At 74.0% G+C, this 114,192-nt stretch carries 104 protein-coding genes and 1 pseudogene (1 of these 105 cut by a window edge); 63 read left to right on the top strand and 42 right to left on the bottom strand.

All coding sequences use genetic code 11. From position 1 onward, the window contains the following. On the bottom strand, positions 1-968 hold the 5' portion of the coding sequence (locus G339_RS0120440; RefSeq protein ID WP_019632930.1) for a S8 family peptidase. The gene continues 250 nt to the left of window position 1, outside the view; the window shows 968 of its 1,218 coding nt (coding positions 1-968); its start codon is at positions 966-968; its stop codon lies off the left edge, out of view. Positions 969-1,287: 319 nt separating this feature from the next. Between G339_RS0120440 and G339_RS0120435 the strand changes: the two genes are divergently transcribed. The 5 genes from G339_RS0120435 to G339_RS36985 all read left to right on the top strand — a co-directional run bounded on the left by G339_RS0120435 (position 1,288) and on the right by G339_RS36985 (position 6,595). Continuing rightward, on the top strand, positions 1,288-1,584 hold the full coding sequence (locus G339_RS0120435) for a hypothetical protein (RefSeq protein WP_019632929.1): 297 nt from the start codon (positions 1,288-1,290) through the stop codon (positions 1,582-1,584). A 25-nt stretch (positions 1,585-1,609) separates the two neighbouring features. Further along, a complete protein-coding gene (locus G339_RS0120430; RefSeq protein WP_026341622.1) occupies positions 1,610-2,908 on the top strand; it encodes a WXG100 family type VII secretion target in 1,299 nt (432 codons plus the stop codon). A 254-nt stretch (positions 2,909-3,162) separates the two neighbouring features. Then, positions 3,163-4,371, top strand: coding sequence for a DMT family transporter (locus G339_RS34675; protein WP_051107901.1), 1,209 nt, complete (start codon positions 3,163-3,165; stop codon positions 4,369-4,371). Between the two features lie 139 nt (positions 4,372-4,510). Then, on the top strand, positions 4,511-4,807 hold the full coding sequence (locus G339_RS0120420) for a hypothetical protein (RefSeq protein ID WP_019632927.1): 297 nt from the start codon (positions 4,511-4,513) through the stop codon (positions 4,805-4,807). Positions 4,808-4,822: 15 nt separating this feature from the next. Beyond that, complete coding sequence (locus G339_RS36985) at positions 4,823-6,595, top strand: hypothetical protein (protein WP_019632926.1); 1,773 nt, start codon at positions 4,823-4,825, stop codon at positions 6,593-6,595. 169 nt (positions 6,596-6,764) lie between these two features. On the opposite strand, the gene G339_RS0120410 is transcribed toward G339_RS36985, so the two are convergent. After that, a complete protein-coding gene (locus G339_RS0120410) occupies positions 6,765-7,244 on the bottom strand; it encodes a YbaB/EbfC family nucleoid-associated protein (RefSeq protein WP_019632925.1) in 480 nt (159 codons plus the stop codon). A 30-nt stretch (positions 7,245-7,274) separates the two neighbouring features. Further along, on the bottom strand, positions 7,275-11,228 hold the full coding sequence (locus tag G339_RS0120405; RefSeq protein ID WP_019632924.1) for a type VII secretion protein EccC: 3,954 nt from the start codon (positions 11,226-11,228) through the stop codon (positions 7,275-7,277). 399 nt (positions 11,229-11,627) lie between these two features. On the opposite strand from G339_RS0120405, the gene G339_RS0120400 reads away from it, so the two are divergent. The 16 genes from G339_RS0120400 to G339_RS0120320 all read left to right on the top strand — a co-directional run bounded on the left by G339_RS0120400 (position 11,628) and on the right by G339_RS0120320 (position 27,346). Then, positions 11,628-12,005 carry a YbaB/EbfC family nucleoid-associated protein gene (locus G339_RS0120400; RefSeq protein ID WP_240489861.1) on the top strand — a complete coding sequence of 126 codons (378 nt, stop codon included), beginning with the start codon at positions 11,628-11,630 and terminating at the stop codon, positions 12,003-12,005. Between the two features lie 119 nt (positions 12,006-12,124). After that, the gene (locus G339_RS0120395; RefSeq protein WP_019632922.1) at positions 12,125-12,745 is read left to right on the top strand and encodes a nucleic acid/nucleotide deaminase domain-containing protein; all 621 of its coding nucleotides are present in this window, start codon (positions 12,125-12,127) and stop codon (positions 12,743-12,745) included. A 39-nt stretch (positions 12,746-12,784) separates the two neighbouring features. Then, positions 12,785-13,531: an SUKH-4 family immunity protein gene (locus tag G339_RS0120390; RefSeq protein ID WP_019632921.1), complete on the top strand. Its 747-nt coding sequence runs from the start codon at positions 12,785-12,787 to the stop codon at positions 13,529-13,531. A 123-nt stretch (positions 13,532-13,654) separates the two neighbouring features. Next, entirely contained in the window at positions 13,655-14,311 is a 657-nt protein-coding gene (locus G339_RS0120385; RefSeq protein WP_019632920.1) for an SUKH-4 family immunity protein, read from the top strand. Between the two features lie 356 nt (positions 14,312-14,667). Then, entirely contained in the window at positions 14,668-15,444 is a 777-nt protein-coding gene (locus tag G339_RS0120375; RefSeq protein ID WP_019632918.1) for an SUKH-4 family immunity protein, read from the top strand. A gap of 19 nt (positions 15,445-15,463) precedes the next feature. Continuing rightward, positions 15,464-18,286 carry a hypothetical protein gene (locus G339_RS0120370; RefSeq protein WP_026341621.1) on the top strand — a complete coding sequence of 941 codons (2,823 nt, stop codon included), beginning with the start codon at positions 15,464-15,466 and terminating at the stop codon, positions 18,284-18,286. A gap of 64 nt (positions 18,287-18,350) precedes the next feature. Then, positions 18,351-19,211: an SUKH-4 family immunity protein gene (locus G339_RS34665; RefSeq protein WP_019632917.1), complete on the top strand. Its 861-nt coding sequence runs from the start codon at positions 18,351-18,353 to the stop codon at positions 19,209-19,211. A gap of 303 nt (positions 19,212-19,514) precedes the next feature. After that, the gene (gene eccD / locus G339_RS0120360) at positions 19,515-20,933 is read left to right on the top strand and encodes a type VII secretion integral membrane protein EccD (RefSeq protein ID WP_019632916.1); all 1,419 of its coding nucleotides are present in this window, start codon (positions 19,515-19,517) and stop codon (positions 20,931-20,933) included. An 18-nt stretch (positions 20,934-20,951) separates the two neighbouring features. Beyond that, on the top strand, positions 20,952-22,388 hold the full coding sequence (eccB, locus tag G339_RS0120355) for a type VII secretion protein EccB (protein WP_019632915.1): 1,437 nt from the start codon (positions 20,952-20,954) through the stop codon (positions 22,386-22,388). Positions 22,389-22,472: 84 nt separating this feature from the next. Further along, complete coding sequence (locus G339_RS0120350; protein WP_019632914.1) at positions 22,473-22,763, top strand: WXG100 family type VII secretion target; 291 nt, start codon at positions 22,473-22,475, stop codon at positions 22,761-22,763. 220 nt (positions 22,764-22,983) lie between these two features. After that, on the top strand, positions 22,984-23,298 hold the full coding sequence (locus tag G339_RS0120345; protein ID WP_084693337.1) for a WXG100 family type VII secretion target: 315 nt from the start codon (positions 22,984-22,986) through the stop codon (positions 23,296-23,298). Between the two features lie 38 nt (positions 23,299-23,336). After that, positions 23,337-23,627 carry a WXG100 family type VII secretion target gene (locus G339_RS0120340; protein WP_019632912.1) on the top strand — a complete coding sequence of 97 codons (291 nt, stop codon included), beginning with the start codon at positions 23,337-23,339 and terminating at the stop codon, positions 23,625-23,627. A 167-nt stretch (positions 23,628-23,794) separates the two neighbouring features. Next, entirely contained in the window at positions 23,795-24,181 is a 387-nt protein-coding gene (locus tag G339_RS0120335) for a hypothetical protein (protein WP_019632911.1), read from the top strand. 95 nt (positions 24,182-24,276) lie between these two features. Continuing rightward, positions 24,277-25,497: a WXG100 family type VII secretion target gene (locus G339_RS36980; protein WP_019632910.1), complete on the top strand. Its 1,221-nt coding sequence runs from the start codon at positions 24,277-24,279 to the stop codon at positions 25,495-25,497. Between the two features lie 102 nt (positions 25,498-25,599). Next, complete coding sequence (locus tag G339_RS0120325; RefSeq protein WP_019632909.1) at positions 25,600-26,919, top strand: S8 family serine peptidase; 1,320 nt, start codon at positions 25,600-25,602, stop codon at positions 26,917-26,919. Positions 26,920-26,956: 37 nt separating this feature from the next. Continuing rightward, entirely contained in the window at positions 26,957-27,346 is a 390-nt protein-coding gene (locus G339_RS0120320) for a hypothetical protein (RefSeq protein ID WP_157407913.1), read from the top strand. 67 nt (positions 27,347-27,413) lie between these two features. Here the strand turns inward: G339_RS0120320 and G339_RS0120315 are convergent, their stop codons facing one another. Next, positions 27,414-28,310 (bottom strand): LysR family transcriptional regulator, encoded by an 897-nt coding sequence (locus G339_RS0120315; RefSeq protein WP_019632907.1) that lies wholly within the window; start codon positions 28,308-28,310, stop codon positions 27,414-27,416. A gap of 214 nt (positions 28,311-28,524) precedes the next feature. Between G339_RS0120315 and G339_RS0120310 the strand changes: the two genes are divergently transcribed. Continuing rightward, on the top strand, positions 28,525-29,043 hold the full coding sequence (locus tag G339_RS0120310; RefSeq protein ID WP_026341620.1) for a DUF6817 domain-containing protein: 519 nt from the start codon (positions 28,525-28,527) through the stop codon (positions 29,041-29,043). 193 nt (positions 29,044-29,236) lie between these two features. On the opposite strand, the gene G339_RS0120305 is transcribed toward G339_RS0120310, so the two are convergent. Genes G339_RS0120305 through G339_RS0120295 form a run of 3 tightly spaced genes read right to left on the bottom strand, consistent with a single transcriptional unit; the run spans position 29,237 to position 30,908 of the window. After that, positions 29,237-29,728 (bottom strand): WXG100-like domain-containing protein, encoded by a 492-nt coding sequence (locus tag G339_RS0120305; RefSeq protein ID WP_019632905.1) that lies wholly within the window; start codon positions 29,726-29,728, stop codon positions 29,237-29,239. Between the two features lie 4 nt (positions 29,729-29,732). After that, on the bottom strand, positions 29,733-30,068 hold the full coding sequence (locus tag G339_RS0120300; protein ID WP_019632904.1) for a WXG100 family type VII secretion target: 336 nt from the start codon (positions 30,066-30,068) through the stop codon (positions 29,733-29,735). A gap of 60 nt (positions 30,069-30,128) precedes the next feature. Beyond that, positions 30,129-30,908: a hypothetical protein gene (locus G339_RS0120295; protein WP_084693336.1), complete on the bottom strand. Its 780-nt coding sequence runs from the start codon at positions 30,906-30,908 to the stop codon at positions 30,129-30,131. Between the two features lie 204 nt (positions 30,909-31,112). Between G339_RS0120295 and G339_RS0120290 the strand changes: the two genes are divergently transcribed. The 4 genes from G339_RS0120290 to G339_RS0120275 all read left to right on the top strand — a co-directional run bounded on the left by G339_RS0120290 (position 31,113) and on the right by G339_RS0120275 (position 34,602). Then, a complete protein-coding gene (locus tag G339_RS0120290) occupies positions 31,113-32,741 on the top strand; it encodes a MinD/ParA family ATP-binding protein (protein ID WP_019632902.1) in 1,629 nt (542 codons plus the stop codon). Then, complete coding sequence (locus tag G339_RS0120285) at positions 32,738-33,187, top strand: hypothetical protein (protein WP_019632901.1); 450 nt, start codon at positions 32,738-32,740, stop codon at positions 33,185-33,187. Before G339_RS0120290 ends, G339_RS0120285 begins: the two co-directional genes overlap by 4 nt. Positions 33,188-33,424: 237 nt before the next feature. Further along, a complete protein-coding gene (locus G339_RS36975) occupies positions 33,425-34,246 on the top strand; it encodes a hypothetical protein (protein ID WP_019632900.1) in 822 nt (273 codons plus the stop codon). 2 nt (positions 34,247-34,248) lie between these two features. Continuing rightward, complete coding sequence (locus G339_RS0120275) at positions 34,249-34,602, top strand: hypothetical protein (RefSeq protein ID WP_019632899.1); 354 nt, start codon at positions 34,249-34,251, stop codon at positions 34,600-34,602. Here G339_RS0120275 and G339_RS0120270 read toward each other — a convergent pair. The 4 genes from G339_RS0120270 to G339_RS0120255 all read right to left on the bottom strand — a co-directional run bounded on the left by G339_RS0120270 (position 34,599) and on the right by G339_RS0120255 (position 40,154). Then, the gene (locus G339_RS0120270) at positions 34,599-35,555 is read right to left on the bottom strand and encodes a DUF6177 family protein (protein ID WP_026341619.1); all 957 of its coding nucleotides are present in this window, start codon (positions 35,553-35,555) and stop codon (positions 34,599-34,601) included. The genes G339_RS0120275 and G339_RS0120270 overlap by 4 nt on opposite strands. Before the next feature lie 187 nt (positions 35,556-35,742). Further along, on the bottom strand, positions 35,743-38,724 hold the full coding sequence (locus G339_RS0120265; protein WP_026341618.1) for a hypothetical protein: 2,982 nt from the start codon (positions 38,722-38,724) through the stop codon (positions 35,743-35,745). Positions 38,725-38,994: 270 nt separating this feature from the next. Beyond that, complete coding sequence (locus G339_RS0120260; RefSeq protein WP_019632897.1) at positions 38,995-39,360, bottom strand: MerR family transcriptional regulator; 366 nt, start codon at positions 39,358-39,360, stop codon at positions 38,995-38,997. 35 nt (positions 39,361-39,395) lie between these two features. After that, entirely contained in the window at positions 39,396-40,154 is a 759-nt protein-coding gene (locus G339_RS0120255) for an SDR family NAD(P)-dependent oxidoreductase (protein WP_019632896.1), read from the bottom strand. Positions 40,155-40,253: 99 nt separating this feature from the next. Between G339_RS0120255 and G339_RS36970 the strand changes: the two genes are divergently transcribed. Both G339_RS36970 and G339_RS0120245 read left to right on the top strand, forming a co-directional pair. Continuing rightward, entirely contained in the window at positions 40,254-41,069 is an 816-nt protein-coding gene (locus G339_RS36970; RefSeq protein WP_157407912.1) for a hypothetical protein, read from the top strand. Positions 41,070-42,099: 1,030 nt separating this feature from the next. Continuing rightward, positions 42,100-42,414 carry a hypothetical protein gene (locus G339_RS0120245; RefSeq protein ID WP_019632894.1) on the top strand — a complete coding sequence of 105 codons (315 nt, stop codon included), beginning with the start codon at positions 42,100-42,102 and terminating at the stop codon, positions 42,412-42,414. 235 nt (positions 42,415-42,649) lie between these two features. Here the strand turns inward: G339_RS0120245 and G339_RS0120240 are convergent, their stop codons facing one another. Next, positions 42,650-43,462, bottom strand: a complete 813-nt coding sequence (locus G339_RS0120240) for an SDR family oxidoreductase (RefSeq protein ID WP_019632893.1) — start codon at positions 43,460-43,462, stop codon at positions 42,650-42,652. Between the two features lie 105 nt (positions 43,463-43,567). Here G339_RS0120240 and G339_RS0120235 point away from each other — a divergent pair, with 105 nt between their 5' ends. Beyond that, entirely contained in the window at positions 43,568-43,930 is a 363-nt protein-coding gene (locus G339_RS0120235) for a winged helix-turn-helix transcriptional regulator (RefSeq protein WP_019632892.1), read from the top strand. 59 nt (positions 43,931-43,989) lie between these two features. Here G339_RS0120235 and G339_RS0120230 read toward each other — a convergent pair whose 3' ends face one another. Then, the gene (locus G339_RS0120230) at positions 43,990-44,859 is read right to left on the bottom strand and encodes a helix-turn-helix transcriptional regulator (protein ID WP_019632891.1); all 870 of its coding nucleotides are present in this window, start codon (positions 44,857-44,859) and stop codon (positions 43,990-43,992) included. A gap of 103 nt (positions 44,860-44,962) precedes the next feature. Here G339_RS0120230 and G339_RS0120225 point away from each other — a divergent pair, with 103 nt between their 5' ends. Then, positions 44,963-45,691: an SDR family NAD(P)-dependent oxidoreductase gene (locus G339_RS0120225; RefSeq protein WP_019632890.1), complete on the top strand. Its 729-nt coding sequence runs from the start codon at positions 44,963-44,965 to the stop codon at positions 45,689-45,691. Between the two features lie 59 nt (positions 45,692-45,750). On the opposite strand, the gene G339_RS0120220 is transcribed toward G339_RS0120225, so the two are convergent. Next, positions 45,751-47,454: a glycosyltransferase family 4 protein gene (locus G339_RS0120220; protein WP_026341616.1), complete on the bottom strand. Its 1,704-nt coding sequence runs from the start codon at positions 47,452-47,454 to the stop codon at positions 45,751-45,753. A 316-nt stretch (positions 47,455-47,770) separates the two neighbouring features. Between G339_RS0120220 and G339_RS34645 the strand changes: the two genes are divergently transcribed. The 3 genes from G339_RS34645 to G339_RS0120205 all read left to right on the top strand — a co-directional run bounded on the left by G339_RS34645 (position 47,771) and on the right by G339_RS0120205 (position 52,896). After that, on the top strand, positions 47,771-48,499 hold the full coding sequence (locus tag G339_RS34645) for a hypothetical protein (RefSeq protein WP_157407911.1): 729 nt from the start codon (positions 47,771-47,773) through the stop codon (positions 48,497-48,499). Continuing rightward, entirely contained in the window at positions 48,496-50,640 is a 2,145-nt protein-coding gene (locus G339_RS0120210) for a glycosyltransferase family protein (protein ID WP_019632887.1), read from the top strand. Before G339_RS34645 ends, G339_RS0120210 begins: the two co-directional genes overlap by 4 nt. 213 nt (positions 50,641-50,853) lie before the next feature. Further along, the gene (locus G339_RS0120205; protein WP_019632886.1) at positions 50,854-52,896 is read left to right on the top strand and encodes a hypothetical protein; all 2,043 of its coding nucleotides are present in this window, start codon (positions 50,854-50,856) and stop codon (positions 52,894-52,896) included. Between the two features lie 9 nt (positions 52,897-52,905). Here G339_RS0120205 and G339_RS34640 read toward each other — a convergent pair whose 3' ends face one another. After that, a complete protein-coding gene (locus G339_RS34640; RefSeq protein WP_019632885.1) occupies positions 52,906-54,132 on the bottom strand; it encodes an alpha/beta hydrolase family protein in 1,227 nt (408 codons plus the stop codon). Between the two features lie 102 nt (positions 54,133-54,234). Here G339_RS34640 and pip point away from each other — a divergent pair, with 102 nt between their 5' ends. Further along, positions 54,235-55,185: a prolyl aminopeptidase gene (gene pip / locus G339_RS0120195; RefSeq protein WP_019632884.1), complete on the top strand. Its 951-nt coding sequence runs from the start codon at positions 54,235-54,237 to the stop codon at positions 55,183-55,185. Between the two features lie 93 nt (positions 55,186-55,278). Then, a complete protein-coding gene (locus tag G339_RS36965; protein ID WP_026341615.1) occupies positions 55,279-57,105 on the top strand; it encodes a DUF7927 domain-containing protein in 1,827 nt (608 codons plus the stop codon). A 55-nt stretch (positions 57,106-57,160) separates the two neighbouring features. On the opposite strand, the gene G339_RS0120185 is transcribed toward G339_RS36965, so the two are convergent. Beyond that, on the bottom strand, positions 57,161-57,820 hold the full coding sequence (locus G339_RS0120185; protein WP_019632883.1) for a hypothetical protein: 660 nt from the start codon (positions 57,818-57,820) through the stop codon (positions 57,161-57,163). 220 nt (positions 57,821-58,040) lie between these two features. Here G339_RS0120185 and G339_RS0120180 point away from each other — a divergent pair, with 220 nt between their 5' ends. Then, positions 58,041-60,932 carry an ATP-binding protein gene (locus G339_RS0120180; protein WP_019632882.1) on the top strand — a complete coding sequence of 964 codons (2,892 nt, stop codon included), beginning with the start codon at positions 58,041-58,043 and terminating at the stop codon, positions 60,930-60,932. 3 nt (positions 60,933-60,935) lie between these two features. Here G339_RS0120180 and G339_RS0120175 read toward each other — a convergent pair whose 3' ends face one another. Then, positions 60,936-62,087 (bottom strand): hypothetical protein, encoded by a 1,152-nt coding sequence (locus G339_RS0120175; RefSeq protein ID WP_019632881.1) that lies wholly within the window; start codon positions 62,085-62,087, stop codon positions 60,936-60,938. Between the two features lie 108 nt (positions 62,088-62,195). Next, a complete protein-coding gene (locus G339_RS0120170; protein WP_019632880.1) occupies positions 62,196-63,893 on the bottom strand; it encodes a hypothetical protein in 1,698 nt (565 codons plus the stop codon). A gap of 470 nt (positions 63,894-64,363) precedes the next feature. On the opposite strand from G339_RS0120170, the gene G339_RS0120165 reads away from it, so the two are divergent. The 4 genes from G339_RS0120165 to G339_RS0120150 all read left to right on the top strand — a co-directional run bounded on the left by G339_RS0120165 (position 64,364) and on the right by G339_RS0120150 (position 67,722). Then, the gene (locus G339_RS0120165; protein WP_019632879.1) at positions 64,364-65,614 is read left to right on the top strand and encodes a MurT ligase domain-containing protein; all 1,251 of its coding nucleotides are present in this window, start codon (positions 64,364-64,366) and stop codon (positions 65,612-65,614) included. Further along, entirely contained in the window at positions 65,604-66,326 is a 723-nt protein-coding gene (locus tag G339_RS0120160) for a type 1 glutamine amidotransferase (protein ID WP_019632878.1), read from the top strand. The genes G339_RS0120165 and G339_RS0120160 overlap by 11 nt, the downstream gene beginning before the upstream one ends. Before the next feature lie 65 nt (positions 66,327-66,391). Continuing rightward, positions 66,392-66,898 (top strand): hypothetical protein, encoded by a 507-nt coding sequence (locus G339_RS0120155; protein WP_019632877.1) that lies wholly within the window; start codon positions 66,392-66,394, stop codon positions 66,896-66,898. A gap of 41 nt (positions 66,899-66,939) precedes the next feature. After that, positions 66,940-67,722 carry a hypothetical protein gene (locus G339_RS0120150; RefSeq protein WP_026341614.1) on the top strand — a complete coding sequence of 261 codons (783 nt, stop codon included), beginning with the start codon at positions 66,940-66,942 and terminating at the stop codon, positions 67,720-67,722. A 140-nt stretch (positions 67,723-67,862) separates the two neighbouring features. On the opposite strand, the gene G339_RS0120145 is transcribed toward G339_RS0120150, so the two are convergent. Further along, positions 67,863-68,225: a DsrE family protein gene (locus tag G339_RS0120145; RefSeq protein WP_026341613.1), complete on the bottom strand. Its 363-nt coding sequence runs from the start codon at positions 68,223-68,225 to the stop codon at positions 67,863-67,865. Between the two features lie 204 nt (positions 68,226-68,429). Here G339_RS0120145 and G339_RS0120135 point away from each other — a divergent pair, with 204 nt between their 5' ends. From G339_RS0120135 to G339_RS34620, 6 genes are all read left to right on the top strand, one after another. Further along, entirely contained in the window at positions 68,430-68,975 is a 546-nt protein-coding gene (locus tag G339_RS0120135) for a heme-binding beta-barrel domain-containing protein (protein WP_019632873.1), read from the top strand. A gap of 309 nt (positions 68,976-69,284) precedes the next feature. Beyond that, positions 69,285-69,698, top strand: coding sequence for a Fur family transcriptional regulator (locus G339_RS0120130; protein WP_019632872.1), 414 nt, complete (start codon positions 69,285-69,287; stop codon positions 69,696-69,698). A gap of 25 nt (positions 69,699-69,723) precedes the next feature. Next, on the top strand, positions 69,724-70,719 hold the full coding sequence (ygfZ, locus tag G339_RS0120125; protein WP_019632871.1) for a CAF17-like 4Fe-4S cluster assembly/insertion protein YgfZ: 996 nt from the start codon (positions 69,724-69,726) through the stop codon (positions 70,717-70,719). 774 nt (positions 70,720-71,493) lie between these two features. Continuing rightward, on the top strand, positions 71,494-71,961 hold the full coding sequence (locus G339_RS34625; RefSeq protein WP_051107899.1) for a hypothetical protein: 468 nt from the start codon (positions 71,494-71,496) through the stop codon (positions 71,959-71,961). Between the two features lie 527 nt (positions 71,962-72,488). Then, positions 72,489-72,857, top strand: a complete 369-nt coding sequence (locus G339_RS0120115) for a hypothetical protein (protein ID WP_019632869.1) — start codon at positions 72,489-72,491, stop codon at positions 72,855-72,857. Between the two features lie 3 nt (positions 72,858-72,860). Continuing rightward, on the top strand, positions 72,861-74,141 hold the full coding sequence (locus G339_RS34620) for a phosphodiester glycosidase family protein (RefSeq protein ID WP_019632868.1): 1,281 nt from the start codon (positions 72,861-72,863) through the stop codon (positions 74,139-74,141). On the opposite strand, the gene dtd is transcribed toward G339_RS34620, so the two are convergent. Then, positions 74,138-74,563, bottom strand: coding sequence for a D-aminoacyl-tRNA deacylase (dtd, locus tag G339_RS0120105; protein ID WP_026341612.1), 426 nt, complete (start codon positions 74,561-74,563; stop codon positions 74,138-74,140). The genes G339_RS34620 and dtd overlap by 4 nt on opposite strands. 83 nt (positions 74,564-74,646) lie before the next feature. Here dtd and G339_RS0120100 point away from each other — a divergent pair, with 83 nt between their 5' ends. Continuing rightward, positions 74,647-75,612, top strand: a complete 966-nt coding sequence (locus G339_RS0120100; RefSeq protein WP_019632866.1) for an asparaginase — start codon at positions 74,647-74,649, stop codon at positions 75,610-75,612. Here G339_RS0120100 and G339_RS0120095 read toward each other — a convergent pair. The 5 genes from G339_RS0120095 to G339_RS0120075 form a co-directional block, all read right to left on the bottom strand. Continuing rightward, positions 75,535-75,873 carry a hypothetical protein gene (locus G339_RS0120095; RefSeq protein ID WP_019632865.1) on the bottom strand — a complete coding sequence of 113 codons (339 nt, stop codon included), beginning with the start codon at positions 75,871-75,873 and terminating at the stop codon, positions 75,535-75,537. The genes G339_RS0120100 and G339_RS0120095 overlap by 78 nt on opposite strands. Positions 75,874-75,995: 122 nt before the next feature. Further along, the gene (locus tag G339_RS0120090) at positions 75,996-77,228 is read right to left on the bottom strand and encodes a CynX/NimT family MFS transporter (RefSeq protein ID WP_019632864.1); all 1,233 of its coding nucleotides are present in this window, start codon (positions 77,226-77,228) and stop codon (positions 75,996-75,998) included. After that, positions 77,225-78,349, bottom strand: coding sequence for an FCD domain-containing protein (locus G339_RS39940; protein ID WP_019632863.1), 1,125 nt, complete (start codon positions 78,347-78,349; stop codon positions 77,225-77,227). Before G339_RS39940 ends, G339_RS0120090 begins: the two co-directional genes overlap by 4 nt. A gap of 90 nt (positions 78,350-78,439) precedes the next feature. After that, positions 78,440-78,781, bottom strand: a complete 342-nt coding sequence (locus tag G339_RS0120080) for a hypothetical protein (RefSeq protein WP_157407909.1) — start codon at positions 78,779-78,781, stop codon at positions 78,440-78,442. A gap of 1,370 nt (positions 78,782-80,151) precedes the next feature. Next, entirely contained in the window at positions 80,152-81,945 is a 1,794-nt protein-coding gene (locus G339_RS0120075) for a DUF2207 domain-containing protein (RefSeq protein ID WP_019632861.1), read from the bottom strand. Between the two features lie 42 nt (positions 81,946-81,987). Here G339_RS0120075 and G339_RS0120070 point away from each other — a divergent pair, with 42 nt between their 5' ends. From G339_RS0120070 to G339_RS0120055, 4 genes are all read left to right on the top strand, one after another. After that, positions 81,988-82,941 (top strand): neutral zinc metallopeptidase, encoded by a 954-nt coding sequence (locus tag G339_RS0120070; protein WP_084693334.1) that lies wholly within the window; start codon positions 81,988-81,990, stop codon positions 82,939-82,941. Between the two features lie 132 nt (positions 82,942-83,073). After that, positions 83,074-83,469, top strand: a complete 396-nt coding sequence (locus G339_RS0120065) for a helix-turn-helix domain-containing protein (RefSeq protein ID WP_019632859.1) — start codon at positions 83,074-83,076, stop codon at positions 83,467-83,469. After that, positions 83,466-84,008 carry a hypothetical protein gene (locus G339_RS0120060; protein ID WP_019632858.1) on the top strand — a complete coding sequence of 181 codons (543 nt, stop codon included), beginning with the start codon at positions 83,466-83,468 and terminating at the stop codon, positions 84,006-84,008. Before G339_RS0120065 ends, G339_RS0120060 begins: the two co-directional genes overlap by 4 nt. A 170-nt stretch (positions 84,009-84,178) precedes the next feature. Next, a complete protein-coding gene (locus G339_RS0120055) occupies positions 84,179-84,526 on the top strand; it encodes a DUF2516 family protein (RefSeq protein WP_240489860.1) in 348 nt (115 codons plus the stop codon). 267 nt (positions 84,527-84,793) lie between these two features. On the opposite strand, the gene G339_RS0120045 is transcribed toward G339_RS0120055, so the two are convergent. From G339_RS0120045 to G339_RS34610, 4 genes are all read right to left on the bottom strand, one after another. Next, a complete protein-coding gene (locus G339_RS0120045; protein WP_019632856.1) occupies positions 84,794-85,420 on the bottom strand; it encodes a TetR/AcrR family transcriptional regulator in 627 nt (208 codons plus the stop codon). Positions 85,421-85,466: 46 nt separating this feature from the next. Next, positions 85,467-86,612 (bottom strand): alanine racemase, encoded by a 1,146-nt coding sequence (locus G339_RS0120040; RefSeq protein WP_019632855.1) that lies wholly within the window; start codon positions 86,610-86,612, stop codon positions 85,467-85,469. Between the two features lie 607 nt (positions 86,613-87,219). Then, positions 87,220-88,155, bottom strand: a complete 936-nt coding sequence (locus tag G339_RS0120035; protein ID WP_019632854.1) for a cytochrome d ubiquinol oxidase subunit II — start codon at positions 88,153-88,155, stop codon at positions 87,220-87,222. Beyond that, on the bottom strand, positions 88,152-89,582 hold the full coding sequence (locus G339_RS34610; protein WP_033323695.1) for a cytochrome ubiquinol oxidase subunit I: 1,431 nt from the start codon (positions 89,580-89,582) through the stop codon (positions 88,152-88,154). The genes G339_RS0120035 and G339_RS34610 overlap by 4 nt, the downstream gene beginning before the upstream one ends. Before the next feature lie 92 nt (positions 89,583-89,674). Between G339_RS34610 and G339_RS0120025 the strand changes: the two genes are divergently transcribed. Then, positions 89,675-90,061, top strand: a complete 387-nt coding sequence (locus G339_RS0120025; protein ID WP_084693333.1) for a BlaI/MecI/CopY family transcriptional regulator — start codon at positions 89,675-89,677, stop codon at positions 90,059-90,061. After that, complete coding sequence (locus tag G339_RS0120020; RefSeq protein WP_019632851.1) at positions 90,058-90,966, top strand: M56 family metallopeptidase; 909 nt, start codon at positions 90,058-90,060, stop codon at positions 90,964-90,966. Before G339_RS0120025 ends, G339_RS0120020 begins: the two co-directional genes overlap by 4 nt. A gap of 158 nt (positions 90,967-91,124) precedes the next feature. Here G339_RS0120020 and G339_RS0120015 read toward each other — a convergent pair whose 3' ends face one another. The 3 genes from G339_RS0120015 to G339_RS0120005 form a co-directional block, all read right to left on the bottom strand. Then, positions 91,125-91,595, bottom strand: coding sequence for a TIGR03618 family F420-dependent PPOX class oxidoreductase (locus G339_RS0120015; RefSeq protein WP_019632850.1), 471 nt, complete (start codon positions 91,593-91,595; stop codon positions 91,125-91,127). Continuing rightward, a complete protein-coding gene (locus G339_RS34605; protein WP_019632849.1) occupies positions 91,592-93,049 on the bottom strand; it encodes a DHA2 family efflux MFS transporter permease subunit in 1,458 nt (485 codons plus the stop codon). Before G339_RS34605 ends, G339_RS0120015 begins: the two co-directional genes overlap by 4 nt. A gap of 73 nt (positions 93,050-93,122) precedes the next feature. Next, positions 93,123-93,602: a MarR family winged helix-turn-helix transcriptional regulator gene (locus G339_RS0120005; RefSeq protein WP_019632848.1), complete on the bottom strand. Its 480-nt coding sequence runs from the start codon at positions 93,600-93,602 to the stop codon at positions 93,123-93,125. 187 nt (positions 93,603-93,789) lie between these two features. Here G339_RS0120005 and trpS point away from each other — a divergent pair, with 187 nt between their 5' ends. Genes trpS through G339_RS0119990 form a run of 3 tightly spaced genes read left to right on the top strand, consistent with a single transcriptional unit; the run spans position 93,790 to position 96,515 of the window. After that, a complete protein-coding gene (gene trpS, locus G339_RS0120000; protein ID WP_019632847.1) occupies positions 93,790-94,803 on the top strand; it encodes a tryptophan--tRNA ligase in 1,014 nt (337 codons plus the stop codon). Positions 94,804-94,828: 25 nt separating this feature from the next. Continuing rightward, complete coding sequence (locus G339_RS0119995; RefSeq protein ID WP_205625595.1) at positions 94,829-95,449, top strand: TetR/AcrR family transcriptional regulator; 621 nt, start codon at positions 94,829-94,831, stop codon at positions 95,447-95,449. After that, complete coding sequence (locus G339_RS0119990; RefSeq protein ID WP_019632845.1) at positions 95,439-96,515, top strand: winged helix DNA-binding domain-containing protein; 1,077 nt, start codon at positions 95,439-95,441, stop codon at positions 96,513-96,515. The genes G339_RS0119995 and G339_RS0119990 overlap by 11 nt, the downstream gene beginning before the upstream one ends. Here G339_RS0119990 and G339_RS0119985 read toward each other — a convergent pair whose 3' ends face one another. The 4 genes and pseudogenes from G339_RS0119985 to G339_RS41015 form a co-directional block, all read right to left on the bottom strand. Then, entirely contained in the window at positions 96,516-97,352 is an 837-nt protein-coding gene (locus G339_RS0119985) for an NAD-dependent epimerase/dehydratase family protein (protein WP_019632844.1), read from the bottom strand. A 140-nt stretch (positions 97,353-97,492) separates the two neighbouring features. Continuing rightward, positions 97,493-98,872 (bottom strand): sensor histidine kinase, encoded by a 1,380-nt coding sequence (locus G339_RS0119980; RefSeq protein WP_019632843.1) that lies wholly within the window; start codon positions 98,870-98,872, stop codon positions 97,493-97,495. Next, a complete protein-coding gene (locus G339_RS41020) occupies positions 98,869-99,042 on the bottom strand; it encodes a winged helix-turn-helix domain-containing protein (protein WP_019632842.1) in 174 nt (57 codons plus the stop codon). The genes G339_RS0119980 and G339_RS41020 overlap by 4 nt, the downstream gene beginning before the upstream one ends. Positions 99,043-99,269: 227 nt before the next feature. Next, positions 99,270-99,530 (bottom strand): annotated as a pseudogene (locus tag G339_RS41015) (response regulator); the annotation flags it as partial. Between G339_RS41015 and G339_RS40520 the strand changes: the two are divergent. The 3 genes from G339_RS40520 to G339_RS0119960 all read left to right on the top strand — a co-directional run bounded on the left by G339_RS40520 (position 99,411) and on the right by G339_RS0119960 (position 101,034). Continuing rightward, the gene (locus G339_RS40520) at positions 99,411-99,662 is read left to right on the top strand and encodes a hypothetical protein (RefSeq protein ID WP_019632841.1); all 252 of its coding nucleotides are present in this window, start codon (positions 99,411-99,413) and stop codon (positions 99,660-99,662) included. The pseudogene G339_RS41015 and the gene G339_RS40520 overlap by 120 nt on opposite strands. Continuing rightward, a complete protein-coding gene (locus G339_RS36960; RefSeq protein WP_019632840.1) occupies positions 99,659-100,441 on the top strand; it encodes a PepSY domain-containing protein in 783 nt (260 codons plus the stop codon). Before G339_RS40520 ends, G339_RS36960 begins: the two co-directional genes overlap by 4 nt. Positions 100,442-100,512: 71 nt before the next feature. After that, positions 100,513-101,034 (top strand): O-acetyl-ADP-ribose deacetylase, encoded by a 522-nt coding sequence (locus G339_RS0119960; RefSeq protein ID WP_019632839.1) that lies wholly within the window; start codon positions 100,513-100,515, stop codon positions 101,032-101,034. A gap of 87 nt (positions 101,035-101,121) precedes the next feature. Here G339_RS0119960 and G339_RS0119955 read toward each other — a convergent pair whose 3' ends face one another. From G339_RS0119955 to G339_RS0119945, 3 genes are all read right to left on the bottom strand, one after another. Beyond that, positions 101,122-101,586 carry a universal stress protein gene (locus G339_RS0119955; RefSeq protein WP_019632838.1) on the bottom strand — a complete coding sequence of 155 codons (465 nt, stop codon included), beginning with the start codon at positions 101,584-101,586 and terminating at the stop codon, positions 101,122-101,124. A 54-nt stretch (positions 101,587-101,640) separates the two neighbouring features. After that, complete coding sequence (locus tag G339_RS0119950) at positions 101,641-102,432, bottom strand: TIGR03084 family metal-binding protein (protein WP_019632837.1); 792 nt, start codon at positions 102,430-102,432, stop codon at positions 101,641-101,643. A 62-nt stretch (positions 102,433-102,494) separates the two neighbouring features. Then, a complete protein-coding gene (locus G339_RS0119945) occupies positions 102,495-104,102 on the bottom strand; it encodes an AMP-binding protein (protein WP_019632836.1) in 1,608 nt (535 codons plus the stop codon). Positions 104,103-104,199: 97 nt separating this feature from the next. Between G339_RS0119945 and G339_RS0119940 the strand changes: the two genes are divergently transcribed. After that, a complete protein-coding gene (locus G339_RS0119940; protein WP_084693332.1) occupies positions 104,200-105,024 on the top strand; it encodes an SAM-dependent methyltransferase in 825 nt (274 codons plus the stop codon). Positions 105,025-105,207: 183 nt separating this feature from the next. Here G339_RS0119940 and G339_RS0119935 read toward each other — a convergent pair whose 3' ends face one another. Together G339_RS0119935 and G339_RS0119930 are read right to left on the bottom strand one after the other, a co-directional pair. Continuing rightward, positions 105,208-107,709: a PEP/pyruvate-binding domain-containing protein gene (locus G339_RS0119935; protein ID WP_019632833.1), complete on the bottom strand. Its 2,502-nt coding sequence runs from the start codon at positions 107,707-107,709 to the stop codon at positions 105,208-105,210. A 78-nt stretch (positions 107,710-107,787) separates the two neighbouring features. After that, positions 107,788-108,546: an SDR family NAD(P)-dependent oxidoreductase gene (locus tag G339_RS0119930; RefSeq protein ID WP_019632832.1), complete on the bottom strand. Its 759-nt coding sequence runs from the start codon at positions 108,544-108,546 to the stop codon at positions 107,788-107,790. Positions 108,547-108,652: 106 nt separating this feature from the next. Here G339_RS0119930 and mshA point away from each other — a divergent pair, with 106 nt between their 5' ends. From mshA to G339_RS34590, 3 genes are read left to right on the top strand one after another with little or no spacing between them, the layout of a single operon-like run. Next, positions 108,653-109,948 carry a D-inositol-3-phosphate glycosyltransferase gene (gene mshA, locus G339_RS0119925; protein WP_019632831.1) on the top strand — a complete coding sequence of 432 codons (1,296 nt, stop codon included), beginning with the start codon at positions 108,653-108,655 and terminating at the stop codon, positions 109,946-109,948. After that, positions 109,945-110,448: a type III secretion system chaperone family protein gene (locus tag G339_RS0119920; protein ID WP_019632830.1), complete on the top strand. Its 504-nt coding sequence runs from the start codon at positions 109,945-109,947 to the stop codon at positions 110,446-110,448. The genes mshA and G339_RS0119920 overlap by 4 nt, the downstream gene beginning before the upstream one ends. A gap of 45 nt (positions 110,449-110,493) precedes the next feature. Continuing rightward, complete coding sequence (locus G339_RS34590; protein ID WP_033323691.1) at positions 110,494-111,303, top strand: phosphoglyceromutase; 810 nt, start codon at positions 110,494-110,496, stop codon at positions 111,301-111,303. A 273-nt stretch (positions 111,304-111,576) separates the two neighbouring features. Here the strand turns inward: G339_RS34590 and G339_RS36955 are convergent, their stop codons facing one another. Next, positions 111,577-113,280 (bottom strand): protein kinase domain-containing protein, encoded by a 1,704-nt coding sequence (locus tag G339_RS36955; RefSeq protein ID WP_051107898.1) that lies wholly within the window; start codon positions 113,278-113,280, stop codon positions 111,577-111,579. Between the last annotated feature and the right edge of the window lie 912 nt (positions 113,281-114,192).

Here is a 114,192-nt window from a genome sequence, read left to right as displayed (position 1 = left end):
GACGGCAGGACCGCGGTGACCGCCTCGTACGGGTTCACCATGCCGCTGCCGCTGCCCGCGCCCTTGCCGCCGTCGGCGGTGCGCTCCAGCCGCGCCCTGATCTGGCCGGGCGTGAGGTCGGGGTACGCCTGCTTGATGAGCGCGACGACGCCCGCGACGATCGGCGCGGCGAAGCTCGTGCCGTCCTTGGCGATGTAGTGGCCGTCCGCCGACGTCGTGATGATGTCCTTGCCGGGCGCGATGACCGTGACGGGCGTCTTCGGGTTGGAGAACTGCGTGATGGAGCCCGTCCGGTCCACCGCGCCGACCGTGATCACGCCCGGGTAGCCGCCCGGGTACATCAGCTCGGGCACGTCGCCGCGCTTGCGGTCCAGGTTGCCCGCCGCCGCGACGACCGGGATGCCCCGGTCCAGCGCGAGCTTCACGGCCGCGCGCAGCCGGGGGTCGTCGCCGATCGACTGCGTGGAGATGTTGATGACGTCCGCGTGCTTGGCCACCGCCTGGTCGATCGCCTTGGCGACCAGGCCGCTGTCGACGCCCGTGGACTGCGCCGCGAACTTGATCGGCAGGATCTTCGCGTCCGGCGCGACGCCGTAGAACGGGGTGACGCCGCGCTTGGCCGCGATCAGCCCCGCGACCTCGGTGCCGTGCCCGACGCAGTCGGCCGCGCCGGTCCGCGTGACGTCCACGGCGGGCAGCACCTGCCCGGCGAGCTGCGGGTTCGCGGCGTTGACGCCGCTGTCGACGACGGCGACGGTGACGCCCCGGCCGGTGGCCTTCTCGTGCGCGGCCTTGACGTTCAGCGTCTCCAGCCACCACGGTTCGGGCTCCTGGGCGAGCTGCGCCTTGCTGTACGCGCCCTGCTCGGGAGAGCAGTTGGCGGGCGCGCGCGGCGCGGCCTGCGCCGCCGGCGCCGCGACGAGCGGGGCCGCGCAGCCGATCAGCGCGGCGATCGCCGTCCACCTCATGTCCACAGCCTCCTGCCGGGGGAGTCACAGGCCGGATAGCACTTTAGGGGATATGTCGGTCAGACGGTTCGCGGTCTCCCACGGGCGGGTGACTGCGCGCGGTCCTTCCGCCTATTGTGTCGGACATCCCCCTGTTCTCCACCGAGTTGGACGACGATATGCGTTCCGCTCCCTCGTTCGGTCGGTCTCCGGTCGCGCCGCGGCGCGCCGTCCCACCGCGTCCGGAACGTCCGGGGGTGTCGCCGCGCCCAAGGCCCGAACCGCGGTCCCGCACGGCGCGATCAAACGACGGTGAGAGCCGGCCACCGGAAGGCAGCGCATGACGATCAAGATCGACCCCGAACGCATCGCGAAACACGGCCAGGACGTCCAGCAGATCCTGGCGGGCCCGTTCACCGAGGCCCGCAACGAGCTGAACGCCAACGGCACCGTCGAGGGCGGTGACTTCTCCGTCACCGGGACGGCGTGCGGCGTCGCGTACCCGATGGGCCTCCAGTTCGCTTTCGAGGACCTCAACACCCACCGCGACATGCTGGAGAACTTCAAGAAGGGCATCGACAACACCGCGAAGACCTATCGGGCGTCCGAGCAGTCGAGCACGATCCAGACCGTCTGACGCGACACCGCGGAAAGGAGCCCCGGTGGGGACTTTCAACGCCTACGACACGTTCATGGGGATCGCGACGACGGGCGCGGGAATCGCGTCGATCGACCTGCCGCCCGCGATTCCGATCAACATCGAGTTCAAGCTGTCCAAGGGCAATCCGAACAACCTCGAGACCGCCTCGCAGTCGTGGGACAAGACGGCGAAGAAGCTCCAGCAGACGGCGCAGGAGCTCAAGCAGTCGCTCGACGCGATCCCGGCCGACGCGTGGACCGCGCAGGACCGCGAGGCGTACGCGCGCAAGGTCCAGGAGTTCTGCCAGCAGCTCGACACGGTGTCGACGTACTGCGAGGCCGTCTCCAAGACGCTCTACGCGTACGCGGCGGCGCTGTTCATCTACGCGGGCTTCGCGATGGGCATGGGCACCAGCCTCGCGGCGCTCGCCGTCGCGTTCGCCGCGGCGGCGGCGGGGATCATCACCGCCGTCGCCTGCCCGGAGATCGAGGCCGCCGCCGCCGTCTGCCTGACGATCACGTCCGTCGCGACCGGCATCCTCGCCGCGGGCGCGACGATCGCCGCGATGGTCTTCCAGGGCGGCTCGCTGCTCGCGGCCGTCAAGGAGAGCACCCAGGGCAACAAGCAGGCGCTCACCGACTTCACGCAGGCGCAGGCGACCGGGTCGGCGGCGGCGCTGGCGAACCTCGGCCAGAACGCGGCCAACGCGGGCCTCGCCGTGCTGAACTCGCGCGGCGGCGCGGGCTCGCCGATCCAGAACGTCGACCTGGACGCCGACCGCAACGCCAACCACACCTGGAACGTCGGCGGCGGCGTGACGGCCGACGTCGGCGGCAACACGGTGACCGGCGGCGGGCACGTCAAGATCGGCGACCACGGCCTCGCGGGCGGCGACCTGTCGGGCAACTTCACCTCCAAGACCGGCCTGTCCGGGGGTGGGAACGTGGAGTACACCGACGAGGACGGCATCGGGCAGGGCCAGGGCGGCAGCGTCAAGTACGGCGTGAACGGCGGGTACGAGACGCCCGGCAAAGTCGGGTTCAACAACCCCGACCGGCCGCCGTCCGCGACCGGCGGCTACAACGACGGCGTCCCGATCCCGACCGGCGGTGTGAAGGTCGGCATCACCGGCCAGCACGACTTCGGGACGGGGCAGGGCAACGTGTCGGGATCGGTGAGCGGCCAGGTCGCCGGGGGCGACGTCGGCAAGCAGACCGAGACGTACAACTACGGCAACCCGAAGACGCCCACCTGGACCCACCAGACGGACACGCCCACCGGCACCACCAAGAAGCAGGACGAGACGCCGCCCTGGGATTGATTTTCTGTCGCCGTCGCCCGGGCGACCGGGTCCGTCTGGGCGATTGGGTTCGTTCGGGCGATTGGGTTCGTTGAGACGGCCGCGTCTGCTCGGGTGAATGCCTCCGCTCAGACGACCGGGTTCATCTGGACGACTGGGCTTGTTCAGGCGACCGCGTTCGCTCGGGTGACCGGATTCGTTCCGGCGACCGGGTTCGGTCGGGCGGCGGCGATGGTTCGGCAAGGGCCGAAACGTTCCGGACGTAGCGTTCGGGCATGAAGAGGACAGATGGTGGAGGGCGGCTCGCGCTCGCGGCGGCGGGGGTGACCGTCCTGCTGTGGGCGTCGGCGTTCGTCGCGATCCGCAGCGCCGGGACGTCGTACTCGCCGGGCGCGCTGGCGCTCGGCAGGCTCCTCGCGGGGTCGCTGGTGCTCGGCGCGGTCTCGCTCGTGCGCCGCGAGGGGCTTCCGCCGCGCGCGGCGTGGCCGGGCATCGCGGTGTCGGGGGTGCTGTGGTTCGGCGTCTACATGGCCGTCCTGAACTGGGGCGAGCGCGAGGTGGACGCGGGGACGGCCGCGATGGTCGTCAACGTCGGGCCGATCCTGATCGCGCTGCTCGGCGCGCGGCTGCTCGGCGAGGGGCTGCCGCGCGGGCTCTTCGCCGGGCTCGGCGTGGCGTTCGCGGGCGCGGTCGTCGTCGGGGTCTCGCTTTCCGGTGACGGGCACGCGTCGGTGCTCGGCGTGCTGCTGTGCCTGCTCGCCGCCGTGTCGTACGCGTGCGGCGTCGTCGGGCAGAAGCCCGCGCTGCGGCACGCGAGCGCGCTGCAGGTGACGACGTTCGGCTGCCTCATCGGCGCGGCGACGTGCCTGCCGTTCGCGGGCGTACTCGTCTCCGAGGCGTCGCACGCGCCGCCGGCGGCGACGCTGAACATGGTCTACCTCGGCGTCTTTCCGACCGCCGCCGCGTTCACGACCTGGGCGTTCGCGCTGGCCCGCACGTCCGCCGGGCGGCTCGGCGCGACGACGTACGCGGTGCCGGTGCTGGTCGTCGCGCTGTCGTGGCTGTTCCTGGACGAGATCCCGCGCCCGCTGACACTCGCCGGCGGCGCGCTCTGCCTGGCGGGCGTCGCACTGTCCCGCCGCCCGCGCACACCGACCCGGCTTCCAGCCGCCCCCGAGCACGCGGCCGAGCCTGAGCGCCTGGACGCGCCCGAGCCCGAGCCGGCGTCGGCGTTGGCGGCTGCGTCCGTGCCCGGACCTGCGCCCGACTCCGCGCTCACGCATGTGCCCCTGTCCGCGGATGAGCCCGCGCCCGCGCCTGCACGCACGCCTGCATCCGCTCCCGCGCCTGTGTCTGGGGTTGAGTGCGGGCGCGCCTCGGAGGCTGCGTTCGAGGGCGCGTTGGAGGTTGCGTCCGCGCTCGAAGTTGCGTCTTCGCCCGAGCGTGCGGCTGAGGTCGCCTCTGCGCCTGAGGTCGTCGACTGACGGGTTGTTGTCACTGGAACGCAGTAAATCCGGGTTTCGGATGTCTCTTACGTTAATCTCGATCAAGTCCGCTGTGGCCTGATCCGGCCAGCAGGACGTGCCCGCCGTGACCGGCGACCCCCTGACAGGAGGCCGATACGTGGCGCCCAAGAACGCCGATCCCCAGCGCATCGCCCAGCATGCCGAGGACATCACGCACGACGTCGTCCCCAAGCTCAAGAGCGCGGGCGACACCGTGAACACCGACGGGACCTACAACCTCGAAGGCGGGGACTTCAGCATCACCTGCTCGGGCGCGTCGGCGGCCTACCCCATCGCCGTCCAGTTCGCCTTCGAGGACATCAAGCTCCTGATGGAGACGGCCAAGGGCTACGCCGCCAAGGTCGACGCCGGAGCCAAGACCTACCGCCAGGCCGAACAGGCCAACACGGCCTGATCGAAGGACACCGAGATGACGACCCCGACCACGGGCGGCTCCACGACGAGTTCTAACACCGGCTCCAACACGGCCTCCAACACGGGCACCGGCTCGAACACCGGCGGCAACACAGGCGGCGCGAACACCGGCGGAGCCCCGGCGGGTGGCGCGAACGCGGGTGGTTCCGACACCGGCGCGAACGGCGGCGCGAACACAGGCTCCGGCGGCGGCTCGGGCACCGGCTTCGGCGGCGGTGTGGACACTGGGTCCGGCGGCGGCTCGGGCACAGGGTCCGGCGGCGGTGCGGACACAGGCTCCGACGGCGGCGCGGATACCGGTCCCAGCGGCGGCTCCAACACCGGTTCCGGCGGTGGTGCGAGCACGGGTACGGGAAGCGGTTCCGGCGGTGGCACCGCCACGGGTTCCGGCGGCGGATCCGGTAGCGGCTCGGGCGGTTCCAACACCGGAAGTGGTTCCGGTGGCGGTACCGGTACGGGCTCCGGCGGTTCCGGCAGCGGTTCCACGACCGGTTCCGGTACCGACTCGCGTATCCACGACGCGCGGCAGAAGGGCCTGCGCGGCGGCGGCGCGGCGGCGGGCGGCGGCATCGTCGCCGGGCTGACCGGCGGTTCCGTGGTCGGCACCGCCGACAGCCTGATGGCCGCCGCGACCGACATGGTGAGCGCGGCCGTCGTCCTGCCGCCCGCGTTGATGATCTCGTTCATGTTCCGGCTCTCGACCGGCAAGCCCGGCAACCTGGAGAAGGCCGCCAAGGACTGGAGCAAGGCGGCGGGCGAGATCCAGGAGGCCGCCGAGCACCTGCGCACGCTCGTGGAGCAGATCCCCGAGTACGCGTGGAACATGGAGGACCGCACCGCCTACGAGAACAGCGTCAACGACTTCTCGCTCCAGGTGGACGCGCTGCACAACTACCTGATGGCCGTCGCCGTCGCGATGATGACGCTGGCGTACGCGCTGTTCGCCTACGCGGTGTTCGCGATGGGCATGGCCGTCTACATCGACGCGCTGGCCGTCCTCGCGGCGGCGGCGCTCGCCAGCGTCGTCGGCTCGGTCGCCTACCCCGAGTTGCTGGCGCTCGCCACGACGGGCGCGACGATCACCAACGTCTCGACGGGCATCCTGGCCGCCGCGGGCGGCATCGCGGGCGCGGCGATGTTCGGCGGCGCGTCGTTCACCGCCGACTACCAGGGCGACCACGGCAACGCGGGCGCGGACGGGGCGTTCGACCGCGCGTTCAAGACGGGCGCGGCGGGCTCGGCCGCGAACCTGCTGCAGAACGCGGGAAACGCGGGCCTGTCGTGGCTGAATCGGTCCGGCGGCGCGACGCGCGGCGGCCTGCCGGGCGGCGGGACGTCCGGGCGGAAGGGCTTCCCGATCACCGAGATCGACCTGGACGCCGACCGCGACATCAACCGCACCTGGACGGTCGGCGGCGGCGTCAAGGCCGAGACGCCGTTCGGCGAGTCGGAGGTCGCGGGCAACGTCAAGAACGACGACAAGGGTTGGGCGGGCGGCGAGGTCGGCGCGACGCACCAGGGCGCGCTGCCCGGCGACGTCATGGACGTCAAGGGCGGCGGCAAGCTCACCTGGGACGAGGACGAGAACGTCGGCGGCGGCTTCAACGTCGGCGCGGGCCACGGCAAGTCCGGCTCCGAGGCGGGCTACGAGGGCAACTGGGACCCCAAGGGCGACTACTCGGACAAGTACGAGGCCAAGACCCCGGTCTTCAACCGCGAGGGCTCCTTCGCCGAGGCGAAGGACGAGACCCCGCCCTGGGACAAGTGATCCCCTGACACAGCGACGGCCCCCGGGAAACTCCCCCGGGGGCCGTCGCACATCCACGCGGAACCCGCCCGCACGGGCGCCGGACCCGGCCGCCGACACCCGTCCAAGCGGCCGCCGCTCGCGGCCCGCCCGCGCGGGCCGTCAGCCGGAACCCGTCAGCCGGAACCGGTCAGCGCGGTCCCGGCCGGTTCGGGCCGGTGTAGTTGTCCATCGCCTCCTTGGCGCGCTGCTGCTGCACGCCCAGCTCCCGCGCCAGGTCGCGCATCTGCCCCGCGAACCCGTTGGCGATCTTGTCGAGGGACGCGAGCGCCGCCGAGGCGTCCATGCCCTTCTCCGGGTCGTCGGAGAACTTGAACATCTTCGTGCTGGCCGCCTGCACCTGCGTCTGCAGGTCCTTGGACGCCGCGTTCACGGCCTCCCGGATCGCCTCGCTCAGCTCGGCGGAGGGGAGCCGCATCGCGCGCGGGTCCATCTCCAGCTTCGTCAGGCCGCCCTCGGTGCGGTACTCGGCGACGACGCGCCCGTCCGCGGCCTCACCGCGCCCGACGGCGGCCTTGATGTCCTCCTGCATCTTGGTGAAGTCGCCCATCTGGCGCTCCATGTCGCGCTGGAACGCTTCGAACCCTGGGCCCAGGCTGAACTCGGCCATGCGTGCCTTCCTCTTCCGGTCGGGAGCCGATCACTCGTACTGGGCGGTCTGGATGAGCCGGGTGCCGGTGCGGCGGTCGACGAGGTACCCGCGGCCGGGCGGCAGCGGGTGCCCCTTCAGGTTGCCGAACAGCGCGCCCTCGTCCTTGTTGCCGGACATCATCAGCGCGGGGGAGCCCATCTCCTTGATCCGCTGCAGCACCGGGTCGTACATCGCGCGGCCGGCGCCGCCGAACGCGCGCGCGACGATGACGTGCAGGCCGATGTCGCGGGCCTGCGGGAGCAGTTCGACGAGCTGCCCGACCGGGTTGCCGGATGTGGCGACCAGGTCGTAGTCGTCGATGATCAGGTACAGGTCGGGGCCGTTCCACCAGGACCGGTCGCGGAGCTGGTCCGGCGTCAGGTCGGCCGGGGGGAGCCGGGCCTGCAGCGCGCCGACGATGTCCTTCACCAGGCCGCCCGCCGCCGCCGACGACGCCGCGTACCCGATGCGGTGGTCGGTGTTGGCCGCGTCGAGCAGCGCCCGCCGGTAGTCGATGAAGATCATCCGGGCCTGCTCGGGCGTGTACCGCTCGATCAGGCCGCGGGTGATGCCGCGCAGCAGGTTCGACTTGCCGCACTCGGTGTCGCCGATGAGCAGGAAGTGGGACTCGGTCGCGAAGTCCAGGTGGACGGGCGCGAGGTTGTCCTCGTCGATGCCGATCGGGATGCGCGAGCCGGTCTCCGCCGGGGCGGGCAGGTCCGCCGCCGCCAGCACCGACGGCAGCATCCGCACCTTCGGCGCGGTCGGGCCCTGCCAGTTCCCGGCGACGGCCGCGACGAGCTGCTTGACGCCCTCCGCGAGCGTCGTCGCGTCCTGGTCGGCGTCCAGCCGCGGCAGCGCGGTCAGGAAGTGGTGCCCCTCGCGGGTGATGCCGCGGCCGGGCTTGCCCTCGGGGATGTTGCCCGCGAGCTTGCGGTCGATCTCCGACTCGTACGGGTCGCCGAGCCGCAGTTCCAGCTTCGTGCCCCACAGGTCCCGGATGTTCATCCGGAACTCCGACCACTTGTTCACGGTCGCGACCAGGTGGATGCCGTAGCCGAGGCCGCGCGCGGTGAGGTCGGTGAGGGTCGCCTCCAGGCTCTCGAAGTCCTGGCGGAGCGTCATCCAGCCGTCCACGACGAGGAACACGTCGCCGTAGCCGTCGCCGGTGATCTCGCCGGACGCGCGGAGCCGCCGGTACGTCGCCATCGAGTCGATGCCGCGCTCGGCGAACTCGCGCTCGCGGCGCTCCAGCAGCGAGGTGACCTCGGCGACGGTGCGCCGCACGCGGTCGGCGTCCAGGCGGTTGGCGACGCCGCCGACGTGCGGCAGGCCCTCCAGGGCGCCGAGCGTGCCGCCGCCGAAGTCCAGGCAGTAGAACTGCACCTGCTGCGGCGTGTGCGTCATCGCCAGCGACGTCATCAGCGTCCGGACCATCGTGGACTTGCCGCCCTGCGGCGCGCCCGCGATGCCGACGTTGCCGGCCGCGCCGGTCAGGTCGACGTACATCGGGTCGCGGCGCTGGTCGAACGGCTTGTCCACGATCCCGACGACGGCGTGCAGCCGGTTGCGCCAGCCCTCGTGCTGCGTCGTCAGCCCGAGCTCGGGGAAGACGGCGAGCGTCGGGAGCAGCTCGTCGAGCGTGGGCGGCAGGTCCAGCGGCGGCAGCCAGATCTCGTGCGCGGGCGGCCCGTGGCCTTCGAGCTGCTTGACGACGACGTCGAACAGCGACGCCTGCGAGTCGCCGTGCTCGCTCTGCTGCTCCTGCTGCTGGTCCTCGATGACCTGCGGCCGGATGTAGTCGGGGATGAACGGCACGACCTGCCGGACGACGCGCGCGCCCGCCTTCTCCTTGGGCTGCAGGTCCTCGTTGGCGGGGCCGGACACGTACGCGGCGCGGAACCGCGTCATCGACTCGGTGCCGAACTTCATGTAGCCGTGGCCGGGCGCGGACGGCAGTTCGTACGCGTCGGGGACGCCGAGGACGACGCGCGACTCCTGCGCGGAGAACGTCCGGAGGCCGATGCGGTACGACAGGTGCGTGTCGAGGCCGCGCAGCTTCCCTTCCTCCAGGCGCTGGGAGGCGAGGAGGATGTGGACGCCGAGGGAGCGGCCGAGGCGTCCGATCATGACGAACAGGTCGGCGAATTCGGGCTTGGCGGACAGCAGTTCGGAGAACTCGTCCAGGACCAGGAACAGCGTCGGCATCGGTTTGAGGTCGGCGCCCTGCTCGCGGGCCTTCTCGTAGTCGCGCAGCGAGGCGTAGTTCCCCGACGCGCGCAGGTACTCCTGACGCCGGACCATCTCGCCGTGCAACGCGTCGTACATGCGGTCGACCAGCGGAAGCTCGTCCTCCAGGTTCGTGATGACCGCGGAGACGTGCGAGAGCTGGTCCATCCCGAGGAACGTCGCGCCGCCCTTGAAGTCGACGAGCACGAAGTTCAGCACTTCCGACGAGTGCGTGACCGCGAGGCCGAGCACGAGCGTGCGCAGCGCCTCGGACTTACCGGAACCCGTCGCGCCGATGCACAGGCCGTGCGGGCCCATGCCGCCCTGCGCCGACTCCTTGATGTCCAGGTGGACGGGCCGTCCGTCGGTGTCCACGCCGATCGGGACGCGCAGCCGGTTGCGCGGCGCGCGCGGCCGCCACATCACGTTCGGGTCGACGTTGAACGGGTTGTCGATGCCGAGCAGCGACGTCACCGTCGTCGCAGACGACAGCGCGTCCTCCTCCGGGCCCGCCGCGACGCTCGTGCGCAGCGGCGCGAGCTGCCGGGCCAGCGACTCGGCCTGCTGGAGGGTGACCGAGTCGGGCTTGCAGATGCGCGTGCCGACGTCCTTGCCGGTGCGGTCCTTCGACAGCCGGTCGACGCGCTCGGGCGTGACGTTCAGCCGCAGCATCAGCGACTCGTGGACCGGCGCGACCGTGCCCGTCAGGTCGATGATGCAGACGCCCTCGATACCGTCCGCCGCGAGCTGGGAGTCATAGGACGCCTGCCCGCCGTCCATGATGATCACGTGGTACGGGAGGTCGTCCTGCGACAGGCCCGGCTGGAAGCGCGGCCGGTCCTTCACCTCCGAGCCGAACATCGCCTCCAGCGTCCCCATGCTCTCGCTCATCAGGCGGACGGGGCCGGCGGCGTCGGTCTCCGTCGGGTGCTGGTTGTGCGGCAGCCACTTGATCCACTGCCACCACGGCATCCGCTGCCGCGACGCGCACACCGCGATGCGCACGTCGTCGGGCGAGTGGAACGCGGCGAGCTGCAGCAGCATCGCGCGGACCATCCCGTACACCGCCTCCGGGTCGCCCTGCGGGACGATCCGCGAGAACGACTTCAGCGACGCGGCGATCGGCAGGTTCGGGACGTTGGAGTGCGTGCGGATGAACCGCCGCAGCGCGCCCGCCGCGAGCGGTTCGAGGTCCTCGATCGGCTTGGTCTCGGGCGCGATGAGCTGGACGGCGAGCCGCTGCGCGCCCGTCCCGATGCGGATCTGCCCGAAGTCGTCGTCGGACGGGCGCCGCTCCCACAGCCGCGCGCTCATCACCATCGACCACAGCGCGGACGGGTCGGGGCTGCTCCACTCCAGCGTCTCGCGCTGCGCCTGCGCGGCCTTGCGGACCTTCGCCCGCATCTGCCCGAGGTAGCGCAGGTAGTCGCGGCGCTCGTTGTTCAGCTTGACCTTGCGCTCGCCGCTGTTCTTGCCGACCTGGCCGAGCATCATGCCGAACATGGAGACGGCGAACATGCCGCCCGCCGCGTACTGCAGCGTCCCGCCGCCCCGCCCGACCATCATGAACACCATCGCGCCCGAACCCGCGAGCATCGGCAGGTAGGTCAGGACCGCCTGGAATCCCTGGGGAATGGTCTCGGGGAGCTCCGGCGGGGACTCCAGCAGCAATTCGCCGCGCGGCATGGGCGGCGGCTTCCGCCGCTCGCCGCGCCGGACGATGACCGTGCTCACGCTCGCTTCCTCCTACGGGCGGGGGGACAGGCAGAGGCCGCCTCGTGGGGCGTCCCAGGATCGCCCACGTGCGTCGACATCACCAAACCGTCACAGATGGTACGGGCATCCCACCCATGTGGACAGGAGACCTTACCGGGACGGTTCCGTCGCGTTATGCGCGTCCGGCCGGGCTCTTCGGTCGGCGGCGTCGCTAGGAGAAGACGCGCGCGGCGGCGCTCCGGTTCGGGCCGCCGGGTCGCGGCGCGGTGGTTTCGCTCCGATTCCACTAGTGGTGCTCGGCTCGTGCGTGTTTCCACCGTTATGCTCCGTTGCGGACCGTCGGTGGGCGAAAGGTGCGGTGCTGTGTCGGAGATGTCCGGTAACGAGCTGGATCGAATGCTCACGGAGACCCGCGGGGTGCTCGAGTCCATGCGGGCCGGTCGGCCGGGCCCGGCTGCCGGGACGCCCGACGCCCCCGACGTCGAGGGCACCGGCGAGGCCGCCGACGGCCGCGTGAAGGTCACCGCCGTTGCCGGGGGACGGCTGAAGTCCGTCGAACTCGACCCGCGCGCGATGCGGATGGCGTCCCAGGAGCTCGGCGAAGCGCTCGTCACCGCCGCCAACGCCGCCCTGGACGACCTGCGCTCCCGCGCCGCCGGCGCCGCCGCCGACGAAATCGTCGACACGGCCGCCCTCGGCGCCCGCGTCGAGGAGATCCAGAACGAGAGCCTGCGCCAGATGCGCGAGATCACCGCGGCCCTCTCCGACGCCGTCAACAAATTCGGCCGCGCTTGACCGCGTTCCCCTGGGCGAGGCCGAGTCGGCTGCCGCCGGCGCGCCACGACCCGCCGCCGATAGCCGGTGTTCCGTGATGGCGTTCGCGGCCGGGGCGGCCGCTGGGTGAAAGGAGCAGGGTGGGCCACACCAAGGGGCGCTCCCATGTCGCCGGGCAGGCGTCGCGCGGCGTCTTCCCCAAGATGGCCGGCGAGCTGTTCCGCATCGGTAAGGGCAAGAAGGTCACCGGCCTCGATCCCTCGAAGCTGAAGAAGGAGATCAGGGACGAGTGGAGCGGCAGGCGCAAGGGAAAGATCAAGGGCCGGAACTCGGTCAACTCGAAGAAGATAGACCCCCATGATCCGAACCTGAACGCGCGCGACCGCGAGTTGGTGGACGCGATCCGCGACGCCAGGAAGCAATTGGGGAACGACAAGCCGGGATCGAACTTCGCGGCCATCCGCTATATCGACGGCAACGGGGAAGAGCGCATCCTCGTCACTCATAACCGGGGGATGCACTCGGAGCGGTACGGGGCGAACTACCTGCTCGACGATGGTGTACCGAATGGAAATATCAAGGACGTGCTCTCCGAGCGGTCGCCCTGTATCCTCAGTCCGTGCTGCGACGGCTGGCTCGGTGAGCACACCTCCGGGGCGAACGTCAAGCATATCGTGGACTACCAGATAGGCGACAATGCCGGGAAGAACCATCGGGCCAACACGCAGATGCGGCACTGGACGAGATCCATATTCGGCTAGTCGGCTGCGGCCCGTCGGGCATGGGCGAACGGGGGGAACATGGTTGCCGACCTGAGACGTGAGACGCTTATCGGTGTTTTCGGCGCGGACGGCGTCGAACGATGGCCCGCCGCTCCTGGGGGAATCGTTGACGAGGAGGCCCGCCGCTTCCTGCTGGAGGTCGGGCTGCCGTCCGAACTCGAGCCGCCGACCGTGTCCGCGCTGCCTCCCGGCGGCGGGGGCGGCGTCGGGCTGCGCGAATTCCGGAACGAGCACGAGACGGACTGGCCCTGGTTCACAGAAGACGGGTTCGGCGGCTGGTTCCTCATCGGGTACTGCAGTTGGGCCGGGAACATCTTCGTCGACGGCGCGACAGGCGTCGTTCACTTCGTTCCGGACGCAGAAGAACCGCCGAGCCTCATGAACTCGTCCGTGCGGGACTTCGCGTATTTCATGTACGCGTTCCAGCGCGACCGCGACGCGTACACGCATGAACGGACCCTCGAACTCGCGCAGCGGGGGACACCGGGCGGGGACGACGACCGCGACCGCTTCGTGCGACGGATGCTGAACTTCCCGTCCATGGCTGACGAATTGGCGGAGGACCCCGAGTTCGTGCAGCAGCAGATGGCGTACCGTGCGACGGCGCGAGATCTCGCCATCGAGCTGCAGGCCGCGGACCCGGCTCCGTTCGCCGGGGACGCGGCGGCCGTTTTCGAACGCGATCCCGAACTCAATCTCACCGAGGGGTTCGCCGGGCCGTGGACCTACATGTTCCAGGCGATCTGCGACGGCGAGTTGGGATGACTAACGCGGTGGGCGGCTGCGGAAAGGCTCCGGGATTCGCTGGAAACGTCGGATCGTCTGTGACGGCGGCGTACAGAGCCTGTGTTGCGTCCGTCGGCCGTGCGCCGTGAACGGCGGACGATCGTGGTCCCGGAACTGACTTTCAAGACGCTCGCCGAAGAGTTCGGCGCGGACGGCGTACTGCGCGTCGCGGACGCCGACGTGCCCGCGGGGGTGACGCACGGGCCGACGCGCGCGTTCCTCACCCGGGTCGGCCTCCCGCGCGACCTGCGGGCGATGGGCGCGGCCGACCTCGACGACGGCGAGCCGTGGACGACGCTGCCCGAGCTCTACGACGACTTCGGAGCGGGCGACTGGACGTGGGAGCAGCCGGACGGGGCCGAGCACTGGTACGAGATCGCGGAGTTCTACGAGGGCGGCTCGATCCTCCTCGACGGCGCGACCGGGGAACTGTGGTGGGTGGCCGACGACGACCGGCCGCCCGCGCGGGTGCATAGCGGCGTCGACGCGCTGGCGTATTTCATGTATGCGATCCGGCGGAGCACGGCACGCTTCACGCACGCCTACACCAAGGCGCTCGCGGCCGACCAAGGCGCCGATGACACGCTCGCCTTTCAACTCGACCGGTACGAGGAAGAGGCCCGGCGGCTCGTCGCCGACCTTTACACGGCGGACCCGACGCCCTTCCCGGACGGGATCGGGGAGCCGTGGGACGAGGACGGCTTCGCGGGGCCGTGGACGGCGATCCTCATCGACGTCCGCGACGGCGCGTGGTCGTGAATGGTGTCCGTTGGCAGTCGGTGCCGGACGGCATCGCGCACCAGGCGACGAGGGACTTCCTGGCCGGGACCGGGCTTCCCGCGGAATTGGCCCCGTCCTTGATTCCCATCGAGTCGCCAGCGGACGGGAAGATTTCCGACCTGCACGTCCGCGAGAAATTTGCGTACCGCGGCGCAGGACTTGGCGATCGAGTTCCAGCGCGTTGACCCCGCTCCGTTCACCGAGGATACGGCGGAGGTCTTCTCCCCCTGAACCTCCCCGAGGACTTTGCGGGTCGTACCTCCTCCAGTTGGCGTGCGACGGGGACTTGAACTGATGTCCTACGATCGGCGGAAGCTTGTGCGGAGGTGTCGCGGTTGAAGCACGCTGATTTGGTCGAGGTGTTCGGCGTGGATGGCGTCGAGCGTTGGCCGTTGGTGCCGGAAGACGTGACCCATCCGACGTCGCGGCGGTTTATCACGGAGGTCGGCGTGCCGTCACTGGAGGCACCGGGCGCATCCGTCACAACGTCAACCGAAAACGGTGGGGCGAGGCTGCCCGCATACCGCGATCGGTGGGACTTCGATTGGCCGTGGTCGCGCACCGGAGCGTTCGATGACTGGCTCCTCGTCGCCTATTGCAGTTGGGACGGCCGCGCCTTCCTCGACGGCGTGACCGGGACCGTCCACTTCGTCCCCGACTACGACGAGCCGCCGAGGCTCATGAACTCGACCATCGAGGACTTCACGTATTTCCTCTACGCGTTCCAGCGGGATCGCGGCCGGTACGAGGACGACTACGTTCGCGTGCTCGCCCAACTGGTGTCGGCCGAAGATGATGAGGCGGCAGGTCTCGCCCGGCGGCTCCTTGAGCACCCGTCGCCCGCGAAATCCCCGGACGTCGAGTTCGTTCGGCGGGCGCTCGCGTACCCGTCGATGGCGTCCGACGACGACCGCGAGGCCGTGCTGGAACTGCTCGCCCGCACGGTCGCGGCGAAAGACCTGGCCATCGAACTGCACGACGTCGATCCAGCGCCGTTCGTCGGGGACGTCGGGGACGTCTTCTCTCGCGACCCAGAACTGGACCTTCCGTCGGATTTCGCTGGGCCGTGGACGCATATCTTCCAGTCCGTCCGCGAAGGAACGATGGCATGACCTCGGCGGGGAGGGACGCGTGGTGACGGAGGCAGCCGTGCCGGAGGACGTCGACGCCGGACGCGAGGCGGCGGCGCGCGCCGTCCTCGGCTGGCTCCACGACCGGCTGCGGCCGAAGCTGTGCCTGGTGACCGGCGCGCCCGCGACCGGCAAGAGCAGGCTGCTCGCGGTGCTCGCGGCGGCGGGCGCGTTCGACGAGCGCGCGAACGCGATCGTCCCGCTGACCGGCCTCACCCCGACGACCGCCGCGTGGGCGTTCGCCGAGCAGCTCCGGCTGCCCGGCCGGACGCCCGCGACGCTGCTGGCCGCGCTCGACGCCGACCGCCGCGACGTCACCGTCGTCGTCGCGGCGCTCGACGAGTCCGGCGTCGCGCAGGACGGTGCGGCGGCTCGCGAACTCGTGGACGTCCTGCTGCAGCCGATGCTCACACTGCCGCATGTCCGGATGCTCGTGGAGTCCAGGCCCGAAGCGCTCGACGGGCTGTCCGCGCCCGCCGAGGTGATCGGCCTGGACGCGCCCGAGTGGACGGACCGCGCCGGGTTCACCGACTGGATCGTCCGGGAGGCCGCCGCGCTCGGCGTCACCGACCCGCGCGCGGTGAACACGGCGGGCGCGTTCTATCCCAACGTCGGGCTGACCCGGCTCGCGCTGGCCGCCGGTCCCGGCGACGGCGTCGTCGGGCGGTGGCTCGCGCGGGTTCCCGCGCACGCGCGGCCCGCCGTCGAAGCGCTCGCCGAGGCCCGCGAACCGGTCGATCCCGGGACCTGGCGCGCGTGGACGGCCGCGCTCACGGGCGACCCGGCCCGCGCGGACGCGGCCGTCGCCGCGCTCGCTCCGGTCGTCCGCACCGCCGGCGACGGCCGCGTCGACCTGCCCTGCCGCCCGGTCCGCGCCGCCGTGCTCGACGCACGCGCTCCGGAGCTGGTCGCTCAGATCGGGCAGGCCATCGGTTACGCGGTCTCAGCGACCGTCCCCGGCGGCGACTGGTCGCGGGCCGCGCCCTACGCCGTCCGGCAGTTCGCGCGGCACTGCGCCGCGGCGGGCGTCGCCGACCGCGCGCTGGCCGATGCCGGCCACCTCGTCCACGGCGACCCGCGGGCGCTGACCGCCGCCGTCGAGGCCGCGGGCGACCGCGCCCCCGGCCGGCTCGCCGCCGCGTGGCGCCTCGCCGGGCCGGGGCTGTCGGTCGCGCCGCCGCCCGCGGACCGCGCCGCGCTGCTCGCGACCGCCGCGCTCGACGTGGGAGACGACGGCCTCGCGGCGCGGCTCGCCGCATTCGGCGCGGACGCCGCGTGGTGGCCCGAATGGGTCGCCGCCGGATCGCCGGGCCGTGCGCGGCCGGGACCGGTGTCGGCGCTCGCACTCCACGACGGCGAACTGCTCGCCGCCGCCGCGGACGGCCCGCTGCACCGGCTCGCGCCGACCGACGGCGCGCCGCGCGGCCGCTGGCGCGCCCGCGCCCGAACCGTCACCGGTCTCGCCGCCTCCGGGACCGACCTTCTGGCACTGGACACGAACGGCGTCGCGCACCCCGTCGAACGCCGCCCAGGCACCACCGCCCGCCCCGCCGCCATCAACCTCGACGACCCGGTCGCATCCGCCGCCGAACACGGCCCGCCGCGCCCCGCCGCATTCCAGACCGCACACCGCACACCGGAAACCCGCGAGCCCGCCCCACCCTGGACGAACCCCACCGAAGCCAGCGCCGATGCTCACCCCGTCACCACCGGCCAAGGCGTTCCAGCGAACGGCCCGCCAACACACGGCGCCGAACAGGGCACAGCGCGCCCGGCCGCCTACGAGAGCATGCGCGGCGCGCCTGGAGTCACCGAGTCCATATCGCCTTGGACGAGCCCCGCCGAAGCCAGCGCTGATGCTCGCTCCGCCACCACCGGCTCGGACGGCGCTGCACACGACGCCGAGCGCGGCACGCCGGGAACCGCCGAGCGCGCCCCGTCCCAGGTAGGCCCCACCGAAGCCAGCGCGGCCGCTCGCCCCGCCGTCACGGGCCGGGACGATGCAACGGACGTGGCGGCGGCGCACGATGCCGGGCGCGGTGCGGCACGTCCGGTCGCGTTCGAAGCCGGACGTCGTGCGGCCGGAGCCGCTGAGTCGACCTCGCCTTGGACGGACCTCACCGAAGCCGGCGCTGCCGTTCGCCCCGCCGCTGTCGGCCCGGGCAACCTGTCGGACGGCGCTGCGCACGGCGCCGAGCGCGGCGCGCCCGGAGCCGCTGAGCCCGTCTCGTCCAGCACTGGCTTCCCTCCGGCTCGTCCCATCGAGTTCGGCGTTCCTTCGCCACGCATCGGGGACGGTTCGGTCCTGGCCGTCCCACCCGGGACCACCGCGCTCGGATCTGACCGCGCCGGGACGCTCGTCGTCATGGGTGACCGCGACGGCGTGCTGCACGCGCGCCGCCCGCGCTCCGACGCGCCGGCCGAGCGGTGCGCCGCGCATCAGGGGCGCGTCACGGCCGTCGCGTGCGTGTCGGCGGGCGGCGACGCGCGCGTGGTGCTGAGCGGCGGCGCGGACGGCACCGTCCGGCTGTGGCACGTCGGCGGCGGACTGCTCGACGAGCCCCCGGCCCGGCGCGGCACCGCCGTCGCGGCCGTCGCGGCGGTGGTCCTGCCGGACGGCCCGCTGTTCGCCGCGGCGTGGGTGGACGGCGTGGTGTGGGCGTGGCACGCGGCGGGCGAGGAGATGTCGCTGTTCCCGCTCGGCCTGCCCGTCCGCGCGCTGGCGCTGGACGCCGACGAGCGCGGGGCCGTCCTGTACGTCGGCACCGGCCGGGGCGTCACGGCGCTGCGGGCGCGCGGCGTCCTCGCTACACGGCGCGGGTGACGGCCGGGGCGGTCGGTATGTTGCAGGAGACCGGACGGCGGGCGATACGAGCGGGGTTCGAGGGATGACGGCTGATCTGCGGGAACGGCTGGCGGCGCACTTCGGAGACGAAGGGCTCCGCCGCTTCGCGCCCGCCGAACTGGACGGCCTCGCGCTGCCCAGGGACTCCGCCGCGTTCCTGCGCGACGTCGGGCTGCCCGCCCACGTCTGGCCGTACTTCGTCGCGAACGACGGAGACCCGCTCGGCCTCGCCGCTTACACGGACCTGATCGGTTTCCCCGACCCGGACGCGGCGGCGGCGTCCTGGTGCCGCGTCGGCACGGACCAGGGCGCGGAGATGTGCGTGGACGGCGACGGCACGGTCCGCGCGGTGTTCGTCGTCGCCGACGCCGACCCGATGACCGTGAACCGCGATGTCGCCGCGTTCGCCGCGTCGCTGCTCGCGCTGGACGAGGCGCTGCCCGCGCTGCGCGCGCCGGGCGACCGCGCGCCCGTGGACGTGTTCCGCGATCTGCGCGGGCGGCTTCTCGCGATCGACGCGACCGCGCTGGACGACGCGGAGGCGTGGTGGCCGCGCGTCCTGGAGACGATCCGGCACGCGCTGAGCTTCCCGGCGGGCGTCTCGTTCGAGGTCGAGGAGCCCGGCGGGCGGCGGCGCGTCGAGGCGGAGACGGTCGCCGTCGGCGTCCAGCACCCCGAGCACACGCTGTGGGACCGGTTGGAGGCGCAGGGCGTCCGGCCGGAACAGGTCACACGCGTCCACACCGAACTGGAACCGTGCTTCATGCCCGGCAACTACTGCGCGATGTGGCTGACGAACTTCAGCGAGGCCGAGTTCACCTACAGCTTCGACTACGGCCTCACCGCAGCCGAACGCGAGGAAGGCGTCTTGGAGCTGATGCGCTCCGCCGCCCGCGACACCTAGAAGTTCCGAACTCGTCGAGGACGAGAGGCGTCTGACTTCTCGCGATCGGGTCACGATCGTGTGAGAACGTGCTGGATGTCCGCGGTGACTGCTACGGTCCGTGCGCCGAATGTCAGGACGGGGGTGTGGAGCCGTGCGGCGACGGACGGGGGCGATCCGCTTGCGCGATGACAGGTCGATTTGCCTACTGTTGGGATCGCTAGTCTGCTTCGCGCCACCTGTCCGACGACGGGCGGTGCGGCCGACGTGGCACCATTCCCCGTTGTCACCCCGCTCCCGTACCAGACAACTTGCGAGGAAGTCGTGAGCGCGCCCCCTGGAGCCGACCTCTGCCGGATCACGCTCGTCGGACCCAAACGCCGGGTCGACATCGCGCTGCCCGCCGACGCGACGTTCGCCGAGCTGTACCCCACGATGCTGCACTACGCGGGGCAGAACCTCGCCGACGCCGGGCTCGCGCACGGCGGCTGGGTGATCCAGAAGCTCGACGAGGCTCCGTTCGACCCGTCGAGCACGCCGCAGCAGGCGGGCGTCCGCGACGGTGACCTCCTTTATCTGCGGCCCCGCATGGCGCAGCTTCCCGACCTGGCGTTCGACGACGTCCCGGACGTCGTCGCGACCGCCGTCAACGACCGGCCCGACCGGTGGCGGCAGGACGCCGCCCGCCGGTTCGCGCTCGGCTGGGGCGTCGGCGGGCTCATCGCGGGCGTCGTGATCCTCGCGCTGACCGGCCCGTCGGTGTCGACGGCCGCGGCCGCCGGGCTCGCCGCCGTACTGCTGCTCGCGGGGGCCGTCGCGCTGTCGCGCGCGCTCGCCGACGTCGGCGCGGGCGTCTGGGTCGGCTACGCCGCGGTCCCGTACGCGTTCCTCGCCGGCCTGTACGCGCCGTCCACCGATGAGCGCGGCGCGATGCTGCTGAACTTCTTCCACGGACTCGGCGCGGTCAACTGCGTCGCCGGGTTCGGCGCCGTCGTGCTCGTCGCGACGATCGCCGGGTTCGCCATCGCCGACGCGCTGCCCGTCTTCTACGGCGTCGCCGTCGCCGCGCTCCTCGGCACCCTCGACAGCGCCATCCCGCTCGGCCTCGACACCGACGCGGCGGGCGTCGGCGCGATCACCCTGGTGATCGCGCTCGCGCTGACGCCGCTGCTGTCGGGCGCGTCGATGCGGATGGCCCGCGTCGCGCTGCCGCCCGTCCCGAGCAGCGCCGACGACCTGCGCCGCGACACGCTCATGGTCGACGGCCGCCAGGTGCTGAAGAACACCGTCCGCGCCGACCGGTTCGTCACCGGCGGCGTCGCCGCGACGGGCCTCGTCGCGATCGGCGCGTTCATCCCGCTGGCGTTCCACTCCGGCTGGCTCACCCTGGTGACGACCGCGGTCTTCGCCGTCGTGCTGCTGCTGCGCGGCGCGCGGTTCTTCACCGGCCGCGCGCAGAAGCTGTGGCTGCTCGTCCCCGGCGCGATCGGCCTCGGGCTGCTGGCCGTCGGCGGCTGCGTCCACGCCGACTCGGCGAACAAGGCCGTGCTGCTCGTCCTGGTCCCGACGCTCATCGTCTCCGGGATCGTCGTCGGCGTCGGGATGTGGCTGCCGAACCACCGGCCCACCCCGTTCTGGGGCCGCGCCGGGCAGATCCTCGAAATCATGCTCGTCGTGGCGACGATCCCGCTCGCCCTCGGCGTCGCGGCCGTGTTCGACTACGTCCGCTCCATCGCCGGCTGATCCGGGAGAACACGTCTCATGCAGACGAAACGGGACCTGCTCCAGGCGCACCGGCTGATGACGCACCGGGCGTCCCAGGCGCTCATCTTCGGTCAGCCGGACAACCCCGAGCAGCCGCTGCGGCGGCTCAACGTCGGCACGTTCGCCGGGATCATGGTCGGCGTGCTCGTCGCGGCCGCGTTCGGCATCGTCGGGCTGATCTTCGGCGGCGGCACCAAGGGCATCACCGACGGCGGCGTCCTCCTCATCGAGAAGGAGACCGGCAACCGCTACGTCTGGTGCAAGTCGGACGCGACGAAGGACGGCAAGGCGCTCTGCCCCGTCGCGAACTACGCGTCGGGACGGCTCGCCGTCGCGGGCGGCTCCGGCGAGTTCAAGAAGAAGTCGGTGTCGTCGAAGTCGCTGTCGAAGTTCCCGCGCGGGCAGCTCATCGGCATCCCCGGCGCGCCCGACACCGTGCCGGACAAGAAGCGGCTCGTCGGCGGGCCGTGGTCGGTGTGCGTCCGGCAGATCGACCGGGGCGGCGTGAACAAGCCCGTCGTGTCGCTCGTCGGCGGCCAGGACGTCGGCGGCCGGACGCTCGACGCGACCACCGGTGTCGTCGTCAGCGCCGGGTCCACCGGCAACTTCCTGATCTGGAACAACCAGCGGATGAAGATGTCCGACGCCGGTATGACCGTGCTGCAGGTGTCGCAGCCGACACCGGTGTCCAGCGCGTTCGTCAACGCGCTGCCCGCCGGACCGGACTTCGCCGCGCCCGCCATCCAGGGCTACGGGCGCCCGGCGAACCTGCGGGGCGGCCTGCGCGGCACGATCGGGCAGGTCTACGCGGTCAAGAGCGCGACCGGCGGCGGCGACCAGCCGTACGTCCTGCTCGCGGACGGCGTCGCGCGGATCTCCAAGGTGCAGGCGGCGCTGCTCCAGTCGTCGGCGGGCTACCGCCTGCGGCACGACGTGCCGCTGGAGGCGTCGGCGGTGACGAGCAACCGCTCGTCGAAGAACCTCCTCGACACGAACCTGCCGCAGGAGAGCATCAAGGCCGGGACGTTCAGCGCGTCGGACTCGCTGTGCGTCGTCTATCCGGACGCCGCCAAGAGCAACGACCGGGCGAAGCTGAAGATCGGCGGCGGCAAGGACCTGCCCGCGCCCACCGGCGCCTCGACCGGCACGGGTGTGGACAACGTCGTGCTCCCGCCGGGCAGCGCGGTCCTGGCGGGCGTGCTCCCGGCCGGCGGATCGGTGTCGGCGATCAACAGCTACTCGTTCGTCTCCGACGACGGACGGCGGTACCCGCTGAAGTCGCCCGACACCGCGAAGGCCCTCGGCTACTCGATCTCGGCGGACGAGAACGACTCGGTGCCCGTCCCCGCGAATCTGCTGAACCTCGTTCCGCAGGGTCCGGTCCTCGACCCGGCGAAGGCGGTCCTGCCCGTGAGCGGAACGACGACAGGATGACCAATAAATGGTCAAATGTTACGGACCGGTCGATCCGGTCTTGCTACAGTCTCGACCGCAATAGGCCGTGACGAAGGAGTTCTCGTGAGTCAGGCGTTCAGTACGGACTATCAGGCGATGCAGCAGGCCGAGCAGATGTTCGAGACCAAGCATCGCGAGATGGTCCAGCTCCTGGACACGCTGGAAGCCGATCTCCAGAGCGGTCTCGCCCGGTGGGAGGACGACGCCAGGGACGCCTACTTCGAAGCGCGTGCGAAGTGGGACAAGGCCGCACGTGACCAGGCGAAATGCGTCCAGGAGTTCTCCGAGTCGATCGGCACCGCACGGGACAACTACCAGAGCGCGGAGCGCTCGAACACCGAACAGTGGGGCTGAGTGCCCGTGGTCTCCTTCGATGATCGGAAAAACCCGGCGAACGGCCGAACCTTTCGGCGGGTGGCCCCGTCTCATCCGATGTGTGACCATTGGTGCTGGTTTCGCGGTTCGTCGTGCCGTCGTACCGGACCGGGCTCCCCAGGTTGACACCGGTCGATGGTGCACAGCGGCACCCGCCGCGCCACACACGAGCTCACAGGCTACTCGGGAAGGATGACTGATGGGTCAGAAGTCTTCGGTCGACAGAGCGGAAATGGCCCAGGCGGGCCAGCGGGTCGAGTCCGCGGCGCAGGACCTCCGCAAGATCCAGGGCGACCTCAGCCAGGAGCACGCCCAGCTCTCCGGCCGCTGGATCGGTGAGGCCGGCAGCGCCTTCACCAAGGTCTACAACGAGTTCGACGGCGAGCTCGGCAAGGTGCTCGAGGTCCTCAACCAGCTCCACGAGAAGCTCGTCCAGACCAAGATCAACTACGAGGCCAGCGAGCAGCAGCAGACCGAGGCCGTGAACCGCATCGCCGGTCTGCTCAACGGCTGACCCACCCCCCACACCCCCCGGGACGAGACGGAGGAACAATGAGCTACAGCTCGATGGACTTCGGCGCCATGCAGCAGGCGTACGCGGCCTTCCAGCAGAAGTACAGCCAGATGCAGTCGGAGCTCGACGACCTCGAGAAGTCGGTCGAGAACAAGCTGGCGCAGTGGGAGGACGACGCGAAGAACGCCTACTTCGACGCCAAGCGCCAGTGGGAGGCGTCCGCCGCCGACATCGGCCGCATCCTGCAGCAGCTCGGCGCGGTCATCAACTCCTCGGCCGAGACCGGCCAGCACACGGTGAAGTCGAACGTCAACCTGATCAGCGGCTGACCTCGCGCGGCTGAACCCGCCATGACCGGCCGACCGCGCCCCCGGCGCGGTCGACCGGTCTCCCGGCGGAAACACCTGGGGCGTTGTGCATCGTCCGGCCCCAGCCTCTGATCACCAGTCAGGACCACAGCACGAACGGGTCCCCGCGACCCCCACGGGAGGTTCACATGGGCGCTGGACCAGGCAACAAGAGCGAGATCGACCGGGACGCCGCCAAGAAGATCCTGAAGATCCTCCAGGACAACCTGAACGAACTGCAGAACGGCGACGGCTCGGCCGGGGACGTGCAGCAGTTCGGGAACGTCACGGCGCAGCAGCTCGGCGCCGGCTTCGCGACCGCGCAGCACCTCGGCACGAACACACAGAGCGCGTACACCGTCATCAACGGTCAGTACAACGCGTTGATCCAGAGCTACCAGGCGGTCATCAACTCGTTGAACCAGGCTGTCGGCAATCACGTGAAGTCCGAGGACGAGAACACCGCGACCGTCAACAGCGTCAACACCAGCGTGGCGCCTCCGACCCCGAACTATGGGAACACGTCGGCGTACTGACAGCGCGCTTCGTGGAACGGGAATAGACGATGACGACACCGCAAACGCATAACATCCGCAAGGGCGGCATCAGCTCCACTCCCTTCTCTGGGGGCATGGACGAGATGAACCGCATTCTGGACAGCACCGACCCGCAGAGCGTGATCACCGCGGGGAAGACCTACCAGTCCGCGGCCAAGAAGCTCAACGAGGCGGCGGCGGTGCTCCGCACCCAGGCCAAGAACCTTGAGAGCGTCTGGAAGGGCGACGACGCCGACGAGGCCGTGAAGCAGATGGGGCGCCTGCAGACGTCCGCCGCCAGCATGGCCCAGGTCGCCAACGAGACGGGCAACGCGCTCAGCGCGTTCGGCCCGCAACTCGAGTGGTACGTCGAGCACCGCCCGAAGAAGGGCTTCTTCGGCCACATCAGCATGCCGAAGGCGGACAAGGGCGACGCCGCGGTCTTCGCGGCGGGGACGATGGTCGCCGGTCCGATGGGCGGCACGATCGCGCTCGGCGGTAAGACGATCGGTGAGGCGCTGGGCCTGTTCGGCGACGCGGAGAAGGAAGCGGCGCAGGAGCACATGAACCGGCTCGGCGGCCGTGCCGTCGAGGCGAACAACGCCCTGCCCACCAGCGTGACGACGGATCTTCCGCACAGCCAGCGCGATGGCGGCATCCCGAATCCGCCGCCCAACGGGGGCGTCCCCGGCGGCGGAATCCCCGGCGGTGGTGCAGGCGGCGGCCTCGGCGGCGTCGGCGGTGGCGCGGGCGGCAAGATGCCCGACTACTCCGGCGTCCCGGGCGGCGGCGGTTCGGGCCTCGGCGGCTACCCCGGCGGTGGTGCGGGCGGCGGCCTGGGCGACGGCGGCGCGGGCGGCGGCCTCGGCGGTATCGGGGGCGGCGGTGGCGGCATCGGCGGCTACCCCGGTGGTGGCGGCTCCGGTTCGGACCTGGCCGGTGTCGGCGGCGGCGGCGCGGGCGGCGGCCTCGGCGGCGACCCGTTCGGCCTCGGCGGCGGTGGCGGCGGCCTCCCCGGCGGCGGTGGCGGCGGCCTCGGTGGCGGCCTCGGCGGCGGCGGTCTCGGTGGAGGCGGCCTCGCGGGCGGGCTCCCCGGCGGCATGGCCGGCTCCGGGCTGCGCGGCGCGGGCGCCGGGTCCGGCCTCGGCGCAGGCACCAAGGGCGGCGCCGGCGGTGCGGGCGGCGCGCCGATGGGCGGTCGCGGCGGTGGCGGCGGCAAGGGCGAGGAGGAGCACGAACGCTCCACCTGGCTCGTCGAGGACGAGGACGTGTGGGGCGGCGGCGACGGTGACACCGCGCCCCCCGTGATCGGTTGATCGGACCGCGTCTCCAGCGGTCCGTGACGAGTCGGCGTGGGTGGTCCGGAATACTCGGACTGCCCACGCCGTATCGCTGAGTGAGGTTGTGCTGTGCGACGGATGACACGATGGCTCGCCGCCACCGGCGCGAGCGCGGTTCTGGCGCTGACGACCGGGATACCCGCGCACGCCGCGCCGCCCGCCAACGAAGAGTGGTGGTTCGCCGCCTGGGAGGTCCAGCAGAAGGTCTGGCCGGTGTCCAAGGGAGCCGGTGTGACCGTCGCCGTCATCGACTCCCCGGTCAACACGAAACTCCCCGACCTCCAGGGCGCGCTCGTGCCCAGCCCGGACGACGGGAAGCCTCAGGCGACGGATGAGGACGGGGAGAATCACGGCACGCAGATGGTCTCCCTCATCGCGAGCCGGGGCGTCACCGACAGATTCTTCGGCCTTGCTCCCGAGTCCAAAGTGCTGCCGCTCGCGGATGACAACTACGGTCGGCTGCTTCCGGAGTCCATTCGATATGCCGCTGACCACGGTGCGAAGGTCATCAGCATGTCGATCGGCGCGCCTGGCGCGTGTCCGCCGGACCTTCAGCAGGCCGTCCACTATGCGCTTCAGAAGGACGTCGTCCTGGTCGCGGCGGCGGGTAACAGCGGGGACAAGGGCAACATCCCGGAGAACCCGTCGAACTGCGCGGGTGTCGTCGCCGTCGGCGCGGTCGACTCGAAGAAGCAGGCGGTCGCCGAGGCGCAGCACAACGAATACGTCGCCGTAGCGGCGCCGGGCGTCTATGTCGGCGGGATCAGCTACAGCGGGAAGATTCTCTATTCAAGGTGGGGGACGAGCCCCGCCACGGCCCTGACCTCCGCGACCGTCGCGCTCGTCCGTGCGAAGTTCCCGCAGATGTCGGGCCGGGAAGTCGTCCAGCGGATCATCAACACCGCGAAGGACGCGGGCCCGCCCGGTCATGACGAGCGCACCGGTGCGGGCGTCATCATCCCCGCCGCCGCGCTGACCGCGAACGTTCCCAAGAGCGCGCCGAACCCCGTCTACGACCGCTACGACAAGTGGCTCGCGTCGCAGCCCAAGTCGGTGCAGACCAGCAAGCCGGTCACCAAGTCCGAGGCCACCAAGGACGCGGACAAGGCCGACCAGCGCACCAAGATCCTTCTCGCGGTCGGTGGTGGAGTCGTCGGACTCGTCATCATCGTCGTGATCCTGGTGGCCGTTCTGCGCGGGTCGAAGAAGACCCCGCCGAACGGCCCGTCCGGTCCGCAGGGCGCCCCACCGGCGTTCGGCGGGCCGCCGCAGGGGCAGCAGCCCCCGCCGCAGGGGCCGCCGGTCCAGCCGCACCCGGGCCAGGGCGGGCAGTTCCCGCAGCAGTACGGACCGGGGCAGCCCCCGCAGGGGCCGCCGGCCGGTCCGGGAAGAGCGTGATCCCTCCGACCACGACACGAAGAAGGGCATCTTCGACGTGAAGAAGCTTCTATTGGTTCCGGCCCTGGCGCTGGTCCTCGGTGCCGCCGCGTGCGGCGGGGACAAGGACAAGGCCGCCGACCCGCCGTCCGCGAGCACCGCGCCGTCCAACAGCGCGGCCGCGGGCGGAACCCCGTCGGAGCAGGCTCCCGCCGGAGGCGCGCCGACGGTCACGCCGTCGTCGTCCGCGGGCGGCGGCGAGGGCGGGGCTTACCAGCAGGACATGAACAAGATGGCGGCCTGCCTGCGCGAGAAGGGCTGGAACGCCAAGGTGCCGGACGGCGGCGGGTACCCCGTGATCACGGGTGTGAAGGACTCCGAGCAGGCGAAATTCCAGAAGGACAACAAGGAGTGCTACAACAAGTACATGACTCCGCCCGGCGGCTGATCCCGTCGGTTCCGGCATGAACCGGGGGCGTCCCGAACATCGGGACGCCCCCGGTTTCCATTTGCCGTCATGGCGTGGGGGCGGCGCGCAGGTCCGTGACGAGTGCGGCGAACTCGGCGGCGGACGGGCTCAGCGCCGTCCACTGCCGCGCCGCCCACCCGACGCTGATCGGCGTCAGCGCCGGGATGGGGACAGACGCGACGGGCGCGCCGCCAGCCGTGGGCAGGCGCGGCAGAGACGGCAGGACCGCATGGCCGACCCCCAGCTCGGCGAGGAGCACCGCGGTGTCCCAGTCCGCGACGCCGACGGGTTCGGGCGGCCCGCAGCCGAGCCGGACGAACTCTTCCTCCAGCCGGCGGCGCGACGCCGAGTTCTCCGGATGCGCGATGTAGCGGATGCGCGCGAGGTCGGCGGGCCGGATCTCGTCCTCGGCCGCGAGGGGATCGTCGGCCGCGACGACGAGGACCCACGGCAGGTCGACCACAGGCCGCTGCTCGACGCCTGGCAGCGGTTCGCCGAGGGTGATCCAGGCGAGGTCGACGTGTCCAGCGCGCAACAGCTCGACGCAGCGGCGCGTGGACTGCGCGGACCTGAACTCCAAAGCGGTGTCGGGGCGACGTCCGCGGAACTCCGTGATGGCGTCCGCCATGAAGTGCCGGACGGTGACGCCCCCGGTGGTGATCCGCACCGTTCCGCCGCCTCCGTCGCGGAGTTCGCCGAGGCGGCGCAGCCCCGCGTCGAGTGAGGCGAGGCCGCCGAGAGCCGCCTGGTACAGGACGTGTCCCGCGGTGGTCGGGACGACGCCGCGCGGACGCCGTTCGAGGAGCGGCAGGCCCGTCTCGCGTTCGAGCCGCCGGACGTGCTGGCTCACCGCCGACTGGGTGCGCCCGACGTCGCGGGCGACGGTGCTGAGGTTCCCGGCCTCGTAGACGGCGATGAAGACGCGGAGGTCGTCGAGGGTCATGGGACGAAAGGTAGAACTAAGGCATCTCCAAGGAAACCCATGAATTGACTGGGGTCGCCGCGCCTCGGAGGATGGAGGGCAGGGAAGCCGTTCGCGCGGTTTCCGAGTTCGGCGGCAACCCGTCCGCGTTCCGCGCGGGCGTCGGCCGGTGTCCCGGGGCATACGGCGGGCGCGCGACAGACGTCGCGGGCGGGTGCCGACCCGAGGAGGCCGGTTGTCCGAGGAAGCCGCACGCGCGCTCTTGGCGGAACGCGGAGCGCGCGACGTTCCGCATCCAGGCGGAACGCTGGCCGTCCACCTCGATCGCGTCAACGCGCTGCTCGCCGACTGGGGCGCGGGCCCGGCGCTGCGCCTGGCCGGTTTGTGCCACGCCTTCTACGGCACGGACGGTTTCCCGCGCACGCTGGGCGGCCTCGACCAGCGCGACGTCCTCGCCGCCGCCATCGGCCACGACGCGGAGGCGATCGTCCGCTTCTACGCGGGCGTCGACCGGGCATTCTCCTACCCGCGCCTGCTGGACGGCACCGTCCGCGACCGGTTCACCGGCGAAGTCCTGCACCCGCCCCACGCGCTGCGCTGCGACTTCGCCGAGCTGACGGCCGCGAACGAGATCGACGTCCTGCGCCACGACGCCGACCTGCGCACCCGTCACGGCGCTGCGCTCCGAGAGCTGTTCACCGCCTGGTTCCCACTGCTATCGCCGCAAGCGCAGGCGGCGGTCCGAGAGATGTAGCGCGCCGCTGGTCGCCACCGCTGTCTTCGCGGGCGGGCGCGGAGATGTAGGGCGCGTTGGCAACCGCCTGGTCGCCATTGCTGTCCTCGCAGGCGCGGGCGGTGGTCCGAGAGATGCAGCACGCGCCGGCAACCGCTGGTCGACCCCGCTGTCCCCGCAGGCGCGGGCGGCGGTCCGGGAGATGTAGCGCGCGTCAGCCGAGGAGCATGTTGATCGCCTGGTTGATCAGCTCGTCGATGATCATCCCGGTGATCTCCTTGAAGATGGGAATCTCCGCGAGCGACGCGCCGAACGTCGCGACGGCCGTCGCGGCCGCCTGCGCGATCTCGATCGCGAGCATGACGAGCTGCACGATCACCTGGATCTTCAGGGCGAGGACGACGCCCGCGCAGATGAGGAACGCCGCGCCGACGGCCGTCGCGCCCATCGCCGCGTCGCCGAGGATCGACGCGGGGGCGTCGTCCTCCGACCACGCCTTCTGGAACGCCTCGATGTCGTCGCCCTGGTTGGACGACGGCACGCGCTGCGCGGCGCCGTCGATGTCGGACGCGATGGACCGCACGGTCCCGGAGAAGTCCATCCACGTCGAGCCGAGCTGGAAGAGCTTCGTCTCGTCCGCCTCCGGCCACGTGTAGCCGAGCATTCCGAGCAGGCTGATGAGCTCACCGGGGAGTTGGAGGCCCATCCGGTCAGCCGCCGTTCAGCGCGGCGGACACGGACGTGATGTCCCCGACCATCGCCTGTTCGGCGTTCTCGTGGTTGTCGGCCATCGCGGCGAGCTTCTCGCCGAAGGCCGACAAGTCCTCAGCGGCACCGCCGAAGGACTCGTCGGCCTGCTCCTCGATGGCCGCGTAGGACTCGCCGATGATCGAGCCGATGTCGTCACCGCCCCACGGCTGGCCCATTCCCTCCACGGTCGACTTGAGCGCCGACCATTCCTGGGCCAGCCGATCGCCCGCGGCGGACAGCTCACGGCCCGCCGCGCGGAGCGTCTCCGGCTGGACGGTGTATCCGTTCGTCGTCACGCCGCCTCCCAGCGCCTCACGATCGGCGAACAGGTTCCGGGCGGAGCATAACAACGCCTGTCAGTTCGTCCAGACGAGGACATTCTTGATTTCGGTACCGAGTTCACCCGCGGTGATGTAGACCTCGCCGTCGCGGTCGCCGGTGGGCTTGCCGCTCGCGTAGTAGGACTGCGCGTAGACGATGCGGGAGTCCTGTGTCCAGCTCCGCGTCCACGACTCGGGCTCGCGGTCGAGGCGCGGCAGGCCGCTCTCGGGCGACGGCGTGAGCAGGATCGGCGCGGCGCCCTTGTTGGTGGCGTCGCTGACCGACCGCGCGGACGACGAGTCGGCGAACGTCGCGATCGAGATGACGACGAGGATCGTCCTGCTCGGGTTCGCGTACACCGCCGAGCGCATCAGCCCGACGCACGGGTAGTCGTCGATGACGGGGCTGAGCTCCTTGTCGGCGCGCGACGAGCACGCGGCGTCCTTCGTTCCCGCGCGCGTGAAGGTCGTGCCCTTCGCGGTCTCGACGGTCGCCTTGAGGACGTCGTCGATGCTGCCGCTCGGCGTCGTGGACGGCGTCGGCGTCGGGTAGGTCGGCGTCGCGGTGTAGGTGGGCAGGGTGATGTGGCGCCGGTTGGGCTTGTTGTTCACGACGACGATGACGACGACCGCGACCGCGACCACCGCGACGAGGACGACGCCGACGATGACCGCGATCAGAACGCCCGCGCCGCCACCGCCCCGGGGCGGAGGCGGCGGCGGGAAGCCGGGCGGCGGCGGGAACTGTCCGGGGGGCGGGGGCGGCTGCTGTCCGGGAGGGAATCCCGGCTGACCAGGCCACTGAGGAGACGACATGCTGACTCCGGCCGAGGGGCTGGGGCGAAATAGGATATTCGCCGGCGGAAGATCGGATAAGACTAGCGAGGCCGGTCCGCGTCCGGACGCATCGGCTGGTGGGTATGACGGAGTTCGCGTCGATTCGGTTCACGATGGGGTGGTGATCACCGCTACGCGGCACGCCCGGCGTCTCGTAGGCTTGCGGTGAGGAAAGGGAGGCAGGTGTCCGATTCGAGCTGGCAGCAGGCCGTCCTCGGGGAACTCGGCGTCGCGCGCCGGGGGCTCCAGGCCCTGAACACCGCGTCGTCCGCCGCGCCGGGCTCGGACTGGGGCGCCGACTCGGCGCCGCGGCCCGTGGCGGAACCGGCGCCGATCGCGGTGCCGGCCGAGGCGGCGCCCGACCCGCTGCCCGCGCCCGCGCCGCCCGCTCCCGTCGTCGAGCCCGTTCCGGACCCGGTGCCGCCGCCTCCGCCGCCGTCGTTCGCGCAGCCGTCCGCCGACACCGGCGCGCCCGTCGCCGGTCGGCCCGTCGCGGACGAGCCCGTCGCGAACCCGTTCGCCGCGCCGCCCGCGCCCGCGCCGTCGCAGCCGGCCGCCGAGCAGGGCGAGGTCTCGCAGCCGCTCATCATCAACCCGTACGAGGGCGGGGGGATGCTCCAGCGCGACCCCTTCGGCGACCCGCCGCCCACGCCGGACGCGCCCGCGCCCGAACCGGAACCGCAGCCGTCCGCGCCGCCCGCGGCACCGCCGCTGTTCAACCCCGACTTCGACCCCGAGATGGCCGTCACGCCGCTCGTCGGCGGCGCGCCGGGCGCACCGCCGCCCGCCGCGGAACCCGAGGACGAGGCGCCGGAGCTACCGGAGTCGTCCGGGCAGTTCCCGACCGCCGCGCAGCAGCCGCAGCAGTTCCAACCGCAGCAGCCCGCCGCGCAGGGCGGCGGCGTGCCGATGGCCGACGACCTCATCCGCAAGAGCCAGCACGGCGATCCGCTGATCCGCCGCGTGGGCCGCGCCGCGCGCAAGGCCGTCGGCGGGTCCGGCCCGCAGGACCTCGCGACGCAGCAGCAGGTCGCGGCGCTGCTCCAGCGGGCGGTGCCGAGCTACCGGCAGATCGCGGTGGCGAGCGTGCGCGGCGGCGCGGGCAAGACGAGCATGGCGGCGCTGCTCGCGACGCAGCTCGCCCGCCACCGGGGCGACCGCGTCCTGGCGATGGACGCCGACGCCGAACTCGGGTCGCTGCCGCTGCGGCTCGGCGTCCGGTCCGAGCAGTCCCTGTTCGACCTGGCCAAGCGGCAGCCGCGCTCGTTCGAGGAGGCCGCGCAGTACCTCGCGCGCACGGAGACGGGCCTGTGGGTGCTGTCGTCGACGCGCGGTGGCCGCATCGCGGGCGAGTTCACGATCGAGACGTTCCAGGCGGCGCTCGCGGCGATCAGCCGGTACTTCGCCGCGGCCGTCGTGGACTGCGGCGCGGGCATCCTGACCGAGCTGCACCGGGGCATCCTCGGGCAGACGCACGGGCTGGTGCTGGTGACGCCCGCGACGGCCGACGGCGCGCTGAGCGCGCGCGGCGCGCTGGAGTGGTTCGCCGGGAACGGGCAGCAGGCCCTGCTGTCCCGGACGGTCATCGCGATGGTGACGCACGCGCCGCAGGTCGGGGCCGACCTGGAGCGTGCGCGAGAGATGCTGTCGGCGTGGGGGCTGCCGCTCGTGCTCGTCCCCTACGACCGGCACCTGGCGGCGGGCGGCTCCCTCGACCTCGCCAAGCTCGGCGAGGCCACGCTGGCCGCCGCCGGGCTGATCGCCGCCGAGGCGTTCGCCCGCGCGCTCGGCGGTCCGGGGGTGGTCCGGTGACCTGCGATCTCGTCGCGCTGACGCGGCGGCAGCCGGACGTCTTCGCCGTCGCGGACGGGATGATCGCGATGGGCGAGCCGCTGGAGCTGCGCGGCGGCGACGCCGAGCCGACGCAGCTCTTCGACGCCGACCGCACGCTGCTGGTGTCCATCGAGACGCCGGTGCTGGTGTCGGTGCCGGGCGAGGTCGGGCGGCTGCTCGGCCCGGAGTTCGCCGCGCGGGTCACGGCCCCGGTGTGGTGGGTGGAGATCCGGGCGGCGGGCGACGTCCCGGAGGCGTCGCGGGTCGCGCGCCGGTTCGCCGAGGACCTGGTCCGCTGGGCGGGCGGGACGGTCTATCCGGACGGGATCTCCGAGTCCCCGGCGCTGAGCTGGCGGGCGGCGGACGCGCAGCGTTCCGCGCCGATGGCGGATCATCCGCAGGGCACCGGCAACATCATCCGCTGACGCCCGCTTTCGGGTGTGTTGTGCGTCTCAACGCGCATGGTGCGTTGATTGCCGGGTAGATGGCGCGCGGGGTTGGATGTGGAGCCAGGGCCTGCCGCCGTTACGGTGGCAGGCCCTGTGGCGTCTGGGCGATGAATCCGGTTTGCGCGCATCATTACCGCTTTAACAGAGATATTCGACTCGGTATGGTTCGCTAGTCCCGCTTGTCGTTCGTGGACCATCCGAGGAGACGCCGAGGTGAGCGCACCGCCGCCCGGGCCGCCGTTCCCGCCGCCCGGCGGACACGGTGGCCCGCCCCCCGGGCCGCCCGGCCCGGGACCGTTCCCGCCGGGGCCGCCCTTCCCGCCCGGGCCCGCGTACCCGCCGCCGCCCCGCAGCGGAGGCGGCGGGGTCGTCATCGCGATCGTCGGCGGCGTCGTGGCGTTCCTGCTCGTGTGCGCGGTCATCGTCGTGGTGGTCGTCGGCGGGGGACGCCGCCACCACCGCGCCGTCGAGGCGCTCCGGTCCATCAGCCCGCCGCCGGTGCCGACGTTCAGCGCGCCGACGTACGAGCCGCCGACGACGGCGCCGAGCCCGACCAAGACGCCCGTCAAGGTCACCGCGTCGTTCATCGCCTCGACCGTCGAGACGGACCGCGGCACGTACCAGCTGGCGGGCCGCTGGACGAAGTCGTGCGTCGCGGCGGCCAAGCCCGCGCTCGTCTCGCTCCTGCGCTCGACGCCGTGCCACGGGAGTCTGCACGGCGGCGAGTACCAGGCGCCGAACCACAAGGTCTACGTGCAGATCAGCGTGCTGGAATTCGGCAGCGAGAGCACCGCGCGCAAGGTGTCCAAGCGCGTGAACGCGAACGTCGCCCCGAAGATCAAGGTGGCGTACGGGACCGAACCCGGCCACTGGTGGTCGAGTTCGAGCGTCGGCCGGTTCGTTCTGATCCGGCAGTCGTTCGTCAGCGGGTCCAATGTCCCTGGGCCGCGCAGCGGGCCGGCGCAGATTTACGGCGACGACCTCATCCGCAGATTCGGGGCGGAGTTGAGCAACCTCTATACCTGGGGGAACTGACGATGCAGAGTTCGCGCGGCGTCTACGCCGTGATGTTGCTGTTCGGGCTGGTGTCACTGTTCGGTTCGCTGGGGCTGGAGCTGATCAGCGTCATCACCGTCGACAAGGACAGCCGAACGACAGAGGGCACCGCCGAACTGCACATCCTGGTGATCGCGGCGGCCATCGCCGGCGTGGGTTTCATGGTCGCCGCGCTGTCGGCGAAGATCGGTTCCCCCGAGCCGCCGCGGGCCGCCCCGGTTCCGCCGTTCGTCCCGCCGCAGCAGGCCGTCCAGTCCAACGCGCCGCAGCCCGGGTTCACGCCGCAGGCTCCGGCGCCGCAGCAGGGGCAGCCGCCGTTCCCGCCGCAGAGCTAGGCGTGGCCGTAGCCGGCGGCCTGGAGGTGGCGGACGAGCGCCTGGTGCCGCTGCCAGCCGTCTGCTGAACGGCCGTCGCCCACGGTGAACAGCGTCATCGGCGCGCGCGCCGGGCCGACCTGCTGCGCGGGGATTCCGGCCGGTCCGGCGACGTTGCCCGCGACGGCCATCGCGACCGGTGCCGCCGCACCCATCCAGCGGGGCTCGCTGGTGAGGTCGGCGCGGCCCGGGGTGAGCTGCACGGACATCGACGTGAGGGGCTGGTCGGCGGCCATCGCGGCGATCAGCGACCCGAGGTGCTGGAGCGGCGGCGGGTCCTGCGGGGCGTAGCCGACCGTCACGGTCGTGGACTCCTCGACGGCCCCGCCGCCCGCCGTGGAGAAGTCGCAGACGGCCTGCGCGGGACGCGGCCCGTCGCCGCCGACGATGATGCGGGCGGTGGAGCGGCCGCGCGCGTACTCGGTGACGCGGTCGGGCTGCCACGGGTTCTCCAGCGGTTCGGCCGGACCCCAGCCCGCGGGCCACTTGCCGGTGAGGAGCTGGAGCAGCCGGTCCACGGCCGCGCCGAGCAGTCCCTCGGCGTCGTGCCGGACGCGGTAGGTCAGCCCGAGCTGCGCGCCGACCGGCGCGGCGGGCGCCGTGGTGAAGCCGGGCGCGTAGTCGCGCGCCTGCGGGACGGGCACGAACGTCGATCCGTTCCACTGCAGCGGACGCCCGGACAGCCCCTCGTAGAAACCGTCGTTGTGTCGCACGACCCACTGCGCAGCCGCCCCGGCGGTCACCGACCGCAGCGGCAGCGACAAACGCGTCTCCAGCGGCGTGACGAGCTGCAGCGTGCGCCCCGACTCCTCGCAGTCGCGCAGGGCGCCGCTGATCCAGGCGCTCAGCGCCACGAGGGGACGGTCCTGCAGGACGACCATCGCCTGGCCGGTCAGTGCGTCAACGGTGCTCATCTTCGCCCGAGTCTAGTGCTGGTCTGAAAGAACCACGGCCACGGCCGGGGTGCTCCGGCCAGCCGGTCGGAGCCGCCGTCGAAGGCGTGTCCGACCGGCGCGAGCAGTCCGAGCCCGGTCAGGCGCGAGCCGCCGGACGGACGGTGTCGTCTCGCCCGCGCGGCCGTCCGGAACCGGCCGGGTGCGGTCAGGGCGTCGGCGGGAGCCACAGCACGGTGCTCTCCCCGGCGGAGCCGGCGGAGACGCCCGTCGCGACGAGGTGGCCGCCCTGCTCGATGAGGCCGGTGACGCGCTGTGCGCCCGGGCCGGACAGGCCCGGGCCGGTGGGCGAGGCGGTCGTCCACGTCGCGCCGTCCCGCGACGTCCACAGCCGGACGTCGTGCGCGGCGGCGCGGCCCGCCGTGCCGGTGACCGCGAAGCCCTTCGACGTCGTGGTGACGTCGAGCGCGGTCGGGTCGGCGTCGTCCTGGCCGTCCTGGCCGGGCAGGTCGACCGGGCTCCAGGTCCGGCCGCCGTCGGTGGACCGCACGGCGAACGCGACGGACGCGCCCTGACGGGCCGCCGTGCCGACCGCGACGACCGTCGAGTCCTTCACGGCCACGCGGGTCAGGACCGCCGACAGCGAGCCCGCGGGCAGCGGGAGCTTCTGCAGCGCCCACTGGCCGCCGTCCGCCGACGTCCACACCGCGGGCCGCTCCTGCTGTCCCGCCTGCCCGGCGGGGTCGGCGACGGTTCCGACCGCGACGTACCCGTTCGGGGACGCCGTGACGTCCGCGATGCGCCGCCACGCGTTGCCCGACTCGTGGAGGTCGCCGTCGCTGGACTGCCGCCACGTCCGGCCGTCCGGCGAGGTCCACACCACGGCGGAGTCCTTGCCGCGCCAGGTGGACGTCCCGGCCGCGACCCAGCCGTGGGCGCCCGACGTCACCGCCGCCGCCTTCAGGCCGAGGTTCGGGTTCGTCTGGAAGGCCGGGTCCGTGACGCGCCGCCACGTCATGCCGTCCGTCGACGTGGCGAGCAGCGGGCGGCCCGCGTCGTCGCCGACCGCGAACCAGCCGCCCGGCCCCGCCGCCGAGTCCAGCAGTGTCTGCCGCCCCTCGCCGTCCAGGCCGTCGCCGCCCGCGCGCCGCCAGGTGACGCCGCCGTCCGCCGAGTACCAGGCGGCGGCGTCGCCGGACGTGCCGCCGACCGCGACGAGCCGACCGTTCCCGGCCGACAGCCCGCCGACGAAGCGGTACGGGTTGACCGCGCCCTCCACCCGGCCGATGTCGGCCTCCTGCGGGCCGCGCGCGTCGTCCACCGTCGCCAGGTAGAAGTTGCGGTCGGCGCCCTTGACCGAGCCCACGATGACCTCGCCCGTCGTGCCCGCCGGGGCGACGGCGTTCAGCGAGCGACCGCGCGCGTCGCCGAGATTGGTCGTCGTCCACGCCGTCCCGTTGCCGCTGTGGAAGACGAGAAGCGCAGAGCCCTGACCGGCCGCCGCGACGAGGCCCTGGGCGTTCGCGGTGAACCGGTTGAACCAGGCGCCGCCCGGCGCGGTGATCCTGCCGGTGGCGCTGAACGTCGTGCCGTCCTGCGACGCCAGCAGGATGCCGTCGCCGCCGCCCGAGCCCTGCCGCAGCACCTGGAAGCGGCCCCCGGAGAACGCCATGCCGCGTGCGAAGCCCGTCGAGCCGGACGCCTGCGGGACGTTGACCTGCGTCCACGTCCGGCCGCCGTCCTGTGAACGCCAGAAGCCGTCGCCGGTGACCGTGCGCTTCTCGGTCTTCTTCTTCTTGCCTTTCTTGGCCTTCTTCGTGATCGTCTGGACGGTCGTCACCGACCCGCGCGCGACGACCACGCCGCCGCCGGACGCGACGCCCCACAGCTCCGTCGCCTTCCCGCCGGACCCGGCGGGCAGCGCCGTCACGCGCTCCCACGCGGCGCCGTCCGGCGACCGCCACACCACGGGCGTCCGGGGGCCGTTCGGAGCGGCGTAGCCGACGGCCACCCAGCCGTCCGACGTCCGGGCGGCCTCCTGCACGACGTCGCCCTTGACGAACGCGGGGCCGGCGACCGGGTGCTCGGTCCAGTCGTGGCCGTTCGAGCTCGTCCACGTCACCATGTGCTCGGTCGCGCCGGACAGCGCCAGCCACGCGCCGGACCCGCCCGCGACGCGCACCGGAGCCGCGCCCGAGGGCTCGCCGCCGCCCTGCGCGGTCACCTGCCCGGTCCGCCATGACCGGCCGCCGTCGTCGGAGGTGAGGAACCGGGCGCGCGGCAGGACGCCGCCCCACTCGGTGCCCACGGCGACGGCCGTCCCCCCGTCCGAGCGGACGTCGTCGAAGGACTGCTGGACGCTGTCGAACGACGCCTGCGGGCCGGTGCCGAACACGTCGTCGGCGAGGCGGGAGGCGGGGGCGTCGCCGCCGTCGTCGTCACCGCCGCCGTTCAGTGCGAAGAACGCGGCCGCGCCGCCGACCGCGACGAGGGCGACGGCCGCGCCGACGATGATCCCCTTGCGTCCGCCGGGGCCGCGCCGCGGCTTACTCCCGTCAGGACGCAGCCACGGCTCGTCACGCAGCGGCGGCGGTGGCGCGGCGGGCTGCGGAACCTGGGGTCCGGCGTCGGGGCCGCCGGTCTCCCACGGCTGCCGGACGGGCGGCGGCGGGCTGAACGGCTGGTGCGCGCCCTCCTGCGCCGGGGGCCGCCGCTGGAGCGGCGCGCGCGGCGGGGGCGGCGCGGCCTCCCACGGCTGCCGGACCTGCGGCGGGGGGCTGAACGGCTGATGCCCGGGGGCGTCGGTGATGGTCTGCTCGGCCCACGGCGGCGCAGGGGGTGCGGGCGGCCCGCTCGGCGTGCCGGGTCCGCTCGCGGTGCTCGGCGTGCCACCCCCACCGGACGGACCTGGCGTATTGGACGAGTCCGGGGAGTTGGGTCCGCTCGGCGGATACGGCGTGCCGGAAGGATTCGGACTGCCGGGCGGCGCGGCGCTCAACCCGCCGACGCGCGTCTCCGGCTGCGGCGGCGGGTAGGCGCTGAGTCCGGGGTTCGCGCGCGGCGGACCGTCCTTGGTGGTCGGCGGGTCCTCGTCGGCCTCGGACGCGGCCCAGGGCGGGGGCGGCGGGCTGGAGATCCGCCAGTCCTCCTGGCCGTCGTCGGACGCGGAGTCGTTCCCGGGCGCGCTCACGTTTCCCCTCCGAGGCGTGCTGTCGGAGCCTGAATACGGCACAAAGCACCCTACGGCGTTCCTCGCTCCCCGTCATGCCCGCGATCCCGCACTGTCACCGGATGCGCCGTCTGGCCATTACGACGCCATTGGGGTTGTTCGTGGCGATTGTGTGCCGTTGGGCTCGCGCTGCTCGCCGGGTCAGGGCTTGGGGCTCGTGCGTCTTGATGTCCACCCCGTCGCGGCTGGATTTGCGGATACGTCCCTGTAGCGCCGGTTCGGCGGCTCGGGTCAGGCGACAGGTCGGATCTTGGTCGACTCCCGGAGTGCGGAAGCCAAGCGGTCGCGGATCTCCGTCTGTGCGGCGATGCGCGCGTTGAGGACGGCGAGGCGGTCCCGTGCGACCTGCAGGCCCCTGCTGGAGGGCTCGGCGGTCGTCATGTCGCCGTCCAGGCAGGGGAGGAAGACGCGCACGTCGTCCAGGGTGAGTCCCGCCGCGAGCAGATGACGGATGTTGCGGACGCGCGTGGCGGCGGCCTCGTCGTAGACGCGGTAGCCGTTCGCGGCGCGCTCCGACGAGATCAGCCCGGCTTCCTCGTAGTGACGGAGGGCGCGGGCGGTCGTTCCGGTCGCCTCGGCCAGTTCACCGATGCGCATACGCGTCACCTCCCGCGCCACTCCTATCACGCGGCTCACGCGACGAGCGCCCCACCGTCGACCGGAAGCACGACCCCGGTGATGAACGACGCCGCCGGCTCCGCGAGCCGGGTGATCGCCCACGCGACCTCCTCGGGGCGGCCGATCCGGCCGAGCCGGGTGCGCGCGAGCTGCCATTCCCGGACGGCCGCCAACCGCTCGGGCGTGAGGCCCTGGTGCTCGCCGATGGGGGTGTCGATCGCGCCGGGCGCGACCGCGACGACGCGGACGCCGCGCGGTGCCAGCTCGACCGCCCAACTGCGGGTCAGTACTTCGAGGGCCGCTTTTGTGGCCGCGTAGATCGAGCTGCCCGGCCAGGCCCGCTGTCCCACCGTGGTGCTGACGTTCACGATGACGCCGCGCGACGTCTCCAGGAGCGGAAGCGCATGCTGGGTGAGCAGCGCCGGGGCGACGAGGTTGGTGGCGAGCTGTTCGCTGATCGCCTTCGGGTCGAGCGTCCCGAGCGCCCCGCTGCGGACGATGCCCGCGTTGTTGACGAGGACGTCCAAGCGCCCGTGCATCGCCGCGACGGCGTCGATGATCCGCTGGGGTTCGCCATCTTCGGTGATATCGGCCGCAAGCGGGGTGATTCGGCTGTTTCCGGCGGCGGTCTCTGCGAGCGGTCCGACGCGCCGTCCGATGGCGATGACATGCGCTCCCTCGGCGGCGAAGGCTCGGGCGGTGGATCGGCCGATACCCGTTCCGGCCCCGGTGACGACGACGATCCGGCCGTTCGTTGACGTGGTGGCGTTCATGTGCGCCATCGTTCAACCCTGCCGCCAGCGGCAAGGTCAAGTAGACGTCGTTTGGAGCGCTGCGGTCTCTGCCAATGCTCGTGCCTCTGACCAGGGCGGATGGACTGGTCGACGAGGAAGTTATCCACAGGCTGTGGAGCGTGGTGCGGCGGTCGCCGCGGGGTGCGTGTACTTGAGGTCCACTCGTTGAGGAAGGGCGGAAAGTTCATGCGTGGAGACCGGGTCGAGATCGTTGCGGTCGGGCTGGATGGGCGCGCGGAGACGTGCGTCGTGTCGGCTGATCGGGCGGGACGGTGCGTCGAGATGGTCACGGAAAACGGGATCGTGCGCGTCAGGGAGGTGAATCGTCAGGGAAGGCCGCTTCGCGGCATCGCGTATCCCGCGTGCCAGGTCGTGAGGCTGGTGGAGCACTTCCACGGGACCGGGGACTGCGCACCGATCGTGGTCAGGCCGGTCGAGGAGCCTGTCGTGTCGAACGCCCCCGGGGCCGACGTCCTCGCGGAGACCGCGCCCACGAGCGGAGCTGCGGCGACGAACGGGTCTGGACCGATGAGAGAAGCGGCGGCGAACCCGGCTCAGACCGACGCCGTTCGGACGGACGGGACCTCACCGGAACTGGCGCTCGCCGGCTCCGCTCCGGCGGGACGGGAAGCGGAGCAGTTCGACGTATCGAAAGCGGACTCGAAGAGGACCGCTCGAACGGCTGCTGCTGCGACGGAGCCGCGTCCGACGAAGCTGAGGCTGGTCACCAGCCCGGTCTGGCAGCCGTGGTTCGGTGCCGCCGCGACCGTCGTGGACGGCGTGAGGTTCGAACCGCCGCGCTTCCGCCAGGCGGGAGCTGCTGGAGGAAAGCCCGAGACGCCGCGTGGAGAAAGGCGGCCGAAGAACGGCACGGGGAAGCGCAAGCGCGGATGACGGTGACTTGAGCCTGCGGGCTCCGGCAGCCTCGGTGAGGCCCGGGCGGTCAGTTCGCACCCGGGCCATGAAGGCAGGGCGTTCGCGACGGTTGCCATTGACTGCGGCTCGCTGTGGCGATTGGGCCATCGAAGAAGCCGTGAGCGTGTCGATGTTGGCGGCTATCGATGTCGCCCACCTGGCCCGATCCGCAATGACGAGACTTCTCCGACGAACACCGTGGCGTTGGAGACGACGCCGACCGAGTCCACACGAGAGGACGGTTCATGGCGGATAACTCCTCGCTCGTGGTTCGTCTTCGCAGTCGGTCAGTCGCAAGAGTTTCCTGCGGCGGCGTGCGGTTGGATGCGCCACGTGCGAGTGCGGAGACGGCCGGAAGGGCATGATCGTTTTGTGGTCCCGCGTGATGCCTCGCGCGGCATCCTCGGGGCCACGCCGAGCCGCCGCCCCACGAAGAAGCGCGAAGGATATGACTGACCGATCAGACGGACGTTTTTACTCAATGCGCGAGGATGCCCGCTGCCTCGGCTCCGCTCCCGCACGTTGGATGACGACCGCGGGTCGGGTGGCAACGGCGTACTGGATGATCAGCGTGCGTTCAGCAGCGACCGCACGTTGGATGGCCGCTATGTGTCGCGAAGCGGCTACGCGTCGAATGGCTGGTGCGGGATCGTCGAGGGGATCGCGTGGGCGCGCGGGTGGCAATGGCTCGTCGTTGCTCGCTTGGTGCGCGCGGCATCGGCCGTCGAGGCGGGTAGCCGGAGAATCGGCTCGCGCTTGGCGGCGGGCGCACGGTGTTCGGCGGAGGGCCCGCAGCGCGGCGTTCAGCAGAGCGCGTGGTGCGGGTGTTCAAGAAAGGGCGGAAAGCGGTGATCGCCGAGGGAAGCGGCACGGTGGCCAGCAAGGGGAAGATGGTGCGGGGCGGCATGGTCGCACGTCGGGGAACGCGGTTTGCCGTGTTGCGGTGTCGGCTCGGCAGGGTCGCTGGCGGCGAAGTGCTCGCGACGGTGCCCGGGTGAAGGGGTAAGGCATGGGGGTGCTGCGGCCGGTCGTCGTGCCGGCGGAGTTCGCGCGCGAAGCGCTGGAAACGCTCGCGGACGCGTTGCGCGAGCTGGGGGCGCGGTGCGGTGTCGTCGTCCGCGCGGAGATGGCGGTGTTGTACGTCGCGCCGGTCGCGCTGCACGGGAGCCGGCACGGCCGATGGCGGTCGCAGGAGGTCACGGTGACGGCCGACAGCGTGGCGGTCTGGTTCGCGACGGTGGAGGGGCTGCGGGCGGTCGGCGCCGTCACTCGGCCCGCCCGAGCCGCCCGGACGTTGTACGACGCCCTGCACGAGCCACGCTGACACGTTTGCCGAATGTCGAGCATTCGTACGGTTCGAAAACCTGAGCGGCCTGACCGCTCGTCGGCGGTGTCCTCGACGTCGAGGCGAGCCAGGAAGTCCCGCCGGGGCCGCTTCGCCGGAAGGAAGTCGGCGGCCCGGCCAGCGGCCGGAATGCGCTTTTATGGCCGCCGTATGGGGTTCGCGGCAGGATGCACGTCGAGAACCCGCACCGGGGTGGGGTGCGGGTTCTCGACCATCAGCGGAACGCGGCGGCGTTCTCGCGGGCCCAGTCCGCGAACGTGCGCGGCGGGTGCGGTAGGAGTGCCGCGGAGTCGGGGCTGACGCGGCGCTCCTCGTCGGTCGGGGAGCCGATGATGTCGAGAGTCCCGTCTACGAACGGCGCCGGCATGAACGTCAGCATCTGCGCGTGGGCCTCCTCGCGGGTCTGCTCGGAGAAGGCGATCGGTTCGCCGAGGACGTCGGCGAGGATCGCGGCCTGGGCGCGCGGGGTGAGCGGCTCAGGGCCGGTCAGCTCGTAGGTCTTGCCGATGTGGGACGGGTCGAGCAGCGAAGCCGCGGCTACGTCGGCGATGTCGATGGGGTGGATGTGGGGGAGCGCCACGTCCGCGAACGGCGCGGAGATCGTCCGGGACTCGCGGACCGACGCGGCCCAGGCGAACGCGTTCGACTGGAAGCCGCCGGGCCGCAGGACCGTCCAGTCCAGGTCGGTGGCGCGCAACTCGTCCTCGACGGCGCGCAGCGGAGCATGCGACGGCGAGGACGGTCGGGTCCGCGCGCCGAGCGACGACATCAGCACGACGCGCCGCACGCCCGAGGCGGCCACCGCCTCGATCACGGCGGAGGCTTCCAGGGTCGGCGCGGGCACGAGCAGGAACAGCGCGTCCGCGCCGTCCAGGACGGGTCGAAGGGTTTCCGGTGCTGCGAGGTCGGCGCGGTGGCGCGGGTCTTCAGCGGTGCGGGACACGGCGGTCACCTTCTCGCCAGCGGCGAGCAGCGTCCGGACGAGAGAACGGCCGACGTTTCCGGTAGCTCCGGTCACAACGATCATCAGTGAACTCCAAGGAATTCGTCCCGCGAATCGGGTCTCGCGGCGACGGCTCGCCGAAGCTAACATCCTCGGGATAGTAGGTACCTAGAGGAAAGTGGCTATCCGATGGAGAAGACGGACGACCCCGCCGTGGCCTGCCCCATCGCGCCCGTCGTGGACCTGGTGTTCAGTCGGTGGACGACACCGATCCTGTGGGCGCTGCACGAGTTCGGCCGCCAGCGGTTCGTGGAGCTGGAGCGGCGCATCGGCGTGATCACGCCGAAGGTGCTCACTCAGCGGCTCCGCCAGCTCGAACGCGACGGCCTCGTCGTGCGGACGTACCATCCGGAGGTTCCGCCGCGCGTCGAGTACGAGATCAGTGACCTCGGCCGGAGCCTCGCGCCGCTGTTCGCCTCCCTCGCCGAATGGGGCTCCTCGAACATGGACAAGGTGGATCACGCTCGGCAGGTCTACGACGCGCGGCCCTGACCCCTGCGGACGCCCAGGAAAGGGCTCGTCCCCAAGACGTGCGCGTTGCGCCGTGAGGGCTATCGCTGCGGCGTTCGGTCGTCGGGAGCCAATGACTGCGTCCCGACCACCTTCAGCAATTTCAGCGCCTCGTGCGACGGAGTGCCCGGCGCGGCCGTGTAGAGGATGACCCACTGGTCGCGGACGGGGTCGTGCAGGGCCTCGCAGTCCAGGTCGAGCCAGCCGACCACGGGGTGACGGAGGCGCTTCGCCGTGGAGCGGCGCACCCGCACGTCGCCCGCGTCCCACAGCGTCCGGAATTCGCCGCTCCTCGCGCGCAGCCGCCGCACGAGACCCTGCACGCGCGGCGCGGACGGGTACCGGGCCGCCGCCGCGCGCAGATCCGCGACGGACTCGCGGGCGAACCGCTCGGCGCCGGCCGGGTCGTGCCGGTCGCGGACGGCGGGGTCGGTGAAGAACCGCCAGACGACGTTGCGCTCGTCCGGCGGCAGCGCGACGAGACCGCCGAGCAGCGCCGCGGCCATCGGGTTCCAGGCGAGGACGTCGTAGACCGCGTCGCAGACCAGCGCGGGCGTGTCGTCGAGGCGATCGAGCAGGTGCAGGACGCCGGGCCGCACGTCGCGCACCGGCCCGGGCGGCGGGCCGGGGAACTCGCCCGTGAGGTGGAACAGGTACGAGCGCTCGTCGTCCGACAGGCGCAGCGCCCGCGCGACGGCGGTGAGCGTCTGGCGGGACGGGCGCGGCCCGCGTCCCTGTTCGAGGCGCGTGTAGTAGTCCACGGACATCGCGGCGAGCTGCGCGACCTCCTGGCGGCGCAGCCCGGGAACGCGCCGCCGTGGTCCGGCGTCCAGGCCGACGTCGGACGGACGTACGCGCGCCCGCCATCGGCGCAGAAAGGCGGCCAGTTCCGCCCGCGACTCCTCGTTCACCAGGCCAGGATGCCGCGCGGCGTGCGGTGCGAACAGAGGACCGCCGATCCCAGGCTCAGAAGGTCTCTATCGGGACGTTCCGCCGCCGTCGAAGGTGGACGCCATGACGACGAACAAGATCGTGCTGATCACCGGCGCGAACAAGGGCATCGGCTTCGCGGCGGCCCGTGAGCTGGGCCGACGCGGGCACACCGTGCTGCTCGGGGCGCGGGATGAGACGCGGGGCCAGGCGGCGGCGGACACGCTCGCTGGCGAGGGCTTGGACGTTCGGTTCGTCCGGCTCGACGTCACGGACCCCGGTTCCGCCGAGGCCGCCGCGCGGTTGATCGAGGTTGAGCACGGCCGCCTCGACATTCTGATCAACAACGCCGGGATCACCCGGCCGCACCCGAGCCCGCCGACCGCGCAGTCCCTCGACGATCTGCGTGCGATCTACGAGACCAACGTGTTCGGCGTCGTCACGGTGACGAACGCGATGCTGCCGCTGCTGCGCCGTGGACGGGAGGCTGTCATCGGGAACGTCACGAGCGGACTCGGGGCGATCTCGTTCCTCAGCGCGCCGGACGAGGAACTGCGCCCCTACGCGCATCTGATCGGCTACAACTCGTCCAAGGCCGCGTTGAACGCCGTCACGCTGATCTTCGCGGACGAGCTGCGCGGCGAGGGCATCCGCGTGAACGCGCTGTCGCCGGGCTTCTGCGCGACGGACCTCAACCACCATCGGGGCCGTGACAGCGCCGCCGAGGGCGGTGCTCGGATCGCCCGCGCCGCTCTTGAGGAGACGCGGACCGGCGTGTTCTGCGATGAGAACGGTGGCGTCTATCCCTGGTGACGCGTGGCGGGCGGAATCCGTAGTGCGGCAGGGACAGACGGTCGTCTCGCCTGTGCGCTTCAGCAGGGGACGCCGAGGGACTCGTACGCCTCACGGATGCGGGCGACGCCCGCCGACCACGTCCGGTCCGTGCGGACCCAGGCGCGGGCCTCTTTGCGCAGGCGTGCGGTGTCCGGGTCGTCCAGGGCCGTGCGCAGGGCGGTGGCCAGGGTCGCCGGGTCGTTCGGCGGGGCGAGCGTTCCGCGTTCGCCGGGGGCGACGACCTCGCGCAGGGCGGGCAGGTCGCTGGCGACGACCGGGACGCCGCCGGCCATCGCCTCAAGCGGTTTCAGCGGCGTCACCAGGCGGCACACGCGCTCGTCGCGGCGCGGGACGGCGAACACGTCGAGGACCGCGTGGTACTCGCGGACGTCGTCGGCGGGGACGCGGCCGGGGAAGACCGCGTCGAGTCCGAGGTCGGCGGCGCGGCGTTCCAGTGCGGCGCGCTCGGGCCCGTCCCCGACGAGCAGCAACCGCACGGGACGGCCCGCGTCGCGCAGCAGGGCGGCCGCGTCCAGGAGGACGTCCAGGCCCTCGTAGCCGTAGAAGCTCGTGGTGGTGCCGACGACGGCCTCGTCCGGCGCGATGCCGAGTGCGGCGCGGCGAGCGGAGCCGTCCGGCAGTGGCCGCAGGAACGCCTCGTCCACGCCGTTGGGGATGACGACGACCCGGTCGGCGGGGACGCCGCGCGCGGTGATCTCGTCGCGCATCGCCGCGCCGAGCGTCACGACCAGGTCGGCGGCGGCCATGCACGCCGTCTCCAGGTCGCGGCTGAGCCGGTAGAAGTCGCGGTCGGGGTCGCGGGAGGCGTCCCGCGACAGCCAGGACTCCTCCAGGAAGCCGCGCACCTCGTACACGACCGGGATGCCGTGCCGGGCGCGCAGGGCGAGCGCGATCTGCGCGTTGACGTGGTTGCTCGCGGCGTGCAGGACAGCGGGCCGCAGGTGTTCCACCAGCGCGGACGCCGCGTCGATGTTGGCGTCGAGCGCGGCGCGTCCGGCGGGCGGCAGCCGCCACGGGATCAGCCGGTGGTACGGGACGTCGTCCACCGCCACGAGCGGGCGCGGGTCGCGGGCGCCCTGCGCGACGGGGAAGCCGAGCCGCGTCACGACGTGCGGGTCCAGCCCCGCCGCGCGCTGGGCCGTCGCGAGGCGGTGGGTGCGCACGGTGTATCCGGCGTTGGTCGTCGGCAGCGCGTTGGTGACGATGTGCAGGACCCGGCCGGGCGTGCCACGGTCCGGCGCGCGGCGCGGTGCGGCGGGCGGCGTCCAGGTCAGGGCGTCCAGGCGGCCGCGCAGGTCGCGGCGGAGCCGGGTGGGCGCGCCGGTCTCGGCCGCGGCGACGGCGGCGCGCAGCCGACCTTCCTTGGCGGCGAGGAGCGCGTCGAGCCGGGCGCGGTCGGGCGCGGGCAGCCGTTCGAGCAGCGGACGGGCGGCGTCGGGCCGCTCCACGGCGACGGTGAACGCGGCGAGCCGCCGCATCCGGCGGGGCCGCGCCCCGGCGGCGGCGCGGGCGACCGTCGTGAGCGCGTCGTCGCGGCGGCCCTCGTCCCACCGGCCGTACGCACTCGGGACAGGTCCGGCACGCAGTAGCATTCCGCGCATCATCCGTCGAACCGGTGCCGGCAGGACGCGCAGCGCGAGGAGCGGCGTCCGCGCCGGCTCCGTGCGGGCGTGCCGCACGGCCACCTGCGGGGCGAGCAGAACCGCCTTTGCCCAGGACATAGGCCCTCAGTACACCAGACACCGGAGGCACGATGCCGACGTCCGTCCCGTCGCCGGGGGGAGGGCGCCGCGCGGTCGCGGGCGCCGATCCGGGTCCGCGCGCCGCCGGAACGCGCCAGGGTGAACGAGGGGCGACGCCTCCGCGGCGGGGCGGCGACAGAGCGGTGACGGGACGGTTGCCGCACCGCGTCTCGCGCACCCGGGGACGTCCTTGCGCGTCGCCGAGAATTCACCTGCCCGTCACCCGCCGCGAGCCCGCGGACGACTTCCGGCGGGACGGCATCGGCTCCGATGACGCCGTGTTGGGAGCGGCGGCGTGACGGCGGAGGACGAGGTCCTGCGGCTGCGGGCTCGGTTGCGGGCCCGTGAGCGGGAGCTGCGGGAACGAGAACGGCGGTTGCGGGCCACCGAGGCGCGGCTCGACGCGTTGGAGGCGTCCACGTCGCTCGCCGTGGGGCGGCGCCTTGCCGCTGCGGCGCGGCGGCCGGGGGCCGGGCTGATCGCCCTGCCGAGGGATCTGTACCGGATGGCGCGCACGCGCGGCCCGGCCGCCGCCGCGCCGCGCGTTCCGCCCGGTGGCGGCTCGGCCGACCGGCCCGTCGATCGCACCGAGGTCGGCGCGGACGAGCGGCTGCTGTTCGGCGCGTCGCTGCGGCCGACCGGGCGGCCGGTCGTCGCGGGCGCGCTGACCGCCGCGACGCGCGCCGCGCTCGCCGACCACGCCCACCTGGTCGCGCTGCGGCCGTTCGACGCGGCCGTCGCCGTCGACCAGACGGACCCCGACCTCGTGGTCTTCGAGGCGGCGGCGTGCGCCGCCGGACACCCGTGGGCCTACCTCGGAGAACCGGCCGCCCTGGACCGGCAGCGCGCGCTGCGCGCCGTGCGCGACGCGGCGCGGACGCTGCGGCGGCCCCTCGTGCTGTGGCGGAACGCGCCCACCGCGCCCGGCCTGGCCGCGCTCGGCTGGGACTCGGTCGTGGACGGCCCCGCCGATGCGCCGGTCGGCCCCGCAGATCTCGACGCCCTCGCGAGGAGCGCCCGGTGAGGGCGGCGCGGCCCCGCCGGGCGCTCGTCCACGCCGCCGCGCCGCTCGACCGGACCGGCGGCGCGTCCGCCTGGGCGGAGACCGCCGTCCGGGCGCTGCACGCGGCGGACTGCCACGTGACGCTCGTCCTCGCCGCGCCCGCGCGCACCGGGCGGCTCGTGGACGCGCTCACCGCGCTCGACGGCGTCACGGTCCGGCACCCGCACGCCGAGGGCCTGGTCGAGGGCGACGCGCCGCTGACCGTCGCGGCGGCGCACCGCGTCCTCGCGCGCATCGACGGCGACCATCCGCACGACCTCCTGCTCGTGCGCGGCCGGGCCGTCGCGGCGGCGCTCGCCGACGACGGTGCGCTGCGCGGACGGCTCTGGCCGTACCTGGCGGACCTCCCGTGGAACCTGGACGGGTTCACGCCGCGCGTTCAGGGCGAGCTGCGGCGGATCGCGCGCGCCGCGCCCGTGCTGCTGTGCCCGTCGGAGGACGCGCGCTGCCTGCTGGAGCAGGCGGTTCCCGACGCCTGCGGGAAGACCGTCCTGCTGCCGCCCACAGCCGTGCCGCCCGTGCCGGACGCGCCGCCGCGCACCGTCGCGCTCTCCCCGCTGCGGCTCGTCCACACGGGACGGCTCGCGGCGGGCCGTAACGTCCCGGAGATGGCGCGGCTACCCGCGCGGCTCGCCGCCGAGGACGTCCCCGCCGAACTCCACCTGGTCGGCGACGCGTTCGAGGACGACGACGCCGAACTCGCCGACCGGGTCCGCCGCGCCCTCGACCACGCGTCCGGCGTCGTCCGGTACGGCGGCCACGCCCGCGACGCCGCGCTGACGCTCGCGGCGGACGCCGACGTCGGGCTGGCGTGGCGCGCGCCGGACCGGGCCGCCGACCCCGAGCCGTCCGCCACGCTGCCGGAGTTCGGCGCGCTCGGCCTGCCCGTCCTGCTCAACCGGACCCCGGCGCACGAGGCGCTGCTCGGCGCCGACTACCCGCTGTTCGCCGCCACCGAGGACGACGCCGTGTCGGCGCTGCGCCGCGCAGCCCGCGAACCCGCCGTTTACGCGCTCGCCGCCGCCCGCTGCCGCGCGGCCGCCGCCGACTTCGGCCTCGACCGGGCCGCCGACCGGCTGCGCACGGCGCTCGCGAAGGCGTTCCCGGTGCCGACCGTCCCGCAGTCCGCGCGGGCGCTCCGGCTCGTCGTCGCCGGGCATGACCTGGCGGCGTTCGCGCCGGTGCTGCGCCACCTGGCGGCGCTGCCGGGCGTGGAGGTCCGCGTCGACCGCTGGCCGAGCCCGACCGCGCACGACGAGCAGCGCAGCGCGGATCTCGTCGCGTGGGCCGACGTCGTCGTCTGCGAGCGGTCCGGCCCGACCGCCGCCTGGTACGCGCGGCGGCGGCGAGCGCGGCAGCGGATCATCGTCCGGCCGCGCCGGCTCGAGCCCGGCGGCGACGTCGTAGCTGCGGACCGCGTCGTCGTCCCAGGCCCGCACCACGCCGCTCGCGCCGCGGCCACCGGCTGGCCCGCCGCGCGGACCGTCGTCATCCCGGAGGCGGTGGACGCCGCCGACCTCGACCGGCCCAAACTGCCCGGCGCGGAGTACCACCTGGGCCTGATCGGCGCGATCCCGTCCGGCGAGCGCCTCGATCTCGCCGCGGACGTCGTCGAGGAACTGCGCCGCCGCGACCCGCGCTACACCCTGTTCGTGCGGACGCGGCTGCCCTGGGAGGACCCGCGCGTCTGGGCGCGGCCGGACGAGCGCGCGCACTACGAGCTGCTGTTCCGCCGCCTGGCCGCGTCGCCGTCGCTCGCGGACGGCGTCGTGTTCGACGAGCCCGGCCGCGACACCGCCGTCTGGCTGCGCCGCGTCGGGTTCGTGCTGTCCACCGCCGACGCCGAGGACGTCCGCGCCGCGCCCCTCGCCGGCATGGCGTCCGGCGCGGTGGCCGTCGTGCGGGACCGGCCGGGCGCCGACACCGTCTACGACCGGCGCTGGATCCACCGCGACGCGGGCGAGATGGCCGACGCGATCGAGGTCATCGTCAACGGCGGCCGGTGGGAGCAGGAGCGGCGCATCGGCGCGGCGCAGGCCCGCGACGCGCGCGGGCTGCCCGAGGTGTGCGCCGCGTGGGAGGAACTCGTGCGCGGCGCGTGACCGCATCCGGCCAACCTTGAAACCGGGCGTGTCCGATCTTTGCCGCAGGTGAACTCGGTGACCGAATTGACGGACGAGACCCGGCGCATGCGGACGCATTCCGGCGAACCGCGCACGGCACCCCGTGGACGTCCTTACCCTGTGCGGTATAGGACACCGGTATCCGTTCCCTCAGCATCCCGCACCACCCAGGGGTCTCACGACGTGACGGACATGGCAGGCGGGTCGGCGGGGTCGCGTTTCGTCCAGCCCGACCGCGTCTACGTGGGCTGGCGCTACGCGCAGGTCCACCCCGACCCCGGGCCGCCGCCCGCCGCGCCCCGGCGCGCCGCCCCGGCCGCCGCGCCGCCGCCCGCGCGCCCGGCGGGCGCGCAGTTCGCGGGCCGGCCGCTGCGCACCGCCGCCGCCGGGGCGTGCGGGTTCGTCCTGCTGTTCCTCGTCTGCGCCGTCGCCGGGGTGCTGCCGTGGGCGTTCGCGCTCGTCGGGCTGCTCGCGTGCGTCGTCGTCCTCGGCATCACCGGGTCGGCGCTGTGGCGTGACGAGCAGCTCGTCCGCGCCCGGATCGCCGCCGAGCGCGCCGCGCAGGAGGAGCTGCGCCGCGAGCACGAGCGCGCCGGACGCGAGGCCGACCGCGCCCACGCCGACGCCCGCCGCGCCTGGGAGCGCCGCCGCCTCGCCTACGAGGAGCAGCGCGAGTGGTACCCGGTCGCCGTCCCGCCCGGCGTGGACCGGGTGGACGTCGTCGGCGGCACGCTCGCGGGCTGGTCGGCGTTCGTCACGACGATGGGCGCGGCGCGGCTCGCCGTCGGCGCGCGCGTCACCGTCATCGACCTGTCGGAGGGAGCCGTCGCCCACGACCTGCTGCGGCTCGCCGCCGACCGGGGCGACGACCCGCTCGTCTGGGTGCTGCCCGCCGACCTGCCCCGCCTCGACGTGACGCGCGGCCTCGGGCCGGAGGCGCTCGCGGACGTGCTGTCGCTCGTCGTCGGCGCGGGCGAGGAGCAGTCGAGCACCCGCGACCTGTCGTTCGACAACTCGATCCTGGAACGCGTCATCGAGGTCCTCGGCGCGGACGCGACGCTGCCGCGCATCACCGCCGCGCTCCGCGTCCTCGCCCAGGTCGGGGACCCGCGCGACGACCTGCGCCGGGGCCTGCTCACCGAGGAGCAGTTGGCGCGCGTCGAGACGCTGTTCGGCCGGGACGCCATCGGGCGGATCGTCGTCCGGCACGCGTGGGCGCTGGAGGCGCAGCTCCGCAAGCTGGAGGGGATCGGCGCGGAACCCGTCGTGCTGCCGCCGTCGCGGCTGCACGTGGTGTCGATGGACCGGCGGGCGGGCGTCCTCACCAACCGCGTCCTCGGCACGTACGTCACGACCGCGCTCACCCACCGCATCCGCGAGTCGCCGCCCGGTGGGCGATGGCAGCACACGCTGTTCCTGTGCGGGGCGGAGAAGCTGCGCGGCGACGTCCTGGACCGGCTCATCGACGCGTGCGAGGCCACCGGCAACGGACTCGTGCTCATGTACCGGTCGCTGCCCGCGCACGTCCGCGAGCGGCTGGGGCGGCGCGGGCACGCCGCGGTCGGCTTCATGCGGCTCGGCAACCCCGAGGACGCGCGGATCGCCGCCGAGCACATCGGCTCGGACCGCCGCCTGCTCGTCGCGGAGATCACCGACACGGCGGGCGAGACGCCGTTCGACGTCGCCGGGGAGACCTACGCCTCGACCGTCGCGTACGCGCGGACGCGCGGCGGCGGGCCCGGCGACCCGCTCACCGACCCGGCCTGGTCGCCGCTGCCCGCGCCCGCCGACGACTCGGCGCTCGTCCAGGGGATCAGCTCGGCCACCGCCTGGGGCCGGACGATGCCGCCCACGGCCGCCCGGCAGCGCTTCCGCGAACTGGTCGTCGAGCCGCCGCAGCTCCAGGAGCTGCCGCCGACCGCGATGGTGTTCACCCACGCGGGCTCGGCGGGCCGCCGCGTCCTGATGGTGGACGCCAATCCCGGCATCATCACGCTGCCGACCGCGCACTCCATCGAGTTCGAGGAGTACCTGCGCGAGCAGCAGCGGGTCGAGCAGGCCGCCGAGGAACCCGAGCGGCAGGACGGGCCGGGCGAGCACGAGCCGCCGCTCGCCGCGCCGACGCCGCAACCGGCCGCCGAACGCGCGCGGCACGGCCGCCCCCGGCTGACCGCGCCGCGCCTCGGCCAGCCCCGCCGCCCCGGCCGCCACGCGGCGCGGCGCGAGCAGGGCTGACACGCCGGCTCAGGGCCGGGCGATCCGCTGGAACCAGGCCAGCGCGGCGACGAGACCGCGGCGGCCCGAATCGTTGTGCTGCAGGTCCCCGAGGTCGATCAGCGGGGCGCGCACGCCCGCGGCGGCGAGGTCGGCGCGGCACCGCTCGGCATTGGTGAACGCCACCTGCTCGTCGCCGCGCGCCGCGAAGATCCGGACGCGCGCGCCGCGCGTCCAGCCCGCGCACGTCGCGTCGTTGACGGCCAGCGCGGCGGCGAGCCTGCCGGTCGGGTGCCGGAGCATGTCGAGGCCGTGCGGGGTCAGGAGTTCTTCCGGCGAGCCGGGGAGACCCATGACGATGTCCTCTTCGCCGTGGCTGCCGTCGAACAGCGACTCGACGGTGCGCGCGTACGGGGCCTGGAAGATCTCCGTCGGCCTGTCGTACAGGTGGTACAGGCGGTTCCACGCGACGAAGAAGTAGGCGAGGTAGAAGGCCGATGTGCGCGGGTCGAGCGTCCCGTCGAAGATCGCCGGGATTTCCGCGTCGCGCAGGGCGTACGGGCCGCTGACGGGTGCGGCGGCCGCGAGCCGGAAGCGGGGGTCCGCGCCCGCGCGCAGCGCCTTGCCGACCGCCATCGCCGCCTGGCCGCCCTGCGAGAAGCCCGTCATCAGGACGCGCGGGTCCAGCGGACGGCGCGCGAACGCGAACGACGCGCGCAGCATGTCGAGCGTCGCGGTCGTCTCCGACGCGGCGTGCATGTACGGATGGCGGCCGGGGCCGACGCCGAGGCCGAGGTAGTCCGGTTCGACGGCCGCGTACCCGGCGGACGCGAACAGCAGGCCCTCGTCGGACCGTCCGCCGTCGTCCACGGACGGGGCCGCGCTCCGCGTCGCCATCGTGCCGTGCGTGTACGCGACGACGCGCAGCCGGTTCCGCTCGCCGTCGCGCGGCAGGACCAGGAGCCCGCTCGCCGTCGTCGGCCGTCCGGCCACGTCGATCGTCCGGTACACGATCCGGTAGGCGGTGACGCCGTAGCGGACGCGGGAGGCGTCGATCCCGTCATCGGCGAGCGCCGTCCGGACTTTCCCCGCCGAAAGGTTCTGCACCCGTTCGGCGGAGACGACCGTCCCGCGCCGGGCCGGCTGCGGGGCGGCGTCGGCGGGTCGCGGCGGGGCGGTGAGGCCGAGGGTGACGCTCGCGGTGAGCGCGGCGGCGAGCAGGCCGCCGGGGAGGGAACGCGCAGTCCGAAATCTCATGTCCTCGACGCTAGGGAGCGGGCGCGGCTCCGCTAATGGCCCTGCGTACCGGTTCGGGGGTGTACTTGGGGACACCCTGGGGTCCGGGTAGGAATGGGCAGTATGCGAACGTTCTATCCGCCGATCGAGCCGTACGACTCCGGGCTGCTCGACGTCGGCGGCGACCGCGTCCACTACGAACTCTGCGGCAACCCGCACGGCAAGCCCGCCGTCTTCCTGCACGGCGGGCCCGGCGGCGGGACGCTCCCCCTGAACCGGCGCTTCTTCGACCCGGCCGCGTACCGGATCGTCCTGCTCGACCAGCGGGGCTGCGGGCGCAGCCTGCCGCACGCGGGCGACCCCGACGTCTCGTTGGAACGCAACAACACCGCCGCCCTCATCGGCGACCTCGAAGCGCTGCGCGAGCACCTGGCGATCGACCGGTGGCTGGTGTTCGGCGGCAGTTGGGGGAGCACGCTCGCGCTCGCCTACGCGCAGGCGCACCGCGACCGCGTCACCGAACTGGTGCTGCGCGGCATCTGGCTCGTGCGGCCGGAGGACGTCGCCTGGACGTACGAGCCCGGCGGTGCGGCCAAGCTGTTCCCCGCCGAGTGGGCCGCGTTCCGCGACGCGGTTCCCGCCGCCGAGCGCGGGGACCTTCTTGCCGCCTACGGCCGTCGCCTCGGCGATCCCGATCCGGCCGTCCGCGTCCCCGCCGCCCGCGCGTGGGCGGACTGGGAGCTTGCGGCGGGCGCGCTGCTGCCGACCGCGCCGCCTGATCTGGACGACGCGGCGTGCGTGGCGATGGCGCGAATCATCCACCACTACACCGTCCACGGCGGGTTCCTGCCGGACGGCGGGCTGCTCGCCGGGATCGACGCGGTGCGCGACGTCCCCGCCGTCGTCGTCAACGGGCGGTACGACGTCAAGACGCCGCCGGACCAGGCGTGGGAACTGCACCGCGCGTGGCCGGAGGCGGAGTTCCACCTCGTGGAGGACGCCGGGCACGGCGGGGCCGAACCCGGCACGCTGCACCGCCTCGTCGAGGCGACCGACCGTTTCCGGCGCCGCTGACGCGCTCGCGGCGACGTCGCCGTTCAGCAAAAGCTTGATGATCTTGGTGCGTCGGTCGGGTGCCCCCGCTCCCGGATTGCCCACCATCCCGGTATGAGACACTTCGCCATCACCGGCCTCAGCGGGGGACTGGTCTCCCTCGCGGTCGCCGCGGCGGCAGTCGGCACCGGGACGTTCGCGTCCGGGCGGTCGGCCGCCGCGCCCGCAGAGGTGCCGTCGTCCGACAGCGTCGCCGTCCGGCTGACCGTCGCCAACGTGCCCCAGATCGGCCTGACGGGCTTTTCGGGAACCGGGGGAAGCGCGCACACCGGATCATCCGGCGGCTTCGACCAGTCCAGTTTCGGAGATGCTGCCGCGCTCAACCGTTACCTGACGTTCTTCGGCCCCCGGCAGTCCCAGACCAGCGGGATCAACGCGCCGCTCGCCTATGACGCCCGCACCAACCTCGTCGCCGTCGAGAGCGGGCCGCTGACGGGCGCGGCGTTCAACGCGCAGGACCTTTTCACCGTCGCGAACCTGCACAGCTACGCACGGTGCGCGCCGCCCGCGCAGTCCCAGGCGTCCGTCGCCATCACGGCGGCGGCGCTGCTCGGGACGCCGCTCCGGCCCGGCGTGCCGCTGACGTTGGAGGTGACCGGCGCGCAGCTCGGCGCGCCGCGCGTCGCGAGCGGGACGATCACCGCGACGCTGACCGTCGTCGAGGACCACGCCGACCCGTCCTACGCCGAGGCGCGCGCCGAGTTCGACCTGCGCGGCGACCTGACGACGGTCGACGGCGAGCACTACAGCGGGCCGCTGGCCCACCTGGTGCTCGGCGACGAGCGCGCCTACTGCACGGTGGACACCACCGGGATGTCGGCGCCGCCGGTGGCGGAGACGCCGAACCCGTCCGAGACGCCGCTGATCGCGCCGAATGACGAGCCGACCGCTGAGCCGCCGACCGAGGAGCCGCCTGCGGCCGAGCCGCCGGCCGAGGAGCCGCCTGCCGAAGAGCCGCCCGCGGCCGAGCCGCCGGGGGAGGAGCCGGGCGAGCCGCTCGCCGACGAGCCGCCGATCATGGAACCGCCCATCATCGAGCCGCCGATCGTCGGGCCGCCCTTCGACGAGCCCGAGCCGCCGGGCAACGAGCCGCCGACCGCTGAGCCGCCGACGTCCGAACCGCCCACCACGGTTCCGCCGACCACGGTTCCGCCGACCACGGTTCCGCCGACCACAGGCCCGCCCACGACGGTTCCACCGACGACGGGCCCGCCCACGGACCTCGTTCCGCCGATCACGGCCCCGCCCACGACCGGCCCGCCGAGCACGGTTCCGCCCACCACGGTTCCGCCCACCATAGTTCCGCCTACCACGGTTCCGCCCACGGGCGTCCTTCCGCCGACGACCGAGCCGCCCGGCAACGAGCCGCCGACGTCCGGGCCGCCGACCACGGGTCCGCCGACGGGCGTCCCGCCGACGACCGCGCCGCCCAACGGTGAGCCGCCGACCGGCGAACCGCCCGCGGGCGTCGCGCCGCCGCACCGGCGGCCGCACCTGTCGGCCGCGAAGCGCGCGACGCGCTGGGTCCGCGCCGGCGGGCGCATCCACTACACGATCACCGTCCGGAACACCGGCGACGCCCCGTTCACGACGGGCCGCCCCGCGTCGTTCGCGGACGACCTGCGGCCGATGCTGGGCCGCGTCCGCTACGCCGGTGACGCGCACGCGTCGCGGGGGACGGTCGTGTACCGGCACGGACGGCTCGTCTGGCGCGGCGCGCTGCGTCCGGGCCAGTCCGCGACGATCCACTTCACGGTGGTCGTCAAGAAGGGCGTCCGCCCGGGAACGACCCTGCGGAACACCCTGGAGGGCGGCCGTCCGCTGTGCGGCCTGCTCTGCACCACGTGGACCGGCGTCCTGCCGCGCGGCCACGTGAAGTGACCGCGCCCGCGCCGCGCCCGGGCACCCCGCCCGAGCGCGGCGCGGCAGCGGCGGGTCAGTTGTCAGCGACGACGGCGAACGCGAATGCCAAACGGCGGTCGAGCCAGTCCGCGTGAATGCGGACGTCCGTGCCTCTGCTCACCATCACCAGCTCGTCCGCAGCGAGCCATTCGAGCGTGCGAGGTTTTGTCGGCTGATCGCCGCCCTCCGCACCCAAATCCAGCACCGACTGCACCACGCCCTCGAATGCCTTGCCCGCGAGCCGCCCCGCGATGCCCTTCGCGCCGATCCCCGACCACTCGCCGCGCCCCGTGATCTCGGGGCGGTCCGGCTGGTCGATCCGCCACGTGTGCCGCCGGAGGCGACGGGCGGGCGGGACGCGCCAAAGCGTCCCGACGAGCGAACCGGCCGCATCAAGCACGTCGTAACACCGCGCCCCATCGACCTCGCGCGGCTCCGAGACGACGCACACCGCCCGCGTGAACAAGGCGTCCTCGAACAACGCAACACTCGCGCCGGACGAAGGTCCGATGAAGGCACAGGGCACGAGCAGATCCCCCCGCGGAACCCGCACCGCGTTCGGCCCCCACCCGATCCGGTTCCGGCGAGGCGTCGCGGGCCGCTCGACCTTCCCGACCCCGAACTCGCGGACGCCGCGCCACTCGATCGGCTCGACCGGCGGCTCCCCGCGGCGGTCCTTCCGTCCGAAGACCACGCGCCTCACCTCCGCCCCCACTCTCCAGCCAACAGACAACCGGCGCAAAGTGGACGTGTGGCGCGCGGCGCGCCCGCTGTCCGGTCCCGGCGAGTCTGGCCCGCCCCGCTGGCGCGCCGCGCCGCCGCCCGGTAAGGATGCTCCCGTGATGCCCCGTCCCCCTGGAGTTCCCCATGAGTACCCGCCTCCCGCTATGACGGGGAACCGCACGGATGTCGGTTTGTGCGGCCCGTGGTACCGCATCCAGGCGATCCCCGCGCCCCGGCACGCCCCGTCGGCGGAGGGCGACTTCGTCAGCGTCCTGCCCGCCGCGCTGTCGGCGGCGCGGCGCGGCGAGCCGTTCGTCGTCGGCTGGCTGTCGGCGGGCGGCGGCGCGCCGCTGGAGCTGATCACCAACGCGGGCCCGGTCGGGGAGGCGCGCCAGGCGCTGCTGTTCCCGAGCGGCGCGCGCGGCGTCCGCGTTGGCGACGAGTGGCTGCGCCAGGCCCGCCGCATGGTGTGGACGCGCTGCCTCGGCCGCCTCGCGCCCGCCGCGGCCGCGCCCCGCGACGCGGCCGGGCTGTTCGAGTCGACGCTCGTCACGCTGATGGAGCGGCCCTTCGGCTGGTTCGTCGTCGCCGAGCCGTGCGCCGAACGCCTCCTCGACGACGAGATGCGCGCCCTCCACCACGAACTCCGCATGCTGCGGCGCGGCGAGGACGAGCAGTCCCGCCTCGCCGTCGCCCGCGCCGACGAGCGCCTCGCCGAACTCGACGCGTTCCGCGAGGCGGGCCTGTGGCGCGTGCGGGTCCTGGCGGGCGCGGCGACGGAACGCGAGCTGGGCCAGATCGCGCCCGTCCTCGTCGGGTCGATGGACCTCGGCCGCCACCCGTACCGGCTGCGGTCCGGGCACGGCGCGGTGTCGTTCGCCGAGGCGCTCGCCCCGCCCGCCGACCCCGCGCCGCGCGCGCCCGCGTCCGACGAACTGCGCCACCCGTTCACCGCGACGGCGGGCGCGCTCGCCGCCCTCGCCGGGCTTCCCGGCCGCGAGGTCCCCGGCCTGCGCGTGCTCGACGCGGGCTACTTCGACGTCACCTCCGAGACCGAGGACGCCGCGACCGCCGCCGAGCCGCGCATCGAGCTCGGCGCGATCCTCGACGCGCAGGACCGCCGCGTCGGCGCGTTCGCCGTCCCGCGCTCCACGATCAACCGGCACGTGTTCGTCACCGGCGCGACCGGCGCGGGCAAGAGCCAGACCGTCCGGCACCTGCTGGAGCAGCTCACCCGCGCGGGCGTGCCGTGGCTGGCGATCGAGCCGGCGAAGTCGGAGTACGCGGCGATGGCGGGCCGCATCGCCGACCTCGGCGGGCCGGTGACGGTGGTGAACCCGTCCGACCCGGCGTCGGTGCCGCTGTCGGTGAACCCGCTCGCGCCCGAGCCCGGCTACCCCGTCCAGGCCCACATCGACATGGTGCGGGCGCTGTTCCAGGCCGCGTTCGACGCGGAGGAGCCGTTCCCGCAGATCATGGCGCAGGCCCTCCAGCGCGTGTACGAGAACAACGGCTGGGACGTCGTCACCGGCGGCGGCGTCCCCGGCTCCCTCATCGAGCCGACCGTCCCGACGCTGGAGCAGTTGCAGGACGCCGCGCTGCAGGTCATCACCGACGTCGGCTACGGCCGGGAGATGATGGCCGACGTCCAGGGCTTCGTGGACGTCCGGCTCCGCAGCCTGCGCATCGGCTCCGCCGGGCGCTTCTTCGAGGGCGGCCACCCCGCCGACATCGGCGGCATGCTCCGCGACAACATCGTGCTCGCCATCGAGGACGTCGCCAACGACGAGGACAAGGCGTTCCTCATGGGCACCCTCATCATCCGCATCGTGGAGCACCTGCGGATGCGGTCGCGCGGCGCGGCCCGCGACGGCGCGCCCGCGCTGCGGCACGTCATCGTCATCGAGGAGGCGCACCGGCTGCTGCGCAACCGCCCCGAGCGGACCAGCTCGCACGCCGTGGAGCTGTTCGCGGGGATGCTCGCGGAGATCCGCGCGTACGGCGAGGGCATCATCGTCGCGGAGCAGATCCCGACGAAGCTCGTCCCGGACGTCATCAAGAACACGGCGCTGAAGGTCGTCCACCGGCTGCCCGCGCACGACGACCGGCACCAGGTCGGCGCGGCGATGAACCTCGACGAGGACCAGTCCCGCGAGGTCGTGTCGCTGCGCCCCGGCGTCGCGGCGGTGTTCGCCGACGGGATGGATCGGCCGCTGCGCGTCCGCATCCCGCTCGGTGAGGGCCGCGAGCGGGAGCTGCCCGGCCCGCCGCCCCCGGTGGACGGCCGCCGCTCGGCGGCGTGCGGCCGCGAGTGCCAGGCGGGCCGCGCCTGCACGCTGTACGAGCTGCGCGAGGCCGACCTGACCGCCGCGCACACCGACTGGGCGTGGCTGCGCGTGTGGACGGAGACGCTGGTGCTCGCGCACACCGCGAACCGGCCGCTGCCCGCCGTCCCGCCGGAGCTGTTCCGCGCGTGGTCGCGGCTGCCCGCGCGGCTCCGCGAGTGCGCGCTGGCGACGGTCGTGGAGCGCGCCGTCACGCGCCGGTCGCGGGCGCTGCGCACCCAGTACCCGCCCGCCGACCTCACCTGCGCGGTCGCGGACGTCGCTCGGCGGCTGCTCGGCGGCGACACCGGACCCGCCGGGACGCCGCCCGGCCCCCACTGGGTGATCCCGCAGGTCCGCTGGGTCCACGAACTGGACCGGCTGTTCCCCTACGGCGGCCCCGAGCCGGACCCGCACGCGCCCGCGCCGCCGCTGGACTACCAGCTCCCCGGACTGCGGCAGCCGCCGGACGGGCTGCTCGGCCACCGGCTGCGCGCGCTGCGCCGCCACCCGCTGTCGATGGAGCTGGCCCGCAACCGGCCGCTCGCCGTCGCGGCCCTGGCCGGGGACGACGAGAACGCCGCGTTCTTCGCCGACCTCGCCGTCGTCACGATCGGCCTCGCCGAGGACGAGCAGATCGCCGACGTCGCCGCGACGATGCGCGTGGACGACTGGCTGGAACCCGTCCTGAGCTGGCCGGAGGGCCTGGTCAAGCCGTTCGCCGACCCGGCCGGCGGCCTGCCGTTCACGCTGGGCTGACCGCTAGATGTCGCCCTCGGACCGGCTCGTCAGGCCCTGCTCCTCGGCGATCGTGTTCCAGTAGCCGAGGAACTCGCGCTTGGCGGCGCTCGCCTCGTCGTTCGCCTGGCTAATCACCGGGTCGGAGTCGGCGGGGCAGCCCGGGGACTGCTCCAGGTACCGCTCGTTCGACGTCACCGACGCCTGGAGCGCGCGGACGAGCGCGTCCCGCAGCGCGGTCCCGTTGGCGAGCCCGTCCACGGTCAGGCCCTGCGCCTCGGAGAGCTGCGCGCGCCGCGCGTCGCGGACGCTCTGGAGGCTGGACGTCTCGCAGCCGCCCTCCACGGCCGCGCCGAGCGAGCGGCGGGTCGACGCCATCTCCGACAGCAGTGAGTCCACCGCACGGGCCTGCGCCGCGCCGTCGCCCGCGCCGGTCGGGGACGGGTCGTCGGACGGCGTGTCGGACGCGGGGCTGCTCCCCGGCACGGCGGGCGAGTTCTGCGCGACCGTCCCGCCGTTCCCGGACGTCCCGCCGGACGGCCACAGCACGATCGCCGCCGCGACGGCCAGCAGCACGACGAGGCCGACGCCGAGCAGGACGTACGGCAGCGGGCTGCTGCGGCGGCGCGGCGGCGGGGGCTGCCACACCGGCGGCTCGCCGCCCCAGGCGTTCTGCTCCCACGGCTCCGCCGACAGCCGCGTCGTCTGCTCGGCGGGCGGCGGCGGGACGGGGATCGGGTCGTTCCACGGCTCGGGCGACAGCGGCAGCGACTCCTGCGGGCTGGGCGGTCCCCACGGTCCGGGTGATCCGGCCGCCCCGGGCGGCCCCGACAGGCCGCGCGGCCCGGAAGATCCGGGTGGTCCGTATGGGTCGTACGGATCGGACGGCCCGTGCGAGCCTGGCGGCCCGGACGATCCCGACGACCCACCCGGCCCGGGCGATCCCGACAACCCGAACGGTCCCGCCGACCCCCGCGATCCCGACCCGGCGGTCGCGCCAGGATCGGAGGACACTCCGTACTCGGCCGTCCAGGGCAGCGTGCCGCCCTCGTCCGGCCCGTCGTCCGGCGACGTCGCCGCCGACTCGGACTCGGCCGCGCTGCTCAGCGGCGCGCCGCACAGCGTGCAGCGCGGAAGCGCCGGGGTCGTATCACCGCCGCAGTACGGACACCGCATGATTCAGCCCCCGGACGCCCACATTGGAGTTTTCCGCCACAAGATAACCCGCCGGAGGCGTCCGCGAACGCCCCGCGACGCGGTCGCAACCCGGTCGTGACCGGGGTGTCAGACCGTGTTCCAGCTCCGCGCCGGGTTGCCGGTCTTGCGGGCCACCGGGTTCCACAGCGCGACGAACCGCTGCTTGGACGCCGTGGCGCGCTGCTCGGCGCCCGCCCGCCCAGGCGCGTGCGCGGCGCTGGTCTTCGGCTTGCCCTTGCACTTGGCGCGGCTCTTCTGCGCCCACCGCTGGAGCGCCTGGTCGACCTCCAGCGACGCTTGGAACGACTGCCGCAGGTAGGCGCGCATCTTCTCGCCGTTGGGCAGGCGGTCCACCTTGAGCTGCGAGGTCCGCTGGAGCTGCGCCTGACGCCGCTGCGCGACGCGCTGGTACGCGCCGATCGCGGCGGGCAGCGTCTTGCACTTCCCGCTGGCGGCGAGCGCCGCCGACAGGTTGCGGCGCGCGTCGCCGCTGGTGTCCAGCAGCGCGTTCATCGCCTCGGCCTGCTTGCGCGTGGCGGCCGAGACCGTCGGCTTCTTCTCCGCGACGGGCGTGTTGGACGTGGACGCGGCGGGCTTGGCCTGCGGCCCGGACGGGTCCTTCTTCCCGCCGCCGCTCGGCCACACCACGAACGCGACGGCGACGACGGCGACCGCCACCAGCGCGGCGACGCCGACGAGCAGCGGCTTCGGCGCGCCCCCGGACTTGCGCGGCGGCGGGGCGCCGAACCCGGCGAACGGGTCGTTCGGCCCGCCGTGCTGTCCGCCCATCGGCCCCGGACCCATCGGACCGGGCCCGTTCATCGGCCCAGGACCGTTCATCGGCCCGAACCCGGGCTGACCGGGCCCCATCCCGCCGCCCATCGGGCCGAGACCAGGCTGGCCCGGCCCCATCCCGTCCATCGGGCCGAAACCGGGCTGGCCCGGTCCCATCCCGTCCATCGGGCCGAAGCCCGGCTGGCCCGGCCCCATCGGACCGGGTCCGACGCCGGGACCGCCCGGACCCATCGGCATCTGCCCGAGCGGCGCGTTCGGCGGCCCGCCCGCGAGCTGCGTCGCGTCGGCGTCGGCCGACCACGGCGCGGGGCCGGGCGGCGGCGTGGCCGCGAGGCCGCCGGGCGGGGCGGGCGGCAGCGCGCGCGTCGCCCCGGCGTCCTCGTCGGCGGGCGACGGACGGCGCGGCTCGGCGTACCAGTCGTCGGGGACGATCGAGTCGCCCGGCTCCGGCTCCGGGTCGGCCCACGACGGCGGCGGCGGGGCGGACGCGAGCCCGCCGGACGGCGCACCGCTCATCCCCGAGCCGTTCAGCCCGCCGCCGTCGAACCCGCCGTTCGTGCCGGGGCCGTTCATCCCCGGGCTGTTCAGCCCACCATTCGTGCCAGGACCGTTGATCCCCGGGTTGCTGAACCCGCCGTTCGCCCCGGCACCGTTCACCCCCGCGCCATTGGCCCCCGGCGCGGGAAACGCGCGCCGCGTCACCTCGGCGTCGTCGTCCTCGTCATCGGCCGCCGGGTCGAACACCCAGGCCGCCGTGGACTCCGGGTCCTGCGGCGGCAGCGGAGAGGAAGGAGAAGGAGCGGCCCCCCAGGACGGCGGCGGCGGGATCAGGACGGTGCCCTCGCCGAGCCCCCCGCCCGCCGCGGCGTCCGCCGAGCCGACGCCGTCCCCGACGGGCGCGCCGAGCGGCGGCCCCGCGAGCGGCGTGTTGCAGCGCGGGCACGCTCCGAGCGTCCCGGGCGTGCTCGTCCCGCACGTCGGACAGTGCATCAGCTCAGAACCTCGCTTGGTCGCCGGTACGCCCGTGTCGCGCATCCCCGCCCGCGGGCCGGGCTCGCCGCTCCACCGAAGAGGGGGACCACGACAAAGTACTGGGCGGCGCCCCATCTCGGACGCCATCTCGGGCGCTTCGCCGGGAATCGCGCCGCTGCGGTCGGCCCCTCCCGGGGCTCGCACCGAATCACGATCCGCCGTCGGAGGTCAAGGACGCGCGCGCCGGTTTACTCGGATGTCTGTGACACTGATCGCATTTTGCCGCAGTAAGGGGAACGGTGTCCGTGAATCGGGGGAACACAGGGGTGACGTCCCGTCCGTCCGATCGGATGTGACTTGTATCCACCGGGTGCGGTCCGCGCGGTGCGGGCGGCGACGGCGTCCGATGGCGGCTAGGCTGCGGTCATCTGCGGGCCGAAGTACGAGAAGAGCGCCCGAGACGCACTGCACCGGAGAAGACGGAGTTCATGAGCGATCTTCCACTGCGTTCGCAGCTGGCCGTCGCGCTCGGCCGGACCGCGGCCAGGATGTCCCGGCTCGCGGGCAAGGGCGACGGCTCGGTGATCGGGGGGCGGATCGGTCTCCGCCTCGACCCGGAGCTGCTGACCAGGCTCGCCAAGGACCGCAAGCTCGTCCTCGTCAGCGCCACCAACGGCAAGACGACGACCACGCGCCTCATCACGTCGGCGATGGCGCCGCTCGGCGAGATCGCCACCAACGCGTTCGGGGCGAACATGCCGACCGGGCACGTGTCGGCGCTCGCGTCCGCGCCCGGCGCCCGCTACGGCGTGCTGGAGTGCGACGAGAAGTACGTCCCGATGGTGCTGAAGGAGACCGGCGCGAACGTCGTCGCGCTGATGAACCTCAGCCGCGACCAGATGGACCGCGCCGCCGAGATCTGGCTGCTCGCCGGGAAGTGGCGGCGCGCCCTGGAGGCGTCCCCGCAGAGCCACGTCATCGCCAACTGCGACGACCCGCTCGTCACCTGGGGCGCGGCGACCGCCAAGAGCGTCACCTGGGTCGCGGCGGGCCAGCACTGGCGCGAGGACTCCTGGTGCTGCCCCGAGTGCGGCGGCCCGCTCGACCGCCAGGGCGGCGAGGAGGACAGCGACTGGCGCTGCCGCCAGTGCCACTTCGCGCGGCCCCGCCCCGACTGGGTGCTGCGCGGCGACACGGTCGTCGCGCCGGACGGGCGCGCCGTCCCGCTGGCGCAGCTCCAGCTCCCCGGCCGGGCGAACCGGTCGAACGCGGCGATGGCGCTCGCCGTCGTCGCGCAGTTCGGCGTGCCGCCCGAGCAGGCGCTGCCCGCGCTCGCGCAGGTGAAGTCGGTCGCGGGCCGGTACACCACCGTCGAGGCGCAGGGCCGCGAGCTGCGGCTGCTGCTGTCGAAGAACCCGGCGGGCTGGCTGGAGGCGTTCGACGTCCTCGCGCCCGCGCCCGGCCCGGTCGCGCTGTCGATCAACGCGCAGGGCCCGGACGGCCGCGACACGTCCTGGCTGTGGGACGTCGACTACCGCATCCTGCGCGGCCGCCCCGTCTGGGCGACGGGCGAGCGCCGCGTCGACCTCGCCGCCCGGCTGGAGGCCGCCGACGTGGCGTTCACGCTGGTGGACGACATCGAGCAGGCGGTCACCGCCGTCCCGCCCGGCCGCCTCGACGTGATCGCCAACTACACCGCCTTCCAGGACATCCGAACGAGGTACGGCCGTGCCCTCTGACCGACTCAAGATCGTCTGGATCTACCCGGACCTGCTCAGCACCTACGGCGACCAGGGGAACACGATCGTCCTGGAGCGGCGGGCGGCGCTGCGCGGCGTCCCGACCGAGACCGTCCACCTGCGCTCGGACGAGCCCGTCCCGCCCGACGGCGACCTGTACCTGCTCGGCGGCGGCGAGGACCGCCCGCAGATCCTCGCCGCGCAGCGGCTGCGCGCGGACGGCGGGCTGGCCGAGGCCGCGCGCCGCAACGCGGTGATCTTCGCGGTGTGCGCGGGCTACCAGATCCTCGGGCACGAGTTCGGCGGTGAGGAGGGGCAGCCGCTGCCCGGCCTCGGGCTCCTCGACATCCGCAGCGGGCGCGGGCAGCAGCGCGCGGTCGGCGAGGTCGTCGGCGACGTCGCGGCGGAGCTGAACGTCCCGCGCATCACCGGGTTCGAGAACCACCAGGGCGTCACGACGATCGGGCCGAACGCGCGGCCGCTCGCCAAGGTCGTCGCGGGCGTCGGGAACGGCGACGGGCAGGGCTTCGAGGGCGCGTACGCGGGGCACACGCTCGGCACGTACATGCACGGGCCGGCGCTCGTCCGCAATCCGGGGCTGGCCGACCTGCTGCTGACGTGGGCGGTCGGGATGGAACTGCCGCAGCTCCCGCCGTCGTGGTCGGAGCGGCTCCGCGAGGAACGGCTGAACGCGGCGCTCGCCCCGCGCTGAGCGGGGACGGACGCATCCGCGCATTCACCGGGTGACGACGCGTCGCTGGGCGTAACTTCCGGTGTATGACCGATCCCTTCCTGCTCTCCCCGGACGGCGCCGAGCCGGACGCGCCGCCGTTCTTCACGTCGTCGGTGGAAAGCCCCCCGTCCGTCAGCGAGGCCACCGACGAGGACCTGCGGTGCCGCCTGGGCGTGTCCCGCGCGACGTACGCGCTGTTCGACCGGGCGTTCGTCGAGGAGTACGTGACGCTCACCGAGATGCACGCGCCGCTCGCCGCCGAGATCGACGAGGCGCTGACGGCCGCCGGGCTGCACGCGGCCGACGAGCGCGGCGGCGGCAGCGGCGGCTTCCACGTCGTCACGTGGATACGCGCGGACGCGATCGTCGTCTCGTGGTCGCGGCGCGGGGCGATGACGATGGCGCCGGAGGAGTTCGACGACCGGATCGAGTCCGTCATGCGGCCCGCGCTCGCCGCCCTGCTCGACCTCGCCGGGTTCGACGCGCGGATCATCCCCGCGGGGGAGGACGACGCGGGGTGCGTGGCGGTGTACGGCCGCCGGAGCGAATAAGCCGTCGCCGTCGCGTCGCGCGCGTGCCTACGATGCCGCGCATGGCGACGTTCGTGCATCTCACGCCCGCGGCGAACGCGCCGGGCATCCGGCGGTCCGGGATACGCGCGGCGCGTTCCGGGGCGCGCGGGGTGTACTGCTTCCCGGTGCTGCCGTCGTACACGCTGACGCACCAGTGGCTTCGCGAACTCGCCCGGTTCGGGCACCGGGGGCCGATGACGGCCGTCCATCTGCGGCTCGACGACGCCGAGCCGGTCCTCGTCGGGCATTACGGGGACCGGCCGCGCGCGGACACCGCCGCCGGGGCGGTGCGGCGGATCGCCGCCCTCGCCGATCCGCGCGGCTGGGAGGTCTTCGTGCCGCGCGCGGTCGCGGCCCGCGAGGTGCGCGCCGTCCGCGCCGTCCCGCAGGGCGTCGGCTGGCGGTACCGGCCGGACGCGCACGGGCGGCGGCCCTGCACGTGCTTCGGCTGCCGGGAGCGCGGCGGGTACGGGGCGCGGCGGCTCCGCGAGCGCCTGCCGCATCCGGTGGACGGCCCGGCGCCGCCGCCGCGCGTCCTGCTCGCGCGCATCGCGGCGGCCGGAGACCCGGGCGACCCGGCTGAACTGCGCGCGGCGCTGCACTGGTTCGGCCTGCGGCGGCGCGGCCCGCTCCCCGAACTCGCCCGCCTCGCCGCCCACCCGGACGCGGGCGTCCGCGAGGACCTGGTCTGGGCGGTCGGCCACTGGACGACGCCCGGCGTCCCCGCCCTGCTCGACACCCTCGCCGCCGACCCCGACCCGGACGTCCGCGACGCGGTCGCAGCACTCCGCGACCCCGCCTAGCCCCGCGCGGGCGGATCAGAACGCGCCGCGCGGATGAACGGCCGGACGCGCCGCGCGCGACAAGCGGTCGACACGCGCCGCCCGAACGAGCGGCTGGCGCGCGCCGCTCGGCCGTGCCGCTCGGCCGGGTCGCGGGCGGGTCAGTAGACGAGGGCCTGGGCGCCGTCCGCCGTGGCCTCGGCGACGAACGTCGGCGCGCCCGCGATGCGGATGCCGTCGATGACGTCGTCCTGGCCGATCTCGCGGCGGGCCGCGCACTGCGTGCAGACCGTCACGGTCCCGCCCGCGAGGACGACCGACAGCAGCTCCGCCAGCGGCGCGCTGTGCGGCAGCTCGAACTCCTCGGCGCGGCCGGGCAGCGCGTACCAGGCGGACTCGCCGGTCAGCCACAGCGACACCGGCACGCCGCTCGCGACGGCCGCGGCGGCGACCGTGAACGCCTGGTTGCAGCGCTCCGGGCCGTCCGCGCCGGCCGTCGCCTTGATCACCAGAGATCTCGCCATGCCCGGCACTCTAACCCCGCGCCGCGCGCGACGGCACGGGGCCGTCGCGCGTAGGGTGGCGGCCCGTGGGCATGGCGAACGCGATCATCCTGGTCCTGGCGTGCGGAGCCGTCGCGGTGGGCGCGGTGCTGCTGGTCGTGCGGCTGTCGCGGCTGCGGTAGCGGCGTTCCGGGGCGCGGCCGCGACACTTTAGGCTGAGATGCCATGCAGTCAGAGCAGTCCGATCCCACGCACGCCGCCGCGGGCACCGAGCCGGAGTTCGACCCGCACCCTGATCTGAAGCCGCTGGAGTTCCTGCTCGGCACCTGGAAGGGCGCGGGCGTCGGCGACTATCCGACGATCGAGGAGTTCCGGTTCGGCCAGGAGGTGACGTTCACCCACAACGGCAAGCCGTTCCTGATCTACGAGAGCCGGACCTGGCTGATCGAGGAGGACGGCACGATCGGGCGGCCGCTCGGCACCGAGACGGGCTACTGGCGGCCCCGGCCGGGCAACGAGGTCGAGGTGACGCTCGCGCATCCGACCGGGATCGTGGAGATCTACGTGGGGAACGTCGCGTTCAACCGCGTCGAGCTGCGGACGGACGTCGTCGCGCGGACCGCGTCGGCGAAGGAGGTCACCGCCGGGGCCCGGATGTACGGGCTGCTGCCCGAGAAGAACGGCGCGCGGGACCTCGGCTGGGTCTACGAGATGGCGGCGATGGGTCAGCCGCTGCAGGTCCATCTCTCCGCGCAGCTCAAGAAGGCGTGATCAGAGAATAGGGAAACCCCCGAACCTTCCCGCGGGTGCGGGGCGATGGGAGGACTGCCCATCGGTTCGGGGGCCCGGTGCCTGCCTGGAATTCGCCGGTCGCGTCCACGACCGGTACACGTGCCCCGTCAGGCGGCTAGCTCGCCTGCAGGAGCGGCGTGTCCGAGGCGTGACGGCGACTAGCGGACAGCCACCTCGCAAGCCCTACTGTCACTCATACCTAGGACCACCTCCTTTCCTGCGTGGCTGCACGTTATGCGACCGCCGCCGCGCGAGGCAAGCGGCTTTTCGCGGACATAGACTCTGCTCATGGCGGACACGTGGCAGGAGGAGCTGCGGGCCAAGGGATACCGGGTCACGCCCCAGCGGCAGCTCGTCCTGGAGGCGGTCACGAACCTTGAGCACGCGACCCCGGAAGAGATCTGCGCCGAGGTGCAGCGCACCGCGAAGGGCGTGAACATCTCGACCGTGTACCGGACGCTGGAGCTGCTGGAGGAGCTGGGTCTCGTCAAGCACGCCCATCTCGGGCACGGCCCGCCGAACTACCATCTGGCGACCGAGGCCGACCACATCCACCTGGTCTGCCGCGGCTGCGGGCGCGCCGAGGACGCCGACCCGGCCGCCGCGTCCGGGCTCGCCGAGAGCCTCGCCGAGCGGTTCGGCTTCGTCACCGACGTGCATCACCTCACGGTGTACGGGGAGTGCCGCGACTGCCGCGCGTGACGCGCCGCCGCATACGCTGGTGGGCATGAGGAGTCCGCTGCTGGAACTGCACGGGGCCGTCGCCGCCGACGCGCCCGACGACGACATCGCGGCCCACTACGGGGAGCCCGCGCAGGAGCAGCGGGCGCTGGAATCCGGGACCGGGTTCGTGGACCGGAGCAACCGGGGCGTCGTCCGCGTCACCGGGCCGGACCGGCTGTCCTGGCTGCACAGCCTGCTGAGCCAGCGCCTCGACGTCCTCCCGCCGCACGAGCCGACGCAGGCGCTGCTGCTGGACGCCAACGGCCGCGTCGAGCACCACCTGCACCTCGTGGACGACGGGGAGGCGGTGCTCGCGCACGTCGAGCCGGGGGCCGCGCCCGCGCTCACCGCGTTCCTCGACCGGATGCGGTTCATGCTGCGCGTCGAGGTGGCGGACGTCACCGGCGAGTACGCGGCCGTGACGGGGCCGGCTTCCTTCCCCGGTCCCGCGTTCCCCGACGTCGCCGGGCTGACGACGACGCTCGTCCCGCGCGCCGAACTGGCCGCGCTCACCGCCGCGTCCGGGCTGCGGCCCGCCGGGCTGTGGGCGTACGAGGCGCTGCGGATCGCCGCGCACACGCCCCGGTTCGGCCTCGACTCCGACGAGCGCGCGATCCCGCACGAGATGGGCTGGATCGAGGACGCCGTCCACCTGAACAAGGGCTGCTACCGGGGGCAGGAGACGGTCGCGCGCGTCCACAACCTCGGCCGCCCGCCGCGCCGCCTGGTGTTCCTGCACCTGGACGGCAGCGTGGACCGGCTGCCCGCCCACGGCGATCCCGTCGAGATCCCGGGCGGGCGGACGGTCGGGTTCGTCGGCTCCGCCGCGCGCCACCACGAACTGGGGCCGGTCGCGCTGGCCCTCGTCAAGCGGAACGTCCCGGTGGACGCGGAACTGCTCGCGGGCGGGGTCGCGGCGGCGCAAGAGGTCATCGTCTCCCCGGACACCGGCGCGAACGCCCAGATAGCCCTCCGCCGCCAGCCGACCAGGCGCGCTTGACGACGACGGCTGCGGGCGTTTGCCTTCGCTGTTCGCTGCCAGTGTTTCCGAGTCCCGGCCCACGCCCTCGCCTGGTGGCTCGGACCTCACCGGGTCTGTGCGAGCGCGGCATCGTTTCGCGATCTGCCCGATGAAGCTCGCCTCCGGCGTCGCTTCACCGGCCAGTTAACGCACTCGCGCTCGGGCTGAGGCACTTTGAGGCAGACCCTCGTCCCCGAACGCCGCCCGTCCTGCCCGCAGTCCGCCCCACCCGCTGCCCGTCCTTCCCGTCCAGCCCGACGCCCACTGCCCGACGCCCACTGCCCGGCGACCGACGCCCGGCGACCGACGTCGCCGGGTTGGCGCAGTCCGGAGCGTCCTGCCGGGTCGTGCGCGATAGGGCGCGGTTCGAAGCGGTGGCTGGCGGTGCGGGCTGGTCGCGTGGGATGGTCGCGCGTGATGGGGGCGTAAAACCGGCGGTCTCCGGGCAAATTCCTCGGGATGGTGCGCCGTCGAGGGAGGGGAGCCGATGTGGCCGCTCCTGAAGGAGACGAGTACGGCGAGCCTGGGGTCGGGTCCGGCGCGGACGCGAGTGGGTCGCGCGCGAGCGGGTCCGGTGCGAGCGGCGCGAGCGGGTCGGGCGCGCGTGGGTCCGGCGCGAACGGAACGAGTGGGTCGGGTGCGAGCGGCGCGAGCGGGTCCGGCGCGGGAGCGCGTGGAACGAGCGGGTCCGGTGCCGGTGAGGTCGGTGCGGGCGGCGCCGGGACGCGTGCCGGTGGGTCGGGTGGTGTTGTCGTGGGTGGACGGCGGTCGGGTGGGCGGCGGCGTCGGCGGCCGCGCGAGCCGGTCGCGTTGTGGTGGGGGCTGTTCGCGGCGGTCGGGGCGTTGGCCGTGTGGGTGTGGTCGTGGCGGTTGGCGCTGCTCGCCGTCCTGTTGTGGTGCGTGTACGAGTTCATCGGCGTGCCCACGGTGTGCCGGATGATGACGCGGCAGGGCTTCTCGTGCCGCGAACCGGTGCGCGGGCGGCTGTTCGCCTGCGGACGCGAGCACCAGGAGTTGAAGGTCGAAGCGATCCGGCGGCTCGTCGGCCTGCGCCCGGTCGTCCGCGCGTCGTCCGGCCCGGCGGTGCGGGAGCGCGGCGCGGTCGTCCACTCGCGCGCGGCGCGGACGCGGCTCGCCCAAGCCGACCTGCTCGTCCTGGCGACGGCCGCCGCCGGAACGGTCGTCGCGCTCATCGGCAGTCTGCTCGGCCTCACCGCCTGACCCCCGCCGGCCCACGGCCTGGCCAGGACCGAGCGCTCAAGTACGCCCACCGTGCCGTTCGAGCGTCGCCGTTCGAGCCACGCGATGCCCTGTCTCGGCGTTCGGGCGTCGCTGTTCGAGTGACGCGGGTGCCTCGTCTTGGTGTTCGGGCGTCGCTGTTTGAGTGACGCGGATGCCCCGTCCCGGCGTTCGGGCGTCGCGGTACGAGTCGCTTCGGGCGACGCGCGGGCCCCGCCGTCGAGCGTCGCTGCCCGTGCTGCGGCATGGGCGCGAGTTCGCCGCCGGGTCGTTCACGGTCGGACCGGGCGGAGGGCTTGTCGTGATCGTTCGTGGGCATCGGGTGCGTGTGATGCGGCGTGTCGGGTTTCGCGGGACGTGGCGGGTTCGGCGACCCTACTATGACGTTCCGCGACGGCCGATCACTTTCCGTCATCGTCCGTCGGCGCGTGCGACGCACCGACATCGGCGCAGTAACAGCGACGAACCTGCACGCGCCGACGCGTTCCACTTCGATTCCGAGGAGCAACATGGGCCTGCCCGGCGACGTCCGGACGCGCGGCGCTGCGGGGGCGGGGACGCTCGCCCTGCTCGGACTGGTCGGCCTCGTCGCCGCCGTCCCGGCGCTCGCCGCCCCCCGCAACACCGACTACCTGTTCCTGCACTCGGCCGCCGACCTCGGCGGCGAGGAGCTGCTGATCCCCGAGCAGGACGGCTGCGTCCCGCTGTCCGCGCCGTTCGAGACGCTGTCGGCGGTGAACAAGTCGCACGTCCGCGCCGTGTACCTGTTCGAGCGGGAGGACTGCGGCGGCGCTCCGGCGGGCGTGGTGGGCAGCCGCCAGAAGGTCGCCCGGTTCGACCGGCCGATCCAGGTCGCCGCGATCCGGTTCGGGGAGTAGCGGATGGGCGCGGGGGGACTGCGAGGGGCCGTCGCGGCGGCCGCGGTGTTCGTGACGGCCGTCCCGGCGGCGGCCGCGCCGCCGCCCGCCGGGCCGGACGGCGCGGGTTCGGGCGAGCGCGTCGCGACGGCGGCCGGCCGGCCCGTCCACGGCGCGGTGGCGCGCGGCGTCAGGTTCGGGAAGGCGACGCGGCTCGCGCCGGGCGCGGTGCTGCGGCGGTTCGCGGCGTCCGGCGCGGGCGGCCCGGTCCGGGGCGTGCTCGTGGACGTCGACCTGCGGAACCGCCGGATCGGCCTCGGCCTGCTGCGTCCGCCGGTGGTCGCCGCCCGCCGGACGGTCTCGGCGATGGCCGATGCGCGGCACGCCGTCGCGGGCGTCAACGGCGACTTCTTCGACGTGGGCGGCGGTCCGAACGCCGCGACCGGCTCGTCGTCCGGACCCGAACTCGACGCGGGCCGCCCGGTGAAGGGCGCGGTGCCCGCCGGGCAGCGGTTCGGCCCGGCGTCGCCGCGCGCCGCGTCCGCCGAGGACGTCGTCGGCGTCGGCAAGGACGGCCGCGCCCGCGTCGCCCGGCTGCGGCTCACCGGCTCCGTCCGTGTCGGGAGACGTGCGGTCGTCGCGCTGCGCGGCCTCAACCAGTACGCGCTGCCGGTCGGCGGCGCGGGCGTGTTCACCGCCGCGTGGGGGAGCGCGTCGCGGCGGCGCGCGGTCTGCGGGAGCGACGCGTCGCGCGCCGCCGCGTGCAGCGCCGACACCGCCGAGGTGACGGTGCGCGGCGGGACGGTCGTCAAGGTCGCGCGCAAGGTCGGCAAGGGGTCGATCCCGCGCGGCACGACCGTCCTCGTCGGCCGCGACGGGGCCGCCGCCGCGCTGCGCGGGCTGCGCCGGGGCCAGCGGGTGTCCGTCCGCTACCGCCTGACCGGCCCCGGGCGGCTGCGCGTCGCGGTCGGCGGGTTCGCGATCCTGCGCGACGGGTCGCCGCTGCCGGGCCTCGCCGACACCGGGCCCGCGCCGCGCACCGCCGCCGGGGTGAGCCGCGACGGCCGCCGCGTCCAGCTCGTCGTCGTGGACGGGCGGTCGCGGCGCAGCGGCGGGCTGACGATGGCCGAGCTGGCGTCGCTGCTGGCCCGCGCGGGCGCGGACGACGCCGTGGACCTGGACGGCGGCGGCTCGTCCACGCTGGTCGCGCGGCGGCGCGGCGCGAAGCGGGCGACGGTCCGCAACGTCCCGTCCGACGGGCGGGAGCGCGCCGTCGCCAACGGCCTCGGCGTCTTCGTCCGCTAGACGTCCAGGACCAGCGTCACCGGGCCGTCGTTGACGAGCGCCACCTTCATGTCCGCGCCGAACCGCCCGGTCGCGACGGTCGCGCCGAGCGCGCGCAGCTCCGCGACGACCGCGTCGACCAGCGGTTCGGCGACCGGGCCGGGCGCGGCGGCCGTCCACGACGGGCGGCGGCCCTTGCGCGCGTCGCCGTAGAGGGTGAACTGGCTGACGACGAGCAGCGGCGCGCCGACGTCCGAGCAGGACTTCTCGCCGTCGAGGACGCGCAGGCCCCAGAGTTTCGCGGCGAGTTTGCGGGCCTGCTCGGGGGCGTCGTCGTGGGTGACGCCGACGAGGACGAGCAGGCCCGGCCCGTCGATCGCCCCGACGACCGTCCCGTCCACCGTCACGTCCGCCCGCGTCACCCGCTGCACCACCGCTCGCATGGTTCAAGTGTTAGCGCACTCTTGAACGTCGCGGCGACCGGGTGCGGGGACGATGATGGCGGGGACATGACGAAGGGGGCGGAGTGCGGGTCAATCCGGTGCTCGTGGAAGTGGAACGGTCCGGTTTCGTGGAGTCGCGGCATCGGGGGAGCGCCGTGGGGCTCGCCGCGGACGGGTCCGTCGCCGTGTCCGCCGGGGAGCCCGACCACCCGGTGTTCCCGCGCTCGGCGAACAAGCCGATGCAGGCCGTCGCGATGCTCCGCGCGGGCCTCGACCTGGACGGCGAACTGCTCGCGCTCGCCGCCGGGAGCCATTCGGGGGAGGACTTCCACGTCGCGGGCGTCGAGCGGCTGCTGGCGTCGGTCGGCCTGGGCGCGGGCGACCTGCGGTGCCCGGAGGCGTGGCCGCTGGACCCCGAGGCGGAGCGACAGGTCGTCCGGGACGGCGGCGGGCGGTCGGCGCTGCGGATGAACTGCTCGGGCAAGCACGCCGGGATGCTCGCCGCGTGTGTCGCGGCCGGGTGGAGCACCGACGACTACCTCGATCCCCAGCATCCGCTGCAGGTCTCGACGGCCGCGGTCGTCGCGGAGCTGACGGGGGAGAAGCCCGCCGCGACGGGCGTGGACGGCTGCGGCGCGCCGCTCTTCGCGGTTTCCGTGACAGGGATCGCGCGCGCGTTCCGGCGCCTCGTCCTCGCCGGACCCGGTACTCCGGAGCGGCGCGTCGCCGACGCGATGCGCGCGCACCCGCAGTGGACGTCCGGCACGCGCCGGGAGGAACTGCGGCTGATGGAGGCCGTCCCCGGCCTCATCGTCAAGTGCGGGGCGGAGGGTGTGGACGCGTTCGCGGCCGCCGACGGCCGGGCGGGCGCCGTCAAGATCGACGACGGCGCCATGCGCGCCCGGACGCCGGTGACCGTCGCGCTGCTGCGCGCCGTCGGGCTCGACGGCGACGCCGCCGTCCTCGACGCGCTAGCCGCGCCGCTGCTTCACGGCGGTGCCGCGCCGGCCGGAGCGGTCCGGATCGCTCCGGGTGCGCTCCTGCGGTGACACCGGGATCTGGTCCGGGGCGTAGCTGTGCGAGAACATCCCGTGCGACTTCTTCTGGAAGCCGCCCTTGACGGGACCGCGCTCCGGCGCGGGCTCGGCCTCGGGCGTGATGTGCCGCGTGCGCCACGCGCCGAACCAGGTCAGCGCGAGCCAGGCCGCGAGGGCGAGGAACAGCAGGATCGGACCCACGTAGAGGATGGTCCCGGTTCCGATCCGCCATCCCTGCGCGTGCGTGATCGCGGCCGTGATGGTTGCGTCCATGCGTTCCACCTCCTCGTCCGGGCTTCCTAGCCGGAGGGGGAGCCCTTAAACGCGGACCCAAATGGGGGCCGCTGCTCAGGCCGAAACGCGGGCTTGAGCACCGGCTCCGTCCGGTGCGCGGGCTAGACGCGGGCTTCGTCGGGTTCGGTGTCCGAGTGCGGTGCGAGGGTGGGGGCGCCGATCGTGCGATTTCGGGCCGCTGCCAGGCCGGGGGCGAGCAGCAGGGCGCAGAAGGCCAGCACCACGATGGCTGGAACGGTCCAGGAGTCGGTCGCGTCGTGCAGTGCGCCGATTCCCAGCGGGCCGACCGCCGCGATCACGTAGCCGGTGCCCTGCGCCATGCCGGAGAGCTGCGCCGCGACACGCGCGTCCCCCGCCCGCAGGCCGATGAACGACAGCGCCGTCGCGAACCCGACTCCCTGGCCGAGGCCGAGCAGCACCGTCCAGACCCACACCGAGCCGATCGGCGCCCACGCCGCCCCGGCGAACCCGGCGACGCTGAGGACCGCGGTGGCCAGGACGAGCGGCCGCTGGTCCCGCGTCCGCCGCTCCACGAGCGGGACGGCCAGCGAACCGACCGCCTGCATCAGGGACGACAGCGCCAGGACGTATCCGGCGGGTGCGGCGTCCATGCCCCGGTCCTGGCAGAGCGTCGGCAGCCACGAGATGACGATGTAGGCGAGCAGGGACTGCAACCCCATGAAGCCGGTGACCTGCCACGCCAGCCGCGAACGCCAGACGCGCGCGCCGGGCGGGGGCGCCTGCGCGGCGTTCACCGCCCGCGCCGCCCGCGCGTTCCGGACGGCGCGCGGCAGCCAGCACGCGGCCGCCAGGAGCGCCGGGACGAGCAGCAGCGCCAGCGGCGGCCGCCAGCCCCCGAGCGCGTCCGCCGCCGGAACGGCGACCGCCGACGACACCGCCGCGCCGACCGTGATCGCGACCGAGTAGACCGCCGTGATCGTCGTGATCGAGCCCGGATGGTCGCGCTTGATGATCGCCGGGATCGCGATGTTGCCGATGCTGATCGCCATCCCCGCGACGAGCGAGCCGGCGAACAGCGCGACGGGCGCGTCCAGCAGCCGCAGCGCCAGACCCGCCGCGAGCAGCGTCATCGCGGACACCAGCAGCGTCTCGCCGCGCGGCGCGCGGCGCAGGAACGGCGCGAGCAACCCGTAACCGCCGAAGAACGCCAGCGGGAGCGTGGTCAGCGCGCCCGCCGCCGTCCCGGACAGGCCGAAGTCGTCGCGGATGTCGGTGAGCAGCGGGCCGACCATCGTGATCGCGGGCCGCAGGTTGACGGCGGCCAGGACGATGAGTAGCACCCCCGCGAGGGTGCCGGCACGCCGCGCGGTCATGTCCGGCCCTCCGGGACGGTGGGCTCGCCCGCGTCGCGTCGCCCGGGCTGTTGGGCGGCGGGCTCGGTGGCGCCGTGTCCGCTGGGCTGCCGGGCGGTGGGCGCGGCAGCCTTGCGTCGTTCGGGCTGCTCCGCGGTGGGCTCGCCCGCGTCGCGTCGCCGGGGCTGTTGGGCGGTGGGCTCGCCCGCGTCGCGTCGCCCGGGCTGCTCCGCGGTGGGCTCGTCGGCGCGGCGTTGTTCGGGCTGCTCATCGGTGTCGCGTCGTCTGGGCTGTTCCGCGATGGGCTCGGTGCCGACGCGTCGTCCGGCCAGTCCAGGGGTGGGCTCGGCGGACGCGTGCCCGCCGGGCTGCTCGGCGGGGGCCTCGGCGGAGGCGCGTTCTCCGGGCTGTTGCGCGGTGGGTTTGGCGGCGGCGCGTCTGGCGGGTTGGCCGGCGGTGGGGTCGGTGCGGGTCAGGAGGCGGTCGATGACGTCGAGGGTCGGGGCGACGATCGCGGTCGCCGCGCGGGCTGCGGCCTCGCCGTCGCGGTCGGCGATGGCCTCGACGACGGCGCGGTGCTCGTCCTGCCCGGCCTCGGGGATGTCCTGGTCCAGCCGCAGGACGCTCATCGAGTCGCTCAGCCGCCGCTCGAAGAAGCGGTAGACCTCCAGCAGCATCGGGTTCCCGGCGCATTCGACGACCCCGGAGTGGAAGCGCGCGTCGGCCGCGCCGAACTCGGCGGCGCTTCCCGCGCGGGCGCGGTCGGCCAGGAGCGCGTGCAGCCGGGCGACGTCGTCGTCGGTGCGGCGGCGCGCCGCGAGCCGCGCGGCCTGGACGTCGTAGGCGAGCTGCACCTCGAACACGTCCCGCAGCGTGGCGTGCTCGACGCGGCGCAGCAGCGGACGCGGATCGGTGGTGCTCAGCACGTACGTGCCGCTCCCGTGCCGGACTTCCAGGACGCCGATGTGCGCGAGCGCCCGGACGGCCTCGCGGATCGCGGGCCGCGACACACCGAACCGCTCCGCCAGCTCGTACTCGCCGGGAACGCGGTCTCCGACGCCCCAGGTCCCGTCCGCGAGGGCCCGGTGCATCTGGTCGAGCACCGCTCCCACCGCCGACCCGCCGGCCGGGCGGATCACCATTGCGCCTCCTCGTACGAGTTGCCAGATGTCAGACATCTTACGTCTCGCCACGAAGATGGCCGCTGTGCGATGCATCACCCGCTCGCCGCGTCAGCCCGATCGCGAGCGGCGGGGCGGCGGCCAGGGAGCGTTCTCCTCGCGGGCGACGGAGACGCGCCGTTCCTGGGTTTCTCGACGGGTGACGGGTTCGCCGGCGGCCTCCGCCTCGGCCCAGCTCCGCCCGCCGCGGGTCAGCGCGCCCGCGACCGGCCCCCGGTGCGGGATCAGCCGCGACGACGGCTCGGGATAGCGGCGCTCGCGCCAGCCCCGGACGGTCAGCCCGAGCCAGAAGGCCAGCGCCGCGACCAGCAGGAACGGCATGAAGGCCGCGTACGACGGCGGCCCGTCGGGCGACGCCGCGAGCGGCCCGGCCAGGGACAAAAGGTACGTCATGCCCATCGCCCTACCCCGCAACGACCCAACGAACGGCACGAACACCGCCCCCGAACCCCAGGCCCCACCCCTCCACCCAACGCATACACGCTCGCCGCCTGTCGCCTGTCGCCTGTCGCCTGTCGCCTGTCGCCCGCCGCGCGCCGCCCGCCGCTCGCCGCTCGCCGCTCGGACACTGCACGCTGCGCGCCGCTCGGAGATTGCACGCCCGCCGCACAACCGCCGGGCGCCGCTCGGACGCCGGACGCCGGACGCCGCCCGGTGTTCGGACGCTGCACGCGCGCCGCATGACCGCCGCGCGCCGCATGACCGCCGCACGCCGCACGACCGCCGCACGACCGCTGTACGCCGCACGATCGCCGTACGCCGCACGATCGCCGTACGTTGTTCGGACGCCGCGCGCGGACATCGCGTAGCCACCGGCGCGGCCGAGCCGCAGATGTTGCATTCAGTTCGCCGGATGCCGCACGGACGCCGTGTGAAAGCCACGTGGACGCCGCACTGCACGCCGATGCTCGCGCACCGCGTTCAGCGCGCCGGGCACCGCGCGTGAGCGCCGCCCGGACGCCTCGCGGGCACGCCGCCCGCGGAGATCCGACGCAGCATGCGATACCGCGCGGCAGAGCTGTGGACACCCTGTTCAGCACGCCGACCGCCGTGCGGGCCGCCGCGCCTGCGCGTGGACGTCAGGCCGCGGTTGCGGATGCTCGCGCGTTATCGCGCTCAGCGCGCCGGCCACGGCGTGAACGCCGCGTGGGACGCCGTACGGGCGCGACCCACCTGGGCCTCTGGGAGAGCACACGGGTGCCGGCGCTGGCGCCGGCCACAGCGCGGATGCCGTACGGGCCGCTGCATGGGTCGCCGTGCGGATGTCGCGCACGGCGTGCGCGGACACCCGCCGCCGTGCGCAGATGCGCCCGGGTGTCAGAGCCACGGATGTCGGATTCAGCGCGCCGGGCATCGCCGCGCGGACGCTGCACGGCACGTCGCGCGGGGGCCCGGCGCGGTACGCGGATGCCCACGTGGCGGAGCTGCGGGCGTCGCGTTCAGCGCGTCAGACGCTGCGCGGACGTCGTCCGGGCGCGTCGCACGGGCGTGCTGCACGGGCACGCGGCACGGACGCGCTGCACGGAGGCGTAGCCGATCCGCGCGGCACGGGCGCGCGGCACGGACGCGCTGCCCGTACGTGCTGCCCGTACGTGCTGCCCGGACGCGCCGCGTGGATGGGCTGCGTGGATGGGCTGCGTGGATGGGCTGCGTGGATGGGCTGCGTGGATGGGCTGCGTGGATGGGCTGCGTGGATGGGCTGCGTGGATGGGCTGTCGACGCGACGCCGACGGGCCGGGCGGATCGCGTGCGGAAGCCGCCGTTCAGAGGCCGCGGGACTGGGAGATCGCCCCCGAAGTCGTCAACGTGAAGGTCCGCATCGACTCGGCGAAGCCGGAGAGGTCCCATTCGGCCGGGCCCTCGTACCAGTACAGGTTGTCGGCGCCCGTGGCGCGTTCGCCGGCGTCCTTGACGGTCTCGGCCCAGCGCGGGACGACGCCGAACACCACCGCGTACGGCAGGAAACGCGAGAACAGCGCGATCCGCTGCGGCGACGCCTCGGCCGCGGACTCGGGGATCTCGCCGCGCTCCAGGAACGCCCGGAAACCGATCATGTGGGCGAGGACCGTCGAGCCCTGGGCGGTCTTGGCGGGCATGTACTGGCCGCCGTAGGCCATCGCGGCGCCCGCGATGATCGCGGCGAGTCCGGCGAGCGCGAAGTCGGTGGTGAACGCGAGCGCGGTCGTCGCGGCGATGCCGAGGACGGTCAGGACGAGCCCCGCGACCGTCCACCGCGACCGGACGGTGTCGGGCCGCCGTGCGAACCACCCCTGGTCCACGACGTCCTGGTACATCGCCGACCGGACGCGGGCGAGGCTCGTCGCGAACGCGCCGCCCAGCTCCGAGAGCTTCACCGCGTCGCGCGGCGCGCCGTCCGCGTCGGTGAACAGGGCGTCGAACAGGACGCGCTCGTAGTTCAGCAGTTCGTCGCCGGGCCGGTCGAGCCGCCGCAGCGTCCAGTCGAGCCGCCCGGTGACGGCGCGGTCCTCCTCCTCGATGAGCAGGAAGCCGCGGACGGCGAGGTCGACGATGGTGGCGGTGACGTCGATGACGTCGGCCTGCTCGTCGATGAGCGTGCCGATCTGCCCGGGCCGGACCCCGTCCGGCGGTTCGAAGCCGCGCGCGGCGGCGAGGTGCGGCGGGTCGTCGTCGGCCCCGGCGGCGTCCGGGACGAGGTGGGCGCGGTCGCCCTCGGCGGCCTTGCGCCCGACGACGCGCGCGTCCCGTCCGCGCAGCAGGTAGAGCAGCACGAATCCGCCCGCGAGCAGCACCAGCAGGCCGAGCAGCGCCCCGCCGGTGACGAGGTTGACGGAGAACGCGGTCGCGGCCGTGTGCCGCCGCTCGAAGATCGCCGCGCCGCCGGTGGTGCCCGGCGGGAGGCCCGCGACGACGGTCAGGTACTCGCCGGGCAGCATCGTCTGCTGGTCGTAGATGCCCTGCGTGTGCGTGTGGTTCGTGTAGTACTGCGTGCAGCCGATGACGCTGTCGAGCGGCCCGGCGAAGCAGTTGACGTTGCGGATCATCGCGTCGGCGTCCACGGTGACGTGCGCCTCGTCCAGCGGCACCCGCCAGCCGCCGACGGCGGGCCAGCGCAGTTCCTCCAGGCCGCCGGACGGCGCGACGATCCCGCGCACCTCGTAGGTGAGCGTGAACGTGCGCGTCCCGGTGAGGCGCTGCGGTGCGGCGAGCGTGACGACGGTGTCGGTGCCGTCGTGCCGCGTCCCGGCGACGCGCAGCCCGCCGTCCGCGCGCACGCCGGAGACGCGGTACACGCGGTCCTCGGTGACGCTGCGGTGCTGGCGCGTCGCGAACCGGCGCTCCACGCGGTCCTGCCCGTCGAACCGGTACGTGATCGTCTCGCGGACCTTCGCGACGCCGTGCTCGCCGACCGTCAGCGCCACGTCGTCCTTGACGACGCGCTCGTCGGCCCCGGCGGCGTGCGGTGCGGCGGAGGCGGCCGGGGCGGGGACGGCGAGCGACAGGGCGACGGCGGACAGGGCGGAGAACAGGACGGCGAGCGCCCCGCGCGGGCGACCCGTGGTCGCGTGAGCCGGCATGGCCGCAAATCGTAGCGGGAAGACGTGCGATGATTTCCCGCTATGGCAGGTCATCGCTCCCCTCCGCCCCCGTACCGCCTGCCTGAGCGCCCCGACGGCCAGGTCCGGACGTACGCGCACGTGCCGCGCCGCCGCCCGCCGCGCCGCTCGGCGGGCGGGACGATCGCCGGGCTGATCGGCGGGCTCTCGGCCGTGCTCGTCCTCGGCGCGCTCGGGTTCGCCGGGTACGACGCGCTGACGCAGGGCTCGGCGCACGGCGTGGCGGCGGGCCGGCCGGTGGCGCGCAAGGTCGCGACGGAGAACCGGCTGTACGCGTCCGGCAAGCTCGTGCCGATCCGCTGCGCGCTGCCGAAGCTGACCGACGAGGGCGCGTCGATGCGCCGTTTCATGGAGACGTTGAGCGACTGCCTGGACGCGTCGTGGAAGGGCCAGTTCCGCCGCAGCGGGCTCGGCTACGACGCGCCGCACCGTGTGTTCTGGGTGCAGCCGGGCCGCAGCCCGTGCGGGTCGTACCCGAGTCCGGGGTCGTCGGCGTTCTACTGCCCGGCGAACAACACGATGTACGTGGGGCTGGAGCACGTCGTGGAGACGTCCGGCGGGGAGCCGCTGTCGCACTACGCGGTGTTCGCGCGGGTCATCGCGCACGAGTACGGCCACCACGTCCAGGACCGCGCGGGCATCCTCGCGTACGGCCAGCAGGAGATGGAGCAGGGCGACGACCTGGCCCGCACCGAGGCGAGCCGCCGCATCGAGCTGCAGGCGCAGTGCCTGGCCGGGGCGTTCCTCGGCGCGGAGCGGCGGACGCTGCCGATGACGCGGCTGCAGTACGAGGCGATGCTGAACGACGTCCGCAACCGGGGCGACGAGCGGCAGCCCGCCGACCAGCGCGACCACGGCTCCGGCAAGCACTACGCGGGCTGGCTCGCGCGCGGCTTCAAGGGCGACGGCCCGGACGTCTGCAACACCTGGACCGCCCCCGGCGACGACGTCTCCTGACGGACCGAGCCCCCTGATCCCGCGACACAGGTCACTCCGTCCGATGATGGAGGGGCGGCCTGTGACGGGACTCACCGCGAAGTGCTAGCTGGCGCGCTTGCAACTGCAAGCACCATGACGCAGGGTGGAGACATGGCAAGTACCAAGGTCGGCTCGATCGGGGAGTACATCCGGGAGCAGCGCACGCGGGCGAAGATCTCGCTGCGCCAGCTCGCGGACGTCTCGGGGATCTCCAATCCCTACCTGAGCCAGATCGAGCGCGGCCTGCGCAAGCCGAGCGCGGAGATCCTCGCGCAGATCGCCAAGGGTCTGCGCATCTCCGCCGAGGCGCTCTACGTGCAGGCCGGGATTCTGGAGGACCGCACCGCCGACACCGACGTGCAGGCCGCGGTCCGGGCCGACCTGCTCCTCACGGAGCGGCAGAAGCAGGTGCTGCTCGACATCTACGACTCCTTCCGCAGGGAGAACGACGCCAACGGCGTCCCGGTCGGGCAGCCGCAAGCCCTGAGAGAGGATGAGGTCGGATGACCCTCGCCAGCAACCTCCGTGACAACAAGGTCTTCTACACGGTCGCGGGCGCGGGCGACTTCGCGGTCGAGAAGCTCCGCGAAGTGCCCGAGCAGTTCGACAAGGCCCGCGAGAACGCGGAGAAGTACCGCACGGAAGTCCGCAGGAACGTCGAGAAGTACCGGGCCGAGGCCCGCAAGAACGTCGAGAAGTACCGCGCCGAGGTTCGCAAGAACGTCGTCCGGTACCGCGAGGAGGCCGAGGGCAACGTCGGCCGCCTCCAGGAGCGCGTCGAGCTGAAGGACCTCCCGAACGCCGCGTCCTCCTACGTCACCCAGATCGGCAGCCGCACCGTCGAGTTCATCGACGGACTCGCCGAGCGCGGCAAGAAGGTCGTCCACCGCACCGCGACCGAGGTCGTCGTGACGGCCGAGGCGGTCGCGGAGGTCGCCGCCGACGACGCCGACCAGCCCGCCGCCAAGGAGAAGGCCGCCGAGGCCAAGAAGACGGCCCGCGCGCAGACGCGCTCGGCCGCCAGCACGCGCAAGACCCGCTCCTGAGCGGGACGGGCAGGGGCCCGGCCGGGAACAACCGGCCGGGCCCCTTCGTCCTCTCCACAGGGGACGCGCCCCTGCTCGCCGCGCCGCCGCGGCGCGCGTAGGGTGCAGGCGGAACCCCAGGGACGGCGGCGCGCCGCGCCGCCCGAGACAGGCGGGAGCGTGCAACCCCGGTGACCGGCCTCAATGTGCTGGAGTACTTCTTCTGGCTGCTCCTGCTCATCGCCTTCGTCATGGAGGCGTTCGCGCTGGTGGACTCGCTGACCGTCCCGGCCGGCGCGTACGCGGCCGCGAGCAAGCAGAGCAAGAAGCTGTGGACGATCCTGCTCTCGGTCGCGAGCGTCATCGGGCTCGCGTGCGTGGCGCTGCCCGCGCAGGGCGCGTCGCCGATCAGCCTGACGCTGGGCATCCTGCCGGTGGCGGCGTTCATCGCGTCCGCCGTGTACCTCGCGGACGTCCGCCCGGCGGTGAAGCCGTTCAAGCGGCGCCGGGGCGGCGGCGGGTCGTACGGCTCCTGGTAAGCCGGCGTCCGCCCGGACGCTTCGCCCGAGGTCGGGTGCGCGGGCACGGCTCGGTCGGTCGGTGTGCCGCGCGGAGGTGATCCGGCGGCTCGTTGTGCCGGATGACCTGGTGATCCCCGTGGGAGGTTTCGCCCGAGGTCGGGCCGCGCTGAGTCGGTGCGCCTTGGATGACCTGGTGATCCAGCGCCCGCCGCGCGGGTGCGACGGGGCGGGTCGGGGCGCCGGGCGCGGGGTCGCGGGCGCCACCGCTTCCCCGCGCCCGGCGGTCTAGGAGGCGGGCGCGCGCAGCGCGTCCACCGAGGCCAGGCCGCGTTCGACGATCGTCAGCGCGCGGTCCAGCGCGGCGCGCATCGCGTCGGGCGCGTAGCCCTCGCGGCGGCAGTGGTCCACCACCGAGCGCAGGCCGCCGAACGCGCTGCCCGCCGCCGCGACGACGTCGATCTCGTCCATCTCCGGACACAGCGCGCGCAGCAGCTCCTCGATCTGCCGCTGCGTCTCGACGAGCCGCTGGAGCGCGCGGGCCCGCAGCGCGGGCCGGTCGAGGATGAGCCGCGCGCACGCCGCGCCGGGCCCGCCCGGCCGCTCGACCAGCGCCTCCATGCCGAGGACGGTCGCGTGCCGGATCGTCTCCAGCGGCGTCTCGCCCGGCGGGCGCTCGGCCAGCCGCCGCCCGACCTGCGCGAGGCGCTCGTCGATCTCGGCGAAGAGGACGTCCTCCTTGCTCGCGAAGTAGCCGAAGAACGTGCGGGGCGAGACGTCGGCGGCCGCCGCGATGTCCGCGATGGTCGTCTCCTCGTAGCCGCGCTCGGCGAACAGGCGCAGGGCGGCGGACGCGAGCGCGTGCCGGGTGCGCTGCTTCTTGCGCTCCCGGAGGCCCGTCGCCGTGTCCGTCATGGACGCGGAATCTACCATCACTGCAACTTTGCAGCCAGAGCAGAGTTCAGTCGAGGTACGTGAAGCGCGGTTTGGGGTGCATGAGGAAGTCGTGGTGGGAGATGTTCCAGGCGTACGCGCCGGCCATCGCGAAAGCGACGACATCGCCGACGGCGAGCTGTCCCGCGTCGACGCGGCGGGCGAAGACGTCCTTGGGGGTGCAGAGCTGTCCGACGAGGGTGACGGGTTCCCCCGTGTTTGGCTGGCCCGCGCGCGGCCCGCTGCCGCCTTGGTGCAGGACGGTGAACGGGTGGTCGTGGTTCTTGGTGACGGGTGTGCGCAGGTGCATGGTGCCGCCGCGTAGGACGGCGTACCACTCGCCGTGCGCGCGCTTGATGTCCAAAACGTCGGTGAGGTACCAGCCGCCGTAGACGGTCACGGCGCGGCCGGGTTCGATGCGCAGCGTCTCGCCGGGGCGGGCGAGGGCGCGCAGGCCGGTGGCGTGGGCGGCCCAGTCGAAGCGGCGCGCGGGGTCGGTGTAGTCGACGGCCATGCCGCCGCCGAGGTTGAACTCGGGCCGGTCGACGCCGAGGCCGCTCAGCCAGTCGCGTGCCCAGTCCAGGACGCGCGCGGACTGCGCCAGCATCGCGTCGGCGTCCAGCCCGGACGCCAGGTGCGCGTGGACGCCCCGCAGCCGGACGTGCGGCGCGGCTTCCAGGATCGGGCGGCATTCCTCGATCGCTTCGGGGTCCATGCCGAACGGCCCGGACATGGCCAGCGCCGCGCCTGCCCGGCCGCCCGCCAGGTTGACGCGCAGCAGCACGTCCGCCCGGCGATCCGCGGCACGGGCGATCGCGGTGAGGCGGCGCAGCTCGTAGGGGCTCTCGACGTGGACGCGCTCGACGCGGTGCTCCAGCGCGGCGCGCAACTCCTCGTCGGTCTTGCCGGGCCCGCCGAACGCGATCCGCGCGTCCGGCAGCACCGCGCGGACGTGCGCCAACTCGCCGCCGGACGCGACCTCGATCCCCGCGACGTGCGGCGCGAGCGCCCGCAGCACCGGCGGTTCGGGATTGGCCTTGGCCGCGTAGAACAGCTCGGCCGCGCCGTCCAGCGCGGCGGCGATCCCGGCGACGTGCGCGCGCAGCCCCGCCAGGTCGTACACGAACGCGGGCAGCGCGCCCGCCGCCTGCTCCCGAACCCGCTCACCGATCACTCAGCGCCCCCAAGCCTGCGGCGGCCCTACGACCGCGGTCGTCCGGCAGTGTTCCAAACCCAGCCCACCCGAGCGAAAAACACCAACACCACCCACCTCACCCAGCTCCCGACTGCACCGCCCAGCCCAGCCCCCGCACCGTCCGGCGGAACCCGTTTACCCCCGCCGCCCAGTCCGGCGTACCCCACGCGGCCCGTGCGCGTCGCGCCCCGGTCCGGAGTGCCCAGCGCCGTCCGCGTCGTCCCGCGCGCCGCCGCACTGCCCGGCGCAACTCGTGCGCCGCGCCGCCCGGTCCGGCGGGCCCCCGCTCAGAACGGCCCGTGCGCTGCGCGCCCCGGTCCAGCGCCGTCCAGCGCCGTCCAGCGCCGTCCAGCGCCGTCCAGCGCCGTCCAGCGCTGTCCGTGCCGCCGCGCGTGGAGTGCATGCCTGCATTGTTGGACCTTGCGCGGTGCGCCTTGGAGTGGGCTCGCGCCGTCGCGGGCCGCACGTCGTGCGAGGGGTGGGAGATGGAGGGGCGGGGCACCGGTTTGTGGCTATAGCTCCGGTGCCCCGCCGTGTGCGGGGGCCGATCTTCAGGTTGCCGACCGTGGAAGGCGGCCCCCGCAGGTCATCGGGTTTCCGCGGGTGCGGCGGGTTCGGGGTTGGGGGCGGTCGCGGGGGCGGAGCGCTGGAAGAGGACGAACATCCACAGCATCGACGGCACGAGGATCACCGCGCCGACGCCCAGTGCCGCGAAGACGACCTGGAGCACGGCGTCCTGCGCGGCGGCGGCGTCCAGGTCGAGGCCGGCGCGGCCGACCGCGCCCCACAGCACCGACACGACGGCGAGCGCGCCCGTCACCCGGACGGCGAGCAGGTGGTGCCGGGCGACCAGGACCAGCGACGCGACGCCCGCGACCGCGGACACGATGATCAGCGGCGAGTGGACGCCGAAGACCGCCGCCCCGGGCAGCGCGAGGACGCCCACGACGATGCCCGACAGCAGCGCGTACCCGCGGAACCGCAGCGCCGCGTCCTGGTCCGCGAGCCGCCGCGCGTCCCAGATCAGGTAGACGGCGGCGAGGTAGGCGCACAGCATCGTGGTGAGCGCGCCGCCGTACAGGCCCTCCAGCGAGAGCCACCCGTCCGCGCCGGTCGCGATGGCCGTCGCGACGGCGCCGAGGCAGAACGGCGTGAGGACGGACGAGATCCCGAACACCCACCCGTACCGCCCGCCGTGGTCGGGCACGGCCTTGGCGAACACGAACGCGCTGCCGCGCGCGACGATCCCGAGCGCCGCGAGCGACAGCGGCACCCAGTGCGCGGTCATGATGTCGGCGAAGACGGGCGGGAACGCGGTCCACGTCATGACCATCACGAAGATCAGCCAGACGTGGTTGGCCTCCCACAGCGGCCCCATCGCGTGCTCGATGACCTCGCGGTCGGTGCGGCGGTTGCGGGTGAACATGTGCCAGAGGCCCGCGCCGAAGTCCGCGCCGCCGAACAGTAGGTAGGCGGACAGTCCGGTGACGATCAGGGCCAGGGCGGCGTCGGCGTAGCTCATCGGGCGCTCCCCACGGGGATCTCGGGCTCGGAACCGGAGTCGGGCGACGGCCCGCCGGGCTCGGCGGGATCGCTCCCGATCTCGGGTCGGCGGCGCATCCGGCGGAGGACGCTGACGGTCGCGAAGCCGAGGACGGCGTAGACGGCGAGCACCGCGTACAGCCCGTACCGCAGGCCGGAGCTGGGGTTGACGGCCTCTTCCGTCCGCATGACCCCGTACACGATCCACGGCTGGCGGCCGACCTCGGTGGTCGTCCAGCCCGCCTCCATCGCGATGATCGCGGCGACGCCGGCCGTCAGGGCGGCGCGCAGGAACCAGGGCTTCCACGGCAGGTCGACGCGGGCGGCGAGGCGGCCGCCCCGGCCGAGGGCGCGGCGGCGGACGAACCAGGAGAAGCCCCACCAGGCGGCGAGCGCGAGCAGGAACATCCCGATCGTGATCATGATCTCGAAGGACGTCTTGACGACCTCGGCGGGCGGCCGGGCGTCCGCCGGGATCGAGTCCATGCCGCGCAGCGTCGCGTGCGCGTCGAACTTCAGCATCAGCGACAGCATGTTCGGGATCTCGATGACCCCGAACTTGAACGGGACGCCCGCCTGCGTGTGGTCGATGCCCTCCATCGCGGCGAACTTCGCGGGCTGGTGGTCGGCGACGAACCGCGACGCGAAGTCCCCGACGATCACCTGGAGCGGCGCGCACACCGCGCCGAGCGTGAACGGGATCGCGAAGCCGAGCCGGTGGTAGCGGTCAACGCGCCCGGCGCGGCGGTCCCGCAGCAGCGCGACGGCGTACACCGACGCGACGAGGAACCCGCAGACCATCAGCGAGGCGAGGATCAGGTGGACGGCCTGCGTCGGCGTCGCCGGGTTGAACATCGCGGCCAGCGGATCGACGTCCGTGACCTCCCCGTTCACCAGCCTGAATCCGCGCGGCTGGTTCATCCAGGAGTTGACGGTCACGACGAACGTCGCGGACATCACCCCGGCGACGGCGACGGGAATCCCGGTGAGGAAGTGCGCGCGCGGGGACAGCCGGTCCCAGCCGTACAGGTAGATCCCCATGAAGATCGCCTCGATGAAGAAGGCGATGCCCTCCATCGCGAACGCGGCCCCGAAGACCTGGCCGTACTTGTCCATGAAGCCGGGCCACAGGGTGCCCATCTCGAAGGACAGGACGGTCCCGGACACCGCGCCGACCGCGAACAGGACGCCCGCCGCCTTCATCCAGCGCCGGGCGAGCTCGGCGTAGACGCGGTCGCCGGTGCGCAGCGAGCGCCACTCGGCGAGCAGGGTGAGCGCCGGAAGTCCGATCCCGATGGACGCCAGCACGATGTGGAACCCCAAGGTGAACGCCATCTGCTGACGCGCGGCCACGAAGTCGGCCGGTGTCGCGGCGCCCTCGGCGAGGAACTGCACTGCGGTGCTCATGCCACGCAATGTAGTACTACGAGCCGTAGTACTTAACCCCGTAGTACTACCCGGCGTGGTGACTTGCCTCTCAGTCGGTTAACCTTGAGGTCGTGAAGGGTCTAGGAGAGCTTGAACGCACGGTCATGGAAGTCCTCTGGGATCGGGAGGACGCCGGCCGCGGAGCCGCCACCGCGCGCGACGTGAGCCGCGCGCTCGCCGGCGACCGCGACCTCGCCCACACCACCGTCATGACCGTGCTCGACCGCCTCGCCAAGAAGGGCTTCCTCCGCCGCTCCCGCGACGGCCGGGCCTGGCGCTACAGCCCCGCCGCCAGCCGCGAGGGCTACGTCACCGAGCTGATGCTCGGCGCGCTCAACGAGACCGGCGACCGCGACGCCGCGCTCGCCCATTTCGTCCGATCGGTCTCCCGTGATGAGATGGACGTGATTCGGCAGGCCCTCGCCGACCTCATCTCAGCCAAGGAGCCACCGGAATGACCGGAACGGCGCTGCTCGCCCTGCTCTCGCTCGCGACGATCGGGGGAGCGCACGCGCTGTCGAAAGCCCGGTGGCCGTGGCGCGCGCCGCGCATCGGCATCGCCCTGTGGCAGGCGCTCGGGCTGAGCTGGGGCACCGCGACGATCGGCGCGCTGCTCGGGCTCGCCCTGCTGCCCTACCGCCGGGGCGTCGCGGGCGGGCTGCCGGGCCTGTTCGCCGACCAGGCCGGACGGCTCGACACGCTGCACGTCGTGGCGCTGCTCGCGGCCGTCGGGCTGACGGTCGTGCTGCTGGCCATGCTCATGGGGGCGGTCGTCCGGGTCGTGCGGGCGCGCCGCCGCCACCGGGCCGTCCTCGCGCTGGTCTCGCGGCGCGACTCCGCCGTCCCCGGCACGCTGGTCCTCGACCACCCGGGCGCGGCGGCGTACTGCGTCCCGGGGGTCCGGTCCTCCAAGGTCGTCGTCAGCGCCGGGACGCTCGCGCTGCTGGACGCCGACGAGCTCGCCGCCGTCCTCGCGCACGAGCGCGCGCACGCCCGCGAGCGGCACGACCTGGTCCTGCTGCCCTTCACCTCGCTGCGGCAGGTCTTCCCGCAGATCCGGCTGGTCGGGCGCTGCCTGGACGCCGTCGAACTGCTCATCGAGATGGCCGCCGACGACCGCGCCCGCCGCCACCGCTCGCCCCGCGAGCTGGCGACGGCGCTGCTGCGGTTCGCCGCCGCCCGGCCCGCCGCCGCGCCGCGCGGCGCGCTCGGCGTCGCGACGGCCGACGACATCCCGGTCATGGCGCGGGTGAACCGGCTGCTGGAGCCGAAGCCCGTCCGGCGGTCCGCGCGGCTCGCCGCCGCCGTCGCCATCCCGGCCATCGCCGTCCTCCCCGTCCTGCTGTACGCGCTGCCGCACTAGTCGGTGTTTCCGAGTTCCGGCCCGCGGCCCTCGCCTGGCGGCCGGGCCTGCGCGAGCGCGGCATCGCTTCGCGAGCCGGCCGGTGAAGCGGGCCGAAGGCGAGCTTCACCGGCCAGGTAGCGCACTCGCGCTGTGGCTGAGGCACTCCGCGACGGTCACTAGTCCGCGCCGGCGAGCGTGGTGCCGTGTACGCGCTTGACGTGCAGCCGGATCACCAGGCGCCGGTCCTCGACCATGTTCGCCAGGAACTCCTTCTCCTGGGCGGGGTCGAGGCCGCCCTGGAGCGCCAGCAGCTCGCGGCCGACCGCGTCGCCCGGCTCGGCCGTCGCCGCCGACACCTCCGCCTCGGCCTCGACGACGACGAACGTCAGCGCGTCGGGCGCCGTGACGTGCAGCGTCGTGCGCGGGTCGCGGCGCAGGTGCGCGACCTTCCAGCGGTCCTCGGTCGTGCTGATCCTGATCACGCGCTCGGCCGGGTCGTAGTTCTGGACGACCGTCGAGAGCGACGGTCGCCCGTCGCGGCGCAGCGTCGCCAGGACGCCGAACGGGTTCTCGCGCAGCACGCGTTCGATCGCCGCGTCGTCCAGGGGCTTGGCGGCCGGGCCGCGGCCGGCTCCGTACTCGGTCATCGGACGGTCTCCTTCTCGGTTGCATTCTCGGTTTCGAACTTCTCGGTCGCGGCGGGGGCGGGCCGCCGCAGGACGAGCAGCGCCAGTATGACCGCCGCCGCGAGCAGGGCCGCGCCCGCGCCGAAGCCCCAGCGGTAGCCGCCCGCCAGCGCGTCGAGCGGGCCGTGGCCGTCGCGGGCGAGCACGGTGGCGCGGGACCCGGCGAGCGTCGTCAGCGCGGCGACGCCCAGTGCCGCGCCGACCTGTTGCGTGGTGTTGAACAGGCCGGAGGCGATCCCGGCGTCCTCCGGCCGCGCCGCCGACATCCCGAGTCCGGCGAGCGCGGGCATCACCAGCCCGAACCCGCCGCTCAGCAGCATGATCGGCAGGACGTGCGCGGCGTACTCGCCGTCCACCGGGAGCCGGGCCAGGAAGAACCGCGCCGCCAGCAGCATCGCCAGCCCGGTGACCAGGACCGTCCGCTCGCCGAACCGGGCGATGAGCCGCGCCGACAGTCCCAGCGAGACCGCGCCGATCGCCAGCGCGGCGGGCAGCATCGCCAGGCCCGTCTCGCTCGCGCCGTAGCCGAGGACCCGCTGGAGGTACAGCGCGATGAGGAACTGGAAGCTGAACAGCGCGCCGAGGACCAGGACCTGCACGGCGTTCGCGCCCCACACGTTGCGCGTCCGGAACATCCGCAGCGGCAGCAGCGGGGTCGCCGCGACGGCCTGCCGGGCGACGAACGCGGCGAGCAGCACGACGGCGCCGCCGCCGAGCAGCAGCGTCCGCGCGGACGTCCAGCCGTGCGCGCCGGTCTGCACGATGGCGTACACGGCGAGCATCAGCCCGGCGGTGCCGAGGACCGCGCCCGTCGCGTCCGCGCCCGCCCGCAGCCCGAGGCCCCGGTCGGCGGGCAGGACGAGCAGCGCCAGCACGATCGCGGCGACGCCGATCGGCAGGTTGATGATGAAGATCCAGTGCCAGCCGAGGCCGTCGGTGAGGACGCCGCCGAGCACCTGCCCGATCGACGCGCCCGTCGAGCCGGTGAACGCGAACGCGCCGAGCGCCCGGCCGCGCTCGCGCGGCGCGGGGAACAGCGTCACGATCATGCCGAGCGCGACGGCCGAGGCCAGCGCGCCCCCGACGCCCTGGAGGAACCGGGCGGCGACGAGCATCGCCGGGGTCGTGGCGACGCCGCACAGCAGCGAGGCGGCGGTGAAGACGCCGAGTCCGGCGACGAACACCGTGCGGCGGCCGACGAGGTCGCCGAGGCGTCCGGCGAGCAGCAGCAGCCCGCCGAAGGCGATCATGTAGGCGTTGACGGTCCAGGTCAGCCCGGCGGCGCTGAATCCGAGGCCGTCCTGGATCGCGGGCAGCGCGACGCCGACGATGCTGCCGTCCAAGATGATCATCAGCGTGCCGGCGCAGAGCACGGCGAGCGCGAGTCCGCGTGAGCGCGGCGAGGGAGCGTCCATGAGCCTCTCCTGTTCGGGGTGCGACAGGAGAGACCGTAGCAGATAGTTCGGTTGTAGACGATTTATTGGCGGACTACTCCCGCGCCCGCCGCACGCCCGACGCCTTCTCCACCGGCGTCGACAACTGCCCCTCGACCAGCGCGTTCATCGCCGCGACGAACACCGCCCGCTCCGCCTCCGGCAGCCCCGCCAGCACCGCCGCGTGGACCCCGTCCACGATCTCCTGGCTCCGCTCGGCCACCTCCGCGCCCTTCGGGGTGACCCAGATGATCCGCGCCCGCCGGTCCCGCGTGGACGGGCGGCGCTCGGCGTAACCCGCCTGCTCCAGCGCGTCCACCGTGGCGACCATCGTCGTCTTGTCCATGTCGCCGATCTCCGCGAGCTGGATCTGCGTCCGCTCCTCCTGCAGCGCGTGGACGAGGACGCAGTGCATCCGCGCCGTCAGCCCGATCTCGGCCAGCGCCGCCGCCATCTGCGTGCGCAGCACGTAGGCCGCCCGGTTGAACAGGTAGGAGAGGTCCGGGACGGCGCGCGCGGGGGCCAAGGCGGTCATGCCTTCAGGTTAACCGGACGGACCGCCCGCGAAACGACGGGCTATCCTGGGAGGCATGCATCGGCACCCATGCTGCGGTTGGCGCCCGTCCTAGCGACGGCCGCACCCCCAGCATGACCGCAGGGCCGTCCGCCGGGACGGCCCATTCTGCTTCCAGGCGGGCCGCCCCCCACCCCAGGGAGCAGACATGAACGACCTCGACGCGCGGATCGCCGCCCGGCCGGCCGACTTCCGCGTCCTCACCGGCGACCGGCCCACCGGGCGGCTGCACCTCGGCCACTACTTCGGCACGCTCGCCAACCGCGTCCGGCTCCAGCGCGCCGGGGTGGAGCTGTTCGTGCTGGTCGCGGACTACCAGGTCCTCACCGACCGGGACGTCGCCGACCGGCTGGAGGAGAACGTCCTCGGCCTGGTCGCCGACCACCTCGCGGTCGGCATCGACCCGGCCACCGCGACGATCTTCACGCACAGCGCCGTGCCCGCGCTCAACCAGCTCATGCTGCCGTTCCTGTCGCTCGTCACCGACGGCGAGCTGCGCCGCAACCCGACGGTGAAGGACGAGATCCAGGCGTCCCGGCAGACGTCGGTGAGCGGGCTCATGCTGACCTACCCCGTCCACCAGGCCGCGGACATCCTGTTCTGCAAGGCCAACCTCGTGCCGGTCGGCCGCGACCAGCTCCCGCACCTGGAGATCACGCGGACGGTCGCGCGGCGGTTCAACGAGCGGTACGCGCCGGTGTTCCCCGTCCCCGAGGCGCTGCTGTCGCAGGCCCCGAGCCTGCTCGGGACGGACGGCCGCAAGATGAGCAAGAGCCGCGGCAACGCGATCGAGCTGGCCGCGACGGAGGACGAGACGGCGCGGATCATCACCCGCGCCAAGACGGACGCGGACCGCGAGATCGTCTACGACCCGGAGAACCGGCCGGAGGTCTCCAATCTCGTCCTGCTGGCGGCGCTCTGCCAGGAGCGCGACCCGCACGCCGTCGCCGCCGACATCGGCTCGGGCGGCGCGGCGGCGCTGAAGAAGACGGTGATCGAGTCGGTGAACGAGTTCCTGCGGCCCGTCCGCGCCCGCCGCGCGACCTACGCGGCCGACCCGGAGGAGCTGCACCGCATCCTCACCGAGGGCAACGCGTACGCGAACACGGTCGCCGCGCAGACGTTGGACGAGGTCCGGACGGCGATGGGCATGCCCTACTGAGTCGCGGAATGGTATGTTCCGTTCCGTGACTGACGCCCAGAGCGGCCGCAAGGCCCAGGCCGCGCGCAACGACCGGCTGATCCGCGAGGCCGCGCGCGCCGTGTTCGTGGACGACCCGGACGCGCCGATCGCGGCCGTCGCGGAGCACGCCGGAGTCGGGATCAGCGCCCTCTACCGGCGCTACGGCAGCAAGGAGGAACTGCTCAGAAGCCTCGCCGACGAGGGCATGGACCGCTACCTCGCGCTCGTCCGCGACGCGCTGGACGACGACGGCGACGTCTGGGCGGCGTTCCGCGCCTTCCTCGGCCGCTGCCTGGAGACCGGCGCCGGGTCGCTGACCGGGCGGCTCGCCGGGCGGTTCCCCGTCACCGACGACATGGCGCGCAAGGGCCGCGAGATCCACGCCGCCACCGAGGAACTGCTGGCGCGGGCGCGCGCCGCCGGGGTCCTGCGCGGCGGCGTCGAGGTCGGGGACGTCGCGGTGCTGCTGGAGTACCTGCACAGCGTGCGGATCGGCGGCGCGGAGCGGCGCGCCGAGATCCAGCGCCGCTGCCTCGACGTGATCGTGGACGGCCTGCGCGCCGGAGCCCCGCTCGAAGGCGCCGCCCCCGACTGGACGGAGCTGAGGAACCGCCATGACCGCTGACGTCCTGGACCGCCGCACGCTCAACCGGGCGCTGCTGGCCCGCCAGCACCTGCTGGAACGCGCGCCGCTGACGCCGATCGAGGCCGTCGAGCACCTCGTCGGGATGCAGGCGCAGGCCCCGAACCCGCCGTACGTCGGGCTGTGGAGCCGACTGGCCGACTTCTCGTTCGCCGACCTCGGGACGCTGGTCGAGACGCGCGCGGCCGTCCGCATCCTGCTGATGCGCGGCACGATCCACCTGGTCAGCGCGCGGGACGCGGCGGCGCTGCGGCCGCTCACCCAGGCCGTGCTGGACCGGTACGTCCGGGGTTTCGGCGACGTCCTCGCGGACGCCGTCGCGCACGCCCGCGACCTGTGCGCCGAGGCGCCGCGCAGCGCGAAGGAGCTGCGGACGCTGCTCGGCGCGCGCTGGCCCGAGCACGACGCGGCGGAGCTCGCCCGCGCCGTCCACTACTCGCTGCCGCTGGTGCAGGTGCCGCCGCGCGGCGTCTGGGGGAAGGGCGGCGCGGCGCGGCACACGACGCTCGACGCCTGGCTCGGCCCGGTCGCGTCCGACGTGGCCGGGCTGGACGCGCTCGTGCTGCGCTACCTCGCCGCGTTCGGCCCCGCGACGGTCCGCGACGCGCAGAAATGGTCCGGGCTGACGGGCCTCGGCGAGGTCGTGGAACGGCTCGCCCCCCGCCTGCGGACGTTCCGCGACGAGCACGGCCGCACGCTCTACGACCTGCCCGACGCGCCGCGGCCGGAACCGGACACGCCCGCGCCCGTCCGGCTCGTCCCCGAGTTCGACAACCTCACGCTGTCCCACGAGGACCGGACCCGCGTCATCGACGAGGAGTCCCGCAAGCGCATCTTCACGGTGAACGGCATCATCCGCGCGACGCTGCTGGTCGACGGGTTCGTCCACGGCATGTGGACGATGGAGTCGGCGCGCGGCACGGCCCGCGTCCGGGTGACGCCGTTCGCGCCGCTGCCCGACGAGGCCGCCGTCGCCGCCGAGGCGGACCGCCTGCTCGCCGCGGCCCACCCCGCCGCGACCGCGCGGGACGTCGTGATCGAGTACTGATCAGCCGAGCGCGGCGAAACCCTCGCGCCAGGACGGGACGGACGGCTTCCAGCCCAGGTCCCGCGCCTTGGCGTTGGACACCGGACGGCCCTTGCCCGCGGCGTGCCTGCCCGCCTGCCGGGGCGCGGGCGCGCCGAGCGCGGCGGCGTAGACCGGCAGCCAGTCCTGCGCGAGGGCGGGCTCGTCGTCCACGACGTTGACGGTCCCGGCGGGCCAGTCGAGCGCGGCGACCGCGGCAGCGGCGGCGTCGTCCACGTGGATGAACGACGTCCACACCGGTTCGAGCTTCTGCTCGCCCTCGCGGACCTGCTCGGCGAAGAAGCCGCCCGGCTCGTACCAGGTGCCGGGGCCGTACAACGCTCCATACCGCAGGACGATGCCGCGCGGCATCTCCGCGACGGCCGCCTCGAGCGCCGCGATGCCCTCGTAGGGCTGCGGCGCCGGGTCGAGCGGGTCGGTCTCGACGGCGGGCTCGGTGCCCGGCTCGTACAGCCACGCGATGCTCTGCGCGATCATCCGCTGGACGCCCGCCGCCTTCGCGGCGTCCACGAGGTTGCGGGTGCCGTCGATGCGCAGCCGCGAGTTCGCGGCGAAGTCGCGGTCGGCGAGGTCGGTGAGCTGGTGGATGACCACGTCCGGCGCGGCCTCGGCGACGGCGGCGCGGGTCGCGTCGGCGTCGAGCACGTCGAGGACGACCGCGGCGGCCTTCTGCTCTTCGACGGCCGCCGCGCGCTCGGCGCGGCGGGTCGTCCCGACGACCTCGTGCCCCGCCTGCACGAGCGCCGGGATCATCCGGCTGCCCACGACGCCGGTGGCGCCGGCTACGAAGATCTTCAAGGGGGGAACCTCCACACGAGTACCCGTCGATCTGGTCGTCCTGACGGCAGCATAACCCCGGATCAACCCCCGTTTCCCTCCCTGACCGGGTGAATCGGGCCGCCGATCGCCGGGCGATGACGACGGTTCCGCCCGGTATGTCAGGACCGTGGAAGGGAGATCGTCAGGAGGGCGCCGCCTTCGCGGGCGACTCCCACCGTGAGCGTACCGCCACGCGCGGCGACGACGTCGCGGGCGATGGCCAGGCCGAGGCCCGCTCCGCCGTCGTCGCGGGCGCGCGCGTCGTCGAGCCGGACGAAGCGTTCGAACACGCGGTCCCGCGCGTCGGCGGGAATGCCGGGGCCGTCGTCGCCGACCTCGATGATCGCCCGGTCCCCGGCCACGCGCAACAGCACCCGGACGCTCGCCCGGGCGTGCCGCGCCGCGTTGTCGAGCAGGTTGCCGAGGGCGCGCGCGAGGCGGTCGCGGTCGCCGCGCACGGACGGTTCGGCCGCGATCTCGACGACCGGGCGCGGGCCCGGGCGCGGCCGGGCCGCCTCCGCGCGGACGAGCGGCGCGAGCGGGACCGGCTCGTCCCGCGCGGCGGGGCGCTCCCCGGCGTCGATGCGGGCGAGGAACAGCAGATCGGCGGCCAGGTGCTGGAGGCGGACGACGTCGGCGACGGCCCCGTCGAGGTCGAGCAGCTCCGGATGCGCCTGGGCGACCTCGAGCTGCGTCCGCAGCGACGCGATCGGGCTGCGCAGCTCGTGCGAGGCGTCCGCGACGAACGCGCGCTGCCGCGCCACGGACGCCGCCAGCGCGGCGAGCGTCGCGTTGGTCGCCGTCGCGAGCCCGGCGATCTCGTCGCGCGCGGCCGGGACGGGCACCCGCCGCGCCAGGTCCCCGGACGCGGTGATCGCCGCCAGCTCCGCGCGGATGCCCTCGACGGGCCGCAGCGCCCGCCGCGTGACGAGCCAGGTGACGCCCGCGACGACGGCCAGCAGCGGGAGCAGCCCGGCGAGCAGGGCGCGCGCGGCGGTGCCCGCGCCCGCCCGCTCGGCGGACCGGGCGACGCCCGCGACGACGGTGAACTCCCGGCCGTCGGGCGTCTCGGCCTCGACGGACGCGAAGCGGTATTCGGCGGTCGTGCCGTTCACGGTGGCGGTACCGGTGGTCAGCTCGGTCTTCTGGCCGACCTCGCCGTCGTCCTCGTCGTTCTCGCCGGGGCGTTCGGCGACGATCCGCACGCGGCGGCCGTCCACGGCGGTCAGGCCGCGGCTGGCGGCGACGACCCGGTCGTCGTCGTCCAGGACGCGGACGGGGCGGTCGCCGGGCAGGTCCAGGCCGCGCACCGGAGTGCCGCCGGCGAGGCGTCCGGCGACGTCGCGCGCGGCCGTCCGGGCTTCGAGCGCGGACTGCCCGCGCAGCTCGCCGCGCAGCATCACGACCACCGCGACGCCTGTCGCGACGAGCGCGACCGCGACGACGGCGGTCGCGGCCAGCGTCGTCCGGGCGCGGACGGACGCCGGCGCGCGCATCATCCGCGCTCCGCGACGAGCCGGTACCCCGCGCCGCGCACGGTGACGATCGACCGCGTCCCGAACGGCGCGTCCAGCTTGCGGCGCAGCGCGCTGACGTACACCTCCACGATGTTCGGATCGCCGTCGTACGACATGTCCCAGACGCCCTCGATGATCTGCGCCTTCGACACGACCGCGCCCGCGTTGACGGCCAGGAACTCAGCACCGCGAACTCCTTCGCGGTCAGGTCCACCTCGGCGCCGCCGCGCCGGACGCGCCGCGCGCCCGGATCGACCTCCAGGTCCCCGACCGTCAGGACGGGCCGGCCGCCGCGCGTCCGGCGGCGCAGCAGCGCCCGGACGCGCGCCAGCAGCACGACGTAGGAGAACGGCTTGGTGAGGTAGTCGTCCGCGCCGGTGTCCAGGCCCTCGGCCTCGTCGTACTCGCCGTCCTTCGCGGTGAGCATCAGGACGGGGGTGTCCACGCCCGCCGCGCGCAGATCCGCGCAGACGCGGTAGCCGTTGCGGCGGGGGAGCATCACGTCGAGCAGGATCAGGTCGTGCTCGCCGCCGAGGGCGAGGTCCAGGCCCCGGTCGCCGTCGTGGGCGACGTCGACGGCGTAGCCCTCGGCGGCCAGGCCGCGCGCGAGGGCGGCGGCGAGGCGGCGCTCGTCCTCCACGATCAGCAGGCGCATGCCGTCCAGGCTGCCAGAGCGCGCCTGAAGGGGTTTTCAGGAAGCTTCAGGGACGGCTCAGGGGCGCGGGGCACGCTGCGGTGCATCGGGTTCATCGAGCGTGAGGAGCGGACATGAGACGCAAGGTCGTGGTGGTCGGCGCGGGCGCGGCGGCCCTGCTCGCGGCGGGCGGCGGCGCGGCCCTGGCGGGCGCGGGACACGACGGCGGTCACTCGACGGCCGCTACCCGCACGGCGGCGGACACAGCCGGCGCGCCGGGCGCGGACGTCGGGACGGGCGCGGGGCCGCGCGGCGGCGCGCCGGGCGCGGGCGGCGGAACCGGCGCGGCCGGGGCGGGCGCGGGTACGCCGCCGAGCGCGGGCACGGGCACGGGCACGGACACGGACACGGGCACGGGCCGGGAGGGCGGCGCGGCGCCGAGCGCGGGCACGGACATGGGCACGGGCACGGGACCGGGCGGCGGCGCGGCGGGAGCGGGCGGCGGGTGGACGGCGGATCGTGCGGCGGAGGCCGCCGTCCGCGCGGCGGGCGGGACGGTGGAGAGCGTCGAGCTGGAGGACGGCCGCTGGGAGGTCGACCTGCTCGCGGCGGACGGCACCTGGCGCGATCTCGTGCTGGACGCGGCCACCGGCCGGGTGCTCGCGAACCGCGCCGACCGCGAGGACGGCGACGACCGCGCGGAGAAGGCCGCCGAAGCCGCGCGGCTGCGCGCCGCCCCGCGCACGGCCGCCGAGATCGCCCGCGCCGCCGCCGGGACGCACGGCACGGTCACGTCGGTGGACTTCGAGGGCGGCACCTGGGAGGTCGACACCCTGGAGAACGGCCGCGAGCACGAACTGCGCGTCTCCGCGACCGGCGCGATCCTCGCCGACCACCCCGACGAGGACGACGACTGACCCGCGAGCGGGACGGGCGGGGTCGTTAGGCTCGCGGGCGCGGGAATCGACGGCGCGCGGAAGGCGGCAACATGGACATCACGCTCGTCCTGGGCGACATCACCGAGCAGCGCGTGGACGCCGTGGTCAACGCGGCGAACTCCTCGCTGCTCGGCGGGGGCGGCGTGGACGGCGCGATCCACCGGCGCGGCGGCCCGGAGGTGCTGGAGGACTGCCGCAGGCTGCGCGCGTCGCAGTACGGCGGCGGGCTGCCGACGGGGCAGGCGGTCGCGACGACGGCGGGGCGGCTGCCCGCGCGCTGGGTGATCCACACGGTCGGGCCGGTGTACTCGCGGCGCGCGGACCGGTCGGAGCTGCTGGCGTCGTGCTACCGCGAGTCGCTGCGCACGGCCGACGACCTCGGCGCGGAGACGGTGGCCTTCCCGGCGGTCTCGGCGGGGATCTACGGCTGGCCGGTGGACGACGCCGCGCGCATCGCGGTGACCACCGTCCGCGCGACGCCCGCGCGCGTCCGCGAGGCCCGCTTCGTCCTGTTCACCGCCGACGTCTACGCGGCCTTCCAGCAGGCCCTCGCCGAGTCCGCCCCGGCCTGACGCCTCGCGCGGACGGCCCGGCGAGGCGCGGGCGCGGGCCGGGCGCCTCGGCCGGGGTTCGGGTGGGTTTGGATGGGTTCGGGTGGGTCAGTCCTCGCGGACCGGGGGGACGATCAGGACCGCGCGGTGGGCGTGGTGCAGGACGCGGTTCGAGACGCTGCCCAGCAGCACCGACTTCGCCCCCGACAGGCCGCGCGACCCCATGACGATCAGGCTCGCGTCGATCGCCTCGGCGACGTCCACGATGGCCGCCCAGTTGGGGCCGTTGGAGCGTTCCGAGCGGGCGGTCACGTTCGCGAAGCCCGCCTTGCGCGCCACTTCGACGCCCTGCGCGGCGGTCCGCTCGGCCTCGGTCTCCTCGGCGTACTTCTCGCTGTCGTCCTGCTCGGGCGGCAGCGCCCCGGCCGTCGCCATCGGAGCCCAGGAGAGCTGGGCCAGCAGCGGTTCCCAGACGGTGAGGACGACCGCGTCCTCGGCCTTGAGGTGCTCTCCGGCGTACTCGATGGCGGTCTGGGCGTCGTCCGAGCCGTCGTACGCGATCAGAATGGTCATGCCTGAAGCCTTGCCAGGAAGGTCTAGTTCTAACCTGACCAGGGCAAAAGGTGATTAATCGCGCATCGGCGCGGGATCGGTCCCCGCCGGGCCCGCGAACGCCTGCGCGATGCCGAGCCACGCCCGCGCGTCCGGTCCGTCCGCGACGACGGCGAGGTCGTCCGGGTGCCGCCGCCGGGTCGCCAGCAGGCAGAAGTCCAGCGCCGGGCCGGTCACCGACTGCGCCGCGTCCGCCGGGCCCCAGGTCCACTCGGCGCCGTCCGGCGCGGTCAGCGCGATCCGGAACTCCTCGGCGGGCGGGGTGAGGCCGCGCGAGACGAACGCGAAGTCCCGCGTGCGGACGCCGATGTGCGCGACGTGCCGCAGCCGCGCGGTCGGCTCCCGGACGACGCCGAGCGCGTCCGCGACGTCCTGCCCGTGCGCCCAGGTCTCCATGAGCCGCGCGGTCGCCATCGTCGCGACGCCCATCGGCGGCCCGAACCACGGCAGTCGCGTCCCGGCCGGGGCGGCGGCGAGCGCCGCGGCCAGCGCGCCCCGCACCGCGCGCCAGTCGGCGAGCACCTCGGCGGCGGGCCGCGCCGCGCCCTCCTCGGCGGCCTTGTCGACCATGTCGAACCCGCCCCCGGCGAACGCGGCCTCGACGGCGGCGGTGAACGCGGCCGGGTCGGTGGCGGCGAGCAGGGCCTGCCGGTCGGTCCACGCCAGGTGCGTGATCTGGTGGGCGACCGTCCAGCCCTCGGCCGGGGTCGGCGTCGCCCAGCCGTCCGCGGTGAGCGGGGCGACGAGGGTGTCCAGGACGGCGGACTCGGCGTCGAGGTCGGCGAGCAGGCTCGGGATGTCGGGCATTCCCTCATCATCGCGGGCGGCGGCCCGGCGGGACAAGACGTGAACCGAGCGGGATTCGGTAACTATCCGGCCAGGGCGCGGGCCGCCGCGTAGTCGGCCTTTCCGTTCGGCAGGCGCAGGCCCGCGTCCGTCCGCACGAACGCCTTGGGGATCTTGTAGCGGGCGAGGCGGGCCGCGCAGCCGTCGCGCAGCGCGTCGTCGGACGGCCCGTCCGCCGCGACCCGCAGGACCGCGACGATCTCCGTCCCCCACCGCTCGCTCGGCCGCCCGACGACCAGCGCGTCCGCGACGCCGGGCAGGCCGCGCAGCACGTCCTCGACCTCCTCGGCGAACACCTTCTCCCCGCCGGTGTTGATCGTCGTGGCGTCGCGGCCGTGGACGGCGACCGTCCCGTCCGCGAGGAACCGCGCCCGGTCCCCGGCGACCACGACGCGGCGGCCCGCGACGACGGGGAACGTCGCGGCGGTCCGCGCGGCGTCGTTCAGGTAGCCGAGCGGGATCGTGCCGGCCTTGGCGACCCAGCCCAGCTCGTCGTCGCCGGGCTCCAGGAAGCGGGTGCGGTCCGCGCTGACGACGCCCGCGCCGGGGGCGGGCGTGAACGAGCGGTCCTCCGGACGCCGCCGGACGACCGCGAAGCCGGACTCGGACGAGCCGAGGACGTCCACGATCCGCGCGTGGGGGAGCAGCGCGAGGATGCGCTTCTTCACGTCCGGGCCGATGGACGCGCCGGAGTTCAGCAGCGTCCGCAGGCGCGGCAGCGTGTAGCCGCCCCGTTCCAGCTCCGCGAGGATCGGGCGGGCGAACGCGTCGCCGACGAGGGAGACGCGCGTCGCGCCGGTCCGCTCGGCGGTGCGCAGCAGGTCGGCGGGGTCCAGGCCGTCCGTCCGGTCGGGCAGGACGACGGCCGCGCCGCCGCACCAGGCGCCGAGCGCCGACCAGGTGCCGGTGCCGTGCATCATCGGCGGCGCGACGAGGACCCGCGTCCGGCTCTCCACGGCGCGTTCGACGGCCTCGGCGGTGCCGGAGAACGGCGTCTGGTCGCGGCGGACGAGGCCGAGCGGGCCGGACAGCAGGTCCCCGATCCGCCACAGGACGCCCTTGGGCAGTCCGGTCGTGCCACCGGTGTAGAGGATGTGGAGGTCGTCGGGGTCCGGCGCGGTGTCGAGTGGGCCGTCCGGCGCTCCGGCGAGGGCCGTCTCGTAGTCGAGCGCGCCGGGCAGCGGCGGCGTCCCGGACTCGTCGTGGACGCACAGCAGCAGCGGCTCCCGCTCCAGCCCCGGCAGGACGCTCGCCAGCGCCGGCCCGAACCGCGCGTGGTACAGGATCGCGGCGGGCCGCGCGTCGCCGAACAGGCCCGCCAGCTCCGGCCCGGTGTACCGGTAGTTGACGTTGAACGGCGCGACCCGCGCCTTGTGCGCCCCGACGAGACCTTCCAGATACTCGGGGCCGTTGTGCAGGTACAGCGCGAGGTGGTCGTGCGGGGACTCCCACGGCTCGCAGGCCCGGTCGGCGCGGCCGAGCCCGTGCGCGCGCAGGACCCGGGCGAGCCGCCGCGTCCGGTCGGCCGTATCGGCGAACGTGCGGACGGCGCCGCGCCACAGCAGCGCCGGACGGTCCGGGACGGCGGCGGCGATCCCGTCGAACAGGGTCGCCAGGTCGAGCTGGGGCATGGACTCCTCCGCGCGGACGGCTCCGGCCACCGTAACCGAACACTTATCCACGCGGGAGATACCAGAGCTATCCCGGCAAGCTCCTACTCTTACCGCGATGGCCCCCCAAACCCGCCGTCCGCAGGGCGAAGTGACCCGTGGGACGACCGCCCCCAACCGCCTGCGCCGCGTCGACCGCTGGATCGCCGCCACGCAGGCCGCCGCGCTGCGCGCCGACGCGCGGCCGCTCGCGGTGGACCTCGGGTACGGGGCGTCGCCCGCCACGGCCGTCGAGCTGTACGCGCGGCTGCGCGTCGTCGCGCCCGGCGTGGAGGTCGCGGGGCTGGAGATCGAGCCGGAGCGCGTCGCGCGCGGGGCCGCGTTCCTCGCCGCGTCGCGGGGGGCCTATCCGGGGCTCTCGTTCCGGCGGGGCGGGTTCGAGCTGCCGGTGGAGCGGCGGCCCGTGCTGGTGCGCGCGTTCAACGTCCTGCGCCAGTACGACGAGGCCGCCGCGTGGCGCGCCTGGGACGGCTTGCGCGCCCGGTTGCACCCGGCCGGCGTCCTCGTCGAGGGGACGTGCGACGAGATCGGCCGCCGCGCGGTGTGGGTCGCGCTCGGCCCGGAGGGGCCGCGCACCGTCACGTTCGCGGCGCGGCTCGGCTCGCTGGACCGCCCGTCCGGCTTCGCCGAACGGCTCCCCAAGACGCTCATCCACCGCAACGTGCCGGGCGAGCGCGTCCACGCGTTCCTGGCCGACTTCGACCGCTGCTGGGCGGCCGCCGCGCCCCACTCGGCGTTCGGCCCGCGCGCCCGCTGGATCGAGGCCGTCGCCCTGCTGTCCCGCCTGCACCCGGTCCGCACCCGCCCGCCCCTGGGCGGCCGCCCCCGCTGGCGCCTGGGCGAGGTCACGGTCCCCTGGACGACCTTGTCCCCGAACGACTGACCCAAGCCAATCCCAACGCGGGGCTGGTCGCCCGTCGCTCCGCGACGGGCGACCAGCCCCGCGTGTGGTGCCCGCGTGCGCGCGGGTCTGCGCGGCTGGGCGCGCGTGGCGGGCTGATCTGGGGAGCCCCAAGTGCGGTGTGGCCCGTCGTGGAGCGGTGGGCCGCACCGCGCGTGTCCGGGGTCAGCCGGAGGCGACCGGTTCCTCCTCGCGGCGGCGGGCGTCGCCCGGGGCCAGGAACTCCACGCGGCCGTTCGTGCCGTCCACGCGGACCACGTCGCCCGTGCGCAGCCGCATCGTCGCGTCCCCCGTCCCGACGACCGCGGGGATGCCCAGTTCGCGCGCGGCGATCACCATGTGGGCGTGCGGCGCGCCGATGTCGGTGACGACCGCCGCCGCCCGCGCGAACAGCGGCGACCAGCCCACGTTCGTGGCCGTCGCCACGATGATCTCCCCGTCCCGGAGCTGGTCGCCCTGCTCCTGGTCGGACAGCACCCGCACGCGCCCCTCCGCGATGCCCGCGGAGCCGGCGAACCCGGCGATCGTCCCGCCGGTCTCGTCCGGCGGCGCGGCGCGCAGCCCGTCGTAGACGTCGGTGCGGCGGTCGGGGTCGGCGGCCCACAGGAACGGGTCGAACCGCCCCTTGATGACGGTCGGGTACGGCGGCAGCGCCCGGTACCGGTCGTAGGTGCGCCGCCGCGTCTCGACGCGGTCGAGCGGCCGCCGGTCCCCGGCGAGCACGGCCAGGGTCTCGTCGAGCGGCAGGAAGAACAGGTCGTCGCCGTGGCCGCTCAGCTCCCCGGCGCGCAGCAGCCACGTCCGGACGTTCCAGATCGCCCGGACGAGTTCGGACCGCGCCGCCTCCCGCTGGAACTGCGCCCGCGCGAACCGCCCGATCCGCCGGGAGACGCGCGGCGCCTGCCCGGGATGCCGCTCGCGCAGCCGCCGCCACGCCTCGCGCCGGGCGGCGGCGCGCTGGTCCAGCAGGGACGACGCGGCGCGCGCCGAGTCGGTGACCGATCCCGGCCAGTCCGGGTCCTCGGCGGGCCGAGCCGCCATCAGCTCGAACTCGTGCGGCCCGCGGTGCCCCCACCGCCGCGCGTAGGTGTCGCGGCCGATGACGCCCCGCGCGTAGCGGGCGAGGCCGACGACGGGCCCGAGCGTCGCGGCGGGCGCGCCGTCCGGCGAGGTGACGCCGGTGAGCAGCAGGTCCGCGTCCGCGTCCCCGACGACGGGCGCGATGGCGCGGTGCGTGGCCGCCAGCGACCCGGCGCGTTCGCCGCCCGCCGCCTCCAGCATGTACGAGCAGGTCAGGACGTGCGGCAGCACGTCGTCGTGCCAGAGCCGGATCAGCTCGTCCGGCGTCCCCGCGGCCCGGGTCCGGCGGCGCAGCTCCTCCGACCGCTCCCGCGCCTCGTCCAGGAACCGCGGCAGCCGCCGCCGGTTCGCGCGCGACCGCGCGGCCATCCGCGCGGCGAGCGGCCCGAGCGTGCGCAGCAGCTTGCGGCGCGGCAGCGCGGCGGGCTCGATCGACATGTCGGCGGGCAGCCGCGCGAACGTCCCGCCGGGCGGGGCGGCGCGGCCGAACGCGTGCTGGATCGCGGCGGTGACGCTGAGGTCCTGGTAGAGCCGCCCGCCGATCACGCCGTACGCGCGGTATCCGGGGACGGAGGCGATCGGCATCGCCGCCTTCAGGATGATCCGCCCGAGCGACCACGTACTGGGCGTCATGACGTCCGGCACGACCTCGCCGAACACCGCGTTGCTCCACGCGTCGTCGCTGGCGATGCTGTCGTTCCAGACCTCGGTGTCGCCGAGCCCGGCGATGGGCCGCGCCTGCAGCAGCCACGGCACGCCCTCGTACCGCGCCCACGCGACGGCGACCGGCCGCCCGAAGATCTCCTCGACGCGCAGTCCGAGCCGCGCCAGCTCCGACGCCTGCGACGACGTGAGCACCTGCTTGCCCGGCGAGCGGCGTCCCTCGAGGCGCGCGGTCCCGCGGTCCAAGACGAGCCCTTCCGCCTTCGCGCCGCCCGACCCCCGCACCGCCGTGATCATCGTCTGGTCCGGGATCTCCGTCATCGGCGCGACCGAGAACAGCGACCCCGACGACTCCGGCTCCAGCATCGACTGCACGACGACCGCCATCGCGGCCTGGTCGTGCCGGAGCCCCGCGCGCTCCCGGTAGTTGATCGCCCGCGCCGTCCACAGCGACGCCCACACGCGCCGGACCGCCTCCAGCAGCGCCTGGTCGCCGCGCAGGCCGAGCTGCGTGACGTGCCGTCCGGAGAACGCCAGGCCCTCCAGGTCGTCGGCCGTCGCGGACGCGCGCACCGCGACGGCGTGCTCCCGGTCGCCGAGGTCGGCGTACGCCCACCGGACCGCGCCGCGCAGCTCCGTGCCGGGCTCGTGCGCGGCGAACAGCTCGAAGATGCGCGCCTCGGCCTCGTCCGGGCCGCACTCGGCGACCGCCGCGAGGATCTGGTCCCCGATGCCGGACTCCTCCACGAACCGCCGGTACGCCTTCGCCGTCACGTGGAACCCGGCGGGCACGCGCAGTCCCGCCTCGGCCATCCGCGCCAGCGACGCGCCCTTCGCGCCGACCCGCGCGGCGTCGGTCGCGTCCGGGTCGGCGAGCGGCAGCACCAGCTCGCGCTCCCAGTCCCGCTCCCACGTCTCAGCCATGTCCAACCCCCCTGTGGCCTGCGAACGGCCTGCCATGCGGGGGACGTACCCGGCGTCGCGGGATTGAGTCGCGGCCGGTCAGACCCGGTGCAGCTTGTAGGGGGCGGCCTGGACGCGCGGCTGCACGTCGATCCGGTCGATGTTGACGTGCTCGGGCCGCGTGACGGCCCACGCGACGCAGTCCGCGACGTCGTCCGCGACGAGCGGTTCCGGAACGCCCTGATAAGGCACCTCGGCCCGTTCCGCGTCGCCCTTGAACCGGACGAGGCTGAACTCCTCCGTCTTCACCAGCCCCGGCGCGATCTCCGTGACGCGCACCGGCTCCGCGACGAGTTCCAGCCGCATGACCTCGTTCACCGCGTACGCCGCGTGCTTGGCCGCGTTGTACCCCGCGCCGCCCTCGTACGGGACGTGCCCGGCCAGTGACGTGATGTTCACCACGTGCCCGGAACCGGCCGCGATCATCTTCGGCAGCAGCGCCTTGGTGACGCGCAGGAGCCCGAGGACGTTCGTCTCGTACATCGTCCGCCAGTCCTCGGGGTCGGCGTCCGCGACGGGCTCCAGCCCGACCGCCCCGCCCGCGTTGTTGACCAGGACGTGGCAGGAGTCGACGGCCGCGGCGAGCGCGTCCACCGACGCCTGGTCCGTCACGTCCAGCGTGACGGCCGCGACCTTCCCGACGCCCGGCGTGCCCCCGCTGATCTCGGCGGCGAGCGCGTCCAGCCGGTCGCGGCGGCGCGCCGCCAGCACGACGTTGAACCCCTCAGCCGCCAGCCGGCGCACCGTCGCCGCGCCGATCCCGCTGCTCGCACCCGTGATGACCGCCGTTCTGCGCATGAAACCCAGTTTCCCAGGGAAGGGCCGGACGGGCACATCCGGCCCGGGTTGGGCGGGGAACACACGGGCCGGGCGGATAGGTTGCACTACCGGAGGTGGTGTCCCGGTGTCGGGTCGAATCAGCCGGATCGCGACGATCAGCGTCCACACATCGCCGCTGGACCAGCCCGGAACGGGCGACGCGGGCGGGATGAACGTCTACATCGTCGAGGTCGCCAAACGGCTGGCCGCCCGCGGCATCGAGGTGGACGTGTTCACCCGCGCCACCTCCCGCGCGCTGCCGCCCGTCGCCGAACTCGCGCCGGGCGTGCTCGTCCGCAACGTCGTCGCCGGGCCGTTCGAGGAACTGGACAAGGGCGAGCTGCCGCGCCAGCTCTGCGGGTTCACCTCGGCCGTGCTGCGCGCCGAGGCGTCCCACGAGCCGGGGCACTACGACCTCCTGCACACGCACTACTGGCTGTCGGGGCAGGCCGGGTGGGCGGCGAAGGCGCGGTGGGGCGTGCCGCTCGTCCACTCGATGCACACGATGGCGAAGGTGAAGAACGCCGCGCTCGCGGAGGGCGACAAGCCCGAGCCCGCCGAGCGCGTCCTGGGCGAGGAGCAGGTCGTGGAGTCCGCGGACCGGCTCGTCGCCAACACCGCGGAGGAGGCGCGCGACCTCATCGGCCTGTACGGCGCGGACCCGTCGCGCGTCGCGACGGTCAGCCCCGGCGTGGACCTCGGCGTCTTCCGGCCCGCGGCCGAGCCCGGCGCGGTGCGCGCCCGGCTGGGGCTGCCGCCGGACGCGACCGTGCTGCTGTTCGTCGGACGCATCCAGCCGCTCAAAGCCCCGGATGTGCTGCTGCGCGCCGTCGCGCGGATGCTCGCCGACGATCCGGCGCTGCGGTCCCGGCTCGTCGTCGCCGTCGTCGGGGGGCCGTCCGGGAGCGGCCGGTGCCGCCCGCGCGAGCTGCAGAACCTCGCGGCGCACCTCGGCATCGACGACGTCGTCCGGTTCGAGCCGCCGTGCCCGCAGGCGGAGCTGGCCGACTGGTACCGGGCCGCCGACATCACCGTCGTCCCGTCGCACAACGAGTCGTTCGGGCTCGTCGCCGTCGAGTCGCAGGCGTGCGGGACGCCCGTCGTCGCCGCGTCCGTCGGCGGGCTGCGGACGGCCGTCCGCGACGGCGACTCCGGCGTCCTGGTGCGCGGCCACGACCCGGCCGCGTACGCCGCCGTCCTGCGCGGCCTGCACGACGACCCGGCGCGGCGCGTCCGGCTCGCGCGCGGCGCCGTCCGGCACGCCCGCGACTTCGGCTGGGACGCCACCGTGGACCGGCTGCTCCAGGTGTATACCGGTGCGGTGGTCGGCCGCGTCGCCGCCCCGTCCCCGACCCCGATCCCCGCGGAGGCCACGGCATGACCCGCAGCACCGAGGACATCGTCGCCACCATCGAGGACGCCCTGCGCGCCGCCGAACTGGAGTACGAGCGCCCGCGCAGCGACGCGTTCTTCGTCAAGCTCCCCGGGCAGCACAAGCTCGCCACCATGACGTGGCTGATCGTCGGCGAGCACAGCCTGCACGTCGAGGCGTTCTTCTGCCGCCGCCCCGACGAGAACCACGCCGACTTCTACCGGTTCCTGCTGGAGAAGAACGGCCGCATGTACGGGATGGCGTTCTCGCTGGACGAGGTCGGGGACGTCTACATCGTCGGGCGCGTGCCGCTCGCGTCCGTCAGCGCCGACGAGATCGACCGGCTGCTCGGCTGCGTCCTCACCTACTCCGACGAGAACTTCGACAAGGCCCTCGAACGCGGCTTCAAGACCGCCATCCAGAAGGAGTGGGACTGGCGCGCCAAGCGCGGCGAAAGCCTCGCCAACCTGCGCGCCTTCGCGTCCTTCGCCGATCCCGCCAACCGCTGACCCGGCCCTGCGGGCCTTCCGGCGCGCACCGCTAGGCTTACCGGCATGGCGACCCTGGTATTGCTCCGGCATGGCGAAAGCGTGTGGAACGCGGAGGGACTGTTCACCGGCTGGGTGGACGTCGACCTGTCCGCGAAGGGCGAGGGGGAGGCGACGCGCGGCGGCGACCTCCTGCTCGACGCGGACCTGACGCCCGACGTCGTCCACACCTCGCTGCTGAAGCGGGCCATCCGCACGGCCGAGATCGCGCTGGACGTCGCGGACCTGTCGTGGATCGACGTCCGCCGCTCCTGGCGGCTCAACGAGCGCCACTACGGCGCGCTGCAGGGCAAGAACAAGGCCCAGACGCGCGAGGAGTACGGCGACGACCAGTTCATGACGTGGCGGCGGTCCTACGACACCCCGCCGCCGCCCATCAAGGACGACGACCCGCTGTCCCAGGTCAACGACCTGCGGTACGCGTCGCTGCCGTCCGAGCTGATCCCGCGCACCGAGTGCCTGGCGGACGTCGTGGACCGGCTCCTGCCCTACTGGTACGACGCGATCGTCCCGGACCTCGCCGCCGGGCGCACCGTGCTCGTCACCGCGCACGGCAACTCGCTGCGGGCGCTGGTGAAGCACCTGGACGACATCTCCGACGACGCGATCTCGGAGCTGAACATCCCCACGGGCATCCCGCTGGTGTACGAGCTGGACGACGACTTCGCGCCGCTCAAGCGCGGTGGCGAGTACCTCGACCCGCAGGCCGCGAAGGCCGCGATCGAGGCCGTCAAGAACCAGGGCGGCCCGGCGAAGGCCGGCGTCAAGAAGGCGGAGAGCAAGCTCGACGCCCGCAAGGGCCGCAAGAAGAAGTAGGAGTAGAGGTCTTCACGCGCGGCCCACGCCGCGAGCCCGACGGCGCGCGGCGTGGGCCGCGCGTTTGCGTGACACGGGCAGGGCCGCACGGGGCGGCGTGGTGCGGTGCGGTGCGGTGCGTTCATGCTGCCGCTCGCATCCGGTGGGGGCTGGCGCGCGTGCGGCGTCGTGTTGCGATCTTTCGTCGGAAGCTCGCCTTCGGCGTCGTTGCGCAGCGGTCAGTGCGCTCGTGCTGTTTGACGTTCGTGGTCGTCCAGTCGGGGTGGCTAGGCCTCAGCTGATGCTCGGCAGTACCGCGAACGTCACCATGAACGTCAGCGCGCCCGCCACTGCGGCCGTCACGGCGGGGCGGGTCCGGAAGCACGCGGAGAGGCCCAGCACGAGCACGCCCAGGACGCAGGCGAGGATCACGGCGGCGGCGTAGTCGCCCGGCGGGAGGCCCCAGAGGATGAAGGGGATGCTGAGGACGGCCGCCGGAGCCGCCAGGCCCAGGGCGAGCCGGGCGGGGCTCGTGGTCAGGCCGTCGCCGATCGCGACCGCGCCCGCCGTCGCGCACATGGCCACGGCCAGCACGGACATCGCGAAGAACCAGGGGTCGCGCTCGATCCGGTCCGCGTAGATCACCAGCAGGTACGTCCAGCCGGGCGTGGAGCCGAAGACCGCCGCGGCGGCCGGTAGGCGGGCGCGCCGGTTGAGGATCGCCGCGGAGCACGCGGTCATCAGCGGGAAGAAGAGCGTGAAGGGCGGCGCGTCCATCGGCGACAGCCGCTCGAAGGAGAGGGCGCGGAGATACAGGATGAAGCCGATGGCGGCCAGCACGGCCGCGGCCCGCGCAAGGCCGTCCGACCGGCGTTCCAGAGCCGCCGACAGGCCGGTCGCGACCGTCGCCGCCGCAGGCGGGGCCGTCCGGCGTGGTGACGCCGGAAGGCCGCCCGCCTGGGGAGGGTACACGGGAGGCTGGCCCGCCTGGGGCGAATAGGCCGGGGGCGGGGTGCCCGGTGGGGCCGTTTGCGACGGGTGCGCCGAGGGTTGGCCCGTTCCGGGCGTCGTCGGCGGTGGTTCGTCGTCCGGTGGGAGGCGCTGCGCGGGGACGGCGGACCGCCGGGGAATCCGGTCCCAGGTCGCGGTGGTCGGTTCCGTGGCCGGTCCGAGCGCGTCCAGCAGCGCGGCGCGCATGTCGGCGGCGGTGGCGTAGCGCTCCTGCGGGTCCTTGGCCAGCGCCGACAGGATCACCTGGTCCCAGACGGGCGGCAGCTCGGCGCGGAGCGTGGACGGGGCCGGGGGCGTCCGCAGGAGATGGCCCATCAGCACCCCGGCGGGGTTCCCGCCCGCGAACGGCGGCCGCCCGGTCAGCAGTTCGTAGAGGACGCAGCCGAGCGAGTACAGGTCGGAGGCCGGGAGGACGGGTCGTCCGTCGGCCTGCTCGGGTGAGAGGTAGGCGGGCGTGCCGATCAGCATGCCGGTGGCGGTGAGCCGGGTGGCCTCCTCGGACAGCAGCCGGGCGATGCCGAAGTCCATCACCTTCACGACCGGGCGCGATCCGGACTCGTCCAGCATGATGTTGGCGGGTTTGATGTCGCGGTGGACGACGCCCTTGGCGTGGCAGTGCTCCAAAGCGTCCAGGACGTCCAGCACCACGGCCGCCGCCCGGTCCGGCGCGAGCGGTCCGCCGCGCAGGATCTCGGCGAGGGTGCGTCCCTGCACGAGTTCCATCACCAGGTAGGGCACGGGGTGTTCGCCGGTGACGTCCTGCCCGACGTCATGCACGACGACGAGATGCGGATGGGACAGCCCCGCCGCCACGCGCGCCTCGCGCTGGAACCGGGCGAGGAACCCGGGCTGCCGCGCCAGTTGCTCGGAGAGGACCTTGACGGCCACCGCCCGTTCCAGCTCGCGGTCCACCGCGCGGTAGACGGCGCCCATGCCGCCCGATCCGAGTTCCCGCTCCAGCTCGTACCGACCAGCGAGCACCCGCACCGCGCCTCCACCCCGGGGACCGCACCGCCCGCCCAGGACGCTCACCCGGCGAACAGGCACGACGACCGCGCACTGACAAACAGACAACGCCGTACTCTAAGCGCCCCCACCCGATCGCCGCCATACACACGCCCGCGCGCCCCGACCCACGACCGAAGAACCACCCACCCATCCCCCACCCCGGCCGCTCCGCGCCGTGCCGTGCCGCTCCGCGCCGTGCCGTGCCGCTCCGCGCCGTGCCGTGCCGTGCCGCTCCGCGCCGTGCCATCCCGCCCCGAACCGTGCGGGCCGCGTCGGGGCGCGAGGTCCGCGCCAAGTCGGGGCAGGCTCGGCCCGGTCAGGTAGCGGTCTGCCGGGTCGGCTCATACCGAGCCGCGCGGCCCGCCGTGCGCTGCCCCGCGCGGCCCCGCGTCGGACCGCCACGCCGGGCCCTGCGGGGCCGCGTTGGGGCGTGGGGACTGCGCCGATTCGGTCCAGATCAGATGGCGCTCTGCCCGGTCGGTCAGGTCGCGCCATACCGCGCAGGCCGTGCCGGACCGGGCCGCGCGTTCCCGAGCGCACCGCTCCGCCGCGCGCTACCCCGTGCCGTGCCGGGTCGTGCGGCGCCGGACCACGCCGGGCCGCGCTTTAGAGGGCCGTGCGGGGCGCGGGAGTCGTGCCAATCGGGTCAAGCTGGGCCAGGTCAGGTAGCGCGCACCGGGTCAGGTCGAACCGCGCTGCCCCGCCGCGCGCTGCCTCCGGACCGCCCTGGACCGCCCTGGACCGCCCTGGGCAGCGCCGCCCCGCGCCGTGCCGTGCCGCTCCGCGCTGGACCGGTCCGTGCCGTGCCGTGCCGTGCCGTGCCGTGCCGTGCCGTGCCGTGCCGTGCCGTGCCGTGCCGTGCCGTGCCGTGCCGTGCCGTGCCGTGCCGTG

The sequence above is a fragment of the Actinomadura atramentaria DSM 43919 genome, assembly GCF_000381885.1.
Classification (GTDB): domain Bacteria; phylum Actinomycetota; class Actinomycetes; order Streptosporangiales; family Streptosporangiaceae; genus Spirillospora; species Spirillospora atramentaria.
This window is presented reverse-complemented; position numbering and strand designations above follow the sequence as displayed.

Bases quoted from the DNA above. Each gene is read 5' to 3' on its own strand.
- G339_RS34620 (WP_019632868.1), top strand. From the start codon at position 72,861: ATGGGCGCGGGGGGACTGCGAGGGGCCGTCGCGGCGGCCGCGGTGTTC.
- G339_RS0119960 (WP_019632839.1), top strand. From the start codon at position 100,513: ATGGACATCACGCTCGTCCTGGGCGACATCACCGAGCAGCGCGTGGAC.
- G339_RS0120165 (WP_019632879.1), top strand. From the start codon at position 64,364: ATGAGCGATCTTCCACTGCGTTCGCAGCTGGCCGTCGCGCTCGGCCGG.
- G339_RS0120275 (WP_019632899.1), top strand. From the start codon at position 34,249: ATGCAGAGTTCGCGCGGCGTCTACGCCGTGATGTTGCTGTTCGGGCTG.
- G339_RS0119920 (WP_019632830.1), top strand. From the start codon at position 109,945: ATGACCCGCAGCACCGAGGACATCGTCGCCACCATCGAGGACGCCCTG.
- G339_RS0120435 (WP_019632929.1), top strand. From the start codon at position 1,288: ATGACGATCAAGATCGACCCCGAACGCATCGCGAAACACGGCCAGGAC.
- G339_RS34675 (WP_051107901.1), top strand. From the start codon at position 3,163: ATGAAGAGGACAGATGGTGGAGGGCGGCTCGCGCTCGCGGCGGCGGGG.
- G339_RS0120340 (WP_019632912.1), top strand. From the start codon at position 23,337: ATGAGCTACAGCTCGATGGACTTCGGCGCCATGCAGCAGGCGTACGCG.
- G339_RS0120065 (WP_019632859.1), top strand. From the start codon at position 83,074: ATGGCAAGTACCAAGGTCGGCTCGATCGGGGAGTACATCCGGGAGCAG.
- G339_RS0119955 (WP_019632838.1), bottom strand. From the start codon at position 101,586: ATGACCATTCTGATCGCGTACGACGGCTCGGACGACGCCCAGACCGCC.
- G339_RS36960 (WP_019632840.1), top strand. From the start codon at position 99,659: ATGAGACGCAAGGTCGTGGTGGTCGGCGCGGGCGCGGCGGCCCTGCTC.
- G339_RS0119930 (WP_019632832.1), bottom strand. From the start codon at position 108,546: ATGCGCAGAACGGCGGTCATCACGGGTGCGAGCAGCGGGATCGGCGCG.
- G339_RS36965 (WP_026341615.1), top strand. From the start codon at position 55,279: ATGAGACACTTCGCCATCACCGGCCTCAGCGGGGGACTGGTCTCCCTC.
- G339_RS0119990 (WP_019632845.1), top strand. From the start codon at position 95,439: ATGACCGCTGACGTCCTGGACCGCCGCACGCTCAACCGGGCGCTGCTG.
- G339_RS0120390 (WP_019632921.1), top strand. From the start codon at position 12,785: ATGGTTGCCGACCTGAGACGTGAGACGCTTATCGGTGTTTTCGGCGCG.
- G339_RS0120260 (WP_019632897.1), bottom strand. From the start codon at position 39,360: ATGCGCATCGGTGAACTGGCCGAGGCGACCGGAACGACCGCCCGCGCC.
- G339_RS0120145 (WP_026341613.1), bottom strand. From the start codon at position 68,225: ATGGCGAGATCTCTGGTGATCAAGGCGACGGCCGGCGCGGACGGCCCG.
- G339_RS0120325 (WP_019632909.1), top strand. From the start codon at position 25,600: ATGACACGATGGCTCGCCGCCACCGGCGCGAGCGCGGTTCTGGCGCTG.
- G339_RS0120060 (WP_019632858.1), top strand. From the start codon at position 83,466: ATGACCCTCGCCAGCAACCTCCGTGACAACAAGGTCTTCTACACGGTC.
- G339_RS34590 (WP_033323691.1), top strand. From the start codon at position 110,494: ATGGCGACCCTGGTATTGCTCCGGCATGGCGAAAGCGTGTGGAACGCG.
- G339_RS0120070 (WP_084693334.1), top strand. From the start codon at position 81,988: ATGGCAGGTCATCGCTCCCCTCCGCCCCCGTACCGCCTGCCTGAGCGC.
- G339_RS0120045 (WP_019632856.1), bottom strand. From the start codon at position 85,420: ATGACGGACACGGCGACGGGCCTCCGGGAGCGCAAGAAGCAGCGCACC.
- G339_RS0120245 (WP_019632894.1), top strand. From the start codon at position 42,100: ATGGGGGTGCTGCGGCCGGTCGTCGTGCCGGCGGAGTTCGCGCGCGAA.
- G339_RS0120270 (WP_026341619.1), bottom strand. From the start codon at position 35,555: ATGAGCACCGTTGACGCACTGACCGGCCAGGCGATGGTCGTCCTGCAG.
- G339_RS0120130 (WP_019632872.1), top strand. From the start codon at position 69,285: ATGGCGGACACGTGGCAGGAGGAGCTGCGGGCCAAGGGATACCGGGTC.
- G339_RS0120205 (WP_019632886.1), top strand. From the start codon at position 50,854: ATGGCAGGCGGGTCGGCGGGGTCGCGTTTCGTCCAGCCCGACCGCGTC.
- G339_RS0120005 (WP_019632848.1), bottom strand. From the start codon at position 93,602: ATGACCGCCTTGGCCCCCGCGCGCGCCGTCCCGGACCTCTCCTACCTG.
- G339_RS39940 (WP_019632863.1), bottom strand. From the start codon at position 78,349: ATGGTGATCCGCCCGGCCGGCGGGTCGGCGGTGGGAGCGGTGCTCGAC.
- G339_RS0120410 (WP_019632925.1), bottom strand. From the start codon at position 7,244: ATGGCCGAGTTCAGCCTGGGCCCAGGGTTCGAAGCGTTCCAGCGCGAC.
- G339_RS0120225 (WP_019632890.1), top strand. From the start codon at position 44,963: ATGACGACGAACAAGATCGTGCTGATCACCGGCGCGAACAAGGGCATC.
- G339_RS34605 (WP_019632849.1), bottom strand. From the start codon at position 93,049: ATGGACGCTCCCTCGCCGCGCTCACGCGGACTCGCGCTCGCCGTGCTC.
- G339_RS0120015 (WP_019632850.1), bottom strand. From the start codon at position 91,595: ATGACCGAGTACGGAGCCGGCCGCGGCCCGGCCGCCAAGCCCCTGGAC.
- G339_RS0120075 (WP_019632861.1), bottom strand. From the start codon at position 81,945: ATGCCGGCTCACGCGACCACGGGTCGCCCGCGCGGGGCGCTCGCCGTC.
- G339_RS0120035 (WP_019632854.1), bottom strand. From the start codon at position 88,155: ATGAGCTACGCCGACGCCGCCCTGGCCCTGATCGTCACCGGACTGTCC.
- G339_RS0119940 (WP_084693332.1), top strand. From the start codon at position 104,200: ATGGCCCCCCAAACCCGCCGTCCGCAGGGCGAAGTGACCCGTGGGACG.
- G339_RS0120220 (WP_026341616.1), bottom strand. From the start codon at position 47,454: ATGTCCTGGGCAAAGGCGGTTCTGCTCGCCCCGCAGGTGGCCGTGCGG.
- G339_RS0120295 (WP_084693336.1), bottom strand. From the start codon at position 30,908: ATGTCGTCTCCTCAGTGGCCTGGTCAGCCGGGATTCCCTCCCGGACAG.
- G339_RS0120235 (WP_019632892.1), top strand. From the start codon at position 43,568: ATGGAGAAGACGGACGACCCCGCCGTGGCCTGCCCCATCGCGCCCGTC.
- dtd (WP_026341612.1), bottom strand. From the start codon at position 74,563: ATGCGAGCGGTGGTGCAGCGGGTGACGCGGGCGGACGTGACGGTGGAC.
- G339_RS0120255 (WP_019632896.1), bottom strand. From the start codon at position 40,154: ATGAACGCCACCACGTCAACGAACGGCCGGATCGTCGTCGTCACCGGG.
- G339_RS0120115 (WP_019632869.1), top strand. From the start codon at position 72,489: ATGGGCCTGCCCGGCGACGTCCGGACGCGCGGCGCTGCGGGGGCGGGG.
- eccB (WP_019632915.1), top strand. From the start codon at position 20,952: ATGCAGACGAAACGGGACCTGCTCCAGGCGCACCGGCTGATGACGCAC.
- G339_RS36980 (WP_019632910.1), top strand. From the start codon at position 24,277: ATGGACGAGATGAACCGCATTCTGGACAGCACCGACCCGCAGAGCGTG.
- G339_RS0120150 (WP_026341614.1), top strand. From the start codon at position 66,940: ATGGCGACGTTCGTGCATCTCACGCCCGCGGCGAACGCGCCGGGCATC.
- G339_RS0120315 (WP_019632907.1), bottom strand. From the start codon at position 28,310: ATGACCCTCGACGACCTCCGCGTCTTCATCGCCGTCTACGAGGCCGGG.
- G339_RS0119950 (WP_019632837.1), bottom strand. From the start codon at position 102,432: ATGCCCGACATCCCGAGCCTGCTCGCCGACCTCGACGCCGAGTCCGCC.
- G339_RS0119980 (WP_019632843.1), bottom strand. From the start codon at position 98,872: ATGATGCGCGCGCCGGCGTCCGTCCGCGCCCGGACGACGCTGGCCGCG.
- G339_RS0120335 (WP_019632911.1), top strand. From the start codon at position 23,795: ATGGGCGCTGGACCAGGCAACAAGAGCGAGATCGACCGGGACGCCGCC.
- G339_RS0120095 (WP_019632865.1), bottom strand. From the start codon at position 75,873: ATGGACGCAACCATCACGGCCGCGATCACGCACGCGCAGGGATGGCGG.
- G339_RS0120175 (WP_019632881.1), bottom strand. From the start codon at position 62,087: ATGCGGTGTCCGTACTGCGGCGGTGATACGACCCCGGCGCTTCCGCGC.
- G339_RS36970 (WP_157407912.1), top strand. From the start codon at position 40,254: ATGGACTGGTCGACGAGGAAGTTATCCACAGGCTGTGGAGCGTGGTGC.
- G339_RS0120170 (WP_019632880.1), bottom strand. From the start codon at position 63,893: ATGCACTGTCCGACGTGCGGGACGAGCACGCCCGGGACGCTCGGAGCG.
- G339_RS0120020 (WP_019632851.1), top strand. From the start codon at position 90,058: ATGACCGGAACGGCGCTGCTCGCCCTGCTCTCGCTCGCGACGATCGGG.
- G339_RS0120090 (WP_019632864.1), bottom strand. From the start codon at position 77,228: ATGACCGCGCGGCGTGCCGGCACCCTCGCGGGGGTGCTACTCATCGTC.
- G339_RS34640 (WP_019632885.1), bottom strand. From the start codon at position 54,132: ATGAGATTTCGGACTGCGCGTTCCCTCCCCGGCGGCCTGCTCGCCGCC.
- G339_RS34665 (WP_019632917.1), top strand. From the start codon at position 18,351: ATGACGGCTGATCTGCGGGAACGGCTGGCGGCGCACTTCGGAGACGAA.
- pip (WP_019632884.1), top strand. From the start codon at position 54,235: ATGCGAACGTTCTATCCGCCGATCGAGCCGTACGACTCCGGGCTGCTC.
- G339_RS0120080 (WP_157407909.1), bottom strand. From the start codon at position 78,781: ATGACGTACCTTTTGTCCCTGGCCGGGCCGCTCGCGGCGTCGCCCGAC.
- G339_RS0119935 (WP_019632833.1), bottom strand. From the start codon at position 107,709: ATGGCTGAGACGTGGGAGCGGGACTGGGAGCGCGAGCTGGTGCTGCCG.
- G339_RS36985 (WP_019632926.1), top strand. From the start codon at position 4,823: ATGACGACCCCGACCACGGGCGGCTCCACGACGAGTTCTAACACCGGC.
- G339_RS0120155 (WP_019632877.1), top strand. From the start codon at position 66,392: ATGACCGATCCCTTCCTGCTCTCCCCGGACGGCGCCGAGCCGGACGCG.
- G339_RS34610 (WP_033323695.1), bottom strand. From the start codon at position 89,582: ATGAGCACCGCAGTGCAGTTCCTCGCCGAGGGCGCCGCGACACCGGCC.
- trpS (WP_019632847.1), top strand. From the start codon at position 93,790: ATGAACGACCTCGACGCGCGGATCGCCGCCCGGCCGGCCGACTTCCGC.
- G339_RS0119945 (WP_019632836.1), bottom strand. From the start codon at position 104,102: ATGCCCCAGCTCGACCTGGCGACCCTGTTCGACGGGATCGCCGCCGCC.
- ygfZ (WP_019632871.1), top strand. From the start codon at position 69,724: ATGAGGAGTCCGCTGCTGGAACTGCACGGGGCCGTCGCCGCCGACGCG.
- G339_RS0120135 (WP_019632873.1), top strand. From the start codon at position 68,430: ATGCAGTCAGAGCAGTCCGATCCCACGCACGCCGCCGCGGGCACCGAG.
- G339_RS0120345 (WP_084693337.1), top strand. From the start codon at position 22,984: ATGGGTCAGAAGTCTTCGGTCGACAGAGCGGAAATGGCCCAGGCGGGC.
- G339_RS0120240 (WP_019632893.1), bottom strand. From the start codon at position 43,462: ATGATCGTTGTGACCGGAGCTACCGGAAACGTCGGCCGTTCTCTCGTC.
- G339_RS0120305 (WP_019632905.1), bottom strand. From the start codon at position 29,728: ATGGGCCTCCAACTCCCCGGTGAGCTCATCAGCCTGCTCGGAATGCTC.